General features: G+C 67.5%; 105 protein-coding genes and 1 pseudogene (2 of these 106 only partly in view). 35 read left to right on the top strand and 71 right to left on the bottom strand.

Features of this window, described 5'->3' with window-relative positions; translation table 11 throughout:
• From A3OK_RS0104440 to A3OK_RS0104430, 3 genes are all read right to left on the bottom strand, one after another.
• A protein-coding gene (locus tag A3OK_RS0104440; RefSeq protein ID WP_019903728.1) for a TonB-dependent receptor crosses the window boundary here: on the bottom strand, positions 1-1996 show its 5' portion. Its footprint begins 311 nt before the window's first position; only the first 1996 of its 2307 coding nucleotides appear in the window; it begins with the start codon at positions 1994-1996; the stop codon falls past the left edge of the window.
• A 64-nt stretch (positions 1997-2060) separates the two neighbouring features.
• A complete protein-coding gene (locus A3OK_RS0104435; protein WP_019903727.1) occupies positions 2061-2465 on the bottom strand; it encodes a DUF2946 domain-containing protein in 405 nt (134 codons plus the stop codon).
• 26 nt (positions 2466-2491) lie between these two features.
• Positions 2492-3883, bottom strand: a complete 1392-nt coding sequence (locus A3OK_RS0104430; RefSeq protein WP_026596929.1) for a PepSY domain-containing protein — start codon at positions 3881-3883, stop codon at positions 2492-2494.
• 770 nt (positions 3884-4653) lie between these two features.
• Here A3OK_RS0104430 and A3OK_RS0104420 point away from each other — a divergent pair.
• Complete coding sequence (locus A3OK_RS0104420) at positions 4654-6132, top strand: PAS domain-containing methyl-accepting chemotaxis protein (RefSeq protein ID WP_019903724.1); 1479 nt, start codon at positions 4654-4656, stop codon at positions 6130-6132.
• Between the two features lie 14 nt (positions 6133-6146).
• Here A3OK_RS0104420 and A3OK_RS0104415 read toward each other — a convergent pair whose 3' ends face one another.
• From A3OK_RS0104415 to madL, 3 genes are read right to left on the bottom strand one after another with little or no spacing between them, the layout of a single operon-like run.
• Entirely contained in the window at positions 6147-6815 is a 669-nt protein-coding gene (locus A3OK_RS0104415) for a GntR family transcriptional regulator (RefSeq protein ID WP_026596928.1), read from the bottom strand.
• Positions 6816-6874: 59 nt separating this feature from the next.
• The gene (gene madM, locus A3OK_RS0104410; protein ID WP_019903722.1) at positions 6875-7639 is read right to left on the bottom strand and encodes a malonate transporter subunit MadM; all 765 of its coding nucleotides are present in this window, start codon (positions 7637-7639) and stop codon (positions 6875-6877) included.
• 4 nt (positions 7640-7643) lie between these two features.
• Positions 7644-8114 (bottom strand): malonate transporter subunit MadL, encoded by a 471-nt coding sequence (gene madL, locus A3OK_RS0104405; protein ID WP_019903721.1) that lies wholly within the window; start codon positions 8112-8114, stop codon positions 7644-7646.
• Positions 8115-8354: 240 nt separating this feature from the next.
• Between madL and mdcA the strand changes: the two genes are divergently transcribed.
• From mdcA to A3OK_RS0104360, 9 genes are all read left to right on the top strand, one after another.
• Positions 8355-10001 carry a malonate decarboxylase subunit alpha gene (mdcA, locus tag A3OK_RS0104400; RefSeq protein WP_019903720.1) on the top strand — a complete coding sequence of 549 codons (1647 nt, stop codon included), beginning with the start codon at positions 8355-8357 and terminating at the stop codon, positions 9999-10001.
• Positions 10002-10015: 14 nt separating this feature from the next.
• Positions 10016-10327, top strand: a complete 312-nt coding sequence (gene mdcC, locus A3OK_RS0104395) for a malonate decarboxylase acyl carrier protein (RefSeq protein WP_019903719.1) — start codon at positions 10016-10018, stop codon at positions 10325-10327.
• The gene (locus A3OK_RS0104390) at positions 10327-11259 is read left to right on the top strand and encodes a biotin-independent malonate decarboxylase subunit beta (protein WP_019903718.1); all 933 of its coding nucleotides are present in this window, start codon (positions 10327-10329) and stop codon (positions 11257-11259) included. Before mdcC ends, A3OK_RS0104390 begins: the two co-directional genes overlap by 1 nt.
• A complete protein-coding gene (locus A3OK_RS24520; protein WP_019903717.1) occupies positions 11246-11977 on the top strand; it encodes a biotin-independent malonate decarboxylase subunit gamma in 732 nt (243 codons plus the stop codon). Before A3OK_RS0104390 ends, A3OK_RS24520 begins: the two co-directional genes overlap by 14 nt.
• Complete coding sequence (gene mdcG / locus A3OK_RS0104380; RefSeq protein ID WP_019903716.1) at positions 11970-12641, top strand: malonate decarboxylase holo-[acyl-carrier-protein] synthase; 672 nt, start codon at positions 11970-11972, stop codon at positions 12639-12641. Before A3OK_RS24520 ends, mdcG begins: the two co-directional genes overlap by 8 nt.
• Positions 12638-13525: a triphosphoribosyl-dephospho-CoA synthase MdcB gene (gene mdcB / locus A3OK_RS0104375; protein ID WP_019903715.1), complete on the top strand. Its 888-nt coding sequence runs from the start codon at positions 12638-12640 to the stop codon at positions 13523-13525. Before mdcG ends, mdcB begins: the two co-directional genes overlap by 4 nt.
• The gene (locus tag A3OK_RS0104370) at positions 13522-14475 is read left to right on the top strand and encodes an acyltransferase domain-containing protein (protein WP_019903714.1); all 954 of its coding nucleotides are present in this window, start codon (positions 13522-13524) and stop codon (positions 14473-14475) included. The genes mdcB and A3OK_RS0104370 overlap by 4 nt, the downstream gene beginning before the upstream one ends.
• 84 nt (positions 14476-14559) lie before the next feature.
• On the top strand, positions 14560-14811 hold the full coding sequence (locus A3OK_RS0104365) for a hypothetical protein (RefSeq protein WP_019903713.1): 252 nt from the start codon (positions 14560-14562) through the stop codon (positions 14809-14811).
• Positions 14812-15101: 290 nt separating this feature from the next.
• A complete protein-coding gene (locus tag A3OK_RS0104360; protein ID WP_019903712.1) occupies positions 15102-15548 on the top strand; it encodes a GNAT family N-acetyltransferase in 447 nt (148 codons plus the stop codon).
• Positions 15549-15578: 30 nt separating this feature from the next.
• Here A3OK_RS0104360 and A3OK_RS0104355 read toward each other — a convergent pair whose 3' ends face one another.
• Positions 15579-16016, bottom strand: a complete 438-nt coding sequence (locus tag A3OK_RS0104355; protein WP_019903711.1) for an EamA family transporter — start codon at positions 16014-16016, stop codon at positions 15579-15581.
• A gap of 217 nt (positions 16017-16233) precedes the next feature.
• On the opposite strand from A3OK_RS0104355, the gene A3OK_RS0104350 reads away from it, so the two are divergent.
• Entirely contained in the window at positions 16234-16527 is a 294-nt protein-coding gene (locus tag A3OK_RS0104350) for a hypothetical protein (RefSeq protein WP_019903710.1), read from the top strand.
• A gap of 48 nt (positions 16528-16575) precedes the next feature.
• Here the strand turns inward: A3OK_RS0104350 and A3OK_RS0104345 are convergent, their stop codons facing one another.
• A complete protein-coding gene (locus A3OK_RS0104345; RefSeq protein ID WP_019903709.1) occupies positions 16576-17802 on the bottom strand; it encodes a phosphatase domain-containing protein in 1227 nt (408 codons plus the stop codon).
• Positions 17803-17889: 87 nt separating this feature from the next.
• The gene (locus A3OK_RS0104340) at positions 17890-18879 is read right to left on the bottom strand and encodes an Ldh family oxidoreductase (RefSeq protein ID WP_019903708.1); all 990 of its coding nucleotides are present in this window, start codon (positions 18877-18879) and stop codon (positions 17890-17892) included.
• 258 nt (positions 18880-19137) lie between these two features.
• Between A3OK_RS0104340 and A3OK_RS0104335 the strand changes: the two genes are divergently transcribed.
• Entirely contained in the window at positions 19138-19440 is a 303-nt protein-coding gene (locus A3OK_RS0104335) for a hypothetical protein (protein ID WP_019903707.1), read from the top strand.
• 383 nt (positions 19441-19823) lie between these two features.
• Positions 19824-20906, top strand: a complete 1083-nt coding sequence (locus A3OK_RS0104330) for a DUF2778 domain-containing protein (protein WP_019903706.1) — start codon at positions 19824-19826, stop codon at positions 20904-20906.
• Between the two features lie 18 nt (positions 20907-20924).
• Here A3OK_RS0104330 and A3OK_RS0104325 read toward each other — a convergent pair whose 3' ends face one another.
• From A3OK_RS0104325 to A3OK_RS0104315, 3 genes are all read right to left on the bottom strand, one after another.
• A complete protein-coding gene (locus A3OK_RS0104325; RefSeq protein ID WP_019903705.1) occupies positions 20925-21254 on the bottom strand; it encodes a four-helix bundle copper-binding protein in 330 nt (109 codons plus the stop codon).
• A gap of 275 nt (positions 21255-21529) precedes the next feature.
• On the bottom strand, positions 21530-22810 hold the full coding sequence (locus A3OK_RS0104320) for a D-serine ammonia-lyase (protein WP_019903704.1): 1281 nt from the start codon (positions 22808-22810) through the stop codon (positions 21530-21532).
• Between the two features lie 87 nt (positions 22811-22897).
• Complete coding sequence (locus A3OK_RS0104315) at positions 22898-23374, bottom strand: Lrp/AsnC family transcriptional regulator (RefSeq protein ID WP_026596926.1); 477 nt, start codon at positions 23372-23374, stop codon at positions 22898-22900.
• 160 nt (positions 23375-23534) lie between these two features.
• On the opposite strand from A3OK_RS0104315, the gene A3OK_RS0104310 reads away from it, so the two are divergent.
• Positions 23535-24545, top strand: coding sequence for a 1-aminocyclopropane-1-carboxylate deaminase (locus A3OK_RS0104310; RefSeq protein WP_019903702.1), 1011 nt, complete (start codon positions 23535-23537; stop codon positions 24543-24545).
• 35 nt (positions 24546-24580) lie between these two features.
• Positions 24581-25022, top strand: a pseudogene (locus A3OK_RS23475) (ABC transporter substrate-binding protein); the annotation flags it as partial.
• Positions 25023-25041: 19 nt separating this feature from the next.
• Here A3OK_RS23475 and A3OK_RS24515 read toward each other — a convergent pair.
• Together A3OK_RS24515 and A3OK_RS0104290 are read right to left on the bottom strand one after the other, a co-directional pair.
• Positions 25042-25257 (bottom strand): hypothetical protein, encoded by a 216-nt coding sequence (locus A3OK_RS24515; RefSeq protein ID WP_245259308.1) that lies wholly within the window; start codon positions 25255-25257, stop codon positions 25042-25044.
• A 256-nt stretch (positions 25258-25513) separates the two neighbouring features.
• A complete protein-coding gene (locus A3OK_RS0104290) occupies positions 25514-25693 on the bottom strand; it encodes a hypothetical protein (RefSeq protein ID WP_018043340.1) in 180 nt (59 codons plus the stop codon).
• Positions 25694-25943: 250 nt separating this feature from the next.
• Here A3OK_RS0104290 and A3OK_RS0104285 point away from each other — a divergent pair, with 250 nt between their 5' ends.
• Positions 25944-26249 carry a hypothetical protein gene (locus tag A3OK_RS0104285; protein WP_036302565.1) on the top strand — a complete coding sequence of 102 codons (306 nt, stop codon included), beginning with the start codon at positions 25944-25946 and terminating at the stop codon, positions 26247-26249.
• A gap of 12 nt (positions 26250-26261) precedes the next feature.
• Here the strand turns inward: A3OK_RS0104285 and A3OK_RS23250 are convergent, their stop codons facing one another.
• The 8 genes from A3OK_RS23250 to A3OK_RS0104245 all read right to left on the bottom strand — a co-directional run bounded on the left by A3OK_RS23250 (position 26262) and on the right by A3OK_RS0104245 (position 35266).
• A complete protein-coding gene (locus A3OK_RS23250; protein ID WP_019903697.1) occupies positions 26262-26918 on the bottom strand; it encodes a biliverdin-producing heme oxygenase in 657 nt (218 codons plus the stop codon).
• Positions 26915-29113 carry a histidine kinase dimerization/phosphoacceptor domain -containing protein gene (locus A3OK_RS0104275; RefSeq protein WP_019903696.1) on the bottom strand — a complete coding sequence of 733 codons (2199 nt, stop codon included), beginning with the start codon at positions 29111-29113 and terminating at the stop codon, positions 26915-26917. Before A3OK_RS0104275 ends, A3OK_RS23250 begins: the two co-directional genes overlap by 4 nt.
• A gap of 366 nt (positions 29114-29479) precedes the next feature.
• Positions 29480-30406 carry a histone deacetylase family protein gene (locus A3OK_RS0104270; protein WP_019903695.1) on the bottom strand — a complete coding sequence of 309 codons (927 nt, stop codon included), beginning with the start codon at positions 30404-30406 and terminating at the stop codon, positions 29480-29482.
• Between the two features lie 69 nt (positions 30407-30475).
• Entirely contained in the window at positions 30476-31270 is a 795-nt protein-coding gene (hisN, locus tag A3OK_RS0104265) for a histidinol-phosphatase (protein ID WP_026596924.1), read from the bottom strand.
• Positions 31271-31278: 8 nt separating this feature from the next.
• Entirely contained in the window at positions 31279-32217 is a 939-nt protein-coding gene (locus A3OK_RS0104260; protein WP_019903693.1) for a phosphotransferase, read from the bottom strand.
• 34 nt (positions 32218-32251) lie between these two features.
• The gene (locus A3OK_RS0104255) at positions 32252-33220 is read right to left on the bottom strand and encodes a phosphotransferase (RefSeq protein ID WP_019903692.1); all 969 of its coding nucleotides are present in this window, start codon (positions 33218-33220) and stop codon (positions 32252-32254) included.
• The gene (locus A3OK_RS0104250; RefSeq protein ID WP_019903691.1) at positions 33217-34539 is read right to left on the bottom strand and encodes a Zn-dependent hydrolase; all 1323 of its coding nucleotides are present in this window, start codon (positions 34537-34539) and stop codon (positions 33217-33219) included. Before A3OK_RS0104250 ends, A3OK_RS0104255 begins: the two co-directional genes overlap by 4 nt.
• Complete coding sequence (locus A3OK_RS0104245; protein ID WP_019903690.1) at positions 34514-35266, bottom strand: DeoR/GlpR family DNA-binding transcription regulator; 753 nt, start codon at positions 35264-35266, stop codon at positions 34514-34516. Before A3OK_RS0104245 ends, A3OK_RS0104250 begins: the two co-directional genes overlap by 26 nt.
• Positions 35267-36137: 871 nt before the next feature.
• Between A3OK_RS0104245 and A3OK_RS0104240 the strand changes: the two genes are divergently transcribed.
• Both A3OK_RS0104240 and A3OK_RS0104235 read left to right on the top strand, forming a co-directional pair.
• The gene (locus A3OK_RS0104240) at positions 36138-37508 is read left to right on the top strand and encodes a carbohydrate porin (protein WP_245259410.1); all 1371 of its coding nucleotides are present in this window, start codon (positions 36138-36140) and stop codon (positions 37506-37508) included.
• Between the two features lie 181 nt (positions 37509-37689).
• On the top strand, positions 37690-38463 hold the full coding sequence (locus A3OK_RS0104235) for an MOSC domain-containing protein (protein WP_019903688.1): 774 nt from the start codon (positions 37690-37692) through the stop codon (positions 38461-38463).
• A gap of 31 nt (positions 38464-38494) precedes the next feature.
• Here the strand turns inward: A3OK_RS0104235 and A3OK_RS0104230 are convergent, their stop codons facing one another.
• The 10 genes from A3OK_RS0104230 to A3OK_RS0104185 all read right to left on the bottom strand — a co-directional run bounded on the left by A3OK_RS0104230 (position 38495) and on the right by A3OK_RS0104185 (position 49463).
• The gene (locus A3OK_RS0104230; protein ID WP_019903687.1) at positions 38495-40054 is read right to left on the bottom strand and encodes an amidase; all 1560 of its coding nucleotides are present in this window, start codon (positions 40052-40054) and stop codon (positions 38495-38497) included.
• Positions 40055-40127: 73 nt separating this feature from the next.
• Positions 40128-40901 carry an ABC transporter ATP-binding protein gene (locus A3OK_RS0104225; protein ID WP_245259307.1) on the bottom strand — a complete coding sequence of 258 codons (774 nt, stop codon included), beginning with the start codon at positions 40899-40901 and terminating at the stop codon, positions 40128-40130.
• A gap of 14 nt (positions 40902-40915) precedes the next feature.
• Positions 40916-41677, bottom strand: coding sequence for an ATP-binding cassette domain-containing protein (locus A3OK_RS0104220; RefSeq protein ID WP_051092901.1), 762 nt, complete (start codon positions 41675-41677; stop codon positions 40916-40918).
• Positions 41674-42747 (bottom strand): branched-chain amino acid ABC transporter permease, encoded by a 1074-nt coding sequence (locus A3OK_RS22335; RefSeq protein WP_019903684.1) that lies wholly within the window; start codon positions 42745-42747, stop codon positions 41674-41676. The genes A3OK_RS0104220 and A3OK_RS22335 overlap by 4 nt, the downstream gene beginning before the upstream one ends.
• A complete protein-coding gene (locus A3OK_RS0104210; protein ID WP_019903683.1) occupies positions 42744-43610 on the bottom strand; it encodes a branched-chain amino acid ABC transporter permease in 867 nt (288 codons plus the stop codon). Before A3OK_RS0104210 ends, A3OK_RS22335 begins: the two co-directional genes overlap by 4 nt.
• Before the next feature lie 11 nt (positions 43611-43621).
• Complete coding sequence (locus A3OK_RS0104205; RefSeq protein WP_155911945.1) at positions 43622-44872, bottom strand: ABC transporter substrate-binding protein; 1251 nt, start codon at positions 44870-44872, stop codon at positions 43622-43624.
• A 239-nt stretch (positions 44873-45111) separates the two neighbouring features.
• Positions 45112-46797, bottom strand: a complete 1686-nt coding sequence (locus tag A3OK_RS0104200) for a methyl-accepting chemotaxis protein (RefSeq protein WP_019903681.1) — start codon at positions 46795-46797, stop codon at positions 45112-45114.
• Between the two features lie 257 nt (positions 46798-47054).
• On the bottom strand, positions 47055-47267 hold the full coding sequence (locus tag A3OK_RS0104195; protein ID WP_019903680.1) for a DUF2934 domain-containing protein: 213 nt from the start codon (positions 47265-47267) through the stop codon (positions 47055-47057).
• 246 nt (positions 47268-47513) lie between these two features.
• Complete coding sequence (locus A3OK_RS0104190; protein ID WP_019903679.1) at positions 47514-47804, bottom strand: hypothetical protein; 291 nt, start codon at positions 47802-47804, stop codon at positions 47514-47516.
• 201 nt (positions 47805-48005) lie between these two features.
• Positions 48006-49463 carry an amidase gene (locus A3OK_RS0104185; protein WP_155911944.1) on the bottom strand — a complete coding sequence of 486 codons (1458 nt, stop codon included), beginning with the start codon at positions 49461-49463 and terminating at the stop codon, positions 48006-48008.
• Positions 49464-49579: 116 nt separating this feature from the next.
• Here A3OK_RS0104185 and A3OK_RS0104180 point away from each other — a divergent pair, with 116 nt between their 5' ends.
• The 8 genes from A3OK_RS0104180 (at position 49580) to A3OK_RS0104145 (ending at position 60088) form a co-directional block, all read left to right on the top strand.
• A complete protein-coding gene (locus tag A3OK_RS0104180; RefSeq protein ID WP_036302558.1) occupies positions 49580-51973 on the top strand; it encodes a penicillin acylase family protein in 2394 nt (797 codons plus the stop codon).
• The gene (locus tag A3OK_RS0104175; protein WP_019903676.1) at positions 51970-53433 is read left to right on the top strand and encodes a M81 family metallopeptidase; all 1464 of its coding nucleotides are present in this window, start codon (positions 51970-51972) and stop codon (positions 53431-53433) included. The genes A3OK_RS0104180 and A3OK_RS0104175 overlap by 4 nt, the downstream gene beginning before the upstream one ends.
• Before the next feature lie 3 nt (positions 53434-53436).
• Positions 53437-54567 carry a M20/M25/M40 family metallo-hydrolase gene (locus tag A3OK_RS0104170; protein ID WP_019903675.1) on the top strand — a complete coding sequence of 377 codons (1131 nt, stop codon included), beginning with the start codon at positions 53437-53439 and terminating at the stop codon, positions 54565-54567.
• Between the two features lie 125 nt (positions 54568-54692).
• Positions 54693-56225, top strand: coding sequence for an ABC transporter substrate-binding protein (locus A3OK_RS0104165; protein ID WP_245259409.1), 1533 nt, complete (start codon positions 54693-54695; stop codon positions 56223-56225).
• Between the two features lie 69 nt (positions 56226-56294).
• The gene (locus A3OK_RS0104160; protein ID WP_019903673.1) at positions 56295-57236 is read left to right on the top strand and encodes an ABC transporter permease; all 942 of its coding nucleotides are present in this window, start codon (positions 56295-56297) and stop codon (positions 57234-57236) included.
• 50 nt (positions 57237-57286) lie between these two features.
• The gene (locus tag A3OK_RS0104155) at positions 57287-58120 is read left to right on the top strand and encodes an ABC transporter permease (protein WP_245259408.1); all 834 of its coding nucleotides are present in this window, start codon (positions 57287-57289) and stop codon (positions 58118-58120) included.
• 32 nt (positions 58121-58152) lie between these two features.
• Positions 58153-59766 carry an ABC transporter ATP-binding protein gene (locus A3OK_RS0104150; RefSeq protein WP_026596918.1) on the top strand — a complete coding sequence of 538 codons (1614 nt, stop codon included), beginning with the start codon at positions 58153-58155 and terminating at the stop codon, positions 59764-59766.
• Positions 59767-59854: 88 nt separating this feature from the next.
• Positions 59855-60088, top strand: coding sequence for a hypothetical protein (locus A3OK_RS0104145; protein WP_019903670.1), 234 nt, complete (start codon positions 59855-59857; stop codon positions 60086-60088).
• Here A3OK_RS0104145 and A3OK_RS0104140 read toward each other — a convergent pair.
• The 5 genes from A3OK_RS0104140 to A3OK_RS24695 all read right to left on the bottom strand — a co-directional run bounded on the left by A3OK_RS0104140 (position 60070) and on the right by A3OK_RS24695 (position 67362).
• Positions 60070-61296 (bottom strand): MFS transporter, encoded by a 1227-nt coding sequence (locus A3OK_RS0104140; protein WP_019903669.1) that lies wholly within the window; start codon positions 61294-61296, stop codon positions 60070-60072. The genes A3OK_RS0104145 and A3OK_RS0104140 overlap by 19 nt on opposite strands.
• Complete coding sequence (locus tag A3OK_RS0104135; RefSeq protein WP_019903668.1) at positions 61293-63182, bottom strand: glycoside hydrolase family 15 protein; 1890 nt, start codon at positions 63180-63182, stop codon at positions 61293-61295. The genes A3OK_RS0104140 and A3OK_RS0104135 overlap by 4 nt, the downstream gene beginning before the upstream one ends.
• A 70-nt stretch (positions 63183-63252) precedes the next feature.
• Complete coding sequence (locus tag A3OK_RS0104130; RefSeq protein ID WP_019903667.1) at positions 63253-64410, bottom strand: Gfo/Idh/MocA family oxidoreductase; 1158 nt, start codon at positions 64408-64410, stop codon at positions 63253-63255.
• 243 nt (positions 64411-64653) lie between these two features.
• Positions 64654-67059 (bottom strand): PAS domain S-box protein, encoded by a 2406-nt coding sequence (locus A3OK_RS0104125; RefSeq protein ID WP_019903666.1) that lies wholly within the window; start codon positions 67057-67059, stop codon positions 64654-64656.
• 177 nt (positions 67060-67236) lie between these two features.
• Positions 67237-67362 (bottom strand): hypothetical protein, encoded by a 126-nt coding sequence (locus A3OK_RS24695; RefSeq protein WP_019903665.1) that lies wholly within the window; start codon positions 67360-67362, stop codon positions 67237-67239.
• Between the two features lie 213 nt (positions 67363-67575).
• Between A3OK_RS24695 and A3OK_RS22330 the strand changes: the two genes are divergently transcribed.
• Positions 67576-67764, top strand: coding sequence for a hypothetical protein (locus tag A3OK_RS22330; RefSeq protein WP_019903664.1), 189 nt, complete (start codon positions 67576-67578; stop codon positions 67762-67764).
• A gap of 73 nt (positions 67765-67837) precedes the next feature.
• Here the strand turns inward: A3OK_RS22330 and A3OK_RS0104110 are convergent, their stop codons facing one another.
• A complete protein-coding gene (locus tag A3OK_RS0104110; RefSeq protein WP_019903663.1) occupies positions 67838-69262 on the bottom strand; it encodes a phosphatase PAP2 family protein in 1425 nt (474 codons plus the stop codon).
• 416 nt (positions 69263-69678) lie between these two features.
• On the opposite strand from A3OK_RS0104110, the gene A3OK_RS0104105 reads away from it, so the two are divergent.
• The 3 genes from A3OK_RS0104105 (at position 69679) to A3OK_RS0104095 (ending at position 74814) form a co-directional block, all read left to right on the top strand.
• Positions 69679-72360 carry a glucosidase gene (locus A3OK_RS0104105; protein ID WP_019903662.1) on the top strand — a complete coding sequence of 894 codons (2682 nt, stop codon included), beginning with the start codon at positions 69679-69681 and terminating at the stop codon, positions 72358-72360.
• 124 nt (positions 72361-72484) lie between these two features.
• Positions 72485-73684 (top strand): Na+/H+ antiporter NhaA, encoded by a 1200-nt coding sequence (nhaA, locus tag A3OK_RS0104100; RefSeq protein WP_019903661.1) that lies wholly within the window; start codon positions 72485-72487, stop codon positions 73682-73684.
• A 95-nt stretch (positions 73685-73779) separates the two neighbouring features.
• Entirely contained in the window at positions 73780-74814 is a 1035-nt protein-coding gene (locus A3OK_RS0104095) for a cytochrome c peroxidase (RefSeq protein WP_019903660.1), read from the top strand.
• 133 nt (positions 74815-74947) lie between these two features.
• On the opposite strand, the gene A3OK_RS24265 is transcribed toward A3OK_RS0104095, so the two are convergent.
• On the bottom strand, positions 74948-75109 hold the full coding sequence (locus A3OK_RS24265; RefSeq protein WP_019903659.1) for a hypothetical protein: 162 nt from the start codon (positions 75107-75109) through the stop codon (positions 74948-74950).
• Positions 75110-75497: 388 nt separating this feature from the next.
• Between A3OK_RS24265 and A3OK_RS0104085 the strand changes: the two genes are divergently transcribed.
• On the top strand, positions 75498-76496 hold the full coding sequence (locus A3OK_RS0104085) for a hypothetical protein (protein WP_019903658.1): 999 nt from the start codon (positions 75498-75500) through the stop codon (positions 76494-76496).
• 29 nt (positions 76497-76525) lie between these two features.
• On the opposite strand, the gene A3OK_RS0104080 is transcribed toward A3OK_RS0104085, so the two are convergent.
• Positions 76526-76873 carry a hypothetical protein gene (locus A3OK_RS0104080; RefSeq protein WP_019903657.1) on the bottom strand — a complete coding sequence of 116 codons (348 nt, stop codon included), beginning with the start codon at positions 76871-76873 and terminating at the stop codon, positions 76526-76528.
• A 201-nt stretch (positions 76874-77074) separates the two neighbouring features.
• Between A3OK_RS0104080 and A3OK_RS0104075 the strand changes: the two genes are divergently transcribed.
• The gene (locus tag A3OK_RS0104075; RefSeq protein ID WP_019903656.1) at positions 77075-79903 is read left to right on the top strand and encodes an EAL domain-containing protein; all 2829 of its coding nucleotides are present in this window, start codon (positions 77075-77077) and stop codon (positions 79901-79903) included.
• 109 nt (positions 79904-80012) lie between these two features.
• Here the strand turns inward: A3OK_RS0104075 and pufC are convergent, their stop codons facing one another.
• The 12 genes from pufC to A3OK_RS0104015 form a co-directional block, all read right to left on the bottom strand.
• Positions 80013-81119, bottom strand: coding sequence for a photosynthetic reaction center cytochrome PufC (gene pufC / locus A3OK_RS0104070; RefSeq protein WP_019903655.1), 1107 nt, complete (start codon positions 81117-81119; stop codon positions 80013-80015).
• Positions 81116-82093 (bottom strand): photosynthetic reaction center subunit M, encoded by a 978-nt coding sequence (gene pufM, locus A3OK_RS0104065; RefSeq protein ID WP_019903654.1) that lies wholly within the window; start codon positions 82091-82093, stop codon positions 81116-81118. Before pufM ends, pufC begins: the two co-directional genes overlap by 4 nt.
• Positions 82094-82109: 16 nt before the next feature.
• Complete coding sequence (pufL, locus tag A3OK_RS0104060) at positions 82110-82934, bottom strand: photosynthetic reaction center subunit L (protein ID WP_019903653.1); 825 nt, start codon at positions 82932-82934, stop codon at positions 82110-82112.
• Positions 82935-83118: 184 nt separating this feature from the next.
• The gene (pufA, locus tag A3OK_RS0104055) at positions 83119-83307 is read right to left on the bottom strand and encodes a light-harvesting antenna LH1, alpha subunit (RefSeq protein ID WP_019903652.1); all 189 of its coding nucleotides are present in this window, start codon (positions 83305-83307) and stop codon (positions 83119-83121) included.
• A 14-nt stretch (positions 83308-83321) separates the two neighbouring features.
• Positions 83322-83549, bottom strand: a complete 228-nt coding sequence (gene pufB, locus A3OK_RS0104050) for a light-harvesting antenna LH1, beta subunit (protein WP_019903651.1) — start codon at positions 83547-83549, stop codon at positions 83322-83324.
• Positions 83550-83758: 209 nt separating this feature from the next.
• Positions 83759-83989: a hypothetical protein gene (locus A3OK_RS0104045; protein WP_026596913.1), complete on the bottom strand. Its 231-nt coding sequence runs from the start codon at positions 83987-83989 to the stop codon at positions 83759-83761.
• 128 nt (positions 83990-84117) lie between these two features.
• On the bottom strand, positions 84118-85584 hold the full coding sequence (gene bchZ, locus A3OK_RS0104040) for a chlorophyllide a reductase subunit Z (RefSeq protein ID WP_019903649.1): 1467 nt from the start codon (positions 85582-85584) through the stop codon (positions 84118-84120).
• Positions 85584-87161, bottom strand: coding sequence for a chlorophyllide a reductase subunit Y (gene bchY / locus A3OK_RS0104035; protein ID WP_019903648.1), 1578 nt, complete (start codon positions 87159-87161; stop codon positions 85584-85586). Before bchY ends, bchZ begins: the two co-directional genes overlap by 1 nt.
• A gap of 5 nt (positions 87162-87166) precedes the next feature.
• Complete coding sequence (locus A3OK_RS0104030) at positions 87167-88153, bottom strand: chlorophyllide a reductase iron protein subunit X (RefSeq protein WP_019903647.1); 987 nt, start codon at positions 88151-88153, stop codon at positions 87167-87169.
• Positions 88150-89085: a chlorophyll synthesis pathway protein BchC gene (gene bchC / locus A3OK_RS0104025; RefSeq protein ID WP_019903646.1), complete on the bottom strand. Its 936-nt coding sequence runs from the start codon at positions 89083-89085 to the stop codon at positions 88150-88152. The genes A3OK_RS0104030 and bchC overlap by 4 nt, the downstream gene beginning before the upstream one ends.
• A 101-nt stretch (positions 89086-89186) precedes the next feature.
• Complete coding sequence (locus A3OK_RS0104020) at positions 89187-90359, bottom strand: acetylserotonin O-methyltransferase (protein ID WP_245259306.1); 1173 nt, start codon at positions 90357-90359, stop codon at positions 89187-89189.
• A 51-nt stretch (positions 90360-90410) separates the two neighbouring features.
• Positions 90411-91280, bottom strand: a complete 870-nt coding sequence (locus A3OK_RS0104015) for a polyprenyl synthetase family protein (RefSeq protein WP_019903644.1) — start codon at positions 91278-91280, stop codon at positions 90411-90413.
• Positions 91281-91381: 101 nt separating this feature from the next.
• On the opposite strand from A3OK_RS0104015, the gene crtD reads away from it, so the two are divergent.
• Both crtD and A3OK_RS0104005 read left to right on the top strand, forming a co-directional pair.
• Entirely contained in the window at positions 91382-92932 is a 1551-nt protein-coding gene (crtD, locus tag A3OK_RS0104010; RefSeq protein ID WP_026596912.1) for a 1-hydroxycarotenoid 3,4-desaturase CrtD, read from the top strand.
• Positions 92890-93789 carry a hypothetical protein gene (locus tag A3OK_RS0104005; RefSeq protein WP_019903642.1) on the top strand — a complete coding sequence of 300 codons (900 nt, stop codon included), beginning with the start codon at positions 92890-92892 and terminating at the stop codon, positions 93787-93789. Before crtD ends, A3OK_RS0104005 begins: the two co-directional genes overlap by 43 nt.
• A gap of 10 nt (positions 93790-93799) precedes the next feature.
• Here the strand turns inward: A3OK_RS0104005 and A3OK_RS0104000 are convergent, their stop codons facing one another.
• Positions 93800-94243, bottom strand: a complete 444-nt coding sequence (locus tag A3OK_RS0104000) for a helix-turn-helix domain-containing protein (RefSeq protein WP_019903641.1) — start codon at positions 94241-94243, stop codon at positions 93800-93802.
• 77 nt (positions 94244-94320) lie between these two features.
• Here A3OK_RS0104000 and A3OK_RS0103995 point away from each other — a divergent pair, with 77 nt between their 5' ends.
• On the top strand, positions 94321-95214 hold the full coding sequence (locus tag A3OK_RS0103995; RefSeq protein WP_019903640.1) for an SDR family oxidoreductase: 894 nt from the start codon (positions 94321-94323) through the stop codon (positions 95212-95214).
• A 15-nt stretch (positions 95215-95229) separates the two neighbouring features.
• Here the strand turns inward: A3OK_RS0103995 and A3OK_RS24260 are convergent, their stop codons facing one another.
• The 18 genes from A3OK_RS24260 to A3OK_RS0103910 form a co-directional block, all read right to left on the bottom strand.
• Positions 95230-95382, bottom strand: coding sequence for a hypothetical protein (locus A3OK_RS24260; RefSeq protein ID WP_019903639.1), 153 nt, complete (start codon positions 95380-95382; stop codon positions 95230-95232).
• Positions 95379-96482 (bottom strand): phytoene/squalene synthase family protein, encoded by a 1104-nt coding sequence (locus A3OK_RS0103985; RefSeq protein ID WP_019903638.1) that lies wholly within the window; start codon positions 96480-96482, stop codon positions 95379-95381. The genes A3OK_RS24260 and A3OK_RS0103985 overlap by 4 nt, the downstream gene beginning before the upstream one ends.
• Complete coding sequence (locus A3OK_RS0103980) at positions 96463-97992, bottom strand: phytoene desaturase (protein WP_019903637.1); 1530 nt, start codon at positions 97990-97992, stop codon at positions 96463-96465. Before A3OK_RS0103980 ends, A3OK_RS0103985 begins: the two co-directional genes overlap by 20 nt.
• Before the next feature lie 168 nt (positions 97993-98160).
• On the bottom strand, positions 98161-99516 hold the full coding sequence (locus A3OK_RS23875) for a hypothetical protein (protein WP_155911943.1): 1356 nt from the start codon (positions 99514-99516) through the stop codon (positions 98161-98163).
• 301 nt (positions 99517-99817) lie between these two features.
• Positions 99818-100735 (bottom strand): alpha/beta fold hydrolase BchO, encoded by a 918-nt coding sequence (gene bchO / locus A3OK_RS0103975; RefSeq protein WP_019903636.1) that lies wholly within the window; start codon positions 100733-100735, stop codon positions 99818-99820.
• 11 nt (positions 100736-100746) lie between these two features.
• Positions 100747-102564, bottom strand: a complete 1818-nt coding sequence (locus A3OK_RS0103970; protein WP_019903635.1) for a magnesium chelatase subunit D — start codon at positions 102562-102564, stop codon at positions 100747-100749.
• 67 nt (positions 102565-102631) lie between these two features.
• A complete protein-coding gene (gene bchI / locus A3OK_RS0103965) occupies positions 102632-103690 on the bottom strand; it encodes a magnesium chelatase ATPase subunit I (RefSeq protein ID WP_196805422.1) in 1059 nt (352 codons plus the stop codon).
• A 231-nt stretch (positions 103691-103921) separates the two neighbouring features.
• On the bottom strand, positions 103922-105139 hold the full coding sequence (gene hemA / locus A3OK_RS0103960; protein ID WP_019903633.1) for a 5-aminolevulinate synthase: 1218 nt from the start codon (positions 105137-105139) through the stop codon (positions 103922-103924).
• A gap of 189 nt (positions 105140-105328) precedes the next feature.
• Complete coding sequence (puhE, locus tag A3OK_RS22325; protein ID WP_019903632.1) at positions 105329-106138, bottom strand: putative photosynthetic complex assembly protein PuhE; 810 nt, start codon at positions 106136-106138, stop codon at positions 105329-105331.
• 1 nt (position 106139) lies between these two features.
• A complete protein-coding gene (gene acsF, locus A3OK_RS0103950; RefSeq protein ID WP_051092965.1) occupies positions 106140-107177 on the bottom strand; it encodes a magnesium-protoporphyrin IX monomethyl ester (oxidative) cyclase in 1038 nt (345 codons plus the stop codon).
• 50 nt (positions 107178-107227) lie between these two features.
• A complete protein-coding gene (locus A3OK_RS0103945) occupies positions 107228-107527 on the bottom strand; it encodes a hypothetical protein (RefSeq protein ID WP_019903630.1) in 300 nt (99 codons plus the stop codon).
• Positions 107524-107997 (bottom strand): photosynthetic complex assembly protein PuhC, encoded by a 474-nt coding sequence (puhC, locus tag A3OK_RS0103940; RefSeq protein ID WP_019903629.1) that lies wholly within the window; start codon positions 107995-107997, stop codon positions 107524-107526. The genes A3OK_RS0103945 and puhC overlap by 4 nt, the downstream gene beginning before the upstream one ends.
• Before the next feature lie 18 nt (positions 107998-108015).
• Complete coding sequence (gene puhB, locus A3OK_RS0103935) at positions 108016-108702, bottom strand: photosynthetic complex putative assembly protein PuhB (RefSeq protein ID WP_019903628.1); 687 nt, start codon at positions 108700-108702, stop codon at positions 108016-108018.
• Positions 108699-109472, bottom strand: coding sequence for a photosynthetic reaction center subunit H (puhA, locus tag A3OK_RS0103930; RefSeq protein ID WP_019903627.1), 774 nt, complete (start codon positions 109470-109472; stop codon positions 108699-108701). The genes puhB and puhA overlap by 4 nt, the downstream gene beginning before the upstream one ends.
• Positions 109473-109474: 2 nt before the next feature.
• Positions 109475-110950 carry a BCD family MFS transporter gene (locus A3OK_RS0103925; RefSeq protein ID WP_019903626.1) on the bottom strand — a complete coding sequence of 492 codons (1476 nt, stop codon included), beginning with the start codon at positions 110948-110950 and terminating at the stop codon, positions 109475-109477.
• A complete protein-coding gene (bchM, locus tag A3OK_RS0103920; protein ID WP_019903625.1) occupies positions 110947-111681 on the bottom strand; it encodes a magnesium protoporphyrin IX methyltransferase in 735 nt (244 codons plus the stop codon). Before bchM ends, A3OK_RS0103925 begins: the two co-directional genes overlap by 4 nt.
• A 14-nt stretch (positions 111682-111695) precedes the next feature.
• Positions 111696-112601 carry a ferredoxin:protochlorophyllide reductase (ATP-dependent) iron-sulfur ATP-binding protein gene (bchL, locus tag A3OK_RS0103915; protein WP_019903624.1) on the bottom strand — a complete coding sequence of 302 codons (906 nt, stop codon included), beginning with the start codon at positions 112599-112601 and terminating at the stop codon, positions 111696-111698.
• A protein-coding gene (locus A3OK_RS0103910; protein ID WP_026596909.1) for a magnesium chelatase subunit H crosses the window boundary here: on the bottom strand, positions 112598-113792 show its final stretch. The gene runs 2516 nt beyond the window's last position; the window shows 1195 of its 3711 coding nt (coding positions 2517-3711); its start codon lies off the right edge, out of view; its stop codon occupies positions 112598-112600. Before A3OK_RS0103910 ends, bchL begins: the two co-directional genes overlap by 4 nt.

Raw genomic sequence — 113792 nt, 5'->3', positions numbered from 1 at the left:
CCACGTAGGCGCCGAGGCCGGCGAGCGGCCCTGTCGGCTGGTCGTAGCCGATGCGGGCGAGGAGCTGGTGGGCGGGCACGCCGGGAATGGCGTTGCCGGCACGGTCGAACCGGTCGGTGAAGGTTCCGGCGCTGAGCTGCTCGGTGTATTTCGTGTAGATCTGGTCGTCGAACGTGTAGGCGGCCACCGCCCGCCATCCGTGCGAGAAGGCCCAGTCGGCCGCGAACTCGATGCCGCGATGCTCCGAGGCCGGGGCGTTGAACGTGTAGCTCAGGAGCCCGGCGCCGGGGGATTGCGAAACGAGTTCGTTGCGGAAGAACTCGTAGAATCCGGTGAGGCTGAGGCGCAGGGTCTCGGTCGGCGTCCAGTCGGCGCCGAGGTCGAAGCCGAGATTCTCCTGGGTCTGGAGCTGGGTGTTGTTGCCCGGCAGGCCGGCGGTGGTGATGAACAGGTTGCTCGCCGCCGGCGTGGTGTAGCCGGTGGCGGCACGACCCCGGAACGCCCAGGCGGCGTTCGGCCGGTAGACCAGGGCGAGTTCCGGGGCGACGTTGAGGAAGCTGCGGTCGGTGGTGGCCACCGTCGTCGTCCGCCCCGACGCCGAATAGGCGTAGGCGACGTTGCGCCCGGTGATGGTGGTGTTCTCGGCGCTGATGCCGAGGACACCGGTCCACCGGTCGGAGAGCGCGACCTCCGTCCGGGCTCGGCCGCCGAGATTCGATTGGACCGCCTCCTGGTCGCCGATCAGTGCACCGAGGGTCGGCCCGCCATAGGGGGCGCGGTTGTAGGTGGTGATGTGGTTGTCGATGGTGTTGTAGGCGAGCGCCACGTAGCCGACCGCCGGCAGACCGAAAAGATCGCCGCGCCGGGTCAGATCGGTGAGGAAGTTCCAGGACGGATAAGAGCCGCGCGACGAGGTCGTGTAGAAAGGCTGGTTGAAATTGCGCTCGTCGAAGCCGAGCTGCGTCCGCCACGTAGTCTGCGCGTCGATGTCGTGCTCCCAGCGCGCCGCCACGATGGTGCGGCGGTCCTTGCGGCCGAATCCGCCCTCATCCGCCGTCACCGGCACGGTGGCGCCGTATGCGCCGTTGATGCGCAGGTTCGTCAGGGTGCAGCCGGGTGCCGCGGTGGCCGCTGCTGCGCAGCCGCGCTGGTAGGGATTGATGCCGAACTGGTCGAGGGAAGAGCGTGCGGGAAGGTCCGCGTTCACCTGATTGTTGATCACCTTCAGGGTGAAGCGGTTGTCGGGGGTCGGGGTGTAACTCGCCAGCAGGTTGATGGTCTGGGTGTCGTAGGAGGAATCTTCCTGGTAGCCGTTGCCGCGCGCGTCGCTGACATACAGGCTGATCTCCACCGGACCGCTGACGCCGCCCACGGTGAAGGAGTTGCTGAGATAGCCGAAGCTGCCGGCATCGGTGCCGATCTCGTAGCCGTCGATCTCGCGGCCGGTCCGGGTCCGGAACGCTAGGGCGCCGCCGGTGGCGTAATTGCCGAACAGGGCCGATTGCGGCCCGCGAAACACGTCGATGCGGGAATAGGCGCGCGGATCGACGAGATCGAACCGGGAGGCGCCGTCCGGCTGCGTCAGGATGAACCCGTCCTCCAGCACGACCATGTTCTTGGTGACGCCGGTGGAGCGGGCGTTGTTACCGCGGATCGAGATGACGACGTCGCGCGCGCCGTTGCCCTGGCGCACGGTGACGCCCGGACTGTTGAGGAGGACCGAGCCGATCGTGGTGGCGGGGCGGTCGCCGACCGTGCCGTCGCGGCCGATCTGCGTCACGACCTGACCGACCGGCTGCTCGATGACGCTGGGAGCGGAGCCCTGGGGCGAGGCGACGCCGAAGCCGCTGCGCCCGGGTTCCCCGACGACGGAGAGCTCCGGCAGTGTCACGCCGTCATCGGCCGCCTGCGCGCGGGCGTCGGCGCTCGCGAGCGGCAGGGCGGCGAGGACGAGGATGGCGCGGCGGGTAATATTGGAGGGGGTGTGGAGGGACATCGCAGGGGTTCGTTCCGGATCGCGGCAGGGGTCGATGCGCTGTCGGCGACGGCGCGGTGCTGGATCAGGACGAGAGCGGCGGAGCTCGCGGTTGGCCGGTTCGGCGATGCGGGCGTTTGGCGGCCAGTGGCGGTGGGATCGGCCAGGCGAGGGCGTTCCATCCCTGACGCCGTGCCAGTGACGGCGCTTGCGGGAGGATCGGACTCGACAACCCGACGGCGCAGAGCGGGCAGGCCTTGCAGACCGACGAGGCGGGCGCCTGCTCGTCGAGCGCGGGAGCGTCCTCCGAATGCCCGCAGATCACCGAGAGGCCGAGCGGGCCGGTCGACCATCCCTGTGATGCCCCGGCATCCGCAGGCATCCGCAGGGCGGCCAACGGCGCGATGGCCTGAGCCCAAAGGGCGAGCAGGATCAGTCCGCTGCCGAGGCAGAGGCGGCTGGCGCGAAAGAGGCGGATGAGGTCGGGCACCGGGGCTGCTCTGAGGCTCGGTGGCGTCAGGCCGCCGCCGGCCGTCGCGCGCCTCGTCGGAGCGCTTGGATAGCGAGATCGATCCCGATCATGGCGAGGATGGCGAGACCGGTGAGGGGGAACAGCGCACCGAGCCCGAGGACGATCGCCGTGACCGTAACGGCGATCCTGCGGTCTCGCGGCCAGGGCGGGATGCCGAGGCCACCAGCCGGCCGCCGCTTCCACCACATGACGCCGGCGGTGACGCTGAGTAGGATGGTAGCGAGGCAGAAGGCGAGCATGGCCAACTGGTTGACGCGGCCCCCATACTCGCCCTTGTGCAGGCCGATTCCGTACTGGATCGCCTGTCCGACCCCGCCGAGATCGGCGAATTTCACGTCGACCAGGGGCGCGCCCGTATACTGGTCGAGGGAGACCAGCCGCTGGCGGTTCACGTCGCGGGGGTAGATCGCGGCTGCGTAGACGCCGCTGGGACCGTCGGGCAGAGCGACCTCGTAGCCGCGCGGCATGCCGAGATCAGCGAAGATGTTGGTTGCCCGGTCGAGGCCGATCGCCGGCACCTCCGCCGGCCGCGAGGTCGGCATGGGGGCGTCCTCCATGGTCCAACCGGGATTGGTCAGACGGTCCTTCATCGGCACGAGGGAGACGGTCCTGGCGGCCCATAGGGCGCGGGGCTGGCCGAGACCCGCCTCGTTGGACAGGGCGCGGACCTGCTGGCCCCACCAGACCGACCAGGGCAGCCCGGTCAGAGCGAGGAAGAACAGGCCGCCGCCCGCCACGAGGCCCGTCACCGCGTGGAGATCCCGCCACCAGACGCGTCTGGCCGGCTTCGCCCGGATGGTGACGACGCCGCCCCCCTGCCCGTTCCCCTGCCCGCGCGGCCACCACAGATAGGTGCCCGTGACGACGAGGATGATGGCGAACCCCGCGACCACCTCCACGATCCCGTTCGCAATCGTGCCGAAATAGCTGAGGCTGTGCAGGCGTCTCACTACCATCATCGGGTCGCTGTCGGTGGCCACCGTGTCGAGCACGTCGCCGCTATAGGGGTTCAGGTAGACGACGGTCCGGGAGGTGCCCTCCCTCAGGGTCACGAGGGCGGACGCGGTCGCCGAGCCCGGGTCGGTGAAGGAGATCGGCACGCCGCCCGGAACGGCCTCAGAGGCATTGTAGACGAGACGGCTCGGGCTCAAGGGAGCGCGAGCCTGCGCCGCAACCTCGGTCCGGTAGGCGAAGAGCGTGGCGTTGATCTCGTCCTTGAACAGGTAGATCGCCCCGGTCGCCGAGAGCAGGATGAGGAACGGCAGGCAGAGCAGGCCGGCGTAGAAATGCCAGCGCCAGACGGCGCGATAGACGCCGTCGCGCGACGCTCGCACGGCGCTGTCCGCACGGACTGCGCCCTGAAATGGAGAATTCATCGGGAAAGGTCCGGGTCCGGGGCCGAGCGATCAGGGATGGAATGATCGGTCAGGCGGCAGGCGGACCTCGTGGGCCGACGGATCGGTCGGGCGGCGCTCGCGTCCCGTTCGTCTCGTCGCTCGGCCGGAGTGGCCGGGATGCAGGCGAGACGGGCCAATCGAGAATCGCGAATGCCGTCGCCTGGAAGGCCAAGGCTTGAGCGGCTTGGGCCGGGGTGCAGCACCCATGCTGGCAGGAAGTGGCCGGATCGGCTGGCGAGCGCGATGCGTCGTGCGCGCAGATGGCACTCTCGGGTGCAGCCGGCGGAAGAGGCGCCAGTGTACCGAGAAAAGCCTGGAGGCACAGGCCGTAGAGCACGATCACGGCGACGATCGCGCGCCCCCGGATCGTTCCTGTCAAGCCTTCACGCATGGAGGGGGCTTACGGGAAACCCCCGTCGGGCGTCAACGCGACGGCGCAGATTGAGGAGGGACGGCGACCGACTCGGATGATCACGGCATGAGTCGGCCGCCATGACTTTCGGACACAACGATGAATGTCGGTCGAGATTGCCGAGATCCACCTCTCGAGTTCGGCGATGCGATAGAATGACAACTACCATGGAATGTTAAGCACTATCGGTCGCAGACAGTACATTCAACTATTGATGGATGAACTCAATTTATTCCCCTGGCGCGACGCATTATTAACCGAAAGATAAACATCTCGGGCGTCAATGTGCGTGGCCGCATGTCGTGACCTGCCCCTAACTTTAGCGTCTGCGAGAGCGATGAACATTTTCAGCAACCGCGATCTGCAATCCCGGATCGATGCACTGGATCGCTCTCAGGCGGTCATCGAGTTCAAGACCGACGGGACCATCCTGACGGCGAACAAGAACTTCCTCGACGCGGTCGGCTACGAGCTCGCCGAGATCCAGGGCAAACACCACAGCCTGTTCGTCGACCCGGCCTTCAAGGAGAGCCCGGCCTATCGCGCCTTCTGGGTCGCGCTGTCCGGCGGCACCTTCCAGTCCGGCGAGTTCAAGCGCATCGGCAAGGACGGCCGCGAGATCTGGCTGCAGGCCACCTACAATCCCATCCTCGGCCGCGACGGCCGGCCCACCCGGATCGTCAAGTTCGCCTCCGACGTCACCGAGCAGGTCAACCGGAGCACCGACCAGGAAGGTCAGGTCAAGGCCCTCGACCGCTCGCAGGCGGTGATCGAGTTCACCCTCGACGGCACCATCCTCACCGCCAACAAGAACTTCCTCGACGTGACGGGATACCGCCTCGACGAGATCCAGGGCCGCCACCATAGCCTGTTCGTCGATCCGGACTTCCGGGCGAGCGCGGAGTACAGGAGCTTCTGGGACAACCTCGGCCGGGGCGAGTACCAGTCCGGCGAGTACAAGCGCATCGCCAAGGGCGACCGCGAGGTCTTCATCCAGGGCAGCTACAACCCGATCTTCGATCGCGACGGCCGTCCGCTCAAGGTGGTCAAGTTCGCCATCGACGTCACCCGCCAGGTGCTCGAGCGCCAGAGCCGCGCCGCCCTCCAGGTCTCCATCGCCAGCGATCTCAACGCCATCGCCGGCGCCGCCTCGGGCGCCTCGCGCCAGGCCGGTCAGGCCGCCCAGGCCTCGACCCAGGTCTCCTCCGACATCCAGACCGTCGCCTCCGGCGCCGAGGAACTGGCCGCCTCGGTCTCCGAGATCAGCATGCAGGTCACCCACGCCTCCGAGATCTCCGGCCAGGCGGTCAAGCAGGCCCAGGAGACCAGCGCCATCATCGCCGGCCTCTCGGGGGCTGCCACCCGCATCGGCGAGGTCGTCGCCCTGATCCAGGGCATCGCCGCCCAGACCAACCTGCTGGCGCTCAACGCCACGATCGAGGCGGCGCGCGCCGGCGAGGCGGGCCGGGGCTTTGCCGTGGTCGCCACCGAGGTCAAGGCGCTCGCCGCCCAGACCTCCAAGGCCACCGAGCAGATCAGCACCCAGATCCTGTCGACCCAGCAGGCGACCCGCGAGGCGGTGGGCGCGATCTCCTCGATCCAGAGCACGATCATGACCCTCAACGAGGTCGCCAGCGCGATCTCGGCGGCGGTGGAGGAGCAGAGCGCCGTCACCCGCGAGATGTCCTCCAGCATGCAGACCGCCTCCAACGGCGTCACCCTCATCACCGAAAGTCTCGACGAGATCGCCCGATCCACCGAAGAGGTCGACACCGCCACGCAAAAGGTCAGGATCGCGTCGAGCGCCGCCGCCTGAGCGGAGGCACCGCCTCACTCGCCGGCATGCTCGGCGATGTAATGGCCGATGGCGCTCGCGGCGTTCAGCATGTGGGCGCGCATGCGCCGCGCGGCGCCGTCGCCGTCGCCCTCGGCGATGGCGGCCAGGATCTCCCCGTGCTCGGCGCGCGAGGTCCGGATACGCTCGCCGTGGCGTAGCTGGGTCCGGCGGAAACCCGAGAGCCGCGTGCGCAGGGCGAGCGCCTGTTCCAGCAGGAAGCCGTTATGGGTAGCGCCGTAGAGCGCCTCGTGGAAGCTGCGGTTCAGCGTGTCATAGGCGTCGACGTCGCCCGCCTCCACCATCTCTTCCGAGCGGGCATGCAGGCCCATGAGGTGACTGCGCTCCAGGGGCGTCATCCGGTAGGTGGCGAGCCGGACGCACATCGCCTCGAATTCGGCGGTGGCCTCGAACATGTCCATGATCCGTTCCGGCGTCATCCGGGTGACGACGACGCCCCGGCGCGGCCGCAACTCCACGAGACCGTTGAAGGCGAGCTGGCGCAGCGCCTCCCTCACCGGCGTGCGCGAGGCTCCGAAGCGGTCGGCGAGATCCTGCTCGTCCAGGGCCGTACCCGCGCTCAAGGTACCGGCCGCGATCTCGTCGGTCAGGGCGTTGCGGATCAGGTCGGAGAGAAGCCCGCGCTCCTCAGCGATGGCGTCCATGGTCGTCGTGCCCTCCCCCGTCCCGATCGCCGGCCCGGAGCCGGCGGTGATCGCTCCCGTCATCCCACGATGGCCCGGACGGTCAAGTAGAAGATCGACGGGCCGACGAGGCAGCCGATGCCGGTATGGAAGGTGGCGGTGAGCGCGCCGTAGGGCACGAGCTTCGGGTCCGTGGCGGCCAGGCCCCCGGCAACCCCGCTGACGGTGCCCATCAATCCGCCGAAGGCCATGGCGGAGCGCGGGTTGTCGAGGCCGATGAGCCGCGCCACCAGGGGCGTGCCCACCATGACCATCACCGCCTTGGTGACGCCGGTGGCGATGGACAGGGCCATGACGGCGGAATCCGCGCCCAGTGCGGCGCCCGTCACCGGGCCGACGATGTAGGTGACGGCACCCGCCCCGATCGTCGTGATGCTGACCGCGTCGGTATAGCCGAAGGCGACCGCCGTGAGCGCGCCGACGATGAAGGGAATGATCGTGCCGAGGGCGAGGGCGACCACACCGAGAATGCCGGCGCGCCGCGCCTCCACCACGTCGACCTCGAAGGCGGTGGCGACGATGGCGAAGTCGCGCAGCATGGCGCCGCCCATCAGGCCGATTCCGGCGAAGACCGGCAGGTCGGCGACCCCTTTCTTGCCACCGGTATAGGTGCCGGCGACGTAGGCCAGCACCAGTCCCAGAACGATGGCGATGGCCGAGCCGTGGACGCGCCCGGCGGTGAGGTGGCGCGCGGCGAGGTTCGAGACCAGCATCAGGCCTCCCACTACGGCGAAGGCGGCAACGAGGCTCTGCTCGACGAAGACGTGCTCGATCATGTGCAGCATCGGATCAGGCCTTCGTGCCGGAGAGCGGGATCGTCGCGGAGGCGACGTCGGGTGATCCGCCGGCGATCACGTCGCCGCCCCGATCGATGGCGGGCCGGGCCGGCTCGCCCGCACCGCCTTCGCGGCGGCCGAAGCGTCCGAGGAAGGCGACGCAGCCGAAGCACAGCAGCAGCGAGACCGTGGCGGCGATGAGCACGATCGGGCCGCCCTTCACGGCGGCCACCACGTTCTGCTGGGCGGCCATGGCGACGACGATGGGGATATACATGGTCGACCAGAACTCGACTCCGAGCTTGATCCCGGAGCCGAGCTTGCCCTTCGCCACCAGCCAGCTTCGGGCGGCGATGAGCAGGATCATCGCGAGGCCGACGCCGCCGACATTGGCCTTCACACCGAGGGCAATGCCCAGGAGATCGCCGAGGAACACCCCGATCAGAGTGCAGAGCGCGAGGAGCGCGACTCCGAAGATGGTCATGCCGCCCCTCCCCGTGTTTCCATGAGCGAGGCATTGCGCCGTGCTGGGTATGTCGAGGCCATGGTTCTATCTCCGTCCCGTATTTTTTGATTCGGTTATTATTTGCTTCAGTATACATATGCTTGACATTTAAGCAATTCAGGATACCGTAAGGTGAAATTCGACGGCTCGTGGATGTCGAGTCGGGCGATTTCACGGCCTTCCGCATACGCGAGGCCCGGATGACGAAAGGCGGATCGGATGACCGATTGGCGAAAGCAGCGGACGGCCAGGGACGAGCGGATCGAGCGCGGTCGTGCCTTTGCGACGGGCAAGATCGTGGCGGCCGCGCAGGTGGTCGATTTGCTGGAGGCGGTTTTGCGCCCCGGCGACCGGGTCTGCCTCGAAGGCGACAACCAGAAGCAGGCCGATTGCCTCGCCAGGGGACTCAGCGCCTGCGACCCGGCGCGGGTCCATGACCTCCACATGGTCCAGTCGGGCATCGTACTGCCCGAGCATCTCGACATCTTCGAGCAGGGCATCGCCAAGCGCCTGGACTATTCGTATTCCGGGCCGCAGGGCGCGCGCATCGCCCGGATGCTCTATGGCGGGCAGATCGCGCTCGGGGCGGTGCACACCTATCTCGAGCTCTTCGCGCGCTACTTCATCGACCTGACGCCCAACGTCGCCCTCATCGCCGGCGTCTCGGCGGACCGCGACGGCAACCTCTATACCGGCCCCAATACCGAAGACACGCCGACGGTGGTGGAGGCGACCGCCTTCAAGAACGGCGTCGTGATCGCGCAGGTGAACGAGATCGTCGACCGGGTGCCCCGCGTCGACATCCCCGGCGACCGGGTGGATTTCGTGGTCGAGGCCGACAGGCCGTTCTACGTCGAGCCGCTCTTCACCCGCGACCCGGCGGCCGTCACCGAGACGCAGATCCTGATGGCCATGATGGCGATCAAGGGCATCTATGCCGAATACGGCATCCGCCGGCTCAACCACGGCATCGGCTTCGGGACCGCCGCCATCGAGCTGCTGCTGCCGACTTTCGCCGAGCGGCTCGGCCTCAAGGGCAAGATCGCCACGCATTGGGCGCTCAACCCGCATCCGAGCCTGATCCCGGCCATCGAATCGGGCTGGGTCGAGCAGATCCACTGCTTCGGCTCGGAAGTCGGGATGGATCGCTACATCCGTGAGCGGCCCGACGTGTTCTTCACCGGCTCCGACGGCTCGCTCCGGTCCAACCGGGCCTTCTGCCAGACGGCGGGGCTCTATGCCTGCGACCTGTTCATCGGCTCGACGCTGCAGATCGATCTCCAGGGCCATTCCTCCACCGTCACCACCAACCGGGTGGCCGGCTTCGGCGGCGCTCCGAACATGGGGTCCGATCCGCATGGAAGGCGCCACCCCTCCGACCCGTGGATGAAGGCCGGTGAGGAGGCCGGCGGCACCGGTGATCCCGCCCTGCGACGCGGCCGCAAGCTCGTGGTCCAGCTGGTCGAGACCTTCGGCGACAAGCTGGTGCCGGCCTTTGTGGAGCGGCTCGATGCCCTCGAACTGGCGAGGAAGCTCGATCTCGAACTCGCCCCCGTGATGGTCTACGCCGACGACGTGACCCACATCGTCACGGAAGAGGGCATCGCCAACCTGCTGCTGTGCCGGACGCTGGACGAGCGCGAGCAGGCGATCCGCGGGGTCGCCGGCTACACCGATGTCGGGCGCGGCCGAGACCATGCCATGGTCGAGTCCCTGCGGGCGCGAAAGATCATCCGCCGGCCGGAAGATCTCGGCATCGATCCTCTCGACGCCGACCGCTCGCTGCTGGCGGCGCGGTCGATCAAGGATCTCGTCCATTGGTCGGGCGGTCTCTATGAGCCGCCAGCCAAGTTCCGGAACTGGTGAGGGAGCGCCGTCCCATGGAAAAGCTGACTTTCCGCCACGCGACTACGAAGCCCCTGTCCGGGACGCGGCGCCAGGCGATCACCGGCGTGGTCGCTTCGGGCAATCTCGAAGTGCTGATGGAGCGCAGCCTCGCGGCCGATCAATGCACCGTCGAGATCGATACCGCGATCAACGGCTATAGCGACGTCTGGGAGGCCGTGGTCTCCGATTTCGTGGCGCGTCGCCAGCCCGGCGGTCTGCGCATCACCATCAACGATGGCGGGGCCCGGCCCGATACCGTCACCCTGCGCCTGCTCCAGGGCGCCCGCATGATGGAGACCGTGTGATGACGATGAATCCCGTCTCCCTCTCCGCCGATCCCCTCGATCAGAGCTGGTACGAGGCCAGCGCCCGCGGCCGCATCGACGCCCTCGTCGATCCCGGCACATTCGAGGAATTCATCGGCCCCGAACAGCGGGTGATGAGCCCGCACCTTCCCGCGTTCGAGCTGCCGCGTGCCTTCGACGATGGCATCGTCGTCGGACGCGGTCTCCTCGATGGCGCGACGATCCTCATCGCCGCCCAGGAGGGCCGCTTCATGGGCGGGGCCTTCGGCGAGATCCACGGCGCCAAGCTCGTCGGGCTGCTGAGGGCCGCGCTGGCGGTGAAACCTGTCGCCGTGCTGATCCTGTTCGATACCGGTGGGGTCCGGCTGCAGGAGGCCAATGCCGGCGAGACCGCCATCGCGGAGATCATGCGCGCCATCGTCGCGTTGCGCATGGCCGGCGTTCCGGTGATCGGGCTGATCGGCGGGCGCGCCGGCTGCTACGGTGGCGGCGGCCTCATCGCCGGCACCTGCTCGCGCCTCGTGGTCTCTGAAGTCGGCCGCATCAGCGTGTCCGGCCCCGAGGTCATCGAGACCAACAAGGGCGCGGAGGAATTCGATTCCCGCGACCGGGCGCTGGTCTGGCGCACCATGGGCGGCAAGCACCGGCGTCTCATCGGCGGTGCCGACGCCTTCGCGGACGATACGATCCGCGCGTTTCGCGACGCGGCACTCGGGCAGATCGGCAAAGCCCCCGCCTTCGACCTCGCCACTCTTGAGGCCGAACAGGCGCGCCTCGAAGCCCGCCTCGACCGGTTCGGCGATGCCCGGGACGCCACCGAGATCTGGGGCCGCCTCGGCGTGAACGACCCCGCCACCGTGCCGGGCCTCAACAGACACGCATTCGACGCCCTTCTCGCCCGCCTGCCGGAGGCGCCCCATGACGCTCGCTGAGATCCTGCATTCGCTGTTCCCGGACGGGCATGGCGTCGAGATCGCCGATGGCCTCGTCGGCGGCGACGGGCCTTTCGGGTCTGGTCGTCTCGCCGTGGTCGGGATCGACGGCAACACGCCGCTCGGGATCGAGGGAGCCTGCATCCTCTCCGGGCGGGTGCTCGATGTGGTGCGCCGGGGTGGTGAGACGCCGATCCTCGTCGCCATCGATTCCGACAGCCAGCGCATGAGCCGGCGAGACGAGTTGCTCGGCCTGAACGAGTATCTCGCTCATCTCGCCAAGGCGCTCCTGCTCGCCGATGCGAGCGGCCACCCCACGATCGGTCTCGTCTACGGCCATACGGCGGCCGGCGCCTTCATCGCCACCGCCCTTGCCACGCGGGTCCTCGCCGCCCTGCCCGGCGCCCATCCGAGCGTGATGGACCTGCCCTCGGTGGCGCGCGTCACCAAGCTGCCCCTCGAGCGGCTGGAGGAGATGGCGAAATCCACCTCCGTCTTCGCGCCCGGCCTCGACAACATGGTCGAGGCGGGAGCGGTCCATGCGGTGCTCGATCCATCCACACCGCTCGGTCCCCAGATCCAGGCCCTCATCGCCGCCAGTCCCGAGGTCGACCTCCGCGACGAACTCGGACACGCGCGCGGCGGGCGGCTCATGGCGCGCGACATCGCCGGGCGGGTGGTGCGGGCTGCGATCGGCGACGTGGCGCCCCGTGACTGAGGGCGAGGCGGCCGGTCTCGCCCGCCACGACCTTGTCCGCGTCGACCCTGAGGCCTGGGCGGACTGCCTTGCCGAGCGCCGGGATCTCGACGGCGTGCCGCACCTCGCCGACTGGGCTCGGCTCGGCCGGCCCGTCATCGTCCGCCGCCGCAATCCCGGTGAGCCAACGGACCATATCCCCGTCGGCCTCCCGCTGCCGCCGGCCGCCGGCAAGCGCCGGATCGGCCTCGCCCTGTCGGCCGCCGCCGCAAGCCGGCATCCGCCCATCAGCCTGGAGACGTCGCGCGAGGCTGCACCGCAGGCATGGCGGCCGGTCCTCGATGAACTGGTCGGTCTTGGGAGTGAGTACGGCCTCGTGCCGAACGTCTTCGGAAGTCTGCTGTGGCAGGCGCTGACCGATCTTCCCTATCTCGGACCCGGTTCCGACCTCGATCTGCTCTGGCCCGTTCCGGGCCGGGTCGATCGTCGCTTTCTGCGGACCCTCGCGAGGATCGACGCGGGCGCTGTCATGCGCCTCGACGGCGAGATCGTCCTGCCGGACGGGGCCGGCATCAACTGGCGCGAACTCCTCGACTCGCCGGAAGGCGGGACGGTCCTCTGCAAGGCGCGGGAGAACCTCGCCCTGCTCCCCGCCGGTCCGTTCCTGTCGCAGGCAACGTCATGAGCGCCCTCGCCCAACGTCATGGATGGGACGACCGGGCCCCGCTCATCGTCAGCGAGATCGCTCGCCTCGCCGTCGAGGCTCTGCGGCTCGAAGTCGATACCTATCCGAAGCCCGGCCTCGTCAGCCATGTGGATAGCGGCAGTCATGCGGACATGAATGCCGGCACCTTTCGCGCCAGTGCCCGTGCTCTCGCCCCCTTCTTCGACGAACTCGCTTGCGCCGGAGCCGCCGGGGCCGGGATGTCCGCCCTGCGCCGGATCGGCATCGAGGCCGAAACCGCCATGCGGCAGGCGACGGGTGGGGTGAACACTCATCGCGGCGCCATCTTCGGCCTCGGCCTTCTCACCTCCGCGGCAGGCGCTCTCTCCTCCGCCGCTCGCGCTTTTGCCGCCGGCACCTGTCGCCTGAGGCCGGGAGCGCTCGGCCGTCACGTGCGCGACCATCACGGTGCCGCGATCCTGGCCGGTCCGATCATGCTCCATGCCCCGGGCGCGGTGGCGCGAAGGCGTTATGGCGTCGGCGGTGCGCCGGCCGAGGCGGCCGCCGGCTTTCCGACCCTCTACGCGGTCGGGCTGCCCGCCCTGCATCGGGCACGGCAGCGTCGTCCGGGCGACGAGGAGGCCGCGCGGGTCGAGGCGTGCTTCACCCTGATCGCAGAGCTCGAGGATACCAACCTGCTCCATCGCGGCGGCGAGGCAGGCTATGCTTTCGCCCGCGCCTCGGCCGCCGCCTTCCTCGCGGATGGCGGCGTCGCGCGGACCGATTGGCGCGCGCGTGCGGAGGCGATCCACCATGACTTCGTCGCCCGCCGCCTCAGCCCCGGCGGAAGCGCCGACCTCCTCGCCATGACGCTGTTCGTCGATGCCCTGGAGGCAAGTCCATGACCCTCGCGATCCTGCTCTCGGGTCAGGGCGGCCAACATCCCGGCATGTTCGATCTCACGGCCGATCATCGCCCGGCGCAGGACATATTCGAGGCCGCGAAGCCGTTGCTCGGCGTCGACCCGCGCGACCTCGTCCGAACCGGCGGCCCGGCCCTGCACGAGAACCGAACCGGTCAGATCCTGTGCTGCGTCGCCGGCCTCGCCGCCTGGACATTGCTGCGGGACATGAATCCCGGCCGCATCGTCCTCGCCGGCTACAGCATCGGCGATCTCGCGGCCTGGGGCTGTGCCGGCCGGTTCTCGCCCTCCGCGATCTTCCATCTCGCCGCCGCGCGGGCGGAGGCGATGGATGCGGCCGCCGGGCCGGGCCATGGGCTTGCCGGAATCCGCGGCCTGTCGCGCGAGCGCGTCACGGCGATGATCGAGGACCATGGCTGCCATCTCGCCATCGTCAACGCGGCCGATAGCGTGGTCGCCGGCGGCACGGTGGCCGACCTCGAATTGCTGTGCGGCACGGCTCTCGCCGCCGGCGCGGCACGGGCCGTGGTGCTGCCGGTCCACACGCCATCGCATACGCCGCTGCTGGCGGCGGCGAGCCCGCGATTCCGTCAGGAACTGGCGCGGTCCGAAATCCTGACGCCCTCGCGCGGTGGCTCCTCGCCGCCTCCGCGCCTCCTCAGCGGTCTCGACGGTGCCCCGGTCTTCGATGCCGCGAAGGGGCTCGACAAACTCGCCTCGGCGCTCTCGCGGACCATCGATTGGGCGGCCTGTCTCGACGGTATCCGCGAGGCCGGTGCGCGGGCCGTCATCGAGCTCGGTCCCGGCCATGCTCTCGCGACCATGGCGCGCGAGGCGCTACCGGACGCTGCCGTTCATGCCGTCGCCGATTTCCGCTCCATCGCCGGAATCGAACACTGGCTCAGAGACAACGTCGAAACGGGCCGGTCCTGATCGGCGAAACTGTCCGTGCGGCCGGCTTCCCTCGTGAACCGGATCCCCAGCGGATGCGTTGGATGGCCAAGCGGAGGCTTGACCATGTCGAGACGGTTCCTTGGTGTCACGATCCTGCTCGCCGCCCTATTCTCGGCCGGCCCCGGCCTGGCCCAGAACATGGCGCTCACCCCGGTCGTGAAACCGTCGAGTCCCGGTCCGGCCGAGCCCGTCAAGCATCCCGATCCGCCGCCGCGCCCCCAGCTCCACGCGTTCGGGGGCGAGCTTCCCAATCAGCGGACCGGGCCGATGAGACCGCGCGTCGTGCGCGACATCTGCATCGGCTGCGACCGCTGACCCCTTTTGCTCGATCAGGCGAGTCGAGCGAACGTGATGAAGCCGGACATATTCCAGAAACGTAAGCGGACCAGTCAGGATCGCTGCGCTCCGATTGCCCCCAAGCGAGGCGTGGCGGGAGGACGGGGCCGCGTGCCGACGGCTCGCTGTCCCGTCCTCTTCCCTCACCCGCGCCGCTGGATCGTCAAAGGTCGCGGTGCCGCTTTGCCGCATCGGTCGTTCGAGGCAGGTCGTCTCCACTTTCCGGGCCGATAGGTTAAGGGGAGCGGGGACATCCTGCGGAGACGGGTTTGGCAAGCCGCTATGGGCTCGAAATCCGGGCCGCGACCGGGGCCGACGCCGGTGGCGTCGCTGCCCTGCTCCATGCGTCCGGCATTTCCCTTGCCGCCGGCGATCTCGCCGACCGGCTCGACGCCCTGCGTTCGGGGACCGGTACGGCCCTGATCGCCGTCGAGTGGGGACCGCCGAGCGGCCTCGTGATCCTCCACTGGTATCGTTCGCTGGCGGCTCAGCCCGTCGCACAGATCACCACCCTGCTCGTCGGCCCCGACGAGCGTCGCCGTGGGATCGGCCGGCTTTTGCTGAAGGCGGCGTCACAGGCCGCCAGGTCGGCGGGATGCGCGACCCTCGAACTCGGCGCCGCGCCCGATCACGATTCCATGCGGGCGTTCTGCGCCAGCACCGGGTTCGAGCCGTCCGGATCCCTCCTCGTTAGGCCGCTGCGCAAGCGACACTGATCCTTCGCTGGAGTGCCGCGATCGGGCGGGTCAGCCCCGGTAGGCGACGAGGATCGCGCCCGCGCAGATCAGAGCCACGCCCAGCCAGTTCGCGGCCGAGAGACGTTCGCCGAGGAAGGCTGCCGCGAACACCGCGACCAGAACGACGCTCAACTTGTCGATCGGCGCGACGCGGGCGGCGTCGCCGAGCTTCAGCGCCCGGAAATAACAGATCCAGGATCCCCCCGTGGCAAGGCCCGAGAGGACCAGAAAGACGTAGGACCGACCGGAGATCGCGTTGAGGGGTTGCCATTGCCCGGTGGCCACGAGGATGGCGCCGAGGGCGCAGAGGATCACGCAGGTTCTGATGAAGGTAGCGACATCGGAATTGACGTTCTCGATGCCGACTTTCGCGAAGATCGCGGTCAACGCCGCGAAGGCGGCCGAGAGTAAGGCCCAAAGCTGCCAGGATGCGGCCGGAGATGTCATGGTTCGCCCTCGCGATCGATTGCGCGGACCCTATGCAGCAAGGCCACGGGATCGGGAAGGATGTTCCGTCTAGGGGATCGATCCGGCCGTCGCCGGAGCAATGTGCCGCTGAGCGGATCGATGCCAAGGCTTAGGCTGCATCCGTCGGCATGGGAACCGCCACCGTCACTCCGCCATTCTTCCTCGGACCGTTCCCCACTTGGATGAGGAGTCCAAGATGACAAGTGCTCTACTTCGTGTCGCGCTCGCGTCGGGACTGATCCTCGGCCTTGCCGGTGCCGCCCAGGCACGCGGCGGCGGTGGTGGAGGTGGCGACGGGCTCTCGCCCTATTCGGCGCTCAGCGGCAACGACCGCTCGGCCGGCGTGAACAACGGCAATTACCGCGATCCTCGGCTCGACCCGTACCTGCGTACCTATGGCCGGCGCTACGTCGCGCCCCGCCCCTACGACGGCGCCGGCGAATATGGCTATCGGCCCTCGCGTCGGGGCTATTACGGCTACGAATACTGAGCGATCGAGTCCGCCCCGATCGTTGAGGCGATCCGTGAGGCGTCGGCTTCAGACCCGTGCCGTCGGATTCTTCGGGGCTTTGTCCGACGCGGCAAGAACCGTGGCGTTCTGGTCGCTCGGCTCGATGATGATCGGCTCGATGGCCTCCACCATGCCGTGCGTCCGGCATTCCGCGAGGATGGCCTTGGCCCCCTCCTCGCCGATCAGGCCGAGCGAGAGGGCATGATCGGCCATGACGGTGGTGTCGGCTGCGAGCACAAGGCTGCTTCCCGCCTGGAGGATCGCTTGCGACAGGCGCTCGATCTCGACGGCGCGGCACTGATCGCGCGAGACGTTGCGGATGTAGACCGCCAGCACCCGGCCGGGATTTTCGGACACGATCTTGGCGTAGACTTCCGGATCGTGCTGGCCGCTGTCGCCGATGAGCACGAAGGGCAGGTCGCCGTAGAGCGCGAGCATGTGCCGGATCAGGTCGCGCTTATGGTCCTCGGCCCTGCGCGGCAGCGGATGGCGCCAGGACAGGCCCCATTCGCGCAGGAACAGCACCGGACCCGCCGGAATTCCGTGCTGACGGAAGAACTCGCTGAGCATGTCGTAGATGCCCCAGGGTGCCCGTGAGACATAGAGCATCGGGTTCGACTGATCTCCGGGCGCGCCCGCATGAAGCGCACGGCACAGGGCCGCCGCTCCGGGGAAGGCGACGCGGTCCTCGGCATCCGCCACGAACAGCCGCCACAGCATCTTGAGCTTGTTGGCGACGCCGGTATGCATGATCGTGTCGTCGATATCGCTGATGACGACGAAGCGGCACCGGTCCGGCGGGATGAACACCCTCCCCTCCGCGTGGACCGGCGGATCGGCCGCGAGTTCGAGATCGACCGTGTGCCAGAGGACTTCACGGGCTGGCAGGCTCGGCGGCGCGAGGGTCACCCGGAAATAACCGTCGCTATCGGTGACCGCGACGGTCTCCGCACCCCCGAATCGCGCGACGATGGATGCGCCGGCGACCTTGCGCCGGCGGATGCGCCTGGCGATGTCGCGCAGATCCGCGGCGATGTCGTCGGTCTCGGCATTCGGGTCGGGACGCGCCTGCCGGAAGACGCGGCCGATCAGGAAGATCTCCCGCGCCGAGCCGTAGCCGCGATAGGCCTCCACCACCGTCCCGCGCGTGCCCTGCGCCTTGCGCACCGGCCGCGCGGCGAGCGCCAGCAGGCGCCCGGCCGCCTTGCGCCAGCGCGTCGTCGCTCGCCTTGGTGGCGGATGGGATGAGGTCATGGGGTGGCTCGGAGCGATACGATCGTGATCGCGGTCAAGCCGTTGTCCGGGCCGAAGGTTGCGCGGTGCGTCGCGGATCGAGCACCGTCACAGGCGCTCGATCTCGGCCAGCAGCGCATCGGAGATCGTGATCCCCTCCTCCGCCGCACGGGCGCGGGCGGCGAGGCGGCGCGTTCCGGGCAGCCGTGCGCCATCCTGTTCTTCGATCGACCTCGCCAGCACCGCGAAACGCGCGAGCGCATCGCCGGCGAAGGCGGTGGCGTCGATGGCGAGGATCAACTGGCCCGTCGCGGGCGGTTCGCCTTCCGCATCGAGGAAGGACGAGGCCTCGCCGGCAAAGCGCGCGCCGGTGAGGCCTGCCGCGAGCAGCTCGACCATGAGCGCGAGGGCGGTGCCCTTGGCATCGCCGAGCGGCACCATGGTGCCGGCGAGGGCGGCGGTGGGGTCGGTGGTGGGATCGCCGTTCGCGTCGAGGGCCCAGCCTTCGGGGATCGGCTCCCCGCGCTGCTTGGCGGCGATGATGTTGCCGCGCGCCACCTTCGACAGGGACAGGTCGACGATGATCGGCTCGGCACCCGGTAGCGGGCAGGCGAAAGCGATCGGGTTGGTGCCGAAGACCGGGCGCGTTCCGCCCCAGGGCGCCATGGAGGCCGGAGCGTTGGCGAACAGGATCGCGACGAGGCCAAGCTCGGCCAGCGCTTCCACCGGCCGACCCGCCGCTCCGCAATGATGCGACCGGCGTATGGCGGCGGCGGCGATCCCCTGCTCGCGTGCGATCTCGGGCAGGAGGGCGATGGCCGTGTCGAGGGCCGGATAGGCGAAGCCGTGGGCGGCATCGACGGCGAGGAGGCCGGGCTTCGGCCGCGCGCACGAGACGATGGCGTCGCCGACGACCTTTCCCACTCTCACCTGTTCGCCATAGGCGAGAAGTCGCATGAGCCCGTGGGTCCGCAGCCCGTCGGCCTCGGCGCCGACGAGGGCACGGGCGACGCTCTCCGCGTTGGCGGGCGCGGTTCCACAACGGATCAGGGTGTCGGTGGCGAGGTGATGGGCGGCGTCGAGGCGAAGGATCGGCATGGCTCGGCCTTGTGACAGCTTTTGGCAGCGTGTCGAGGAAGATCTCCCGACCGGCAGATTGCCACGCTGGTTCAGTCGCGGCCGGATGCAATCCGATGGAACGATGAAAAGTTAAAAACGAAAATCAAAGCTTGGCCATAGAAAAATGTCATCGTTCTTCGTATTCGCCGCCGTGGATAGGCCGATATATCTTTCGATGAACCTTACGGGCCTGGCCGAGTTGTTAAGTCAAACCCGCATGAACCGAGGAAATATATTATGGCAATCAAGACACTCGCCGTCGCTGCTGCTCTTACCGTCTCCCTGGCCGGTTCGGCTTTCGCGCAGACGGCCGCAGGCGGCGGCAGCGCCGAGGGCAACATGAACAGCCCGGGCAGCGTGAAGAGCAACACGGAGAAGGGGATGGAGCGCATGGACGGTTCGGCGTCGGGTACCGGGGCGAATACCACGGGATCGACCATGTCGCGGGACGTTCCTTCCAATGCGACGCCGGGTGCACCGGGCGGACCGAGCAGCGGCAATGCAGCCACCGGCAGCGGCGCGGCACCCAGCGGAAAGTAAGGGATTTCGAGGCTCCGGCCTCGACCGATAGGTTCGTTTCGATGACGACATCGCCCCGCGAGCCGCAAGGCTGGCGGGGCGTTTTCCTGTCCGGTCATGCGAACGATGCGAGGAGCATCGCAGTGACGGGATCGGGATTTCGCGACCGGCATGCAAGACGAAGCGGTGTGCAAGACGAAGCGGTGTGCAAGAGATCCGATCGAAAATCGTCGCCGCGATTTATCGACGATTAACCAACTTCGCGCTGAATGGGATCTATCAAAGTTGATGGTTCCCTAAACGGCAAATTCGATCGATGCGGCTTTCGCAAGGCTCCTCCGGGAGCTGGGTGAAACCTCACGGCGGCTGCGCGGGCGGGGCACGCGTATCCGAGTACAGCCCGCATGATCGACGATGCGTCCTCCTATCGCCGCCCCCGGCGCCGTCATCGGCCACACAGCCGCGTCCTGCTGAAGACCGCCATCGTCGTTCTCTTCGTGGCGACCTTTCCTCGGCTGACCGGACTGGAAGCACCGGTTCCCGCCGCGTCCGCCCAGCTCGCCGCCAGACAGGCAATGCCGGATGTGCCGACCTCTGGCGCGACCGGCACTTATGCCTGGATGCTCGACCCTTCCCCTGCGATGGGTGCCCGGACGCCGGAATGGCGCGCTTCCGCTCTGGAGCCCATGCAGATCGCGGCATTCGAGCCGCCGGCCGCACCGCCTGCCCGCATCGTCGCCGGGCTCGCACCCGGCGATGCGGTTCCGGCACCACGGCCGATCCAGCAGACCGCCCGCCTCATCCAGCCGATGCCTGCGCCGGTGCCGCGCCCCATCGAATTGCGGCCCCTCTCCCGCGATCCCCGCCTCGCCATGCGCCGGCCGTCGTCACGGAGCGTCGTCGCAGCCCGGCAGGACGTGGAGGCCGAGCGCTCGTTCTTCGAGACCGTGTTCGGCCAGCGAAATCCGGATCGAACCCCCGCCCTCGCCTACGCCTCCGCCGATACGGACGCCATTGACCTGTCTCAACGCCGGGTCCTGGACCGCGTACCCGCCACCGCGGGCGGCGGGACCGCGATCTACGACATCAGCACCAGCACGGTGACGCTGCCGAGCGGTGAGCAGTTGGAGGCGCATTCCGGCCTCGGTCAGCACATGGACAATCCGCGCTTCGTCCATGTCCGGATGCGCGGCGCGACGCCGCCCGGCACCTACGACCTGACGGAGCGCGAGGCCCTGTTCCACGGCGTGCGCGCGCTGCGGCTTAGCCCCGTCGGCGGCAGCGCGGCCATTCATGGCCGCGACGGCATCCTCGCCCATACCTACATGCTTGGCCCGAGCGGCGCCTCGAACGGATGCGTGGTGTTCCGGGACTACAACCGCTTCCTCCAGGCCTACCTGCGCGGCGACGTTCGTCGTCTCGTGGTGGTGGCAGGCCACAAGGGGGACGCACCGGCCTCGCTGACCGCGAAGCTGTTCGGTCGCTGAGCCTTCCTCGTCGCTCCGTCAGGCCGCCATGGCCCGGCACGATTCGGCGCAGCGGCGACATTCGGCGGCGCAGGTCTCCATGTCGCCCACTGCCTCGCAACTCTCCGCGCAGGCCTCGCAGATGTCGGCACAGGCCCGGCAGGTCTGCCGATGGTCCGGGACGCCGAGGAGCATCAGATGCGCCGAGGTCCGGCATATCTCGGCGCAGGCCAGCATGAGGCGGAAATGCTCCGGCTCGACATGTTTGCCGCCGGCCGGGAGGCAATGCTCCGAAGCCATGCCGAGGCAGGTTCGGTAGCAGTGCAGGCATTCGTCGATACAGGCCTGCCTATCGCGTGACGTCGTCATCGGCTTCCTTCGTTCGGACCCGTGCGTGGCGCCGCTCGAGCTCGTGAGCGCGAGCCATCGCACCGATGAGCAGGGTTGCGCCAGCCATCGCCGCTTCCGTCAGCGACGGGTCGGTCGGCGGTGTCGACCAACTTCGCTGACGGGCCGGGCCGCCGCAAGATCTTGCGTGACGAGTGGACCGCTGCGTGAGGGTGGACTTCCGCCCGAACCGATGGAAGCAGGTTGCGCGATCAACGCGGATATGGCCCGGAGCGCGGCCATATCCCTCGATCTCCCTATCCACGTGCCAGGGCGGCCTGGAACTCCGCCTCGGGCAACAGCGCACCGCCGGTGGTCCAGACCACATGCGTCGCCTGGTCCGTGCCGGTGGCGTCGAGATAGGGCCGTACCGCTGCAAAGCCCGCCGCCGCGGAGGGTTCGAGCCGCAGGCCCGGATCGGACCAGAGGCGTTTCACCCAGGCGAACAGGTCCGCGTCGGTCACGGTGACCACCGCCTCGATCAGGGGCCCCACGGTTGCCGCCACCAGCATCGAGGCGCCCGCTACCGCGAGCCCGTCGGCGGCGGTGCGGTTGTCGAGGCCGATCTCGTAGACGTCGACCTGTCGCGACAGGCCGGCGGCGAGCTGTACCAGCATGCAGGGGGAGGCCACCGGCTCGACGAAGATGCAGCGCACGGCATCGCCGAACAGCAGCTTCAGGCCGAGGGTGACGCCTCCGGGCGCGCCGCCGACGCCGCACGGCAGGTAGACGCAGAGCGGATGCGCGGCATCGGCCTTTATTCCGGCCTCATCGAGTTGACGCCGCAGGTCGAAGGCCGCCGCCGCATAGCCGAGGAACAGGTCGACCGAGCTCTCGTCGTCGACGAAATGAGCGTCGGCCCGGTCCTCGAAGGCCGAGCGCGCCGCAGCGACGGCGCTGCCGTAATCACCCTGATGCTCGACCACGCGGGCACCGATATCCCGCAGCCGCTGCTTCTTCCACGCCTTGGCGTCGTGGGACATGTGAACCTCGACGGAGAAGCCAAGCGCCCGCGCCATGACACCGACGCTGAAGCCGAGATTGCCGGTGCTGCCGACCGCCACCGTATGGGCCGCGAACGCGTCACGAACCTCTGCCTCTGCCAGCCGGGCATAGGAATCCTCCGGCCGCAGCAGGCCCTTTTCGAGGCCGAGGCGCTCGGCATGGACCAGCACCTCGTAGACCCCGCCCCGCGCCTTGATGCAGCCCGTGACCGGCAGGTCGTGATCGGCTTTCACCCAGACCGCGCCACCCTTCGGACCGGCGATGGACCGGGTCACATGGTCGGCGAGGGGCATCAGGACGGAGTCGATGCGCCCGGTTTCGAGATCGTCGAAGAGATATCGCAACAGCGGATCGAAACGGCGCCAGCGCGCCTCGGCCGCCTCCACATCGGCCAGCGAGAAGGCCAGCGTCGGCACGAACTCGGCAGCCGGCCGGAGGTCGGGATTGAGCCAGACGCCGGGCCGCCCCTCCCGCACGCTTGCAGGAATTGCGTCGAGGGAGCGTGCCAACGAGGTTTCGGCAGCCATGCTCATGCGCTCCGTTCTCCTGTGATCGCGATCCCCCGGGCGGCGGTGCGGCGCGCGATGGACCCGCGATAGGACCTTGCGCAAGGTGTGTCGTCAGAGATCCATCGGCGCATTGTCGACCACCTCCTTCATCACGAAGAACGTCCGCGTCTGGCGCACGCCGGGCAGCGCGATCAGGATGTTGCTGTGGAGCCGGTTGAAATCCGCCATGTCGCGCACGCGGATCTTGAGGAAATAGTCGAAATCGCCGGCCACGAGATGGCAGTCGAGCATCGTCGGCATCGCCTGGGCGGCGGCCTCGAAGGCGGCGAAGCTTTCCGGCGTCGAGCGGTCGAGCACCACCCCGACGATGACGAGCGAGCCGCGCCCGACCTTCTCCGGCGCGATCTGCGCATGGACGCCACGGATGTAGCCCTCGTCGAACATGCGCTGCGTCCGGCGGTGGCAGGTGGCCGCGCTGGTATTCACCCGCTTGGCGATCTCGGCATTGTTCATCCGTCCATCGGCCTGGAGCAGGCGCAGGATCTTCAGGTCGATCCGGTCCAAGGGATTCGGAGAGGCAGGCCGCATGGAAGATTCTCTCGTAGTCTCTCGAATGCGCGGAGGATCTGAGGCGAAAGACGCGAAGGAAGCAATTTTGAAGACCTAAAAATCACTGATCTTCGAGAGCACCTTTCGCATCTCGTTTGATAGCGTTTCGGCACTCTTCCCGTCGAGGACGCGTCACACCATGCTGTCGAAATTCGAGCGCTACCCTCTCACCTTCGGCCCGAGCCCGATCGAGAAGCTGTCGCGCCTGACCGATTATCTCGGCGGCGATGTCGAGATCTACGCTAAGCGCGAGGATTGTAATTCCGGCCTCGCCTATGGCGGCAACAAGCTGCGCAAGCTCGAATATATCGTGCCCGACGCCATCGCGAGCGGGGCCGATACGCTGGTCTCCATCGGCGGCGTACAGTCGAACCACACCCGCATGGTCGCGGCGGTGGCCGCCAAGATCGGCATGAAGTGCCGGCTGATCCAGGAAGCCTGGGTTCCGCACGAGGACGCGGTCTACGACCGGGTCGGCAACATCCTGCTCTCGCGCATCATGGGCGCCGAGACGCAGCTCGTGGACGAGGGCTTCGATATCGGTATCCGCGAGAGCTGGACGGCGGCCCTGGAGGACGTGAAGGCCAAGGGCGGCAAGCCCTACGCGATTCCGGCCGGCGCCTCGGTGCACAAGTTCGGCGGCCTCGGCTATGTCGGCTTCGCCGAGGAAGTGCGGAGGCAGGAAGCCGAGATGGGCATCCATTTCGACTACATCGTGGTCTGCACCGTCACCGGTTCGACCCATGCGGGCATGGTGGTGGGTTTCGCCGCCGACGGGCGCGCCCGCAACGTCATCGGTATCGACGCCTCCTTCACACCGGCCCAGACCAAAGCGCAGGTGCTCGACATCGCCCAGAAGACGGCGGCCCTCATCGGCGCCCCGGCCATCGTTGCCGACGACGTCGTGCTCAACGAGGATTACGCCTACCCGGTCTACGGCGTGCCCTCGAAGGAGACCATCGAGGCGATCCGGCTCTCGGCGCGGCTGGAAGCGATGATCACCGATCCGGTCTACGAGGGAAAGTCGATGCAGGGCATGATCGACCTCACCCGGAAGGGCTTCTTCCCCAAGGGCTCGAAGGTGCTCTACGCCCATCTCGGCGGCGCGCCGGCCCTCAACGGCTACAGCTACACGTTCCGCAACGGCTGATCCCTCAGACGCCGCCGGGCGGCACCGGCGGCAGGGAAGCCCGCACGGTGACGAAGCAGAACGTCGACTGGATGAAGTCGGCGGAGGTGGTCGATGCCCGCACCCTCCGCATCCACCTCAAGACCGCGTTCCCGGCCGCCCTCGAATACCTCGCCGGCCCGACCCCGACCTTCCCGGCCGCCTATTTCCGCAAGGTCGGCCTCGATAAATTCTCGAAGGCTCCCATCGGCACCGGACCGTACCGCATCACCGCCATCGAGAACGGTCGCGGCGTGCTTCGCCAAATACGAGCCCGGCAGCCCGATCGGCGCGCCGCAGATCGGCAAGCTCGAATTCCGCGTCATCCCCGACGGCGACATGCATCGTGGCGGGATCGTGGAACAGCGGCGGACCGCGGACCTGTTCCGCCAGCCCGAACATGCCTACACCCGCGACCTGCTCTCGGCCGTGCCCGGATTGCAGCTGGGCACGGCCTGAATCCGTCGCGCAAGAAACCCTATTTCCGCCAGGCGTCGATCCATGAACTGACCGGCTCGACCACGTAGGAGAGGAGGGAGGAAGCCCAGCCCCTCGCCTTCGCTCCGATCGATTGCTTGCCCTGTCGCCGGGCCTCCGCCTCGGCGGCCTGGGCCACCAGCATCGCGGAGACGTATTCGTTCTCCAGGGGCTTGCACTCGGCCAAAGCCGCCTTCTGAGCGGCATGGATCGCCATGCCGGCGGGCTGTCCGGAAAAGGCCTGCCGCACGCATTTGTGCCAGCGCCGTTCGAGGAAATCGAGATCGCCTTTGGGAGCCGGTGTCTCCTGTGACGCGCCGCTTTCCGAAGCTGCGGGATTTGCCGAAGCCACGGGATTTGCCGATGCCACTGTGCTCGCGGATGCCGCGATGCTCGCCATCAAGGCACCGGCCATTAGGGCATGAAAATTCATCCGGCGCCCTGGTCGACTATGCTCGTTCAGCCCGGTCTGGCTAGCGGGCAAGGGCCCGGGTCTCGTCGAGGACGGCTTCCACCGCAGCGATCGCATTCTCCAGCTCCGCGATGCGGCGCAGGGTGCTGTCGGCCGGCATCGTTTCATGCTCCGCTGCCTCCAGGATCAGGGCGCGCTGGCGAGCTTTGAGACGGTCCAGGAGAGATTCGAGCTTAGGCATGCGCCGCACTTAACCGGGCCTCATCCGATCGACAACAATTGTTTGCGTCGAAACACCCGGATGTTGCGCTGAGCGTACCGCAAAAAACGAAGATTGTACCGGGCCCCGTCCAGGATCGAATGACGGCTCCGCCCTTCCGACTGCCCTCGCGCCGCAGGCTGCGAGGGCGAGGTCGGCCCTCGTCCGGTGCTGAACCTTTCCCCCTGTCGAGGGTTCACAAAGCCTGAGGATAAACCCCGGATCCGTGATCATGTCGAAGTCGATGTCAGCCGAGTTCAAGAGCCGCCGCGATGCCGAGACCGCCGTCGAGCATCTCGTTCAGGAACACGGGATCGACAGGAGCGCCGTGACCATCGCCCCTGCCGGCGAAGACAACACCGCCGGGACCGAAGCGGCCCGCGCCGATATCGAGGATGGCCGTCTCAAGGAGGGCACCGAGGGCGAGCCTGCCTTGGAGGGAGCGATTCGCGTCACCGTCGCCCTCGATGACGGGCTGACCGAGAAGGTGATGACGTCCTTCGAGACCTATGGCGGCCGGGCGATCGACGCCGGGTGATTCGATCCACCGTCAGCGAGCCGCCGTCGCGTCCGAGCCGGACCGGAGCGGGACTCCGCCGGTGAGCCAGATCGCGAGGGCGGCGAACGTCCATCGCGCGCCGTCGATGATCCGGTTCGGCTCGTCGTCCTCGCCCGATCGATCGAGGAAGACCCGGAACGACGCCCACATCGCCGCGATGTCCCGCTTCCCGTAGCTTTCGTAATAGGCGCATCCGTCGGAGGCGATCGCGTCACCGAGGCTTCTGCGGATGTGATGGGCGATGACCTGCCCGCCGAGCGTCGATCCCTCCGTCACGTAAAGTGCGCCGAGGATCGAGGCACGATCGTCGAAGCCCTCGCCCGGAGAAAAACGCGGCAGAGCCTCGATCACCTCCGTCGTCATTCCGAAATGACCGAGGTCCCGTTCCAGCAGATGGAGCTTGCGGCGCGGCTGCGCGAAATCGGCCCCGAAGGCCACGGCGACGGCAGGCTCGAACACCCGGTGAAATCCCCACCAGCGGGTGAGCAGGTCACGGTATCCCTCCGGCGTCGCCATGCGCCTGCGCCAATCGAGCCGGCCTTCGAGATCCTCGTGAAGATCTCGCGTCTCCTCGCGGAGCCGGTCCGTCAGGGTCGGTCGCACCTGCGGGCTCGCGAGATCGCTCGCGCCGAGGGCCGCGCGATTCATGGCGCGGGGGCCGGCTCGGGCGCGCCGATCGAGGCCGTCAGGATCACCCTCAAGCCTGGCCGGTTGTTCGTGTTCTCGATGGTTCCGCCGAGGCGGTCGACCATCGCGTTGAGCATCCGCGTACCGAAGCCGCTGCGCGTGCCGGTTTTTCCCTGGCCCTGGTCGGCGACGATCAGGCGGAAGCGGTGGCGATGCTGTTCGAGACTGATGGCGATCGGCCCGACCGCACCGGCATAGGCGTATTTGTTGGCGTTGATGACGAGCTCGGTCAGGATCAGGCCGATATTCACCGCCGAGTCGGTGGGGATGATGATGGGGGCGAAATCGGTGCTGAACTGCTCCGCCCATTCGATACCCATCGACGACTTCATCTCGGAAACGAGATCGTCGAGATAGCGCGCCAGGTCGATCATCTCGACATTGTCGTCGCTGTAGAGCCGCCGGTGTACCAAAGCCACGGCGGCGAGACGGCGCTGCGCTTCGCTCAGCGCGTCGCTGAGGCCCGCATTGCCTTCCGCCCTCGCCTGCAGGGCGAGGAAGGCCGAGACCAGCTGCAGGCTGTTCTGCACGCGATGGTTCACTTCCTTGATCAGGTAATCCTTCTGGACCAGCAGGCTCTCCTTGTCCGCCACGGTGGCGGCGAGCTCGCGGTTGAGCTCGCGGATGCGCCGGGTCTGGCGCGCCTCGTAGAGCTCGCGCACGATGCGCTGGGCCGCCTCGATTTCGGGCAGGGTCCAGGGCTTGGCGTGGCCGTGGACCTCCTCGGTCCAGGCCTCGAAGGAGGCGCGCGGGCTCAGGACGCCGCCGATGGTGTTCGCGGCCTTGTGCGGATTGCCGGCCCAGTTGACGACTTCGATCCGCTCGGCCCTGAACCACATCAGGATGATCGGCTCTTCTCCCGAGAGGACCACGGCGAGGAGGCCGCTCGCGAGCGAGCGATAGGCGGCGGCTCGTGGAAAGCGCTTGCTGAGAGAATGGGTATGAAGGGCCTGCGCCCCGCCCACGGTCCGGACCCAAGCCGCGATCTCGCGCAGGTCGATCTCGTCGGCGCAGCGCCCGGTCTGGTGAAGATCCCTGCCCTGCAGGAGCGCGAAGCCGTCGGCGCCGAGCATGCGGCGCAGATCTTCGCTCGCCTCGATCAGGATGTCGGCGAGGGGAGCTTCGCCGAGGACCTTCGCGGAGACGACGTCCTCGGCGCTGCGCAGCTGCAGGCGCTCTCGGTAATCCTCGGCCTCCTCCCGCGCCCTGACCTGGCGCGCGAGGCTTCCCGCCAGGGCCTGACAGGCCATGCGCTGTCCAAAGGCGAGGCTGCGGGGCGTACTGTTGTGGCAGGCCACGAGCCCCCACAGGATGCCGTCCTTGACGATGGAAATCGAGGCCGAGGCCGCGACGTCCATGTTGCGCAGATACTGGAGATGGATCGGCGAGACGCTGCGCAGGTCGATGTCGCTCAGGTCGAGCCGGGACATTTCCTTCGGACGTAGCGGCTGCGGCGTATAGGTGACGTCGGGGATCACCCGGACGCGGTTGCGGATGTAGAGCGCGCGTGCCTGTTTCGGGATGTCGGAGGCGGGGAAGTGGTGGTGCAGGAAGCTGCCCAGTTCCGGAACCCGGCTCTCCGCGATGACCACGCCCGCATCGTCGTCGAGGAAGCGATAGATCATCACCCGGTCGAAGCCGGTCAACTCGCGAAACGAGATCGCTGCCCTCTCGCAGAGAGCCTTGAGGTCGGCGGCCCGCTCGAGGGCGCCGCCGGCACGGTCGAGCCAGCCCAGGAGGCTGGCGGCATCGCTCCATATCGACGCCTGCGGCTCGAGCTGGATCAGCCATTGCCCGTCCTGGAAGCGGGCGATGGCGTCCATCGTCGTGTCCCTGCCCGTGACCGGCCCGATCACGGCGGTCTCGTCATGCGGCGCATCGCGCAGACGGGCCGCGCACGCCTCACCGAGGAGGTCCGGCAAGGTTCGCCCGGACCATTCTGCGGCAAGCAGGCCCTCGATGTCGCCGGCGCCCCCGACCACGCTCTGGTCCTCGGCGTTCGCGATCAGCAGAACGCCGTGCGGCTGGATCGCCCCCGGAATATGGATCGGCTCGCGGTCGCAGACGGTGAGATCGGGACCGAGATCGGAGAGGTCGGTATCCTGGCTGGCAAGTATGGCAGGATCGGCCGTCCGGGCGTCTCTCAGTTGCGTCATGCGTCCATTCTGTACCGTAATGTCGACCTTCGGCGACGGCGATGCCGTCGGTCGATTCGCGCCGATCAGCCGCCGTAGCAGAAGACCGACTCCCGTATCATCCCAATCGTATCACGAGAAAGCGATCGTTCTGCCGGTCCGCCGAGCACTTGGCCGGCTGGCGCAGGCCTTAGTGAAGCATCGTGACACGAGCGCTGCGCCCGCGTTGGGAAATGTGAGCTCCTTTATCTAGGATCCGTCCCGAGCTTTGCCATATCCGGATCCGACATAGTTCTCGGATGTGAATGTGTACTTTCATACAATACGCGATGTTTCGAGGTGGTGGACGCCGGCCGCGTCAAGGGCGACGACCTCCCGGAGACATCTTCACGCCCCCGCCAGCATGGACACGTGAGCGGCGACCGAGTCGCCGAGGCCCTTGAGGTCGTAGCCGCCCTCCAGCAGCGATACGATCCTGCCGCCGCAGGTGCGGTCGGCGATTTCCATCACCTTGCCCGTGGCCCAGGCGAAATCCTCCGCCTCCAGCATCAGGTTGGCCAGCGGATCGCGCCAATGCGCATCGAACCCTGCCGAGATGACGATCAGGTCGGGCTTGAACTCCTCGAGACGCGTCAGGATGCGGCTTCGCATCGCCTCTTTGAAGGCGTCGCCGTCGGCGAAGGGCTTGAGCGGCGCGTTGACGATCGTGCCGTGCTCGCCGTGTTCGGAGACCGCGCCGCTACCGGGATAGAGCGGCATCTGATGGGTCGAGCAGAACAGGACCGATGGGTCGTCCCAGACGATGTCCTGCGTGCCGTTACCGTGATGCACGTCCCAATCGACGATGGCGACGCGTTCCGCCCCATGAACCGTCCGGGCGTGCAAGGCGGCGATCGCGGCGTTGTTGAAGACGCAGAAGCCCATCGCCTTGGTGCGCTCCGCATGGTGACCCGGCGGGCGCATGGCCGAGAAGACGTTGCGGGCCGCGCCCGTCATCACGAGGTCGACGCCCTGCACCGCGGCTCCGACGCCGCGCAGGACGCAGTCCATCGTCCCCGGCGAGAGTACGGTGTCGGAATCGAGATGGGTCAGGCCCTCTGTGGGAACCGAGCCGAGGATCGCGCGGACCCAGTCCTCGGGATGGGCGAGGAACACCGATTCGAGTGCCGCCGCCTCGGGCGATCGACGGTCGAGACGTGAGAAATCCGGTGTGCCGAGGGCTTCCTGAACCGCCTTCATGCGCTCGGGCCGCTCGGGATGGCCATGGGGCGTGCGGTGCTCGAGCGCGGCCGCGTGATGGAACAGAACAGTCATCGGACATCCCCTCTCGTTCAATTTGGTATCAGGTATACCAGCTTGGACGCGGGATGACAGGCGCGGATGTCAGGCGCGCAGATAGCGAAGGGCGTCGGCGTGAAGGCTGGCATTGGCCGCGGCGACGACCCGGCCGTCGAAGGCGGGGGTCAGGGCCTGTCCGTCCCAGTCTGTCATCACTCCGCCAGCCCCCTCAACCACGGGCACGAGGGCCATCACGTCGTAGACTTGGAGCCCCGCTTCCACCACGAGGTCGCAATGGCCGCAGGCGAGAAGGCCGTAGGCATAGCAATCGCCGCCGAAGCGGCGCAGTCCGGCCGCCTGGCTGAGCGAGGCGAAGGCATCCGCATCCGGACCTTCGAAGATGTCCGGGGAGGTGGCGAACAGGCGGGCCTCCGCGAGCGACCTGTCGCTCGTCCGCGCGGGCCGATCGCCGAACCACGCGGCCTCGCATGTGCCGCACCAGCGCTCACCGAGCGCCGGCATATCGATGACGCCGAGGATCGGACGCCCGTCCGAGACCAGGGCGATGAGCGTGCCGAAGAGCGGCATGCCGGTGATGAAGCTCTTGGTGCCGTCGATGGGGTCGATCACCCAGGTGAGTGGCCGCTCGAAATCGCCGCCCTCCTCCTCACCGAGGATGCCGTGATCGGGATAGACGCTGCGAATTTCGGCACGCAGGAGGGATTCGATGGCGCGGTCGGCGGCGGTGACCGGACTGGCATCGGCCTTGGCTTCCACCGGCAGTTCGGTGCGGAAGTAATGCCGGGCGAGGGGGGCGGCGAAATCGGCGAGGCGGTGGGCGAAGGCGAGGAAATCCGCTTTCGTGCCCCCCTCCCCGGCTGGAAACGGCGATGCGTCCATGCCCACCATCACAGGCGCCTCAGCCAGAGCGGCCAGTCGGAATGGTGGAAGAGGGTGCGGGCGCGCATGTGCTTCCAGGTCCCGTATTTGTAATAATCGAAATCGAGGGTCGAGACGGCTTCCTGGATCATCGCCCAGGTCGCCCATTTGAGATCGCCCAGGGCCTTCAGGACCGCGATGCGCGCCTCGATCTCGGGGGACCAGCGGCCGAAATAGGCCTCGATCATCTCGCGCTCGATCGCGTCCGGGAACGCCATCTCATCGAACCAGAGGGCGAGTTCGTAGGCGCGCTCGTTATTGGAGGCGTATTCGAAATCGACGAGCAGCACCCTGTCCGCGTCGTCGATCATGAAGTTGCCGGCCAAAGTGTCGTTCATGCAGGGCACGAGATCGAGGCCGGAGGCCGTCATGGCCAGCTTCGCCTCGGCCAAGCAGCGCATCAGGTAGGCCTGGTCGGCGGGAAGCCGGCCGCCCACCTCCGCCACCTGATCGACATGCTCCTCGATCATCTCGAAGATCGTCTTCGTCAGCCCGAGCGGCGCGGAATCGTTGAAGGCCTTGAGGGCATGCACGGCATTGTGGCGCACGGCGGGGCGCAGGAAGTCGAGGTTCGAGGAGGCGCGGTAGCCCTCGACGAAAGCGAAGATCTCGACGCCGGCATCGGGCAGGTAGTCGACGACCTCGACGCCGTAGCCGCAGGCATGGGCGCGCCGGCTGGCATCGTTGGCGCAATCGCGGGTGATGAACATCTCCGTGCCGCGACCGGGCATCTTCACGAAGTAATCCTGCGTCCCGCCGATGGCGACGCGCCAGTTGGTGTTGCTGATCCCGCCCGCCACCGGCCGGTAACGGAGCGGCCGGCCCTGCCACGAGGCGACCCGCGCGAGGATGCCCTCCAGGGCGCGCTCGCCCTCGCTGATGCCGTCGCCCAAGCCCTTCCAGCCCATCACCGTCCAGTGCCTTCGCTCTCGGATGCCCGTGTCACAGCCGGCGAAGCCAGCTTTCGAAATCAGGCGCACCGACGGTCGTGCGCGCGTGCAGGAGCCGCCAGGTCCCGTATTTGTAGAACTCGATCCCGCCGCGAACCGAGGTGATCGCGCGGGTGACGCCCCAGAGGCCGCCCATCACGTCGTCGACGGCGCCGTAGAGGCGGCAGCGGTTGTAGAGGCGTTCGTCGAACCGGCCGGCATGATGCTCGACTGCTTCGCGCCGCTCTGGCTCGAAGGCGCAGACCTCGTTGACGAGGGCGCCGACATCGAACCAGGGGTCGTTGTCGCCGGAGAGGTCGAAATCGACGAGCCGGACGTCCTTCATTCCGGGCGCATCGCCCTCCCCGATCATGATGTTCGAGGCGATGCCGTCATTGTGGCAGAAGCGGATGTCGATTCCCGAAGCGTGGATCGCCTCGCGGATGAGGGCGGCCGTCGCCACGAGGCGATCGGTCCCGTCGGGAAGCGGAGCGCCGACGGCGCGGGCCTCTTTAGCCAGGCGCGCGATCCGCTCGAAGGGGCAGACGCGAAGGCCGAGGAGGCTGTCGCCGTGGAGCCGCTTCTTGGCGTCCAGTGCCCGTGCCAGGAGGGTCTTGTCCTGAAGGTCGCCGACGCGGGCGTAGCGCCAGGGCTCGGGCAGGTAGGCGAGGCCGAGCGCCCCGTCGGCATCGTGGACCACCTCCGGCGCGACGCCGAGGCGGGCGGCCTTGCGCGCCGCCTCCCCCGCCAGGGGCGTCACATCCTTCGCCATGTCGGAGTGGCGGATCTTGAGGAAGACCGGCGCGCCTTCGCGGAACGTGATCAGGACGCAATCCGAAGCGACGGCCCGATGGGTCGGGGACGCCACCGCCGCCGCATGCAGCGCATAGCGCGGATGCCGGGCGATCCAGTCCGGCCGCGCGGCGATGATGGCTTCGACGCGGCGGTCGAAAGGGGTGGTGGCCTCGCCGAAGGGAATCATCTCACCGCTCCGGACGCCTCGTCCGGCCGCTTGAAGAGCAAGGCGCGTTCCGGAGATCCACCGGCGCGGCAGAGGCGCCATGCGGCCCGCAATCCCACCGCCAGCCCGGCTTCGAGGTCCGCGGGCCTGGTCAGCTCGGCCTCGTTATGCGCGACGCCGTCGACGCTGGGAACGAAGACGATGCCGGTCGGGCATTGACCGAGCAGGCTGATCGCATCGTGGCCGGCCACCGTATCCATCCGCAACGACCGCAGGGACGCCTCCTCCGCGCAGGTGGCGACGAGATCGCATACGGCTTCCGGCAAAATGCGGATCGGCCGCAGTGTCCGGCCGGTGATCGTCGACGAGATGCCGGCACGGCTCGCGGCCTCGGCGATCGCCGCCTCCGCCATCAGGCTCGCCTCGGTGAGCAGTCGGTCATCGGCCGTGCGCAACTCCACGCTGAGTTCCACCCGCGCCGGGACCACGTTGGGGGAGTTCGGCTCCACCAGAAGCCGTCCCACCGAGGAATGGAAGCGGCCCGGCCAGCGCTCGGCGATCTCCCTGACCTCGGCGATGAGGTAGGCAGCGGCCAGCAGCGCGTCGCGACGGCGCGGCATCGGGGTCGGGCCGGTATGGGCCTGCTCGCCGGTGAAGACCACGTCGATCTTCGCCGCCCCCCAGTTGCGGGTGACGAGGCCGATGGCCGCCTTCGCTTTCTCCAGAACGAGACCCTGCTCGACATGGAGCTCCAGGTAGCAGGCGGGAAGCGGCGGCGGCCGGTCCGTGCCGAGAAAGCCGATCGCGTCCAGCGCCTCGCACAGAGTGATGCCGGCATCGTCGCGGCTCGAGAGCGCCTCCTCGATACGGCGCGAACCCGCATAGGTGCTGCTGCCGAGCAGACTCGGCCGGAAGCGCGCGCCCTCCTCGCCGGTCCAGTTCACCGCGCAGAAATCCGCTGCGAAGGTCTCGCCCGCGTGTCTCGCCCGCATCAGGGACGCGCCGATGCAGCCGGCCGCTACCACACCGTAGGTGCCGTCGAAGCGGCCCGCCTTGGGCTGGCTGTCGAGATGGGAGCCCATCATCACCAGCGGGGCGCCGGGGATACCCGAGAGGCGGAACAGGGCGAATTGGTTGCCGACTGCGTCGACGAGGATCTCGGCCCCAGCCTCACGGGCGGCGTCGGCGAAGCGGTGACGGGCCTCGCCGTCGGCGGCGGAGGCACAGAGCCGGGTGATACCGCCACCTCCCGTCGCGCCGCAGGTGGAGATGTCCGCAAACTGCGCGTGGAACGCGCGCGCCGCCGCTGCCGTATCAGGAACTGATGAGGTCGATGTCATGCTGGGTGAAATGATCCAGGAACGGCTGCGGCGGCGGCCGGTCTGTGACGAGGGTGAGCCGTTCCGAGAGTCCGAAGGTGCAGAGGTTCGCCTGCCGACCGAACTTGCGGGAATCGGCGAGCAGCACGCTCTGGCGCGCCTGGCCTCTGAGGACCTTCCGCAACGCGGATTCGTGCTCCTCGTAATCCATCCAGCCATGGGTGATGTCGCAGGCCGCGATGCCCATGAAGGCGAGATCGAAGTAGAACCGCTGCGCGTAGGCGACCGTCTCGTAGCCGACGAGGGCGTTGTCCCTCGCCCGCAGCATCCCCGGCGTCAGGTTGACCCGCGCCGGGCCGTTGCCGAGATGGAGCGCGACGTCGATGGAATTCGTCGTGACCGTCAGGTTGCGCCCGCTCAGGCGCCGCGCGAAGGCCAGCGTCGTCGTGCCCGTGTCGATGAAGATCGACATCCCGTCGCGGATCAGCCCCTCGGCATTCGCGGCCACTTTGGCCTTCTCCCGAGGATTGGTCTTGCCCCGCTCGTGCAGAGGCCGGTCCTGGTCCAGGCGAGGCGGCACCGCGCCTCCGTGGATCCGGCGAAGGACGCCGCGCTCCTCCAGCACCTTGAGGTCGCGCCTGATGGTTTCCTCGGACACCCTGAGATAGGCGGCGACGTCGGAGACCCCGACCCGTCCCGTCCCGTTCAGACGGGACAGGATTTCCTGATAGCGATGGTCGGTCAGCATCGGCGTCGGCGTCTCCCCAATCCGCCGGAGCGTAGCGATTTTGGAGAGGTGAAACCGCAGGAAAACACGTGTTTCGCACGCTGTTTCCCATGGAGATTGCAGTCGGCACTGCCGCGCCGCGCCGCCTAGCCTTCGATCCGGGCCTCGTCCCGTCCCTCAGGGGTTGTGACGGCACCCGGATTCCGCCACCCTGACCTTCAGCGCCCCGTCTCCAAATCTCGTCGCGAACGACCGGGTTCGAAGGGCTGTGATCGGGCATATCCAACGGGTCGGCATGTCCTTTCCGATGTCTCATGTCGTCCGAACCGAGATGCCGATGGTCAGCCGATGACAATGTCGCTCACGGAAAGCGAAGGCAGCGGCCGAGAGGCTCAAAGAGGTCCACGGTAAGGCCGTCTGTCAATCCGAATATGCCCGATTTGTGGGAATTTTGGAAAGTTGCCTGAATTATCTGCCTTTTGCTGTCTGTGGGATCAGGCTTGCCTGTTTCTGCGACGGATCTGCGTCTCAAGCACCGACGAGGGTTGTTCGGCGATGCGAGGAAACCCCTCTAGTGGTTGAATCACAACGAGATAATGCGACGTCGACAACCCAGCGGTGTCGTTTCAATTGAGAAACTTGGAAATGGAACTTTTTTCCGGTTCCCCTTTGCGTGTGGCATTGGCCTTGCTGAACCGGTCCAATCTCACATTTCCATGCATAGGCACGCCTCGACGGGCGCGCGGTCGACGAGGTGCATGGGACAGCAGCATGGGGACGTTCGACGATGCCGACAGACGCGACAGAGAAACCCGTCCGCGCCGCCTTCGCGCGACCGGCTCGCCGCACCGGGCTTCCGGTCCTCGTCGGCAGCGCATTGCTTGCCGCAGGGATGCTCTCCGCCGAGGCGCAGACGGCGTCCCCCGTCGGCGAGTTCAACGATCAGACGCAGCCGCGCACCACCCGTGAGGTCGCGGGCAAGCCCGCCGATCCCGTCCGCACCGGTCCGCTCGCTCCCTGGGCCACGGAGATGGCGGCGCGCGGGCTCACCTTCGACGTCAACATCTACGACTTCTACCAGGCCAATCCGAGTGCGGGCCTGCGCACCGGCGAACAATCGAACGCCGCCTATTTCGTCCTCAGCATGACCGCCGACATGCAGAAGCTCGCCGGCATCACCGGCGGCTCGATCAACTTCACGCAGACCTTCCTCGGCCTCGTGCGCAACCTCAACATGGCCGGCGACATCGGTGACACCACGGTGGGCTACCAGCCGCCCTACACGCCCAACAGCACCCGGCTGTCGCTGCTGACCTACCAGCAGAAGCTTCTCGACGACCGGCTCGTGGTCGAGATCGGCCGCACGCATCCGGACCGCTATTACGGTCTCCCGCCGTGCAACTCGATCAATTCCTGCTTCCAGGACATGTTCTACTTCAATGCCGGCTTCACCTCGCCGCTCTTCGGCGTCTGGGGTGCCAACCTCGCCTACAAGCTCTCGCCGACCACCTACCTCCAGGCCGGCGCCTTCAGCGTGAACCCCAACACCAATGTCCTGTCGGGCTATGATTTCGGCTACGAGCGTCTGGCCGGTGCCGTCGTGATGACCGAGATCGGCCGCAAGACCGACTATACGATGGAGGCCTATCCCGGCCGCGTCTCACTCACCGGCTTCTACAACACGGCCGATCACGACGATAACTTCAAGACCATCGCCGGCACGTCGAAGGGCCTCAACCCGGGGACGCCGTCGCTGCAGAAATCCGGCACCTCGGGCGTCGTCCTCACCGGCACGCAGACCCTGTGGCGGGCCGATGGCGGGCGCGATGCGGGCAACCTGCATCCGACCGCGATCTCGGCCTATACCGGCACCGGCTACGCCTTCGATCCGACGATCCCGATCCGCTTCAACTCGTTTGCCGGGCTGCTCCTGCAGGCCCCCGACCAGAGCCGGCCCAACGACACCTACGGCATCAAGGCCAACTGGCAGCGGCTGAACGAGAATTACGCCGCCTTCCTGTCGGACGCCAACTTCATCGCCGGCGGTACCGGCGAGGCCTATTCGCGCGACAAGTTCGTGTTCGAGGTCAACGCCCATTTCGACCTCGGCGCGGGTGTGGTTCTCGAGCCGGTGGTCCAATACGTCGTCAATCCGAATTCCTACTACAACCCTTACACGGCCCGCCGCGCCAAGGACGGGTTCTACGGCGGCTTCACCCTCGTCGTCCCCCTCGGCACCCTGCTGGGCCTCGCTCCGGGCTAGGAATTCCGAGGCGTTGCGGCCTCGAGAACCCACACTTTGAAAGCCGGTTCCGCTCGCGCGGAGCCGGCTTTTTCGGCTTCGCGATCTCCTCGGGACCGGGCCGAACCACCTGCGCAAAACAGCGTATGGCGCATCGGGCCCTCCCCCGGCATCGAGAACTCACACCCTCCAGGAATCCGCCATGCCCGCTGTCGATGCTCTCTACCGCTATCCGATCAAGGGTCTGTCGGCCGAGGCCCTGACGCGCATGAGCGTCACCCCCGAAGGCGGGCTCGCCCACGATCGGGAATACGCCCTGGCGCTGGGGACGACCCCGTTCGACCCGGAAAAGCCGGAGCCCCTCGACAAGGGCTTCTTCCTGATGCTGCGCAACAACACGGCGCTTGCCGCTCTCGCGACGCGGCTCGACCCCGCGACCGGTCACCTGACGATCCGACGCGACGGGGAGAACCTGTTCGAAGCCGACCTGTCGACCGAGGCGGGGCGCGCCGGGACGGAGGAGTTCTTCGTCGATTACCTGGGCGAGGAGACGCGCGGGCGGCCCCGTCTCGTCCGGGGCGAGAACCACAAGTTCACCGATGCCAGCGTGCTGTCGCCGGTGATGATGCGCGCGATCTCGGTGGTGAATCTCGCCTCGGTGCGGGCGCTGTCCGAGGCGACGGGGCGGGATCTCGACCCGTTGCGCTTCCGCGCCAACATCCATCTCGACGGGCTGGAGCCGTGGCAGGAACTCGATTGGGTCGGGCGCGAGGTCGTGATCGGCCCGGTGCGCTTTCGCGGCCTCGCCCGCACGCCGCGCTGCGGCGCCGTCAACGTCAATCCGACGACCGCCGAGCGGGATGCGAACCTGCCCAAGGCGATCAAGCAGCATTTCGGGCATGTGGACCTCGGGATCTATCTCGAGGTCGTCGAGGGCGGGACGATCGCCCCTGCGGATCGCCTCGCCCTCGGGTGAAGCCGGCGGACGACCGCCGCGCCGTCCGCTCTCAGCCCCCTGCCACGAGGCTCGGCGCCTTGCGGTAGCCGGTTGCCGCCTCGTAGGCATAGGCGAAGCCGAGGAGGTCGGCCTCGCTCCACATCCGGCCCACGAAGATCAGGTTGAACGGCGAGCCGCTGTCATAGGCCCCGGCCGGCAGCGTCACGCCGGGCAGACCGGCGATGTTGATCTCGCAGACCGTGGTCTCGTTGATCGCCCTCCCGCCATGAAGGGGCGGCAGCGCATCGCGCATCTGCGGGAAGACGAGGCCGTCGAGCCCATTCTCGTCCATAACCCGGTTGAAGATTTCCAGGTAAGCCTCTCTAAGGGCAAGAAATTCCGAGAGATTCGGCGGCCGCGTCGGATCGGCCAGGATCGCCTCGAAGGCCGGATATTGGTGCAGGTAGTGCAGCACGCCCTTGGGGCCGAACGCATCCTCGTCCGCCGTCGCCTCGGCGAAGGCGGCGACGCTTCTCAAGGCGGCGTTCGAGCCGAGGCGCTGCAGGTAGAGGTGCAGGTCGTAGGGCACCGATTCCATGCCCCGGGCGTCGAAAGAGTTCAGGCCCTCGGTGGGCTCGGCGAGGGCCGCGAAGCCCGTGCCGGCGAAGGGATCGGCGATCAGGGTCGCGCCGCAGGCGGTGATCTCGCCTTGCGCCCGCTCGTAGAGGTCGGCCGCTTCCGCCGAGAGCGGCAGATCGCGCCAGCCCGGCCCGTAGAGGCCGAGGCGCTTGCCCCGAAGGCCATTCGTGTCGAGTTTCGCGGCGTAGCCGCCCTTGGGGCGCTTGCCGATGCCGGCCACCGTCTTCGGGTCTTCGGACGTGTAGCCGGCGAGAACGTCGAGGGTCAGCGCCGCGTCGCGCACGCAGCGGGCGATGGGACCGACCACGTCGCGGGTGCTGCCGGCCAGCGGCACCACGCCGGCATTGGGGACGAGGGCGAAGGTCGGCTTGATGCCGACGAGCCCCTGCGCCGAGGCCGGGTTCTGGATCGAGCCGCCGGTCTCCTCGGCGAGACCCAGCACGGCGAGGCTGGCGCCCACTGCGGTCGCGGTGCCCGCGCTGCTGCCGCCGGGTAGGCAGTCGGGAGCAGCAGAGTTCAGGGTCGGCCCGGCCCAGCTGTCGTTGGCATGGCTGCCGGTGGCGCTCAGCACCGGAACGTTGGTCTTGCCGAGCATGACGCAGCCGGCTGCCCGCATCCGCGCCACCACGGGTGAATCGGTCTCGGGGATCAGGTCGACGCCGCCGGCTCGCGCGCTGAGGAAGCGCCATCCCGCCGTGGTCGGCAGCCCGGCCATGTCCATCGGATCCTTGATCACCACCGGCACGCCCGCCAGCGGTCCCAGGGCTTCGCCGGCCGCCCGGCGCGCGTCGATGGCGCGGGCGTCGTCGAGGGCCTCCGGGTTCATGACGATGATGGCGTTGTAATGCGGGTTGTAGGTGGCGATCCGGTCGAGGAAGGCGAGCGTCAGCGCTTCAGCGGTCACGCCGCCGGCAAACGCGTCGGCCACGTCGGCCAGTGTCATCTCGACGATGTCGAGGCCGACGGATAGTGCGGTCGGGGTAGCATCCATCGCGGGATGTCTCCTTGGTTTCAGGTGGCGAGGCGCAGGCGGAGGGGGGCGGGCGGAAGGGGCCTGGTCGGCGTCAGGCCATGCCGACGAACTCCTCGATCATCGCCCGGTCGCGGGCGATCTCGGCCGGGATCTCGCGGGTGATGACGCCCTTCTGCAGGATCAGGACCCGCTCCGAGAGGCCGGAGATGAAGGTGAGGTTCTGTTCGACGAGGAGGATCGTCAGCCCGCGCGCCCGGCCGATCGCCTGCAGCGTCTCGATGATCTCCTCGATGATCGAGGGCTGGATCCCCTCCGTCGGCTCGTCGAGGAGGAGGATGCGGGGATTGCCGCAGAGGCAGCGGGCCAGAGCCAGCAATTGCTGCTCGCCGCCGGACAATGCCCCGCCCGGCCGGTCGAGATAGGCCTTGAGCCGGGGGAAGACGGCGAGAATCTCCGCGATGGTCTCGTCCTCGTTCCTGTCGGAGAGGAGGCAGCCCATCCGCAGGTTCTCGCGCACGCTCAAGGTGCCGAAGATCTCCCGCCCCTGGGGCACGAAGCCCATGCCGAGCCGCGCCCGCGCCGTGGGCGAGCGCCTGGCGATGTCGTCGTCCCCGAGCCGGATGCGGCCGGCGGTGGCCGGCAGGTAGCCCATCAGCGTGCGCAGCAGCGTGGTCTTGCCCATCCCGTTATGGCCGAGGATGCCGACGAACTCGCCCTTTCCGACGGTGAGCGAGACGCCGCCGAGGATCGGGATGCGGCCGTAGCCGGAATGCAGGCCCTCGACGGAGAGGAGCGCGGGCTTCGCCGCCTCGGCCGCGGAGTTCGGGCAGATGGAGAGCGGGATCGGCGCGATCGGATTCGTCATATCCATCGCCCGGCTCACGCGGCCTGCTTGCCGAGATAGACGTCGCGGACGCGCTGGTCGGCGAGCACGCGCTCCACGCTGTCCTCCATCAGGATACGGCCCTGGTTGAACACGGTGACGGTCCTGGCGATCATCCGGATGAAGGGCATGTCGTGCTCCACCACGATGAGGGCATGGGTGCGGTTGATCTCGCGGATGAGCTCGGCGGTGCGGTGGACCTCGTCATGGGTCATGCCGGCCGCCGGCTCGTCGAGGAGGATCAGTTCGGGCTCCTGGGCGAGCACGGTGGCGATCTCGACCCATTGGCGCTGTCCGTGGGCGAGCTGCCCGACATTGCGCTCGGCGATGCTCGTCAACTGGAGCCGCGTCAGCGTCTCGTCGACGATGGCACGGGTACGGGCGATGGACTTGCGCCGACCTGCCGCAACGAACACGTTCTCGCGCACCGACAGGCCGTTGAAGACGTTAGGCACCTGGGTCTTGATCCCCACGCCGAGCCGCGCGATCCGGTGAGGCTCGGCCCCGGTGATGTCGATGTCGCGGAAGCGGATGCGGCCCTCGGTGGGCGTCAGCTGGCCGGTGAGCATCTTGAAGAAGGTGCTCTTGCCGGCGCCGTTCGGGCCGATGAGGCAACGCAGCTCGACCTCGCCGAGGACGAAATCGACATTGCCCACCGCCGTCACGCCGCCGAAGCGCATGGTGACGCCGCGCGCCTCCACGAGGGGGCGCAAAGGTGGGCGGATCGGCGGTGCCGGAGGCGTCGCGCTCACGGTCATGGACGGACCTCCCCGGCCAGCGCGCCGGGCGCGGGTTCTGCCGCCTTGCGATTCCCGCCCTGCCGGGCCTTCGCGACGAGGTCCGGGAGGCGCAGGGCCAGGTTCCTCACCACCGGCAGCAGCCCCTGCGGGATCAGCAGAACGAAGGCAACGAGGACGATGCCGAGGCCGAGATTGGAATCGACGACGTTCTGCGAGCCGGCCTCGATGATGAGCCACTGGATCAGCACCGCGCCGAGCATAGGGCCAACGAGGGTACCGAGGCCGCCCACCAGCACGAAGATGATTACCTGCGCCGACATCGACAGGCCGAACACCGTCGGACTGATGAACCCACCCCAATTGGCGTAGAGGCAGCCGGCGAGCCCCGCGATGGCAGCCGAGATCATGAAGGCCAGGAGCTTGTACAGGCGCGGGTCGTAGCCGATGAGCTGCGCCCGGACCTCGTTCTCGCGGATCGCCACGACCACTCTGCCGAAGCGGCTCGCCAGGACCCAGCGCAACGCGGCGTAGACCAGGATCAGCGCGCCCATGGCGGCATACCAGATGCCGTCATTGTCCAGCGGATTGCCGGGGTCGCCGAGCCTGTTGAGGGCGGGGATCGCCGGGATGCCGTTGAAGCCGCCGAGCTCCGCCTCGCCGATCCGGTACTGGCTGCCCGAGGTGGTGTTCACCAGCTGGAACAGGATCACCGAGACGGTGAGGGTGATGACGCCGATATAGGCGTCCGAGATCCGGCCGTAGAACATGAAGTAGCCGAGCAGGCCCGCGAACAGGGTCGGCACCAGGATGGCGATGAGGATGGGCAGCGTGCTGTCGCCCATGTTGATGACGGAGACGGCGTAGGCGTATCCGCCGAGGCCGAGGAAGGCGGCCTGCCCGAACGACATCACGCCGCCATAGCCCCAGATGAAGCCCTGGCTGAGGGCGAACATGGCGAGCGCCGCAAAGCTCGTGGCCTGGACGAGGCCGAATGTGTCGAGGGCGTGCGGCGCCCCGAACAGGATGGCGAGCATGAGGCCGAGGGTCACGAGGAACCCCGCTGCGGAACGACGGTCGACGGGGCTCATAAGCTGCGCCTCAGGTAGCGGCCGGTGATGCCCTGCGGCAGCACGCGGATCAGCAGGATCGCGGCGACGAGGAGGGCGACGTCACCGATGACGGGCGTGGTCCTGAACGAGACCAGTTCGTTGATGAATCCGAACAGCGACGAGGCGAGGCCGGTGCCCGTGACGATGGCCGGGCCGCCGCCGAGCACGGTGATGAAGGCGCGGGAGATGTAGGCCGCCCCCATGGACGGCGAGACGCCGGAGATCGGCGCGAGTACCCCGCCGGCGAGGCCCGCGAGCGCTGCGCCGAGGCCGAAGGTCGCCATGTAGATGCGGTTGGGCGAGACCCCCATGGCGGCAGCCATGCGCGGGTTCTGCATGGTGGCACGCAGGATCAGGCCGAACTTCGTCATGCGCAGCAGGAGGAACATGCCGATCAGCACGGCGAGGGCCGTGGCGATGATGACGAGACTGTAGAGGCTCGCGCCGTAGCGGCCGATCTCGAAGCTGCCCACGGGTGTCGAGACGCCGCGCACGACGTTGCCGTAAAGCGTGGTGATCAGGCCGATCAGCCCGAGGCTGATGCCCCAGGTCGCCAGCATCGTGTCCATCATCCGCCCGTAGAGGAAGCGGATGACGGTGCGCTCCAGGATCAGCCCCACCGCCCCCACCACGAGAGGCGGCAGGACGAGCATGGCGATCCAGATGTTCACCCCGGCGCCGTTCGCCATCACGGCGGTGTAGGCGCCGAGCATCATGAACTCGCCATGGGCGAGGTTGATGATCCGCATCATCCCGTAGATCACCCCGAGTCCGAGGGTAATCAGGACCAGGGTGGCGATGCCGGTGAGGACGTTGAAGGTCAGGAGCCCCGCGAGATCCATGAAGAGGCGCCTCAGCCCTTCAGGTCGGGCGTGAACTGCTTGTTCATCCGCGGGTTCTTCACGAGGTCGCAGGCACCGCCGGTATCGGCCGGGAACGAATTCGGGAAGGTCGCCAGCTGCTCCCATTTCCGATCTTTCGGACGGGCGAGATAGGTGTTGCGGATGGTGTGGTGGGTGCCCGGATCCATTGTCACCTTGCCGGTGGGGGAATCGATGGTGATGCCGCTCTCCAGGGCGGCGATGACGGCGTCGCGCTCGATCGACCCGGCCTTCTTCACACCTTCCGCCCAGAACATGATGCCTTCGTAGGTGGCGGTGTCGAGCTCGCTCAGATCGGTGACGTCGGCGCCGAACTTACCCTGCATGCCTGAGACGAAGGCCTTGCTCGCGGGCGTGTCGAGGTCGTTGTACCAGCCGTAGCAGGTGAGGATGCCGTTGGTGGTGGAGGTGTCCATGGTGGTCAGCTCGTCGCCGAGGCCGAACACGCTGGCGCCCATCGGGATCTTGCCCTTCATGCCGGCGGCGTCCCATTGCCGGTAGAAGGCCGAATGGTTCGCGCCGACGAGGGCGGAAAGGACGATCTCCGGCTGGGCCTGCTGGATGCGGCTGATGGCGGAGGAGAAGTTCGTCACGTCGAGGGGGAAGAAGTCGGTGCCGGCCACCGAGCCGCCGCCGTCCTTCATGAACTTCGTCATCCAGCTCGCGGTGATGTGCCCGTAATTGTAGTCGGCCGCGACGATGTAGGCCTTCTTGCCCCAGTTCTTGAGGGCGTAGTCGACGATGTGGTTGACGGTCTGGGCCGGGGTCGAGCCGGTGCAGAAGACGTTGCGGTCACAGACGCCGCCTTCGTACTGAGTGTTGTAGAAGTAGAGCGTCTTGGAGCGGCCGAAGATCGGCCGGATCGCTTCGCGCGAGGCCGAGGTGATGCCGCCCTGGATGACGTCGACCTTATCCTTCAGGGCGAGCGTCTGAGCGTACTGGGTATAGAGCTGCATGTTCGACTGGGTGTCGTAGGCGATCAGCTTGATCGGCCGTCCCAGCAGGCCACCGGCCTTGTTGAGCAGTTCCACCGCGTATTCGGTGGTCTCGATCATCCGTTTGCCCTCGAGCCCGAGCGCACCGGTCCCGTCGAGGAGGCTTCCGAGCTTGATCGGCTCCGCAGCCAGCCCATTCCGCGCGAAGAACGGCATCGCCACCGCGCCGCCGGCCCCCGCCAATCCAAGCTTGAGCGCATGGCGGCGGTTCATCGTGCCCTTGATCATCAACATCACTCCGCTTCGTGCCGTGGGCCCGGACCATTGCCGCCGGCCGTGCGGTGAGCGATGTAACAAGATCGATGCCAACAAATCTCACATTACGGGCAAAGCCAAACGGGCAGCCCGGTTGCCTGCTCCGTGTGCAGTTCACGGGGATTTCCGCTCGGCCTGAAGGCACAAAAACCACACGTCACGCATGCATGCTGCACGCGAGAACGTCCGTGGCCTGCCGTTTCCGATGCCGCTCAGGCGGCCCGGACCGTGGCGAGGAATCGGGTCACTTCCGCGCTGAGATGTCCGGATTGCTGCGACAGCGCGGAAGCAGAGGTAAGAACCTGGCTCGCGGCGGCTCCGGTCTCCTCGGCCGCGTTCGCCACGCTGGAGACGTTGGCGGTGACCTCTCCCGTCCCGATCGCGGCTTGTGAGACGTTGCGCACGATCTCCTGCGTCGCCGCGCCCTGTTCCTCGACGGCGGCGGCGATGGAGGTGGCGACACTGCTGATCTCGCCGATCCGCGCGGCGATAGTTCCGATCGCCGAGACCGCCTGTCCCGTCGAGGCCTGGATGCGGCCGATCTGGTCGCTGATCTCGTGGGTCGCGCGCGTGGTCTGGCTGGCCAGCTGCTTCACCTCGGCAGCGACCACGGCGAAGCCACGGCCGGCCTCGCCGGCCCGGGCCGCCTCGATGGTGGCATTCAGCGCCAGCAGGTTGGTCTGCCCGGCGATCTCCGAGATGATCGAGACGACGTCGCCGATCTTGCCCGCCGCAATGCTGAGTTCCTGGACCAGAGAGGCGGTCCGCGCGGCCTCGTTCACGGCGAGGGTGGCGAGGTTGGCCGATCCGTCGACCTGACGCCCGATCTCCTGGACCGAGGAGCCCAGTTGTTCGGCGGCGGCCGCGACGGTGTTGACGTTGGACGCGGCTTCCTCGGCGGCTGCGGCCACCGTCAGGGATTGCGAAGCGGTCTGCGTGGCCGTCACCGTCATCGAGCGCGCCGTGCCCTGGAGCTGGTTCGCCGCCGACGCCACGCTGCCGATGATGCCACCCACCGCCTGCTCGAAATCGTCGGCCATCTTATCCATGGCCGCCTGCCGCTGCGCCTCGGCGCCGGCCCGCGAGAGCACGGTCTCCTCTTCCAGGACCCGCATCGCGATGAGGCGCGTCTTGAACACCTGCACCGCATCCGCGATCGTGCCGATCTCTGTCCCCTCTCCCTGGCGCGGGATGAAGACTGACAGGTCGCCCGAGGCCAGCGCCTGCATCGGTTCGACCACCGAGGCGATGCCTCCGGTGACGCCGCGAATGATCCAGAAGGCGAGCAGGGCCGACAGCACCAGACCGCCGATGCCGGCGGTGACGACGATGGTCTCGGTCCGTTCGAACGCCTGCCGGCTCGCGAGGCGGGACGTCTCCGCCGCTTCGTTGTTGATGGCGACGAGTTGGTCCGCCAGCGAGGTGCTCATCCGCTGGAGATCGGTGGATGCCCCCTGCAACCGCTCGAGCCCATCCTCGTTCATCCCGCTGCGCGAGAGATCGAGGATGGCCTTGTTCTCCGTCAAGTAATCGCGCCAGGTCGCGTTGAGCTTGTCGTAGAGGGCCTGCTCGCCAGGAGAACTGGTGAGGGACGCGTATTCGGCGAGGATGCGCGTGACCTTGCCCTGGCGCTCCGTGATCTCGGCATCGTAGCGCTTCTTCGAATCGGGATCGACCGCACCGAGATGGCGGTAGAGGCTGATCGCGTAGCGTGCGATCCATCCCGAGATCTCACCGGCCTTGGCGACGCTCGGCAGAGAATCGGATTGCACCGCGACCAGATGCCCGTTGATCGTCCGTGTGGCGGTCAACGCGACGGCACCCATGCTGACGAGGAACATCGTCGTGATGGCGAAGGCACCGATCAGGCGTGCGCGCAGGGAGAGACGACTCAGCATGACAAGCGTTCCGAGGGATGGATGATCTAGTTGAGGGATCGCCCCGAAAAGTACTTGGAATGCTTAAAGAATGTCTGAAACGGAGCGGCAGCGAAGTGCTGCCTTTATCGTCATGTATCCATGAAAAGCCTGTTTATCGGGCACCTCAACTATCTGTGAGCGCGAGGCTATCTAGAAAAGTAATGCCTTCATGCGGCCCGGCCATGAAGGATATGTCTTGACGATGCGTTGCCCGGGCATGCTCCGAAGGCGGCTTGCTAGGATTGCGCAGGCCGGGTGTTGCCCCTCGGCGCCTCGGCGTCCGCCCTCCCCGCGCGATTCCGCTCCGCCCTCAGTTCTTTTTCGGCCATCAGCCAGAACTCGATCTCGAACCCCATCGGCTGGTGATTGCGCTCCCAGAGTTCATAAGCCCGCCGCCGGATCTGCTCGAATGTGAGACTGGCGGTGGCTTCCGTGGAATCTTGTCTCATCGGAATCTCGCCTCGTCGGGATCGCGTTTCAGCTTCATCGCGAGCTTCGCGCGTCACGGCGATGCGGCCATGGCACGTTTCCGGGCCGGTCACATTCACACATGGCAACGGCAGGCCGGCAAAGTGCGGTTATGGTGCAATGCGGCGATGGAGATGACGAGGGTCGACGAACCGGCGAGTGACGGCATCGGTGTCGCAGACGGCGTTCCTTCGGTTCGGGGCCCGGCCCGCGCGCTGGCGAAAGGCTCAATCGTCGTCGTCGTCCTCCTCCAGTGATCCGGACGAGAGCGGGCTGCCCCTCTCGACACCGTTCTCGAAGACGCCCGGGGGGCCGTCGAAGCCGACGACACCGTCCGGATTGTCCGGCGTCACGTTGGGATCCACCGGCGGTGGCATGTCCCGGTCGAGCCGGCGCTCGATGCGCTCTTCGCGGCGCAGATCCTGGGTGATCGGAACGTCGCGAGGGCTCTGCGCCAGCGCCTCGGCGGCCGGGGACGCCGCGAAGAGTCCGAGCAGGATAGCGGATTCGACCTTCATCTGATGCCTCCAGGCGCCGCGTCGGTCCGGCGAATGTCCGGGAAGAGTGTATCGAGCCACGAACAATAAACGACCCGTCAATTTCCATGATGAGAAGCGATTCACGGGGGCCGTGCCGCGGCGAGAACTCAACGGTCCGCGATCAAGCGCCGGCGGATACCGGCCGGTGACGGGCCGGGTTCCTTCGCGATTGCCTGCGCGTCAGTCTGGAAGCCTGTCACTCGGCCGGCTCACCTCTTCGAAGGCCTGGGCGAGGCGAAGCAGTGCCCGGTCCCGTCCGGGCCGTCCGATGAGCTGCAGGCCGGAGGATCGACCGTCCGGTCCCCATGGCCCCAGCGGCAGGCAGATCGTGGGGCAGCCGGACAGGGTCGCGGGCACCACCACCTCCATCCAGCGATGATAGGTGTCCATCTTGGTGCCGGCGATCGTCGTCGGCCAATGGAGTTCCTGGGCGAAGGGGAAGACCTGAGCGCTCGGCAGGGCCAGCGCATCGCACTCGGCGAACAGCGCGAGGAAACGCTGGTAGAGCCGCGTCCGCGTCACGGAGGCCCGATAGAGATCGTCCGCCGAAAGACGTAGGCCGCCCTCGATCTCCCAAATCAATTCCGGCTTCATCAGGGCGCGCTTTTCCGGGTCGTCGTAGAGCGGCCGATAGCGGCTGCCGACGAGGACGTGGCGCCAGACCAGCCAGCATTGCCAGATCTCGTCCCGGCTGATTCCGAGATCGACCTCCTCGATCCGGCACCCCGCCGCTTCGAGCGAGGCGAGCCCCGACCGGGATAGGGGCAGGATACCCTCCTCCATCGGCAATGCGCGGGCGTAGTCGCCGAGCCAGCCGATGCGGGCGCCTTTCAGGTCGTCCTCCGGCAATTCCGCGGACAGGCTCGGCTCCGTCAGCGACAGCGGGGCGCGCTCGTCGTGCCCGCTCATCACCGACAGCAGAAGAGCGAGATCGCCGACGTTGCGCGCCATCGGCCCGTCCGTGGCGAGTTGCTGGAGATAGGCGTCCGGCCCCGGCAGCGACGGGACCCGTCCGGCCGAGGGGCGAAATCCGAAGATGCCGTTCCAGCCGGCGGGGTTGCGGAGAGAGCCGGCAAAGTCGCTGCCATCGGCCATGGGCACCATGTGCAGGGCCGTCGCGACGGCGGCACCGCCCGAGCTTCCTCCGGCGCTCAGGGCTGAATCGTAGGCGTTGCGCGTGGTGCCCCAGACCGGATTGTAGCTGTGCGATCCGAGGCCGAATTCGGAGACGTTGGTCTTGCCGATGAGGATCGCGCCCGCCCGGCGCAGGCGCTCCACGAACAGAGCGTCCCCCTCCGGCACATGCTCGGCGAAGATCGGTGACCCGAATGTCGTGCGGAGCCCCCGCGTCGGCGCGAGGTCCTTCACCGCGTGGGGGAGGCCGTGCATCGGTCCGCGCCAGTGCCCGCGCCGGAGATCCGCGTCGGCGGCGTCGGCCTCGGCGAGAAGCTCGGTCCGATCCCGCAAGGAGACGATGGCGTTCACCCGTCCGTTGACCTCGGCGATGCGGTCGAGATGGGCCTCCATGACCTCGCGGCAGGAGACGTGGCGGGCTCGGATCGCCTCCACCATCCGGGTCGCGGCGAGGGCGACGATGCCGCCCGTATCCAGGCTCGTCGATGTCGGAGCGGCGTCCATCTCATCCTCCGGTTTCGGCAGGGTCTGGCCTGTGGCTTGCCAGATCGGCGCAGAAAGGGTCGAATTGAATTCATGATCCATGCCGGAGGCCGATGCATCTGTCCGGAGCCGCAGCGATGAGGCAACCGCCGCCCCGATCCGATCCCATCCCCATCGACGGGCTTTCCGCGCCCGTCGAAATTCGTCTCGACCGCTGGGGCGTCGCCCATATCCGGGCGGCCTCGCAGGACGATGCCTTCATGGCCCAGGGCTTCAATGCGGGACGCGACCGCCTGTGGCAGCTCGACCTGTGGCGCAAGCGTGGTCTCGGCCTGCTCGCGGCCGATTTCGGGCCCGGCTACCTCGCGCAGGATCGGGCGGCGCGGCTCTTCCTGTATCGCGGTGACATGGAGGCCGAATGGGCGGCCTATGGCCACCCGCGTACCCGGGCCATCGTCGAGGCGTTCGTGCACGGGCTCAATGCCTTCGTGTCCCTGACCCGTGACCGGGCAGACCTTCTCCCGCCGGAATTTGCCGCCATGGGGACGCGCGCGGCCTTCTGGACCGCCGAGGACGTGGTGCGGATCCGCAGTCACGCCCTGGTGCGCAACGTCGCCTCCGAGGTCGCGCGCGCGCGGGTGCTCGCGCGCTGCGGCCTCGCGGCGGATGCCCTGCGCAAGGCGCTGAGCCCGATCCACGATCCGATCATCCCCGAAGGATTGGCGCCCGAGCGCTTCCCTGACGATCTCCTGACGACCTTCCGCCTCGCCACCGCGCCGGTGAGCTTCGATCCGGCCCGGCTCGCCGCCACGCGGGAGGAGGCCTCCGACTGGTGCGAGGTCGACGCCTTCGGCACTGTGAGCCGGGTCGGCGCAAAGTCCGCCACAGAGGCGGTGGACGCGATCGACGGCTCGAACAACTGGGCAGTCTCCGGCGCCAGGACCGCCACCGGACGCCCGATCCTGGCGAGCGACCCGCACCGCGCCTACCAGCTGCCGTCGCTGCGCTACGTGGTCCATCTCACCGCCCCCGGGCTCGACGTGATCGGTGCGGGCGAGCCGGCGCTGCCGGGCATCTCCATCGGCCATAACGGCACCGCCGCCTTCAGCCTCACCATCGCGCCGATCGATCAGGAGGACCTGTTCGTCTACGAGACCCATCCCGACGATCCGGGCCTCTACCGCTACGGCACGGGCTGGGCGACAATGGAGCGGACCGTCGAGCGCATCCCGGTATGCGGCGGACCCGACGAGGCGGTCACCCTCTCCTTCACCCGCCATGGTCCGGTCATCTGTGAGGACGTTACCGGGCGCCAGGCCTTCGCCGTGCGCACGGTCTGGTCCGAACCGGGCACCGCCGCCTATCTCGGCAGCCTCGCCTATCTCGGCGCCACCACGGTGACGGAGTTCGGCGACGCCCTGCGCCATTGGTCGGCACCTTCCACCAACCAGCTCTATGCCGATGCGGGCGGTACCATCGCCTGGTTCATGGCCGGCAAGGCGCCGGTGCGGTCGAACTGGGACGGGCTGCTGCCGGTGCCCGGCGACGGCCGCTACGAATGGGCCGGTTTCCACGACCCGATCGTTCTGCCGCATTCGGTGAACCCGGAATGCGGCTTCGTCTTCAGCGCCAACGAGATGAACCTGCCGCAGGGTTACCCGGCCGAGACGCGCAGGCTCGGCTTCGAATGGCACGAGCCCTGGCGGGCGCGGCGCATCCGTTCCGTCCTCGAAGCCGATGCCGTGCACGCGCTCGACGGCGCCCGCCGCCTCCAGGGCGACGTCTTTTCGGAGCCGGCCCTGCGCCTCGGTCGGCTCGTCGCCGCCCTGCCCCCGCCCGACGATGCGGCGGCCGAGGCCGCCATCGGTCTGCTCCTCGGCTTCGACGGGCATCTGCATGCGGAGAGTGCCGCCGCCTGCCTCATCGAGATGCTGTGGAGTCGCCACCTCCGACGTCGCCTCCTCGCCGCCCTGGCGCCCGATCCCGTCACCGCTTCCCTGTTCCAACCGGGCGATACCGAGACCCTGCTCGACGCCCTGGAACACGGCCACCCTCATCTCGACGAGGCCACGCGGACGGCGCTCGTCACCCGCGCCCTCGCCTCGGCCTGGCTCGATTGCGAGGCGCGCTTCGGTGCCGATCCGGCTTTCTGGCAATGGGGCGGGTTCCACCACGGCCTGTTCGCGCATCCGCTGGCCGGCATCGGCGGTCCCGATTGCGCGTCCGTCGGCCCGCTGCCCGTCGGCGGTTCGGCCGCATCCGTCATGCATGCGGATTACCGCCCCGATGACGGTCGCCTGACTACGGGCGCCTCGTTCCGCATGGTGATCGATGTCGGCGACTGGGATGCGAGCGTGTGCGTCAACGCGCCGGGCCAGTCGGGCCGCGCCGACAGCCGCCACTACGACGATCACGCGGCGCCCTGGGCCGCGAGCGAGACCGTGCCCCTGCTCTATTCCCGCGAGGCGGTGGACGCGGCCACCGAGACCGTCATCATGCTCCATCCCCGTCAGGAGACGCCGCCCACGTGAAGCTCTTCATCGCCGGCCTCGCCACCGAGACGAACACCTTCACACCCCTGCCGACGGGCAGGGCCGCCTTCCTCGCCGATTACGCCCGCCGCGACGGGAGCCTGGGGCCGCCGAGCCTGAGCAATATCGGCCTCAAGGCCTGGCGCGAGATGGCCGAGACCGACGGGTACGAGGTGGTCGAAAGCCTTTCCACCTTCGCCCAGCCCGGCGGCATCACCCTGCGCGCGGTCTACGAGGAGTTGCGCGACACGCTGCTGTCCGATCTTCGCGCGGCGCTGCCGGTCGATGCGGTGCTGCTGTTCATGCACGGCGCCATGGTGGCGCAGGGCTACGACGATTGCGAGGGCGACGTTCTGGAGCGGGTCCGTGCCGTGGTCGGGCCGGAGGTGGCGATCGGCGTCGAGCTCGACCTCCATTGCCATCTCACCGAGGCGATCCGCGACGCGGCCGATATCGTCGTGATCTACAAGGAATACCCGCATACCGACATCGTGGCGCGGGCGCGCGATCTCTATCCGCTGGTGATCGATACGGCCAAGGGCGCGATCCGCCCGGTCATGGCGATCCACGATTGCCGCATGGTCAACATGTGGCGCACCACGGCCGAGCCGGTCGCCGGTTTCGTGCGTCGGATGGAGGCGCTGGAAGGCAGGAACGGCATTCTCTCCGTTTCCTTCGGACACGGCTTCCCATGGGGCGACGTCGCCGAGGTCGGCGCCCGGATGCTGGTCGTGGCCGACGGCGACGCGGAGAAGGCCGCCGCCCTCGCCCGGGACCTCGCGGCCGAAATCTGGTCGATGCGCGACGAGGCGACGACGAAGGCCGACACGATCGACGCCGCCCTCGACGCGGCGATGGCCTCCACCGACCCGCGCCCGATGGTGCTCGCCGATATCGCCGACAATGCAGGGGCCGGGGCGCCCTCCGACAACACCGCGATCCTGGCGCGCATGGTCGAGCGGGGCATTCGCGGCGCCGTCACCGGCCTGTACTGGGATCCCGGCGCGGTCGGCATCTGCCACGAGGCCGGCATCGGGGCCGCGTTCGATCTGCGCATCGCCGGCAAGTGCGGGATCACCTCGGGTGTCCCCCTCGACCTGCGCATCACCGTGCGCGGGCTCTCCGAGGCGCATAGCCAGGGCGGCCTCAGCGGCGGACGGGCTCACCTCGGCCCCTGCGCATGTGTCGAGGCGGACGGCATCCACATCGTGCTGACCTCGCTGCGCCAGCAGCCCTTCGCGCCGGACGCCTATACCGGCCTCGGCCTGACGCTCGACGACAAGCGCATCGTCGTGGTGAAGTCGATGCAGCACTTCCACGCCGCCTTCGCCCCGATCGCCAGCGAGATCCGATACGTGTCCGCCCCCGGCGCCGTCCCGCCGGATTACGGCGCGATCCCCTACACCAAGCGCGACCCCGCCTACTGGCCCCGTATCGCCGACCCGTTCGCACAGGATTGATCGATGAATCCGATGGATCTTCCTTCCGACCTCGCCGGGATGCTCGCCGGCCTGCGCCCCTGGATCGAGTGCGAGAGCCCGACCCACGACGGGGCTGCGGTGAACCGGATGATGCATGTCGCCGCCCGCGACCTCGCCATGGCGGGCGCCACGGTGGAGACGATCCCGGGCCGGATGGGCTTCGGCGATTGTGTCCGTGCCCGGTTCCCGCATCCGCGGCGCGACGAGCCGGGCATCCTCGTGCTGGGACATCTCGATACGGTCCATCCCGTCGGCACGCTTGCGGCGCTGCCCTGGCGGGTGGAGGAGGAGCGCTGCTACGGGCCGGGCATCCTCGACATGAAGGGTGGGAACTTCATCGCGCTCGAAGCGGTCAAGGCGCTTCACAAGGCCGGCGTCGCGACGCCGCTTCCCGTCACCTTCCTCCTCACCAGCGACGAGGAGGTCGGCAGCCCTTCGACCCGCGACCTGATCGAGGCGGAGGCCGTGCGCCACCGCTACGTGCTGGTGCCGGAGCCCGGTCAGCCGGGGGACGGCGTCCTCACCGGGCGCTACGCCATCGCCCGCTTCAACCTCACGGCCACCGGCCGGCCGAGCCATGCCGGCGCGCGGCTCGGCGAAGGGCGCTCGGCCATCCGCACCATGGCGCAGCGGATCATTGACATCGAGGCGATGTCGGATGCCGACTGCACCTTCAGCGTCGGCATCGTCCAGGGCGGCCAATGGGTGAACTGCGTGGCCACCACCTGCCGGGGCGAGGTGCTGAGCATGGCCAAGCGCCAGGGCGACCTCGATCGTGGCGTCGCGCGGATGCTGGCACTCGACGGCGAGTCGGATGGCGTCGCGTTCAGCGTGACGCGCGGCGTCACCCGCCCGGTCTGGGAGCCCGATGCCGGGACCATGGCGCTCTACGAGACCGCCCGCGGTATCGCGGAGGGCCTCGGCTCGACCTTGCCACATGAGAGCTTCGGTGGCGGTTCGGACGGCAATTTCACCGGTAATCTCGGCATCCCGACCCTCGACGGTCTAGGGCCCTGCGGTGCCGGCTACCACACCCTCGACGAGCACGTGCTCACCGCTTCGCTAGTGCATCGCGCGAGGCTGCTGGCCGGTCTGATGGCGAGGCTCGACTGAATACAACGGCCTGCATCCTGCATACACTTCGTCACGAGAGCCGCGGCGCGGCGTTGGGGAAAGAGTTCATGGACAAGGCGATCAGGACCGGTTTCCGGGCAGCTCTCGCTCTCGCTGCCGTCACGATGGGCATCATGCCGGGGGAGGCGATGGCGCAGGCCAAGCCCGTCACCATCCGCGCCGTGATGCATTCGGGCCTGCGGATCACCGATCCGATCATCACCACCGCCTACATCGCCCGCAACCACGGCTACATGATCTACGACACGCTGTTCGCCACCGATGCGAGCTTCAAGGTCCAGCCGCAGATGGTGAAGGACTATAGCGTCAGCGACGACAAGCTCACCTACAGCTTCACCCTGCGCGACGGGCTGAAGTTCCACGACGGTGCGCCCGTGACCTCGGCCGATTGCATCGCGTCGCTGCAGCGCTGGGGCAAGCGCGACAGCATGGGCCAGAAGCTGATGCAATACACCGCCTCCCTCGACGCGGTGAACGACCAGACCTTCACCCTCACGCTGAAACAGCCCTACGGCCTCGTCCTCACCTCGCTCGGCAAGCCATCCTCGAACGTGCCGTTCATCATGCCGAAGCGCATCGCCGAGACGCCGGCGGACAAGAACGTGCCGGAGGAGATCGGCTCCGGCCCGTTCCGTTTCGTCAAGGCCGAGTTCCAGCCCGGGCTCAAGGTCGTCTACGAGAAGAATCCCGATTACGTGCCGCGCAGCGAGGCGCCGAGCTGGACCTCCGGCGCCAAGGTGGTGAAGGTCGACCGGGTCGAGTGGCTCAACATCCCCGACTACCAGACCGCCGTGAACGCGCTCATCAACGGCGAGATCGACTATATCGAGCAGCCGCCTCACGATTTCCTGCCGATCCTGAAGGCGGCGTCGGGCATCCAGATCATCAATTACAACACGCTCGGCGTTTCCGGCATGCTCCGGATGAACTGGGTCAATCCGCCCTTCGACAACGAGAAGATCCGCCAGGCCGCGCTGCTGGCCGTCAACCAGCAGGATTATCTCGACGCCCAGATCGGCGACCCGGATTACATGGTGCCCTGTTTGGCCATGTTCGTCTGCAGCACGCCAAACGCCACCGATGCCGGCGCGCCGAAGACCGACCTCGCCCGTGCCAAGCAGCTCCTCAAGGAGGGGGGCTACGACGGGAAGCCCATCGTCGTGATGCAGCCGACGGATCTCGCCATCGCCGCGCCGCTCGGGCCGGTGACCGCCCAGGCCCTGCGCAAGATCGGCATGAACGTCGACCTGCAATCGATGGATTGGCAGACCCTGGTGGGGCGCCGCGCCAAGCAGGACCCGGTGGATCAGGGTGGCTGGAACATCTTCCACACCACCTGGGTGAATGCGGACATGCTCAATCCCGTGAGCAATGTCGGCATCAACGCACGCGGAAGGAAGGGCGGCTTCTTCGGCTGGGCCGAAGACGCCGAGATTGAAAAGATGCGTGACGCCTACGCCCTGGAGACCGATCCCGCCAAGCAGGTCGCCATCGCCAAGGCGGTGCAGGAGCGGGCCTACGCCGTCGGCATGTATTACCCGACCGGCCAGTTCATCAGCCCGCTGGCGGCCAGTCCCAAGCTCACGGGCATCCTTGAAGCTCCGGCGCCGGTGTTCTGGAACATCGAGAAGAAGTGACGGCTGCCTGAAGCACCCACTCCCCCGCGGAGGGGGATCGCGCCTCATTCTGAGAACCCGGAGATCTGAATGGGTCGCTTTCTCGCCGGTCGTCTCGCGGCCACTCTCCCCGTGATGGGCGTGGTGGCCGTCATCGTGTTCCTGCTGCTGCGGCTGGCGCCGGGCGATCCCGCCGCCATCCTGGCGGGAGACGCCGCGAGTCCCGACCAGATCGCGGCGATCCGGGTACGCCTCGGCCTCGACCAGCCGATCCTGACCCAGTTCGTGTCCTGGGTCGGCCGGCTCCTCCAGGGCGATCTCGGCTCCTCGATCATCTCGAACCAGCCGGTCGCCAAGCTCATCCTCGAACGGATCGAGCCGACCCTGGCCTTGGCCACCACCACCATCGTCTTCGCGGTGATCGTGGCGGTGCCCCTCGGGGTGCTGGCCGCCTGGTGGCACGGCACCTGGGTCGACCGGGCCGTCATGGCGGTCTCGGTGCTCGGATTCTCGGTGCCGGTCTTCGTTCTCGGCTACCTGCTCATCTTCGGCTTCGCCATGCAGCTTCGGCTCCTGCCGGTGCAGGGCTATGTCAGCATCACCGAAGGACTCTGGCCCTTCCTGTCGCGGCTGATCCTGCCGACGCTGACCCTGTCGGTGATCTACGTCGCCCTCATCGCGCGCACCACCCGATCCAGCGTGCTGGAAGTCCTGGGCGAGGATTACATCCGCACCGCCCGTGCCAAGGGCATCGGCGAGACCCAGGTGCTGTGGCGCCATGCGCTGCGCAACGCGGCCGTGCCGGTGATCTCGGTGATCGGCCTCGGCATCGCCCTGCTCATCAGCGGTGTCGTGGTGACCGAGAGCGTGTTCAACCTCCCCGGCCTCGGTCGCCTCACCGTCGATTCGGTGCTCGCCCGCGACTACCCGGTGATCCAGGGCGTGATCCTGCTGTTCTCCGCCCTCTACGTGGTGGTCAATCTCGCCATCGACCTGTCCTACCTGCTGTTCGATCCGAGGATCCGCTATTGAGCCGTCAGGAACGGACGATCCCTTCCCCCCGCGCCTCGAGGCTCGCGACCCTGCCGCCGGCCCTGCGCCATCCGGGCGTGCTGGTCGGCCTCGCCGTGCTCCTCGTGGTCGGCCTCGCGGCGCTCGCCGCCCCTTATCTCTGGACCGGCGACCCGATCCTGCTGCGCCCGCGCCTGCGTCTCAAGCCGCCCTCGGCGGTGGCTTGGCTCGGCACCGACGCGTTCGGGCGCGATGTCTGGACCCGCGTCGTCTACGGCGCCCGTGTCTCGCTCGCCATCGGCTTCTCGGTGGCGGCGGCCTCCGTGCTGATCGGGCTCTTCATCGGCCTCGTCGCCGGCTACCTCCGCCGGCTCGACGCGGTGGTGATGCGGATCATGGACGGGATCATGGCGATCCCCTCGATCCTCCTCGCCATCGCCATGGTGACCCTGTCGGGGGCCGGGATCGGCACGGTGATCGTCGCCATCGCCATTCCCGAGATCCCGCGCGTGGCGCGCCTCGTGCGCAGCGTCGTCCTGTCGGTACGCTCGGAGCCCTATGTCGAGGCGGCGATCGGCGCCGGCACCCGCCTGCCGATGCTGCTGATACGCCACGTCCTGCCCAACACCATCGCGCCGCTCATCGTCCAGGGCACCTATGTCTGCGCCTCAGCGATCCTGACGGAGGCGATCCTCAGCTTCCTCGGAGCCGGCATCCCCACGGAGATTCCGAGCTGGGGCAACATCATGGCCGAGGGCCGGCAATCCTTCCAGATCGCGCCCTGGGTGATCCTGTTCCCCGGTCTCTGCGTCGCCGCCACGGTGCTCGCCGTGAACATCATCGGCGACGGATTGCGCGATGCCCTCGACCCGCGCACCGCGCGACGCTTCGGAGCTCTGCGATGAAGGCGGCATCGACGATGACGGAAGATTTGGCGATGACCGAGCCCGTCCTTTCGATCACCGGCCTCACCGTGCCGCTGCCGCGCGGCGCGGACCGTACCAACGCCATCGAGGGCCTGTCGCTCAGCGTCGGCGCGAACGAGATCGTCTGCATCGTCGGGGAGTCCGGCTCGGGCAAGTCGATCACCGCGAGCGCCGTGATGGGCCTGCTGCCGCCGAACCTGTCGCCGTCAGCGGGGCAGATCCTGCTGCAGGGCGAGGATGTGCTGAAGGTCGCTCCCGCACGCCTGCGCGCCCTGCGCGGCAGCCGCATGGCGATGGTGTTCCAGGAACCGATGACCGCGCTGAATCCCGTGCTCAAGGTCGGCGATCAGATCGCCGAGATGCTCGAGGCGCATTCCGGCCGGGGTGGCCGCGAGGCGCGCCGCCAGCGCGTCCTCGACCTTCTCGCCGATGTCCACCTTCCCGATCCGCCGAGCCTGGTGAAGGCCTATCCGCATCAGCTCTCCGGCGGCCAGCGGCAGCGGGTGATGATCGCCATGGCGCTCGCCAACGATCCGGCCCTGATCATCGCCGACGAGCCGACCACGGCGCTCGACGTCACCACCCAGGCGCAGATCCTCAAGCTGCTGAAGGAGCTTCAGGCCCGGCGCAACGCCGGTATCCTGTTCATCACCCATGATTTCGGCGTGGTCTCGCAGATCGCCGACCGGGTCGTGGTCATGCAGAAGGGGCGCCTCGTCGAGGAGGGCACCACGGAGGAGGTGCTGACCCGGCCGCGCGATCCCTATACCCGCATGCTCATCGCCGCCGTTCCCCGCGCCGAGCCGCCCCCTTCCCGAATGCGGCCACCGACAGCGGCGCCGATCCTCGCGGTGCGCGACCTCACCAAGACCTATGGCGGACGCGGATTGTTCGGCGGCGGTCGCGCGGTGACGGCTCTGGACGGCGTCAGCCTCGCGCTGCAGCCGGGGGAGACGCTCGGCATCGTCGGGGAATCGGGCTCGGGCAAGTCGACCCTGGCGCGTTGCGTCGCCCGCTTCGTCGATCCGTCCGCCGGCCATATCCGCATCGGCGGCGACGACATCGCCCTGCTGCCGGCGCGGGAACTGCGCCCCTACCGACGCCGCGTCCAGATGGTCTTCCAGGATCCCTACCGCTCGCTCAACCCGCGCCGGAATGTGGGTCAGTCGATCGTCGAGGGGCCGATGAATTACGGTCTCTCGAAGGAGGCGGCCGTGGCGCGCGCGATCCGCCTCATCGATCTCGTCGGCCTCGATGCGGGAGCCCTCGCCCGCTATCCCCACGAATTCTCCGGCGGCCAGCGCCAGCGCATCGCCATCGCGAGGGCGCTCGCCATGGAGCCGGACGTGCTCATCGCCGACGAGGCCGTGTCGGCCCTCGATGTCTCGGTACAGCGCCAGGTGCTGGAACTGCTGGAGGACATCCGCGCGCGGCTGAACCTCTCGATCCTGTTCATCACCCACGACCTGCGCGTCGCGGCCCGGCTGTGCGACCGGCTGGTCGTGATGCTCGGCGGCAGGATCGTCGAGGAGGGGCAGACGGCGGCACTCTTCGCGAATCCGCGCCACGCCTATACCCAGGCCCTGTTCGCGGCGGCCCCGAAGCTCAGGCTCGCCGAGGCCTGATCGTTATCCTCGTTCGCAGAAGACTACCGAGACATCTGGACGAAACATCGCGGTGGGACGTTTCCCTAGAAGAGAGCGGGAGACCTGAATGGACACGACCCTCATTGCGATGAACGACGAAGCCAACCGGCTCGGATCCGAGCGGCTTCTGACGCAGATGCGCGAGGAAGGGCTGATCTATCGTCTCTGGGTAACGGGGACGCCGAAGGGTAGCCGCTTGCACATGCAGGTGAATGGGCTGAACGAGGAGCTCGAAGACCGTCTCGTCCGTGTCCTCAGGGGACGGGGCATGCAGCTCGATATTCAACCGCTGGCCCCGTAGCGCTCGATCAGCGAGGACGCCGCCCATAGCACCAATCCGCCGAGCGCCAGCCCGACGCCGACCCACCCGGTCGAGGGCAGGCCAAAACCGGCGGTGAGGGCGAGGCCGGCGAGCCAGGGGCCGAGCGCGTTGGCGAAGTTGAAGGCCGAGTGGTTCAGCGCGGCGGCGAGGGTCTGCGCATCCTCGGCCACATCCATCAGCCGTGTCTGCAAAATGGTGGCGAGGCCACCGCCGCAGCCGATCAGGAACACCACCGGCGCCAGCGTCCAGACGCTGCCGACCGAGAACGGGTAGAGCGCCAGAGCCGCTGCCGTCCAGACAAGCGTCAGGCCCGCTGCCGGCATCAGGGCGCGGTCCGCGGCCCAGGCGCAGACGAGGTTGCCGCATGTCAGGCCGAGGCCGAACATGGCGAGCACCACCGGGATCGCCGCCGGAGAGGCATGGGTGACGTCGATCAGCGTCGAGGCGAGGTAGGTATAGACCGAGAACAGGCCGCCGAACCCGATCGCCCCGATGGCGAGCGTCAACCAGACCTGCCCGCGCCGGAGCGCGCCGAGCTCGCGCAGGGCGCTCGCACCGACCGCCGGTGGCCCGAGGGGCGCCAGGAGGCGCACCGACACGGCCGTCATAAGAGCGAGAACGGCGACGAGTCCGAAGCTCCAGCGCCACCCGACGAGCTGCCCAATCACGTTGGCGAGCGGTACGCCCGCCACCGTCGCGATGGTGAGGCCCAGGATCACGCGCGAGACCGCCTGGGTTCGCCGCTCGCGCGGGACGAGAGAGGCGGCGACGAGGGCGGCCACGCCGAAATAGGCGCCATGCGGCAGGCCGGCGAGGAAGCGGAAGAGGAGCATCCCGTGATAGCTCGGCGCGAGCGCCGAGAGGCCGTTGCCGAGCGCGAACAGCACCATCAGCCCGACGAGGAGCGTCCTGCGAGCGACTTTCGCCGCGAGAACGGCGATGACCGGTGCGCCGACGACGACGCCGAGCGCATAGGCGCTGATGACGTGGCCCGCCGTCGGCGCATCGATGCCGAGATCGGGAGCGAAGGCCGGCAGCAGGCTCATCGTCGCGAATTCGGTGGTGCCGATGGCAAAGCCGCCCATGGCCAGCGCGGTCAGGACGAGGCCGGGGTGTCGGCCGGGCGCGACGTCCGGTACCGCGATGGTGTCCGGCGTGGTCTCGCCGAATGTGGTGGTTCCGGTCATCGGGCCGCTTTCAGGGATCGTTCGCGGTCGCCGCGCAGGGAACAGGCGGCGTGAAGCAAAGCGAGATGGCTCAGGCCCTGCGGTGTGTTGCCGAGATGGTCGCCGGTGGCCGGGTCCACCATCTCGCTCATGATGCCGACGCCCTTTGCGACAGCGCGCATCGTGCCGGTGAAGACCGTCTCGGCCTCGTCCTGCCGGCCGAGTTCGGCCAAGGCCTCCACGAGCCAGAACGAACAGGCCACGAAGGCACCCTCCTCCTTCTCGGCTCCGGAATAGCGGAAGAGAAGCGGGCCGCGACCGAGTTCGTCGCGGATCGCGTCGATGGTCGAGGACAGGCGCTCGCGCCCGTCGAACCCGAAGCGCACCGCCAGGATCAGCGACGCGTCGAGGCGCTCGGTGCCGGGATAGAACGTGTAGGCTTGGCGCGTCTCCGACCAGCAATGTTCCTCGATCCATGCCTGGATCCGATCGCGTTCGCGCGACCAGCGCGGGACGCAGGTCGCCGCGATATGGCCGGCCTCCGCCAGCTCGATGGCGCGGGCGAGGGCCTGCCAGGCGCTGATCTTCGACATCGTGTAATGTTGCGGAACCTCCAGTTCCCAGATGCCGGCATCCTTCTGGCGCCAGCGGTCGGCACATTCGTCGGCGAGGTCCGCCAAGACCTTGGCGCTCTTCTGGTCGAGGATATTGCCACCGGCGACGAACAGGGTCGCGGTCTCGAAGATGTCGCCGTAGATCCCGTGCTGGTGCTGCCGGGCCGCCGCGTTGCCGACCCGGACCGGGCGCGACCCGCCATAGCCGGCGAGATCGAGAGTACTCTCCTCCGGCACTCTCCCGCCGCGCAGGGTGTAGAACACCTGCGCACCGTGCGCGTGCAGGTGTTTCATCAGCCACGAGAAGGCCGCCTTCGCCTCCGGCATCGCGCCGACGCGCAGGAACGCGTTGACGGTGTAGCCGGCGTCGCGGATCCAGGCGTAACGGTAATCGTAGTTCTTCGGCCCGCCGATGCGCTCCGGCAGCGAGGTCGTGGCTGCGGCGGCGATCGCGCCGCTCGGCGAATAGAGGAGCAATTTGAGGGCGAGGCCGCTGCGCCGCACCTCTGTCCGGTGCGGCCCTTCATAATGCAGCCCCTCCGCCCAGTGCCGCCACGCCGCGTCGCTGACATCGATGCGCGCGTCGATCTCCGCGATGGTCGGAATGCCCAAAGGCTCGTCCTCGCCAGCGAGAAGCGCCACCAGGGCGCTCTCACCCTGCCCCAGTGTCACCGTTGCGGCGATGGTGCGGTCCTCCTCCTCGAGGATTCGGATGTTGTCGCTGAAGCGCACCACGCCGAGGACTGGGCCGACATGGAAGACGCAGCCATTGGGGTTGGGCTGCAGCCAGGGTGAGTGGGAATCGCCCTGCGTGCCGAAGACGGCGCGAATCCGGAATGTGACCGTCCCTGCGACTCCCTCCAGCCGCCGCGCCAGTTCACACCAGGGCAGTCGTCCGGCGTGACTGCTGTTGAGGGATTCCGTCACTCTCGCCGTGCCGGATTCGGTGGTGAAGATCGTCTCGAGGACGTTGCTGTCGGTGCGGTAGCACCGCTCCATCGTATACGTGCCCTCGGGGCAGACCTGAAAATAGCCGCCGTTCTCGGGCTCCAGCAGCCGGTCGAACAGGGGCGGCGAATCCATCTCGGGCACGCACCACCACGCCACCGCACCATCCGGCCCGACGAGCACGACCGAGCGACCGTCGCCCAACGCGCCGTAATCCTGAATCGGATGTTCGGTGGCCTTCGTCTCGACGGCCGTGGATGCGCCTCGTGATAGCGCTGCAGCCCCATCGCCGACGTTTGAGGCGTCGGCGGTGAGAGCGATCCCCGTCCCGGCTCGTTCAGTCATCGCTTGGTCTTGGATGCATCGCTTGGTCTTGGGTGGAGGAATGGAATCGGGCACGGTCGTCGGGGCTCAGCTAGTTCAGCGGAACCTTGTCCTTGCCCTTGCCGGGATTCGAGGTGTTGATCAGGTCCGGCGATTTTTGTGCCGAGAGCGTCTGCTCCTGCGCCTTCGTATCGATGCGCTTCGTGCGAAGGAATGGTTCGAGAACCTGCGAGGTCCCGGTCTGCAAGGCGCGGACGATGCCTTCGATCACGCGCATGTCGGCATAGCCTTCCTCACCGTCTGGCTCGGGATCGCGGTCGTCGAGGATGCAGTCGGAGAAGTATTTGAGCTCGCCGCCGAAATGGTCGGTGTTCTTGAAACTGTTGTGACTCTTCTCTTCACCGATGGTCACGATGTGCTGCAAAGGCTTGCCGTACATGTAGCCGGGATTGACCTCGACGCTGCCCTTGGTGCCGACCACTGCATAGCTGTCCAGCGTATTGCCGTAATAGGACAGCACGAACTGCGCGATGCGATCCTGCGGGAACCTGAGCGTCACCGCGACGGTGTCGTCGAAGTCGCCGAGACCGGCTTGCGGGTGGCGGATTCCGACGGCGGAGACCACCTCCGTCGGCTCATCGCCGAAGACGTAGCGGGCGGCGTTGATCGGATAGGGCCCCATATCGAAGATCGGGCCGGCCTCGATACCGTTCGTCGCCCGGTGGTTCTCGGGCGAGACCATCTGGGTGAACGTCGAGGTGAAGGTGAGAAGGTCACCGAGCTTGCCGGATCGGATCAGATCGATGGTGGCCAGGGTGCAGGGTTCGAAATGCAGGCGATAGGCCACCATCAGCTTGGCACCGGAAGTCTTCTGCGCCGCGATGATCTCCCTGGACTTCTCGACTGAAATCTCCAGCGGTTTCTCGACGAGGACGTGGATGCCGGCCTTCAGCGCGGGCACCGCGAACTCGGCATGGCGCCAATTCGGCGTGGCGAGATAGATCGCGTCGATGGTGCCCGATGCCAGCAACTCGCCGAACTCTTCGTAGCCGTAGGAATCGGTGACGCCGTATTGCTCGCCGACACCGCGCGCCTTCTCCGGATCGCCCGTGACGAAGGCGACGATCTCCGAATTGCCGGTGTGCTTCACACCCGGCAGCATCGCTTCCTGGGTGATGTCGCCCAGAGCCACGAAGGCGTAGCGAATTTTCTTGGACGACGTCAGGCCGAGGGCGGAAGCGATGCTCATGCGGGTGTCCGTGTCTTTCGCGCGTGTCGAGCGGCTTTGCTCGACGGGATGAGGGGGCGTCGGCAAGGTGCGCCGGAGGGGTGGATGCCGAAGGGGTCGGGCATCGCAGCGCTGGCCTGCTTGGCGGGCAAAGTTGTACGGCCGCCCGCCGACCTGTCTGCCGAGGCAACGTTGCACTGCAGCGAAGGTTTCTGCGTCGGCCGGTCGCGCCCGCTCGACATGCGCGCCGACGCGACCCGAGGCTCAGCGCGAGACGGCGAGCCTTAGAATGCGCGAGAGGTCGGCGACCGAGTATGGTTTGCGCAGGAGTTCGAAGCCGTGGCTGCCCTCTTCGGCGAGGACGTGGCTGTAACCGGAGGTCAGCACGACGGGCATGGCGGGCCATTTCCGCTTGATCGCCTGGGCGAGATCGATGCCGTTCATCCCCGGCATCACCACGTCGGAAAACACCACTTCGAAGCCGCTGGGGTCGCGTGCCAATGCGTCGAGCGCCTGCTGCGCATCCATTGCCCAGAGAGTGACGTAACCGAGTTCCTGCAGGGCCTGGGTCGCGAAGGCGCCGACCTCCGCATTGTCCTCCACGACGAGGACGCGGGTCCCGTGGCTCTCGGCCAGCGCCGGAGGCTCCTGCACCGGCTCGGCGACGACGGCCTCTCCCGGCGCACGCGGGAGGTAGAGAGTGAACGTCGTCCCTTGCCCGAGACGACTCTCGACCGCGACCTCGCCGCCCGATTGCTTGGCGAAGCCGAAGACCTGGGACAGGCCGAGGCCGGTGCCCTGGCCGACACCCTTGGTGGTGAAGAACGGCTCGAAGATCCGGTCGAGCATCTCGGGCGCGATGCCCGATCCCGTATCGGAGACCGAGACGGCGACGTAATCGCCCCGGATGCGGGGATGAGCCCGGATTGCGGGGATGATCGAGGCGCGACGGACGCGGATCGTCAGCCTGCCCTCCCCGTCCATGGCGTCGCGCGCATTGACGACCATGTTGACGAGCGCCGTGTCGAACTGGCTCGGATCGGCGTCGATGAGGCAGCCGAGCGGTTGCCCATCGGCGTCGCGGCCGGTGTCGATCTGTGTCTCGACCTGAATCCGGGCACCGGTCAGTGTGCCGACCATGTCGGCCACCGAGGCGACGCCCCTGGCGACGTCGAAGACTTCGGGAGACAGGGATTGCCGCCGGGCGAAGGCCAGGAGCTGGCCGGTGAGCTTGGCCGCGCGCGTCACCGTATCCGATATGGCGTCGACGTAGCGACGGCGACGCTCCTCGGGCAGGTCGGGACGGCGCAGGAGATCGGTGGAGGAACGGATCACCGTCAGCAGGTTGTTGAAGTCGTGCGCGACGCCGCCGGTGAGCTGGCCCACGGCTTCGAGCTTCTGCGACTGGCGGAGTTGTTCTTCGAGGGCCTTGCGCTCGGTGACATCGCGGCCGGCCGCGTAGAAATGATCGCCCTGCGGGATCGCGTTCCAGGAGATCCAGCGCTCGCCACCATCGGCGGTCGGCTGGCGGATGTCGAGGTTGTCGAGGACCGCACCGGACCGTAGCAGGTCCACGGCCTGCGCTGCCGCCTCCTTGTCGTCCGGGTGTATGAAGTCGTCGAAGCGAGCGCCGACCAGGGTCTCGGCAGGCCAGCCGAGCATCTCGGTCCAGGCCGGATTGACCGCGCGGTAGATCCCGTCGAAGCCGCAGATCACGAGGAGATCGCGGCTCGCCCGCCAGACGAGATCACGCTCCGTGGTCCGCTCGCGCGCCGTGGTCCTCAGCACCGTCTCGGCTTCGCGTCGCTCGGTGATGTCGTTGAAGAGAATGGCGACGCGCTGCTGCGCCGGCTCGCCGATGCGCAGGGCATGGACGTCGAACCAGCGGCCAAGGGTCACCGCGCCGCTCTCGAACCGGACCGGATTGCCGGTCAGAGCGACTTCGCCGTAGGTCTCCAACCAGCGTGGCTCGATCCCGGGAATGACGTCGCTGACCCAGCGGCCCTCGACGTTCCCAAGTCCGGCCTGATGCTCGAAAGCCGGATTCACCTCGACGAAGCGGTAGTCGATGGCGCGCCCGGTCGCATCGAAGCGCATCTCGACGATGCAGAATCCGGCATCGATCGCGTCGAACAGGGTCCGGTACCGCGCCTCGCTCTCGGCGAGCTTGCCTTCCTCGGTGCGAAAGCGGGTGACGTCGAGCTGGCTGCCGAAGAAGTAGCGCAGGTGCCCCGCCGGATCGAAGACCGGGCTGACATAGAGTTCGTTGCGGAACGGAGACCCGTCGCGGTGATAATTGATGATCTCGACGACGACGTCGCGGCGCGCGGCGATGGAGTCGCGAAGGCGCGCCACCTCGGCGGGGTCGGTCGCCGGCCCCTGCAGGAAGCGGCAATTCCGCCCGACGAGCTCCGCTGCGGAATAGCCGCTCATCTCCTGAAAGGCGCGGTTGGCGAAGACGATGGGATTGTCGGGCAGGTTCGGATCGGTGACGATCTGCGGCATGCGGGTCTTCTCCGCCGCCGTGAACAGCACGTCCGGCCCCGCCGCCGAGGTCTTCTGGCCGGCGGCCGGCGAATGGATGCCGGTGGCGATCTCCGCCCTCAGCCACGTGACCTCGGCTTCGAGATCATCCTCGCGCCGCCGCAGCCGATCGATGTCGTCCTCCATGCCGCCCGTTCCCATCCGCCCCCGCGTTCACTCGGGCTATGAGCATCCCAACGGGCGAGATGGTGGTCGGCTCCCTGTCACCAAGTCAGGGGCGGCAGGTGTGAGCCCGATGATCGCGTCGCGTCGATCGCGCCGGCCGACGTCCAATAAGGTCCGGGAATGCGGAACGACGGGCGATCAGCCGAGAACGTCCTCGTCCCATTCCACGCGCGGATAGGAGATCGTCGGCTCGCGGAGAGCCCACAGCGCCAGGCAACCTACGACGCAGACCGAGCCGCTGATGTAAAAGATGAGGTCGAGCACGAACGATGCCCCGCTTCACGCAGATGCGACTTATCCTCCGGTGTCACGGCTAACAAAGCCTGAACGACACTCCGAAAAGGCGCGAGATCAACCCTTCATTCATCATGCCCGCGCGCCTCCGTGAACTGCTTCGGTTCGATGTGCGCCCGCGCAACTCGCCGGGTCCGTCCCGGACGTAGAGCCCCTGCTACCCCCACAGAGGAAGCAAGGGCGATGACCTCCGAGACAGTGCTGGCCGAGACGGGTCTGGCCAAAACACATCTTGCCAAGACGGTCCTGGCGCTGACGGTCCTGATATTCTTGACCACCGGCCGGGCGCCGGGAATGCGTGAATTGCGGAACCCCGACTCCGAATCCGGCCACGCCCGCATCGTCCACATGGTCAAGCGCATGTCAGCCTGAGAGCCGGAGGTTGCCACCTGCCCTGTCAACAACCTCGACCACCGATCTCAACGCGCTGGCCGAGGCGGCATCGTCACGGGGCAGCGGCTCGCCGGCTCGCCGCGAGCGAGGCGGCTTTGCCCCCCGCTGTATAGAGATCGAGGCGAGAATAGAGACCGAAGGCCGAGCCGTCGTCGAGGAAGCCCCCGGCCGGACCGAGGGTGGATGTCAGGATGTCGTTGGCCTCAGCCAGGGTCAGCGCCGGAAAGGCGGCGGTGAGGAGATATCCGGCCTCGGGCGCGGCCTTTCCGACGTCCACCGCCATGTTCGATCTGGCTGGATGCACCACCGGGAGGCCGTAGGTCTGGGTGGATGCATACATGGCCGCATTGGCCGCGGAATCCTTGAACCGGCTCCGGTCGGCGGCGGCGCAGGCGGTCACGGTGTCGCCGCAGCGCTCGCTAAGGAAGGCCTGGAGATCCGCGCGTGCCGCCTTCAGGGCTTCCGGATAGTCGGTGATGGTCACCGCATCGTTGGTCGTGCGGCTCATTTCGTTGACGATGGCCGGGTTCGCGCGGGTCTGTCCGACATAGGCCGGGTCGTTGGCCAGCAGGTGGGCGACGGCGTGGAGCGCGACGCTCCGGCCGCCGAGCACGTCCATGGCGTAATGGGCCCCGACGACGATCCGGTTGTTGCCGTACTCCGCCCCGCGCGCGATCATCTGCTGGTAGCGCTCCGGGACCAGGAGGGCGAGGAGCAGCGATTCCGTGTAGCCGTAGGTGGTGTGGCCGCTCGGATAGGACGGGCTGTCCGTCAGGTTCTGTTTCGGTCCCCGCAGCCAGTCCATGCTGTGGGAGGCGGCACCGAAGTAATCCTCGCCCCGATACGCGAGCAACTTTGGCTCGGTCTGGAACGGGCGGGAATTGCCGAAGGCGTCCGCCCCCGGCGTTCCGGCCGGTCGGCCATAGGCCTTGCCGAAGACATCCGGCGTGCCGCCGATCGTCGTGAAGATCGCGCGGGCGGCCTCGGAGGCGGGCGCCTCGCCATTCGTCGTTGCATTGGCGAAGAAGTACTTCCCCGAATTGGAATCCGACTTGGTGATGTTGTTGGTGTAGCCGATCAGCCGGGCGATGCTGCCTGAGACATTGGTGAAGGTTTTGAAGTCCTCGTAGCGGGCCTTAGCCTGATAGGCGTCTCCGAGCGACGTGCCCAGACCGTCGGCGAGTTCCGCCGCATTGCCGTCGGTGATGAAGCAGTCGCGCAGGGCGAGCTGCTGCTGGTCGGCGAAGGACAGCAGCAAGGGCTGGTCGTGACGGCCCAATTGAATGTCGCCGGTCACCTTCAGGTTGGCGGCGAGCGCGGCCTTGCCCTCGGGCGTCGCCGCGAGGGCGCTCACCGGCGCCAGCCCGCGCAGGGCTTCGAGGTTCGTCGCCGTTTGTGCCAGCGCGGGGGCGGGGGCGAGGGCGTAGAGCGCGATGAACCCGAGCTTGAGAGTGTATTTCATGATGGCGTGGTCCATGGCATCGCGATCAGGCTGTCGTCGTGGAGGCGAAGGCTAGCAGAGTGGTCCTCCGGCCGCCGCCCATTTTACACAGGATCAAGCGCACCAATCCGTGACGCCAGCGTGAACCGTCACCGTATGGGTGGATTGGGCGCCGACCTTTCCGGTGCGTTCTCCTCGGCCCGTTGAGCGCTTGCCTCGAGGCCAAGTTGGAGCTTGCCTGACGGCCAAGTTGGAGCTTGCCTCAAGGCCAAGTCCGAGCTTGGCGCCGATGGTGCATCTCGGCCCCGACTGAGCCAAAGCCCATCGGGACCGATGACTGCCCATCCGCTGCTTCACGAACCCCACCGCACGATCCCTCGCCTTGCCGTGCCCCGTCCGATCGCGGAACGAAGCCGGGCCTTCCGGCCCGGTCCCGGCCGAAGGAAATCGGCGTGAGCGAGCTGGATGGCTGGGCGGAGCGCCGTCGCATCGCCGAGCAGGCGCGTGGCGAGCGCGCGTGGTCCCTGTGGGGGCCGTATCTCAGCGAGCGCCAATGGGGGACGGTGCGCGAGGATTACAGCCGCGACGGCAATGCCTGGCGCTCGCTGCCCCATGAGGAGGCGCGCTCGCGCGCCTATCGCTGGGGTGAGGACGGGCTCGCCGGCATCTGCGACGAGCGTGGGCAGATGTGCCTGTCGCTCGCCCTCTGGAACGGCCGCGACTACATCCTCAAGGAACGGCTGTTCGGGCTGACGAACGAGGAAGGCAACCACGGCGAGGACGTCAAGGAGGTCTATCACTACCTCGATGCGACCCCGAGCCATGCCTACCTGAAATTCCTCTACCGCTATCCGCAGGCCGCCTTTCCCTACGACGATCTCGTCCGCGAGGGTCTGCGTCGTGGCCGCGACCAGCCGGAATACGAGATCGAGGAGACGGGGGTCTTCGGCGAGAACCGGTTCTTCGATGTGACCGTCGAATACGCCAAGGAGGACATCGACGACATCCACGCCGTCATCACGGCGACGAACCGTGGCCCGGACGCCGCCGAACTCCGCCTCGTGCCGCAGCTCTGGTTCCGCAACATCTGGTCCTGGCGCGAGGGAAAGCCGGAATCGCGGCCGCGGATGGCGATCCAGCCCGATGGAAGCATCGCCTGCGAACACCCGCGCCTCGGCCGCTACCGGCTCTCCTTCGACGGCGAGCCGGAGGTGCTGTTCTGCGAGAACGACACCAACCTGCGCCTGCATGGCTGGCAGCCCGATGCCGCCGGCCCGTTCAAGGACGGGCTTCACGCCGCCATCGTCGGAGGCGACGAATCCGCCGTGCGGCGGGATGCGGGGACCAAGCTCGGCCTGCATTACGCGCTTCGTCTCGAGCCCGGCGAGTCGAAGCGCGTCAGTCTGAGGCTGTCCGCGGGCTCGCGGCCCCGCCCTGTCGACCACGAAGGTGCCATCCTGCTGCGCCGCATCGCCGAGGCGGATGCCTTCTACGACGCGCTTCAGGACGGGATCGCCGACGCGGATTCGCGCGCGATCTTCCGGCAGGCCTCCGCCGGGCTGATCTGGTCGAAGCAGCTCTATTGCTTCGACGTGCGGCTCTGGCTGAAGGGCGATCCGCTCCAGCCGGCCCCTCCCCGCGAGCGCGACGGCGGGCGCAACATCCATTGGCGTCATTTCGCCGGGGCCGACGTGCTCTCCATGCCCGACGCGTGGGAATATCCCTGGTTCGCGGCCTGGGACCTCGCCTTCCACTGCCTGCCGCTGGCGCTGCTCGACCCGGACTTCGCCAAGAAGCAACTCCTGCTGCTGACGCGCGAATGGTACATGCACCCCAATGGCCAGCTCCCGGCCTATGAATGGGAGTTCGGCGACGCCAACCCGCCGGTCCATGCCTGGGCCACCTACCGGGTGTTCGAGATCGACCGCGACCGGCGCGGCGGGCGCGGCGACCTCGCCTTCCTGGAGGGCGTCTTCCACAAGCTCCTCATCAACTTCACCTGGTGGGTGAACCGCAAGGACGCGGACGGCCGCAACGTCTTCCAGGGCGGCTTCCTCGGCCTCGACAATGTCGGCGTGTTCGACCGGTCGCGGCCGCCGCCCGGCTTCGGCCGCATCCACCAGGCCGACGGCACCGCCTGGATGGCGATGTACTCGCTCAACATGATGCGCATCGCCCTGGAGCTCGCGCTCCATAACGACGTCTACGAGAGCACCGCCTCGAAATTCTTCGAGCACTTCCTCCTCATCGCCGAGGCGATGACCGACATGGGCGGCGAGGGCTTCGGCCTGTGGGACGAGGAGGACGAGTTCTATTACGACGAGGTCGACATTCCCGGCGGCGGCATGCTGCCGTTGCGCGTCCGCTCCGTGGTGGGGCTGGTGCCGCTCTTCGCGGTCGAGGTCATCGAACCGTCCGTGCTGCAGCGGCTGCCGGATTTCGCCCGGCGCCTGAACTGGCTGCTCGAGAACCGCCCCCATCTCGCCTGCCTCGTCTCGCGCTGGGACGAGGGCGGCGTCGGAGACCGGAAGCTGCTGTCGCTGCTGCGCGGACACCGGATGAAGGCGCTGCTGCGGCGCATGCTCGACGAGGCCGAGTTCCTCTCCGACCACGGCGTGCGCTCCCTGTCGAAGGCACATCTGGAGCGGCCCTATTCCCTCAACGGGTTCGGCGACGCGTTCACGGTGCGCTACGACCCGGCCGATTCCACCTCGAACATGTTCGGCGGCAATTCGAACTGGCGCGGGCCGGTCTGGATGCCGATAAACTACCTCGTCGTCGAGGCGCTGCGGAGGTTCCACTCCTATTACGGCGACGACTTCGTGGTGGAGTATCCAACGGGATCGGGTGTCTTCCTCACCCTGAACGCCATCGCCGACGCCCTCACCGATCGTCTGATCTCTCTCTTCGCCAAGGGCGAGGACGGGCGGCGACCGGCCTTCGGCGATCGTGCGCCGATCGCGTCGGCACCCGGCGCGGAGGAGGCTTTGCTGTTCCACGAGTTCTTCGACGGCGATACCGGCCGCGGCCTCGGCGCCTCCCACCAGACCGGCTGGACGGCGCTGATCCTCAACCTGATGCACCAGCGCGCGCAACGACCGGGCTCGGACGGGTCGGGACCGGGAGTTCGATAGCCGGCCGATTTTCGCGACGCGCCGAGCACACCGGGACACGATCCTTTCCGGCTGTGGAAGGAAGGGCCGCTTTCAGGCGCACCACCCGGTTGCGGCCGTGTTCGATCGCTGGCAGGCGTAGGGCATGCTCGAAAACTCGCCCCTACGCCGTCCTGTCTCCGCCCTGCGCGCTGCCCTCAAGAGCGAAGCGAGCGGCGGCCTCGTCCTGATGACGAGCGCCGTCCTGGCGCTCGTCATCGCGAATTCGGGCTGGGCGGAGATCTACTTTTCCACGCTCAAGACCTACGTGGCGGGCCTCAGCGTGCTCCACTGGGTCAATGATGGGCTGATGGCCGTGTTCTTCCTGCTGGTCGGCCTGGAGATCAAGCGCGAGGTGCTCGACGGGCGGCTGAGGACATGGCCCGACCGCGTCCTGCCGGGAGTCGCGGCGCTCGGCGGGATGGTCGCCCCGGCCCTGGTCTACGTCCTGATCAACCGGTCCTCGCCGGAGACCCTGCGCGGCTGGGCGATCCCGACGGCCACCGACATCGCGTTCGCGCTCGGCGTACTGGCCCTGCTCGGATCGCGCGTGCCGGTCTCGCTCAAGATCTTCCTCACGGCGCTGGCCATCATCGACGATCTCGGGGCGGTGCTCATCATCGCCGCGTTCTACACGGCCGACCTGTCGCTTCCGATGCTCGGCGGCGCGGCGGCCGTGTTCGTGATCCTGGTCGGAATGAACAGGGCCGGGGTGAGCCAGCTGACGCCCTACCTGGTCCTCGGCGCGGTGCTGTGGTTCCTGGTGCTGAAGTCCGGCATCCACGCGACCATCGCCGGCGTGCTGCTGGCCCTGACGATCCCGCTCCGCCTCAGCGTCGGCAAGCCCGACGACCCGACCTCGCCGCTGCATATCCTGGAGCATGCGATCCATCCTTGGTCGTCCTATCTGGTGCTGCCGGTGTTCGGGTTCGCCAATGCCGGCGTCTCGTTCGCGGGCATGACCTCCAAGATGCTGCTCGATCCGGTGACGCTGGGTGTCGCCCTGGGCCTGTTCGTCGGCAAGCAGATCGGCGTCTTCGGCGCCGTGGTCGCAGCCGTGAAGCTCGGTCTCGCCCAACGGCCCGCCCATGCCGGCTGGTGGCAGCTCTACGGTCTGTCGCTGCTCTGCGGCGTCGGCTTCACGATGAGCCTGTTCATCGGCCTGCTCGCTTTTGCCGACAGCCCCGATCTCGAAACCGAGACCAAGATCGGTGTTCTCCTCGGGTCGGTGACCTGCATGATCGCCGGCGCCCTCGTCCTCCTTCTCGCGCCGCGTCCGGTCCGCGAGGCCCGCTCGACCCCGTGACATCACCTCATCCCGCGCAGGCGGCCATCGGTGCAAGCAGAGATGGCAACACAATCTTAATCGAAACGTCCTAGCCCGAGTCGTCGGAGAGCAGGATGACCCGAAAGGCAGGCTCGACTTTCGTCCAGGTGGCGGTGATGGTTTCGGTCGCGGCAGCGGTCGGCGCGAGTGTGTTCGCCGTCCGCAGCATGAGCGCCGACGCCGCTGCTTGGCGTAGCGCTTTCGGTCGGCCGTCCGAGATGCCCGTTCCCGAGGGCGGCCCGGATACGGCGGCTCAGGTCGCGCTTGGCCGGCAATTGTTCTTCGATCCGGATCTGTCGCGATCCCGCACCATCGCCTGTGCTTCCTGCCACGACCCGGCACAGCATTGGGGTGACGGACGCATGCGTGGCATCGGCGAGCCCGGTATCGAGTTGAAGCTGCGCACGCCGACTCTGCTCAACGTCGCCTGGTTGCAGCCCCTCGGTTGGGACGGCAAGTTCCCGAATCTCGAATCGGTGGCCTTCACGCCGATCGAGGGCGCCAATCTGATGAACTTCTCCGAAGTGGAACTGATTGCCCGTCTGCGGGCCGATCCGGACTACGTCTCCGCCTTCGCCAGGGCCTTCGCGGATCGGGCGATCACGCGCGCCGGCATCGAGCGGGCGCTCGCCGCGTTCCAGCGCACCATCGTCTCGGGAGAGGCACCGTTCGACCGTTGGCTCAACGGTGATGCGTCGGCGATCGGAGCCTCCGCACAAGCGGGTTTCGCACTCTTCAATGGCAAGGCGCGTTGCACCGAGTGCCATGGCGGGTGGGCCTTCACCGACGGCTCGTTCCACGACATCGGCGTCGGCCGGGACGACGATGTCGGGCGGGGCCGATTGTTTCCGACATCGAAGGGCCTGCGCTACGCCTTCAAGACTCCCACCCTTCGCGACGTCGCGCAGCGCGGCCCCTACATGCATGACGGTTCGGTGGCGACCCTGCGCGCCGTGATCGATCTCTACGACCGGGGCGGCATCGAACGCCCGAGCCGTTCTCCCAAGATCAGGCCGCTCCGCCTGTCCGAGACTGAGAAGGCCGATCTCCTGGCTTTCCTGGAGACACTGACTTCGGCGGGGCCGAAGCAGGAGGCTGCCTCGCGTTGAGGGGGCAGGCTCGATCGCTTCCGAGCCGACGTTGAGCGTTACCGTCCGTTCAGCCTGATACCCCGAGCGCTCTCGGCCGAGATGAACCCCGATTGAGAGCCGTCGGCCTGATGGTGTCGGGTCGGATACGCCGCTAGCGAAACAGGGCCAAGCCGGCGCCGGCGAGGGAGAGGCCTACGATCAGCAGCGATCCGCCCCAGGTCTCGTAGGTCGCGGCACGCGTCGGCACCCGCACCGAGGCGTAAGACAATGTGCCGCCAGCGATCAGGCTCGACAAGCTGAGTGTCGCGATCATGCAAGAGCCCCTTTTCTCCGCGTGAAGCTTGGGCATAGACCCCGGATCGTTAGCGAACGCTAGTGTTCGCTGAAAGATCCTGCGGCCAGCCTCTACGAAAGGTTAGGGCGCTTGCTCAAGAACGACGCGTTCCTGCCACGTCATCCGCCTTGCCTGCCCTTTACGCCGCCGCTGCACCGTCTGTCGGCGCTGGGGCGAAGGCTCATCGTATCGGGATCGTCGAAGCCTCCGGGGCGTTAACCACTGCTTAATATTCGTTAACAAGTACCTTCCAAGGCCGGGAAAAACTAAGTAAAACAACTCTCGCTGCCGCCGGTCATCGGCGCTGCAGTTTTCGCCAAGGCCTCATCTCATGAGTCTTCGTTGTGGGTTGCCCGGTCCGGTTGCAGTGTCGGCGGCTTTGGTGCTGAGCGTGACGAGCGCCACCGCGGCGAGTGCCCACGTCAAGTGGTTCTGTGCCTTCGACGTCGCGGGCTCACCCGTCGGCTTGGCCGAAGTCCTGTGCGACAGCTTCGAGCAACTCGTCCTCGTTTCGCTTCTGGCGCTGTTCGTCGGTGCGCTGCTCGAGCGCACGATCGTCGGCGAGGCGATGGTGCGGTCTCTCGACCGGGTGACGGCATGGGCCAGGCAGAACACCGAGCTGATGTTCCGCGCGGTCTGCGGCGCCTTCTTCGTCTCGCTCTGGACGATGGGCGGCATCATCCTCACGCCCGAGCTGACCACCACCAGCACCGCCCTGCCCTGGTTCCAGCTCGCGATTGCCGTAGGCTTCCTGTGGCGCCAGACGATGCCGCTCTCGGCGCTCGGTATCGTGATCCTGTTCGGGATCGCCGTGGCGAATTACGGCGTCTTCCACCTCGCGGATTACCCGGTCTTCCTCGGCGTCGCCGCCTATCTCGCCCTCACCGGCCTGCGGCGGACCTTGTTCGGTATCCGCCCCCTCGACATCGTCCGTTACACCGCCGCGGTGACGTTGATGTGGGCCTCGGTGGAGAAATGGGCCTACCCGCAATGGTCGTTTCCGCTCTTCATCGAGCATCCGGCGATGACGCTCGGCTTCGACGGCGCGTATTTCATGAAGGCTGCCGGCGCCGTGGAATTCGCCCTCGCCTTCGCGCTGATCTGCACGCCCCTGGTCCGTCGCATGGCAGCCATCATGCTGGCGGCGACCTTCATCTCGGCGATCTTCGAGTTCGGTAAGGTCGACGCGATCGGCCATTCCCCGATCATCGTGGCGATGATCGCCATCGCCGCCGACGATGTGAAGGTTCCGCTGCGAGTGCGGCAGCTGGCGGCTCTCCCGGTGGGCTACGGTGCAGCGCTCGCCACCTTCATCGGGCTCTATTACGGCGCCCATTCCTTCCTGTCCGCGGCCGGCGCCCTCTGATCGGCGCCGTTCCGCGCGCAAGATCCTCGTCAGTTGTTCTCGACGCGGACCACGAGCTTCATCTTCGGATGAATGCCGCACAGGACGGCGAAGGTCCCTCCGATCGGAAAGACGATCTCGGCCTTGCCGCCGGGCTCCTGGTCGCCGGAATCGTATTGAAACGTCGGCGTGTCGACATAGGCGTGGTGCAGGAGGTCGCCGTCGTCGTTGACGATCTGGACGGTCTCCCCCTTCTTGACGACCAGCGCACCCGGCTGAAACGCCCTTCCCTTCTGCGAGACGCGATAGACCTGACCCGCCGTGGCATGGAGCGCGACGGCGGCCCCACCGACCGCGAAGAGCGCGAAGGTCAGGCTGAGTGAAGTGAGGCGTCGCATGCGACCTGCCGGTGAGATCCCGATGCTGCCCACCCTCGTGCGCTCCGGTGAATGAACCGTTAAGTCGGGCGATTCGCCGCGAGACGTGAAGCCGGCCTTAACTATTGTGGCTCAATAACTTGTGCCTCGGTGGCCGAGACACAGTGGATGAGAGCTTTCCATCGTTGGAAGACCACCGGGGCAGACGAGAGGAATTGGCCAATGCCGATCGCAGCGGCCGCATCGTTCGTCGGAACCATTCGCGGCCGTATTCTGATCGCTTTCCTCATCATGAGCGCCATTACCGGTGCGCTCGGATTGTCGGCGGCGTCCGGAATTCGCCGGGCCGATGAACTCGTGAGCCGGACCTTCGACCGGTCTCTCATGTCGATCAACTACGCTCGTGCCGCCGCGACCGATTTCGCCAGCATGCGCTCGGTCGATACCCGGCGGCGTATGAGCGTCGATCCCGTCGTGAAGGCGCAGCTCGAAGACAGACTCGAGACCCTTCGCCGCCTGTTCAGCGAGGATCTCGCCGTGGCCGTGGAGCGGGCTCAGTCGAGCCGCGCCACCACCGCCGCTGAGGCCGTGGAACGGGCCGTGAAAAATTGGGATGCCGCGCGGTCGGCCGTCGTCGGCCGCGAGACCAAGGAAGCCGATTGGGCGGATGTCGGACGGTATGCCGTGGAGGCGGAAGAGCATCTCGACCTCTTCATCAATCACACTGCCGGTGACGGTTTCATCTACCGGCAGCAGGCCAGGGCCGTGGTCGCCCGCGAAACCCAGATCAACCTTTTCGGCACGCTGCTTGCGCTGCTGATGTCGGCCTCGGTCGCCTTCCTCCTGGCACGCCGTATCATGCGGCCGGTGGCGGATGCGTCCATGGTCGCGTCGCGGATCGCCGCCGGTGACCTCAGCGTGACGATCCCGCCCGGAAGCGCGGACGAACTCGGCGCCCTCCTCACCTCCATGGGCGTCATGCGCGACAACATCCGCCGGGCGATGGAGCAGGAGGTCGCGCAGCGTCTCTCGGCCGAGGCCCATCTCGCCGACGCTCTCGACACCTCCCTCGAAGGCATCGTCGTGGTCGACGAGTCCGGGCGCATCGCGCTCATCAACGGGCAGGCCGAGGATTTCCTGGGGTTCGGTCACGCCGCCTCGCCACGGAACATCCAGGAAACATCGATCGCCCGCGTCGCCTTCGAAGGAAACGCGCTCGCCCGCACCCTCCTCTCCGCCGACGACGATTGGACGACGCCACGCGAAATGCAGCTCGCCGACGGGCGCTGGCTCCGGATCAGCCGGAGCCGGACCCGCACCGGCGGCTTCATCGCGGTCTGCAGCGACATCACCTTGCTCAAGGTCCAGGAGGCGCATCTCCAATCGACCAACCTTCGCCTCGACACGGCGCTCGACAACATGTCCCAGGGATTGTGCCTCTTCGATGCCGAGGGGCGTCTCACCGTCGTCAACAGGCGCTATTGTGAGTTGTTCGACCTCGATCCGGACGACCTGCCCCTCGGCAGCCCGTATCACGAGGTGGCGTCTCTGCATCTGTCATCGGCGAACGAGGGCATGGTCTTCGAGGTCGAGGGCCATGAGATCTCGGCCGCCGGTTCGGGATTCCGTCAACTGAGCAGCGGGCGTGTCGTGGCGATCACGCACAAGCCCGTGTCCGGCGGCGGCATGGTCGCCACCTATGAGGACGTGACCGAACGCCGTCAGGCCGACGCCCGCATCGCCTTCATGGCCCGCCACGACGTCCTGACCGGATTGCCCAACCGCGCCATGTTCGGCGAGCGGATCGCGGAGGCCCTGGCCCATCTCGGGCGCGGCAGCATGTTCGCCGTCCTCTGCCTCGATCTCGACCGTTTCAAGGAGGTCAACGATACCCTCGGTCATCCGGTCGGCGACGAGCTCCTCAAGGCGGTGGGCAATCGCCTGCGTGCCTGCCTGCGTGAGGTCGACACCGTGGCGCGGCTCGGCGGCGATGAATTCGCCATCATCCTCGCGGGCGTCACGCAGCCGGACGAGGCCACGATCCTGGCACGCCGCATCGTCGAGGTGGTGAGCAACCCCTACCAACTCGAGGGCCAGCGGGTAGCGGTCGGCGTCAGCATCGGCATCTGCCTCGCGCCGGGGGATGGCACGAGTTGCGAGAAGCTCCTCAAGAACGCCGACGTCGCGCTTTATCGCGCGAAGGCGGACGGCCGCGGCACGTGGCGGTTCTTCGAGGCGGAGATGGACATTCGGCTCCAGGCCCGCCGCGCCCTCGAACTCGACCTGCGCGAGGCCGTGACACAGGGCGCCTTCGAGCTGTTCTACCAGCCGATCTACGATTTCCGCGGGCGTCGGGTCGGCGGCTTCGAGGCGCTGATGCGGTGGCGCCATCCCGATCGCGGGCTCGTCTCCCCGGTGGAATTCATTACCGTCGCCGAGGAGATCGGCCTGATCGTGCCGCTCGGCGCCTGGGCTTTGCTGACCGCCTGCACCGAAGCCATGCGCTGGCCCGACGGGATCAGGGTCGCGGTCAACGTCTCGGTGGCCCAGTTCCGTGACGGCACCATCGTCCAGTCGGTCAAGGAGGCGCTGAGCCTGAGCCGGCTTCCGCCGACGCGCCTCGAACTCGAGATCACGGAATCGGTCCTGCTCAAGGACAATGCCGCGACGCTTGCTACCCTGCATGCGTTGCGTCGCCTCGGCGTCAGGATCGCCATGGACGATTTCGGCACGGGCTATTCCTCGTTGAGCTACCTGCGCAGCTTCCCCTTCGACAAGATCAAGATCGATCAGTCCTTCGTCCGCGACATCACCGCCGCCGACGAATCCGCGTTCATCGTCCGTGCCGTCATCGGCCTCGGCCTCAGCCTGCGCATGCGCACCACCGGCGAGGGTATCGAGACCGACGTGCAGTTCGAGCGTCTGCGCGAGGAGGGCTGCGACGAGGGCCAGGGCTACTTCATCGGCCGGCCCGAGCCCGCCGAGAGCATTCCGGCGGTGCTGGAACGCTGGTCCTCCCACCGAGCCCTGGTCAAGCAGGCCGTCGCCTGACGAAGCCCTCACGTATCCGCAGAAACGACGATGGGCTGGCTCTTTCGAGGCCAGCCCATCGTCGTTTCCACAGCATCGGGCCGGATGTCGTATCCGGCCCGTGTGTCTCTTATTGCGGCGTGGGTGCCGGAGCCGGGGCCGGGGCCGGAGCGGGCGTCACGGGTTCCGCCGCGCTCGCCGTCTCCGTGGACTTCGCCAGTTCCGGATAGGGCTCGATGACCTGCGCGCCGTTGAGCGGCTTGCTCTGGCCGTTGTGGCAGGTGGTGCAGTTCACCTTCGGCGCGTCGCCGAGCACGCCGAGCCGGGCGGTGGGGAAGGTCGAGGTCAGCGGCTCGAGATAGTTGCCGTTGATGTCCCGCACCATGCGGATGCCGTGCCAGGCGGTGGTGCGCTGGGGCGTGCTCTGCGACCAGTTCGAGATCGCCCTGGTGTTGTGGCAGAAGGTGCAGTTGACCCCCAGACCTTCCGACATGTGGATCATCAGGCCGTAGGTCTTCTCGGCATCCTGGATCGGCTTGCCCTTGGTGGTGGGCAGCGCCGTCGTGGCGTTCACCCGGATGGCGTTGTTGTCGATGTTCTTGTCGGCGAGGTACTCGGTCAGCGTGTCGTAGGGCAGCGAGCTCAGGCCCACCGAGGCCTTGGCCAGGTTCTGCCCGTTGTTCCGGGCGATGAAGCCTCCGGGCCGATTCGGGCCGGGATCGGTAAACCAGATATTGGCCGGCACCGGCTGGCCGCGGTGGCAGGTGAAGCAGGTGACGCCCGTCGTCCCGACGTGGTTGTCCTTCCAGCTGCTGTTGATGTGTTGCGTCATCTGCAGCATCCGCCGAGCGACCTTCTTCTGGTAGAGGCTGTCGTCGGCCATGTTCTCGGTGTTGTGACAGTAGGTGCAGCCCTGTTCCGGGCTGACCCACTCCGTCATCGAGGTCATCAGGCGGTTGAACTCGTTGACGCTGACGTTCTTGAGCACCTGGACGTTCTCGTAGGTCGCCCCCGCCAGTTCCTCGCCGGGCTCGGCCGGGTCGGCCGGTGTCGGAGCGAGATTGGCGTCTTTCGCGGCCGCGACCCCGGCGCGGGTATGGATCTGGTCCATCGCCGTGCCGCGGAAGCCGTTCTGGGTATTCTGGAGCGGCGGGCGGACCCAGCCCGCCGTGCCGAACATCGCGATGGTGAGGAAGAAGGCGATCGAGCCGCCGAGGATCGTGACGAACGTCTTCATGGGACCGCCCCCGGCATGCTCAAGGGATCGACGACCGGCGCGTAGACTTGCGGGTAGGAGGGGGCGACGCCGTGCTTGACCGCCCAGAGGTACCAATTGTCGACGACCGTGCCGGTGAGCAGGATGCCGATGCCGCCCGTCAGGGTGGTTAGCACCGCGAACCACCAGGCCCAGCGGTGGATCGATTCCATCGTGGCGTTGAAGCCCATGGTCCAGCGCCAGAACAGGGCGGCACGCTCCGTGGCGGTGCCGCGATCGACGATCTGGTCGATTTCACGCTCGCCGCCGAAGCGGCTCACCGCCAGGATGGTGGCGCCATGCATCGCGAAGAGCAGCGTCGATCCGTAGAGGAAGACGATCGAGAGCATGTGGAACGGGTTGTAGAAGAGATTGCCGTAGCGGAGCGAGAAGGCGGCGGTCCAGTCGAGGTGAGGGAAGATGCCGAAGGGCACCGCCTCGCTCCACGATCCCATCAGCACGGGACGGATGAAGCCGAGGACCAGGAAGAGCCAGATGGCGCTGGCAAAAGCCCAGGGCACGTGGGTTCCGAGGCCGAGCGCTCTGGCGCGGCGGTAGAGCCGCACCCACCACAGCAGGATAGAGGCGGTGAGGAAGAAGCCGGCGATCAGCCACCATCCACCTTCCTGGAGGGGCGGCAGGATCTTGAGGCCGTATTGCGGTCGTGGCGGCTCCAGGGCGAGCCAGGGCAGCTGGCGCACGAACTGGACCGGGTCCCAGTTCACCGAGGCCCACATGTTGAGGCCGACGATCTCGAAGGCGATCAGGAAGCACACGGCCGAGAGGGCGCCGAGATAGCCGATATAGATCGGACCGACCTGGGCATTGCCGAACAGACCGAACAGGTAGCTGTGGAACGGCTTGCCCCAGCGCCGGTCGACATCGACGGGAACGCCGAGTTCCGGAATGGTGGAGCGGACTTGGACCTGGGTGAAGATGTTCTGGTAGTAGGCCATGATCCTCGTGCCCCCTCTAGCGCCAGACCGGGAGATTGAGCCACCAGCCCCACCATTCCGGCCAGCCACGGGTCCAGAACGGGCCGCTGATGATGATGCAGACGGCGCTCCAGAAGCCCGCCGAGAGGGCGAGGAACAGGCCGAGCCGGTGGATGCCGAGCGTTCCGATCGAGTAGCCGATCGTGTCGCGGAAGAAGGTGTCCTCGTGCTCCGGCGTCTTCACCACCTCGCCCTTCCCCGGATTGGTGGCCGAGAGGATTAGCGAGCCATGGAGCGACAGTGCGAAGGTCGTCGTGAAGAAGAACGACACCGCGAGCATGTGCGCCGGATTGTAGTGGAAGTGCAGGTACTGGTAGCCGGTGTTCGAGACCCAATCGAGATGGCTGAGAATGCCGTAGGGGAAGCCGTGGCCCCAGGCTCCCATCAGGAACGGCCGGATCACCACCAGCGAGACATAGGCGAAGATCGCCACCGAGAAGGCGAAGGGCACATGGTAGCCGATGCCGAGCTTGCGGCAGATCTCGACCTCGCGCAGGGCCCAGGAGACGAAGGACCCCACCGCGCAGAAGGTGATGATCTGCCAGAGGCCCCCTTCCTTGAGCGGAGCGAGCGCCAGCCCGTACTTGATGTCAGGCGGCGCGATGTTGATCTGCCAGATGTTCCAGGTCGGACCGAGCGCTGCACCGTAGATGATCAGCGCGGTGCCGAGCACCGAAAAGAACAGCGTCGTGACGCCGAAGAACCCGACGTAGAACGGCCCGACCCAGAAGTCGAATAGGTCGCCGCCTAATAGCGTGCCGCCGCGGACGCGGTATTTTCGTTCGAAACTCAGCATCGCCATCGCGAATACCTCCCGGCTTCACAGTCACGGTCTCTGCGCGACTTTTGCGGTCACGAGTTTGCAGGATGCTTGATTCTTCGGGGGCGAACGGAATGCCGGCCTCGACCGGCATTCCGTTCGCGAAGGGTCGATGACCCCTCGCCCGGAGGGAGAGGAAGTCCGGCCCGCGCCCGATCTCCGCCGGTCAGGCGGGCATGGTCGGCGGCGTGATCGACAGCGCGTGCGCTGCTTTCTGCATCTTGGGACCTTCGAGCCAGTTGAACCGGTCGGTGCTGAGCAAGATGAAGTGAATCAGCAGCGCCAGAACGAACAGGAAGGTAAACAGCGCCACCAGCGTGCGGCGCGGATCGAAGAGAAGCCAGACCTTGTGCATGGTTGCGTTCCTCCTCAGGAAATCATCGAGACGAGGCCGTGCGCGGCGCTCGTGACGGTATCGAGGGCGGCGTAGCCCTTCGGGCCGGGCAGCCACGGGCGCCACATCCAGACGAGGATATGTGCGACCACGGCAATCGCCGTGAAGATGATGAAGCTGGTCAGGAAGATCGCGTGAAATTCCTTCGCTTCCGGCTCGGTCAGCCCGGACAGGCTGCTCGCTTTGTCGATCCCACTGGACATCGGTTGAACCTCCGCTTTGGTCGGGCCGCGCGCCGTCGTCGCGCGGCGGGTGAGGTCGCGATGGCCCGCAATGGCGCTCGCGACGGTCGTTCCCCCCTTTTCGGACGGGAGGTCGTTCGGGCCGCGGATGATGCTGCGGTCCGAGACGCGTCAGCCCGGGGACGATTGCGGCCCGGGAAAACTCGGCCGGAAAAAGCCGGCCGGGAAATTCAGCCCATGAAGACGAAAGGGATCGCCGACACGGCCATGGCCTTGGCCTCGCCGAACACCGAGCGTCGGGTGAGAAGACCGTGGCCGACCGGCGACCGCGCCGGGACGAGGCGCTGGAGCGCCGCCGCAGCGAGGAAGAACGGATAGGTCGCCACGAGGAGGAGACGGAACTGAAGCTCATGCCGCTGCAGGCGCGACATCGGACGCGACGGGACTCGGCGGGAGGACATGGTCGAAGACTGCATGGCGGAGATCTCCTGTCCGCAATCCGCGGCGTTCGGCCCCGTGAGGAAGCCGGTTCTCGGCGGAAACGGCGCCGCGCCGCTCCAGCCGGAAAGAGGGGTCGAGGTCGGGGCGATCACGCCGCCGCCCCCAGGGAAAGGCCCGCATGGGCGCGCTCGACCTCGGCCGAACCGACACGCTCCTGCCCGGCATTCCGCGCTCCGCGTTCGGCCGCGTCGCGGAGGCGCTTGGCCACCGAGATTCGCACCAGCACCGGATGGGTCTCGACGAGGTCGTCGAGGAGGGTGCGGGCGGCCTCGTCCCAGGGCAGCTCGCGATGGATTCTGGCCGGCGTCGCCTCGACCTGGTCCATGTCGCGAGCGAGCGGCAGGATGTGGAAGAGCATGTCGAACAGGGCGTTGCAGACTTCCTGGACCAGGTAGGTCGCGCCCGAGAAGCCCATGAACGGAGTGCCGGTGTGCCGCCGGATGATGGCGCCCGGGAACGAGGCGGGCACGAACACCGCCCGCGATCCGCATTCGGCCGCGTACATGCGCTCGTTGAACGAGCCGAACAGGACCAGCGGCGGATTGGCCTTGATGGCGGCCCGGATGGCGGCATTGTCGGTCTTGGCGCCGGGCTGGCGCGAGATCGCGAAGCTGCAGGGCAGGCCCATCTCGTCTTCGAGGAACCGCCTCACGCCGCGGGCATAGGTGTCCGAGGCGACGATGCCGAAGCTCGCGGTGCCGAAGAAATCCTGCGTCACCGAGCGCCACAGGTCCCAGACCGGTTTGATCGTGGTGTGCCGCTCGCGCTCGATGAACGGCTCGGGATCGAGGCCGAGGATCTCACCGAGCTTGCGCAGGAACTTCGTGGTGGCGTGCAGGCCGATCGGCGCCTGCAGATAGGGACGCTCGAGGGATTCGCAGAGCAGGCGGCCGAACTCGCGGTAGAGGCAGACATTGGCGTCAGCGTTGACGAGCTTGGGCACGTCGGCGAGATGCGAGCCGAGCGGAAAGGCGAGGTTCACCTCGGCGCCGATCCCCTCCACGAGACGGCGGATCTCGGCGAGGTCGGAGGGCATGTTGAAGGTGCCGTAGGCAGGGCCGATGATGTTGACGCGGGGCTTCTCGCCGTCCTTGCGTGCCGGACGGGCCGGGATGCCCTTCTTGGCGAATTTCCGGGCGCCGTATTCCTGCCAGAGCCACGACATGGCGCGGTCGGCGGTCTGCCACTGGTCCTCGTCGATGGTGCGCGGCAGGAAACGCTGGAGGTTAGTCCCCTCCGGAGTCACGCCGCCGCCGATCATCTCGGCGATCGACCCGGTGACGACGACGCTCGGCATCCCCGGATCGAGGGTGGAATGCGCCCGCTTCATCGCGGCTTCGGTGCCGTGGCGGCCGAGTTCCTCTTCCGCCAGCCCCGTGACGACGATGGGCAGTTCGTGCGGCGGCAGAGCGTCGGTGTAGTGCAGCACCGAGGTGACGGGCAGATTCTCGCAGCCGACGGGACCGTCGATGACGACCTGCAGCCCTTTGATGGCGGTGAAGACGTAGACGGCGCCCCAGTAGCCGCCGGCCCGGTCGTGATCGAGGACGAGCATCAGGCCATCTCCCCGATCGGATTGTGAGAGGGCTTCTCGCGCTTCGGGGACGCGACGTTCTGGCGGGCCTTCGGCACCTCTTCCCAGATGCCGGCGGCATGGCCTTCGCCGACGCCGTCGAAGAAGGCGCGCATGGCGTCGAAGCGATGCTGATTGCCGAGCGCCGCGTTGATCACCTTGGCGAGCGATCCGGCTCCGGCGACACCCATGAGCGGCCGGGCGGAGATCAGGTTGGTGAAGTAGAGGGCGGGGACCGCCATCTCCTTGGCCGCCTGGACGACCGGCGTCGTGCCGATGGCGAGATCCGGGCGGAACTCGCGCATGGCGGACAGGTCGTCCTCCAGGGAGGCGCGGTAGCGCACCGTGACGCCGCGTGCCTCGAGCCAGTCGCGATCGGCCTCGGAATAGGGGGTGCGCGGGCAGGCGGTGCCGACGTAGCGCAGATCCGCGCCGCTCTCGACCAGGAGCCGGCCCACCAGCAGTTCGGAACCCTCGTAGCCGGAGAGTGTGATCCTGCCCTTGATCGGCGTCGCCGAGAGGGCGCCCTTGATCATCGGAAGGAGCCGGTTCTTGGCGGCCTCGACCGTGGCGCGGGGAACCGCACAGTTCTCACCGATCCGGTCGAGCCAGTCGGCGGTGCCGTCGTGTCCGACGGGGGCGGAGCCGACGATGGGACGGCCCGCGAGTTCGAATTCGCGGATGGAGGCGGTGTAGAACGGGTGGATGGCAGCCACGGCCGCGCAATCCAATGCTGCGTAGAGCTCGCGCCATTCGCGGGTGGGCACGACGGGGCCGGCGCTGAGCCCGAGCGGCTCCAGCAGCGCGCCGATCACCACCGGGTCGGCGGGGAACATCTCGCCGAGGAGCGTCACGCTCGGTCGCTCTGAGCGGCCGGTGCGGGGCGCCTGGACCGGACCCTGTTCGGCCTCGGTGCGGGCGAATTTCAGCATGGCGCCGGCGAGCACGTCCTTGGCTTCGGCATGGGTCGGCACGCCGAAGCCGGGCACGTCGATGCCGATGATCCGGACCCCGTCGATCTCCTTCGGGAGGAGCCGCAGCGGCACGCCGGACGCGGTCGGAACGCAGAGGTTGATGACGACGACGGCGTCGTAATCGGCGGGCTTGGCCGTCTCGAACACGGCCTCGCGGATATCCTCGAACAGCTTGCCGGTAACCAGGGTCTCGGAGTTGAACGGTACGTAGCCGACGCTCCGTCTGGCGCCATAGAAATGCGAGGTGAAGGTGAGCCCGTAGACGCAGCAGGCGGAGCCGGAGAGGATCGTCGCGGTGCGGCGCATGCGCAGGCCGACGCGCAAGCTCCCGAAGGCCGGGCACATGCTCTGGGGCTGGTCGTGCGGACCCTGCGGATAGTCTTTTCGGAGCTGCTCCAGCGTCTCGGACATCCCTGCGGCTTCGGCGGCCGCCCGCATCGCGTCCTTGCCGGAATGGCAGCCGATTCCGTCGCCCTTGGTGGCGGCGAGGTTCACCGCCTCCGCAGGAAGGGGGGCGGGTGCCAGTGTCGAGGCCGGGCGCTCCTTACGGGCGCGAAGGTCGGCGATGTCGAGGGTGACGGCCATGCGCGTCAGACCTCGTCGTAGACGACTTCGAGGGACGGCTTCACGACCTGAGTCGTGCCGCACATATCCTCGAACGTGGCTGGGACCAGGGTGACGCCGCGACCGACCGCCTCGCCCTTGAACAGGCCGAGCAGACCGTCCTGGCTCAGGGGCGTCGGATGGTTGGCGGCCGCGTCGTGGACGTTCTGAGCCAGATCCGCGAAGAGCGAGCCCCACTGGCTCTCGGGGCGGCCGATGATCTCGTAATTCGCGCTCTTCTTGCGGATGTCGTCGTCGGCCGGGATCGAGGCCAGGACCGGGATGCCGACCGCTTCGGCGAAGGCCTGGGCCTCGCCGGTACCGTCGTCCTTGTTGATGACGAGGCCGCCGACGCCGACATTGCCGCCGAGCTTGCGGAAGTATTCGACCGCCGAGCAGACGTTGTTGGCGACGTAGAGCGATTGCAGGTCGTTCGAGCCGACGACGATGACTTTCTGGCACATGTCGCGGGCGATCGGCAGGCCGAAGCCGCCGCAGACCACGTCGCCGAGGAAATCGAGCAGGACGTAGTCGAAGCCCCATTCGTGGAAACCGAGCTTCTCCAGCAACTCGAAGCCGTGGATGATCCCACGTCCGCCGCAGCCGCGCCCGACCTCGGGGCCACCGAGCTCCATGGCGTAGACGCCGTCGCGCTTGAAGCAGACGTCGCCGATGGCGACCTGCTCGCCGGCGAGCTTCTTCTTCGTCGAGGTCTCGATGATGGTCGGGCAGGCGCGGCCGCCGAAGAGGAGCGAGGTGGTGTCGCTCTTGGGATCGCAACCGATGAGCAGGACCTTCTTGCCCTGCTGGGCCATCATGTAGCTGAGGTTGGCTAGCGTGAACGACTTGCCGATTCCGCCCTTGCCGTAGATCGCGATGATCTGCGTTTCCTTGGTGGCCGAGACCGGGGCGGGATCCGGCTCGATGGCGGCTTCGGCGCGCAGGAGTGCGGCTCCGTTCAGCTGCATGTTCATGAAGCGGCTCTCCAATCGAGGATCATCTTCAGGCATTCGGGTTCGCCGAACGCCGTGCGATAGGCCGAGGGCGCGTGCGCCGCCGGTTCGCGATGAGTGATCAGGCCGTCGAGGGAGAGACGGCCACCCTCGATGAGGGTGAGAACCGCGGCCAGATCGTCCGGCCGCCACTGAGCGGCGACACGGATGCGGGCTTCACGCAGGAAAGCCGGCGGGAAGGCGAATGAGAGGGGTGCCTCGTAGAAGCCGGCGAGAACGATCTCCCCGCCAGGCTTGAGCCGCCCGATCAGGGTGTCGAGGATCGCGGCGTCGCCACTGACATCGGTGATGGCGCCATAATCGCGGCGCTCGTCGGCTTCCGGATGCAGCACCTCGTAGCCGTGCGAGCCCTCGGCGCGGACGGCGTTCGTTTCCCACACCACCGGCTCGCCGCCGGCGATCCGCGTCAGTCGGGCGAGAAGCCGCCCGAGAACACCGTGGCCGACGATGAGCGAGCGGCCGGCGGCGTGCTGCGACAGCGCGTGATAGGCGGTCGCGGCGAGGGCGATCAGGATGCCGTGCTCGCCCAGATCCGCATCGATGGGGACGAGGCGGGAGCCTTCGCTGACGAGGCGGGAGGCCGCGCCTCCGAACAGCCCGCGGACCGTGCCGAAGCAGCGGGCGCCGGGGACGAAGACGCGCTGGCCGACGGCGAGGCCTGAGGCCGGGCCGGCCTCGACCACCTCGCCGACCGACTCGTAGCCGGGGACCAGGGGATAACCCATGCCGGGGAAGGTCGGCATCCGGCCCGACCAGAGCAGGCGCTCGGTGCCGGTGCTGATTCCGCTCCAGATGGTGTCCACCACGGCATCGGCCTCACCCGGAGCGTCGATGGCGAGCTCGGTGAGCGACAGATGTTCGGGCTTCTCGAGGAGGACGGCGAGAGCGTGCATCGGTGTCGACCCTCCCGTTTCCGTTGATCCCGATCTGACCGCGATCGTCTCGCCGCGGTCTAGATGTGTCATCCTAGATAGACACTTTTATTCGTCAAGCCTTACTTACGCTCATCCGTGTCAATTCGCTGGCACACCAGCAATCTCGTGAGGAGCGGGCGCCGCGTGGTGATCTCGCGGGTGTTCTGGAAGCCGGCCTCGGCGAGAAGCGCCGTCAGTTCGGCGGAGGTTCGGCAGCGACCGCTGCCCATCGCCAGCAGGTAGAAGCCGAAATACGCGTCCGCGATCGGCTCGGCGCCCGGCGTCCCCGCCATCGGCTCGGCGATCAGAAGGCTCCCGCCATCGGGCAGCGCGTCGTAGACGGCGCGCAGCAGGTGGCGAACGGTGTCGTCGTCGTGGTCGTGGACGACCCGAACGAGGGAGATGCCGTCGGCTCCCTTCGGTAAGGGGCCGGTGCGGAAATTGCCGCCCAGGGCTTCGGCACGGTCGGACAGGTTCTCGACCGCGAAACGCTCGGCGGCGCGTGCCGCCACGGCCTGCAGGTCGAACAGCCTGACGGCGAGACTGGGCGTGGCCTGCATGACCGCGCGAAGGAAGGCGCCCTCACCCCCTCCGACATCCATGAGAAGGCGGTGCCGGTGCATCGGATAGGCGTCGAGGATGTCTTCGGCGATGAGGGATTGGGACGAGGCCATGAGGGCCGAGTAATCCGCGACCGAATCGGCCCGGATCGCGCTGTCGTCGGCCCGACCCGCATAGGGCCAGTAGGTGGCGAGCCGGCTCGCACCGCCCTCCCCGCGCAGCAGAGCCACCGGGTCCCGCAGATCCTCGTAGAGGAGCGCGTGATGCTCGATCATCGCCGCGACGGAAGGATTGCCGATGAGCGCCGCGCCGAGATCGGCCAGGGCGAAGCGCTCGTCCGGCAGGCGCCGCAGCAGTCCGAGCGAGGTGGCGGCCTTGAGCAGGCGCAGTGCTCTCTCCGGCCTCAGGCATGTCCGCTCGGCCAATGTTTGGACGCTGAGCGGGCCGGGTTCGAGGATCGCGAAGAGGTCGAGTTTGATGCAGGCGAACAGGGTCTGCGAGTAGACGAACCCGGCGCAGAGATCGAACAGGGACCGCGTGTTCCGGCTCGCGATCCCACGGGTCAGAGGGAAGCCGGCGGCCCAGCGCTGGAAGCCCGGGCTGGCGATGGTACGGTTGCGGAAGGCCAGCCAGCGCTCGCGCCACGACGATGCGTGGAGTCTTTCCCCCCTCGTGGGGAAAGCAGGGCTCACGAGGGGCGTCGCTTCACATGTGGGATCGACGCGGAGCATCGTATGTTCCGCTCACGCCATCTCCCGCGCCAGACTCGCCGGCAGGAACAGACGTGTCTGCGCCTCAATCTCGGCGCGCAGCTCGTCCGCGCCGGGACAGGCCGGAATGACTTCCACGGCCTCGCGCACCAGGCGCTTGAGTCGGGCGAGCGCGCCGCCCATGCCGAGCAAGGCGGCGGCGTTCGGACGGCCCAATGTGGCGTCGCGGCCCACCGGCTTGCCGACCTCTTCTTGGCGGCAGGCCACGTCGCGCAGGTCGTCGGCCACCTGATAGGCCTCGCCGAGGCATTCCCCGAGGAGGCGCCACGGCAGGGCCTGCGCCCCCGCCGCCGCAGCTCCGGTGACGGTGGCCGCGGCGAACAGGGCGCCGGTCTTGGCCTGCTGATATTCGGTGAGCCCGACATTGAGCTCCGATTCCCAAGCCTGACCGGCGACGATCCCGGCGGGTGAGCCGGCCGCGCGGGCGACGAGGCCGACGAGGGAGGCGAGCCGATGCGGCGACCGCGCCGCGCCTCTGGCCAGGGTCTCGAAGGCGCTGACGATCAGGGCGTCCCCGGTCAGCACCGCCAGCGGTTCGCCGAAGGCCACGTGGACCGAGGGTTTCTGCCGCCGCATCGGCGCATCGTCGAAACAGGGCAGGTCGTCATGGACCAGGGAGGCGCAGTGAAGGAGTTCGATCGCCGCCGCAGCAGCGTCGGAGGCCGCCGGATCATCGTCGCCACAGGCACGGGCGACCGACAGGCACAGGCGCGGGCGGATGCGATGGCCACCGGGAAAGACGGCGTAGCGGATGGCTTCCGCCAGGAGCGGCGGTGCGCCGGGCGCCTCCGCATGGGCGACGGCAGCGTCGAGCGCCTGCTCGATCCGGCGATTGGCATCCATGGCGCCACTCCCTGTGTCTTTTTGTATTGCCATTCCAAAGTGTCAGATAATATTGACACTCGTCAAGACGGAAACGGGTGACGGCTTTGAACGGTGGCAGAGTGGCGACGAAGCGGGTTGCGGTGATTGGAGCGGGAATCGGCGGGTTGGTGGCAGCCCTGCGCCTCGCCCATGCCGGCCTCGACGTCACGGTGCTGGAGCGCGCCGCCGGGCCCGGCGGCAAGATGCGCAGCGTTCCCGTCGAAGGGTCGAGGGTCGAGGCCGGCCCCACGGTCTTCACCATGCGCTGGGTCTTCGAGGAGATCTTTTCCCAGTGCGGCGCCGACCTGTCCGACCGCTTGCGCCTTCACCCGGCGTCGATCCTCGCCCGTCATGCCTGGGGAGACGGCGAGCGCCTCGACCTGTTTGCCGATCACGATGCTTCGGCAGAGGCGATCCGCGCCTTCGCCGGGGCGAGGGAGGAGGATGGCTACCGCCGATTCTGCGCGCGCGCGGCGGAGGTCTACGGAACGCTGGAGCGTCCCTTCATCCGGGGCGAACGCCCGAGCCCGATCGATCTCGGCCGCCGCGTCGGCCTGTCGGGTCTCGGGGGATTGTTGCGCATCCAGCCCTTCACCACCCTGTGGAGCGCACTCGGCGACTATTTCCGAGATCCCCGACTGCGCCAGCTGTTCGGGCGCTACGCCACCTATTGCGGCTCCTCGCCGTTCGAGGCTCCGGCGACGCTGATGCTCGTCGCGCACGTGGAATCGGAAGGCGTCTGGCATGTGGAAGGCGGTTTCAGCCGTCTCGCCGCGGTCATCGCCGACCTCGCGGAAGAGCGCGGAGCCCGCTTCCGCTACAATTCCCACGTGGCCGGGATCGCGGTGGAGAACGGACGCGGCATCGTCGGCCTCGATCTGGCCGATGGCGAGCGGATCCCGGCGGATCTGGTGGTGGCCAATGCCGACGCTGCGGCCCTCGGCAAGGGCCTGTTCGGCGCGCGGGCGTCACGCGCCGTCGGGGCGGTGCCGCCCGGGGAGCGCTCGCTCTCGGCGGTGACGCTCTGCGCCAAAGCCCGCATTTCGGGCTTCCCGCTGGTTCGGCACAACGTGTTCTTCTCGCGCGATTACGCCGCCGAATTCGCCGAGCTCCGCGCCGGGCGGCTGCCCGCCGACCCGACGGTCTACGTCTGCGCCCAGGACCGCGCCGACGACGATTCCGCCCTCGGCGCGCCGGAGCGCCTGCTCTGCCTCGTCAATGCCCCGGCCCTCGGCCTGGAGCGCCCGCTCGACCCCATGGAGATCGCCAGATGCGAGACCAATCTGCGCCGGAAGCTGACGCAATCCGGGCTGACGATCGAGGATTCTCTCGGGACGGTGACGACCGATCCGGCGGGGTTCGAGCGGCTGTTTCCGGCCACGGGGGGCGCCCTCTACGGCCGGGCCTCGCACGGCTGGATGGCCTCGTTCAAACGTCCGGGCGCCAGGACGGCCCTGCCGGGTCTCTATCTGGCGGGGGGCAGCGTCCATCCGGGGCCGGGCGTGCCGATGGCGGCACAATCGGGGCGGATCGCGGCGGACAGCCTGCTCGACGACCTGGGCACGACGGGCCGCGCTTCGATACGCCAGTGGCAAAAGACGGCTACGTCTGGTGGTATGTCGACGCCCTGAGTGAGGACGGCCGGCAAGGGCTGACCATCATCGCCTTCATCGGCAGCGTGTTCTCGCCCTATTACGCCCTGGATCGGAGCCGCGATCCGTTCAACCATTGCTGCGTGAACGTCGTCCTCTACGGGGAGCGCGCCAACCGATTCTGCATGACCGAGCGCGGCCGCGATGCGTTGAGCCGGGATGCGTCGCACATCCGGATCGGCCCGAGCGGGCTCGATTGGGATGGGACGACCCTGACCATCACCCTGGACGAGGTGACGGCGCCGATCCCCTCGCGGGTTCGCGGAACGATCCGCCTGCGCCCCAACGGCTTCACGCGGCAGACCTTCACCCTCGACGGCCATGGCGAGCACCGCTGGTGGCCGATGGCACCCTCCTCACCCGTGGAGGTCGATCTCGATTCCCCGTCCCTGTCCTGGCGCGGGACGGCTTATTTCGACACCAACCACGGCGACACCGCCCTGGAGGCGTCGTTCAGCGACTGGACCTGGTGCCGGGCCGACCTGAAGGACGGGTCCGCGATCCTCTACGACGTGCGCCGCCGCGACGGCAGCGGCCAGAACCTGTCCCTGCGATTCGCCGCCGACGGCACGCGCCGCGACATCCGCCCTCCGCTCGCCGCCGCGTTGCCCTCGACGCGGTTCTGGCGCATGCCCCGCTCCACCCGCAGCGACGATGCGCAGTCGAAGGTGGTCCGCACGTTCGAGGATACGCCGTTCTACGCCCGCTCGCTCCTCGCCTCGACATTGGATGGCGAGCGCGTGCGCCCGGTCCATGAGAGCCTGTCGCTGGATCGGTTCAGGAACCCGCTGGTGACGTTCATGCTGCCGTTCCGGATGCCGCGCCGGGCTGGGTGAGGCGCCCGCGTCATTCTTCCCGAATCGGGTCTGCATCGAAGCGCGACCTTGCCGCCTTTATGGCCGCGTGGCTCCGTTCGGCCCAGCGAATCAGGAGGATCAGCGGCTCCAGGAGCGTGCTTCCCAGAACCGTCAGGCGGTACTCCACGCTTGGCGGCTTGGTTGGGAAAACCTTGCGGCCGATGTATCCATCCCGTTCGAGGTCGCGCAGCGTCTGGGTCAGCATGCGTTTCGAGATGTCGGGGATCATGCGGAGGATCGCACTGAACCGATGCGGGCCGCTGGCCAGCGCCGTCAGGATCAGGATCGACCATTTGTCGCCGGTCCGGTCCAGAACGTTGCGGATAGGGCATTGGGCGGCGTCGAATTGCTCGGCCTGCCAGCCCGCGAAGGTCCGCGCCAGCTCGACCTGAGCCGACGGAAGGGCGGTTCCCTCGTCGTAACCTTGTCCCAAAATCGTGCCTCCTTCACAGGGTTTCAGGTCTCACTTAGTTACCTTGTCACGAAAGTGAACCGACAAGGAAGCCTGCGATGTCGAACCCCGCCCACCCGACTTACTTCGTGACCGGAGCATCCGGTCAGCTCGGTCGCCTCGTCGTCGAGGCCTTGCTGGAACGGGTTCCTGCCGGCGCCCTCGTCGCCGGTCTGCGTTCGGTCGAGAGCGATGCCGCCCGGAGCCTTCGGGATCGGGGCGTCGACGTGCGGCTGGCCGATTACGCGCGGCCCGAGACGCTGGCGACCGCCTTGCGGGGCATCGACCGGCTGCTGCTGATCTCATCCAGCGAGATCGGCCAACGCGTCGCCCAGCACCGGAACGTGATCGAGGCCGCCAGGACCGCCGGTGTCGGCCGGCTCGTCTATACCAGTCTACTGCATGCCGACGTGTCGTCGATCAGTCTCGCCGAGGAACATCTCGCAACCGAGGCCGCCATAGCGGCGTCAGGTCTGCCGGCGACGATCCTCAGAAACGGCTGGTATACGGAGAACTACACCGCCTCGATTGCCGGAGCGCTGGCGGGAGGCGCCCTCCTCGGCAGCGCCGGTGACGGCCGGATCTCGTCGGCCACGCGGGCCGATTATGCGGATGCGGCGGCGATCGTGCTGACAAGCGAAACCCATGCTGGCGGGATCCATGCCGGGCAAACCTACGAACTGGCAGGCGACGGCGCCTACACCTTGGCCGAACTGGCTGCCGAAGTGTCACGACAGGCCGGCCGGGAGATCCCCTACAGGAACCTGCCGCAGGCTGAATATGCTGCATTGCTCAAGGGGATCGGCCTGCCGGGGGGCCTGGCCGACGGACTCGCCGAGTGGGACGTCGATGCCTCGCGCGGGGCCCTGTTCGATGAAGGCCGGCAACTCTCGACGCTGCTCGGCCGTCCGACGACGCCGCTCGCTTCGGCCGTCGCCGCCGCGATGGGGTGAGACCGACGCGTGACGTCACGGAGCGGCATCGTTCGGCCCGCGCCGGGCGGCCTCCTCCCGGTCCTTGCGAATGCCGCGCTTGACGACGACGAGTTGCCAGACCGCCAAGCCCAGCGCGAGGGCGAAGACGAGGCCGATGTCGAAGGCGGCGAAGAGGTGGTCGCTCACGAGGGTGCGGGCTCGCGGCCCAGTGCTTCGCGTTCGCGCAGGGTCTCGACCAGATCGAGGACCTGCGCGACCTGCGCCGGGACGTTCCACCACGGCGGGATCTGGGGGGCTATCGACGGCCGGGCGGCCACCGCCTCGATCAGGAACAGGTTCTCCGGCAGGGGCGGTTCACGGAGTGCGGACTTGCCGTCCGTCGAGACGAGGGCACGACCGAGGAGCGCGAGTTTCCTCCTCCCGCGGACGCGAGCGCGTCGCGAGATCGAATCGTACCCGGCCCGCTCCACCTCGCGGCCGATCTCGGCATAGATCAGCCCTGCCGCGCGGATCGCCGGGCGGCAGGCGGGGGGCAACCCGGCGATGCCGGATTTCGAGCGTGTATAGAGCAGGTCGGCCGCGGCCAGCAGGCGCGCGACCACGCGCCCGAGTGCCGGCGTGAAGACGGGTTCGCGCAGGAAATCCTCCGGGTCGATGCCGGCCTCCCTCAGCCAGGATTGCGGCAGGTAGAGTCGGCCGGCCCTGGCATCCTCGCCCACGTCGCGGGCGATGTTGGTGAGCTGCATGGCGATGCCGAGGTCGCAGGCACGGGCCAGCACATCGGGATCGCGGATTCCCATGATCAGGGTCATCATCGCGCCCACCGAAGCGGCCACCCGCGCCGCATAGGCGGTGAGATCGGACAGGGTCTCGTAGCGGCGTCCGCCCGCATCCCAGGCGAGCCCCTCGATCAGCGCGGCGGGCAGCCCCTGGGGGATAGCGTGATCCGAGACGATGTCGGCGAGCGCCCGGTCCGCCGGGGCGTCGCAGGGGCGTCCGTCATGGGCGCGCGCGAGCCGCATCTGGAGCCTGGCGACGGCCGGCCTGCGTCCGCTCTCGGCGACGTCGTCCACCGCGTCGTCCGAGAGGCGGCAGAAGGCGTAGAGACCGTAGGCGGGCCTGCGCACCGAGGGCGGCAGAAGGGCGGAGGCGGCAAAGAAGCTGCGCGACCCGGTGCGGATCGCCGCGCGGCAGGCGGCGTGGTCGGCCGCATCCGCATGGGGGATCGCCCAGAGCGGAGGGCGGGCGAGGTCGGGCCGGGAGTTCTCAAGCGAAGACGCGCGCATCCGGCACCACGGTATCGAGAATTCGGGCGGAGGAGAGGACACCGGGCAGGCCGGCGCCGGGATGAGTGCCGGCCCCGACGAGATAGAGCCGGGCCACGTCCTCCGAGGCGTTGTGCGGCCTGAACCAGGCGGATTGCGTCAGCACCGGCTCGAGGCCGAAGCCCGACCCGCGAAAGCTCAGGAAATCGGCGGCGAAATCCTCAGGCGTCGTCACCTTCGAGGTGACGATGGAATCCGAGAGGCCCGACATGACGGTGGCATCGAGATGGCGCTCGATGGCGCGCCGATAGGGTTCCGCCTCCGCTTTCCAATCCTGGCCGCCGGCGAGGTTCGGCACCGGCGAGAGCACGTAGAACGCGTCGCAGCCCGGCGGCGCCAGGAGCGGGTCCGTGGCGGTGGGACGGTGCAGGTAGAGGCTGAAATCCTTCGACAGGACCTTCGTCCGGAAGATGTCGTCGATCAGCTCGCGATAGCGCGGCCCCATCAGGATGGTGTGGTGGGCGACATCCGGGAATTTCCGGCTCGTGCCGAAATACCAGACGAACAGGCCCATGGAGGAATGCGACCGGTCGAGCCGGCGATTGGTCCAGCGCCGTCTCACGCCGTCCGGCAGGAGATGGCGGTGGGTGAAGGCCGAATCGGCGTTGGAGACGACGATGTCGGCATCGATGCGCTCGCCGGACGCCAGGGCCACACCCGTGGCGGCGCCGTCCTCGACGATGATGCGGGAGACGTCGGCCCCGTAGCGGAGCGAGCCGCCCTGCCCCCGGATCAGCCCGGCGAGGCCGTCGACGAGGCGGCCGGTGCCGCCGAGGGCGAAATGCACGCCCCAGCGCCGTTCGAGATGGGCGATGAGGCAGTAGATCGCGCTCGCCCGGAACGGGCTGCCGCCGATGAGGAGCGGATGGAAGCTGAAGATCGTCCTGAGGCGCTCGTCGCGGATGTAGCTCGCTACGACGTCGTAGACGCTGCGGTGACCGCCGAGGCGGACGAGGTCGGGCATGATCCGCAGCATGTCGGCGACGGAGGTGAACGGCACGTGGCCAAGCTGCTCGAACCCGACCTCGCAGATCGCCCGGGACCGCTCCATGAAGCGCTCGTAACCGGCGACATCGCCAGGCGAGAACCGCGCGACCTCCTCGCGCATGGCGGAAAGGTCGCCGCTGTAATCGAAGGTCGCGCCGTCCTCGAAGCGGATGCGGTAGAACGGCAGCATCGGCGCCAGGGTGACGTCGTCCTCCATGCGCCGCCCGCACAGGGTCCAGAGTTCCTCGAACAGGAACGGTGCGGTGACGATGGTCGGCCCGGCATCGAAGGTGAAGCCGTCCTGGCGATGCACCCGCGCCCGCCCGCCGGGCTGCTCGAGCCGCTCCAGCACCGTGACCCGGTAGCCCCGTGCCCCGAGCCGGATCGCGGCGGCGAGCCCCCCGAAGCCACTGCCGATCACCACCGCATGAGGGCGACTGGCCGGCCGGGACGAGGAGGTCGGCACATCGCTGAGTGTCAACATAGGGTGACACTATCAGGGGAAAAATTGGGGATGCAAGTGGTGATTTGTGGGGGCGGGGTGTGATCACCCGCGACGGATCACGGCCGGTGATCCGCCAGGGCACTTTCAAGTGGCAGGCTGCTAAGTATCTGACTCAGCCTGACAGACTGTCACCTTAACAGGAGCCAATCATTTATTTGAATAAATTTTCATTTGCTTTTCCACTATTTCGATCGCGTTTTTCAACCAAGAAAGCTCATTAATCTTAGCGCTTAAATCCGTTAGCTCCGTTGCGCCATTGATAGCTAAAGCAACTAGTGATCCTGTTATCGTTTTTGATACTACTTTTTTTATGTCATTGGCGGAATCCTTAATGATATCCTCAAAAAACAGTATTGTATGATGGAATATTTTGCTGAATAAGTTTTCTGCTGTTCGAATTACGGCAAACGCAGCTCTTTTACTTGCTTGCGATGGATTATTCAGCAACGAGCCAAGCTGCTTGAATGCACGTAATACGGCCGGTTCGGCAATTTCTGCGTCTTCTTCGAGATGCTCGATAATAGATGTCACACTAGATTTCACCGCAACGATATCATCTTCCGTTGTTTCGACCGCAAGAGCGTTTTCAGAAAATCTTGCCCAATCTGGAAATTGAGCAATAAACATATTTACATTCAGGCTATGCGCTTGCAAGTTAGCGTTGAGCGCGTCTGGAAGCTCGTTTTTATAAACGGCTGACATAACTCCAAAAGAAATGTTGTTCATGCCGATTTGTACAGCATTTTCATTAGCTAGAATGCTGTTTTGAAGTATTTCGAGGTTCTCGATTAGCCTTTTGTCGCAATTTGACTGTTTTAGTTTTTCAATGATATCATTTCCGTCTTTCGCGATTTTCTGTTTTGCGGCGTCAATATTAGAAGTATCTCGCTTATTCGCGACACTCGGCTTCCTATCGATGGCTATCTTATTGTTTTCAATTTTAAACTGAATAGGTGCAATCTTTTGTTGCGGCACAATTCGCTTCAAATTGGAAATACTCGCCTTGCTTAGTTCGCGCGAACTAAGTTGTGAATCCTTAACTTTATCTTCTTGAAACAAAGATTCAATATATTTTACAGAACTTATTCTGGTCAATATATCATGCAATATTTCTGTGGCTTGATAAACATTTAGATTGCCTCGTATCAGTGTGGGGAATTCATCGAACAAGCCACCAGTCAGGGGAGCTCTCGGTGTCATCAAGGGCCGAAATCTAAATGAACTTGCGATTGCGCGATATTTCTCGTTTGCTATTAAGCTGGCCAACCCTCTGCCGGTAAATTCTATCCGTGATATAAGGCTTTCTATGTCAGTCGACGCTATAGAGGTGCGGCTCAAAGACGAAATAGGAAATCTCAACTCTTCGATTTGGCCTGCAATTTCAGCCACCTCACCAATTGTGAGAAATGCTGCAGCTTCGCTTCGTGTTATACGGTCAAGGCTGTTGCGAATAGAAGAAAGAACGCCCGAAACTTGCATTAATATTTTGTATGGATCATTCATTTTTATAGCTGCTTTTCTCTTTAGCCCCTTCCTGTCATATCGAATCAGGCAAAAATGGGCCGATTATTGCTACATCAGATACTGAAGGTTGTATCCTCGTTTTTGACGCGGGTGCCGTTTCTCTCGTGTTTGTTCATCGGTTTTCAACCAGGGCCAAGTTAGGTATCTGACGCTAGCCCGACCTTTTACCCATCGAACGTGATTATACTATATTATCATATGTAATAAACAAGAACTAGCAAAAATAGCCTGATCCAATCTGGGACTAGGACTGGATTGTATGCCGAAATACTAATTATCGTTACGGCGATACGCCAACCCGAACCCCCTCTCCCACCGCCAAATCCATCGCCGCAAAAATCACCTCCGCCACTTTCTCCGGCGCCTCCTCGTGCGCGAGGTGGCCGAGGCCACGCAGGAGTTCCACGCGGGCGTTGGCCAGGCGCTTCCTCAGGGCGAAGGCGGTGTCGGGGGAGATCGCCTTGTCTTCGCTGCCGACCACGAGGAGCGTCGGCGTGGTGAGGCGGCGGATGTCGCGGTCCAGGGTGGCGAGGTCCCAGTTCGCCATCATGCCGAGCGCCCCGGCCACATGGCCGGGGGTGCGGAACAGGCGGCGGTAGAGCTCGAGCCCCTCCGCGTCGAGGCGCGAGCCGGTGCCGCGGATCAGGCGTTCCACCGCCGGGCGGTCGGCTGTCCAGGCGAAGACCTTGGGCGTGATCGGGTTGAGGAAGAGCAGTCGCGCCATGCTCGGGAACAGCACCGAGGCGAGGCCGGGGAACGGGGTCAGCGCGCCGTTGAGCGCCACCAGCAGGTCGGGCGCGACGCCGCCGTCGAGACAGAGCCGGACCAGGATCGCCGCCCCTGCCGAATGCCCGACGACCAGGGTGGGACGGATCTCCAGGGTCTCGAGCAGGTCGCCGACGGCGGAGGCCATTCCCGGCAGGGACAGCCGAGCGGCGGGCAGCGGATCGGTGAAGCCGTGGCCCGGCAGATCGGGAGCGACGATGCGGAACCGCGTGGCGAGCAGCGGCATCAACCCGCGCCAGGAATGGGTGGCGGCACCGGTGCCGTGCAGGAGCAGCAGGACCGGCGCATCCGCCTCGCCCATTTCCTGGAGATGCCAGGACAGGCCGGAGGCTTTCACGAACCGGCTCGCCTCCCGGTGCGGCCAGTCGGCGCCCTCGCGCTCCCAGTGCGGTCGGTCGGCGGCGGCGCTCATGCGGTAGGACCCTATTCCGCCGCCGATCGGATCGCGGCGCTCATCACCCCGGCATCGGCATGGGGCAGGGGCAGATAGCGCGCCCCCATGGCGGCGGCGAGGCGGCGGGCCGAATCCTGCGGCCGTGGAGCGGTGTCGATGAGGATGGCGCGGATGGCCACCTCGCGGAAGAGGCGGGCGGCCATCAGCGAATCCTCGCCCGCCCGCGCTCGTCCCGCGATGCCTGAACGAGCGACGTTGGCCCTGCCATCGGTGAGCATCACCACCACCGGCGTTCCTCCGCCCCGGCGCACCGAGAGGGCCACCTGTCCGGCGGCATCGATGCCGGCTGCGAGCGGCGTCCCACCCCCTCCGGGCAGCGAGGCGAGACCGCGCTTGGCCCGCACCAGCGAGCGTGTCGGCGCAAGGATCAGGTCGGCGCCCGCGCCGCGAAAGGCGACCAGGGCGACCTTGTCCCGCCTCGTATAGGCCTCGGCGAGCAGCAACTCGACGGCGCCCTTGGCCTCGGCCAGCCTTTCCAGCGCGGATGATCCCGAAGCGTCGACGGCGAAGATGGTGGTGGTCTCGGTCCGCTGCCGGAACCGGGTGATGCGGATGTCGTCGGGGTGGATGACGAGAGTGGCGGCGGCGTCTCGCGGGAGCGCGCCCGCTTCTCCCGCCGGTGAGGGTTTGCCCGGCCGGCGGATGCTCTGCCAGGGGGCGGCGGCGCGCAGGGTCGCGATGAGATCGAGCCGGCCCCGGCGCGGATCGCCCGGCCGCGCGCCCATGGGCCGGCCGGACCGGGCGGACGCGGCCTTTGCGCCGGCCTTGCCGGCTCTCGGCGAGCGCAGGCGAGGGCCGTCGGCCATCAGCATCGCCAGGAGCCCGGCGGGAATCGCGGCGCGCGCGGCCTCGACGACGCGCTCGTCGAGGGCGGGTGTCGTCCCCTCGTCCGGGTTCGAATCCGGTGCCGGTTCCGATTGCTCCCCAGTGGGGGGCGGATCCTGCGGATCGCTAGGCGCGTCGGCCGCCTGCTCCTTCTCGGGGGGCGTCTCCGGAACCGGAAGGCGCGTGGCGCGGTGGCCGAGGACGAGACGTGCGGCCTCCTGCGCATCCGCGTCATCGATCTCCCCGCGTCCATCGAGCGAGGCGATGAGGCGGGCGACGCGCAGGGCCAGCAGCGGTCCGCGAAGGGACGCCACGCCGAGGGCGGAGGCCATCGCACAGAGCGTCGCGAGGGGATCGGCGGCGGTCGAGGCCGCTGACGGTGACGATCCATCGCCGAGGTCCGGATCACCCTCGGCCGAGTCTCCGAGCGTCCGGGAAAGGGCGGTGCCGGTGTCGGCCAGCGCCATGTCGGTCAGATCGAGACGGAACGCGAGCCGATCGGCCAGCGTCGCCGGCGCGGCCTCCTCCTCGCCGATCCCCTCATCGAGGAGGATGAGCCCGAACCGCGCGGGCCGGATCTCGGCGAGCCCGTCGCGTTCCACCCGGAGCAGGCCGGTATCGAGAGCGGCGGCGAGATGCGCGGCCACGCCCTGCCCCATCCGTTCCGCCATCGCAGCGACGACGAGGCCGCCATGGGCCTCCGCCAGCAACCCGGCCTGGGCGACCGGCCGGCCGGTGGAAAGGGTCGCCGCGAGGTCGAGGCCACCGATGAGCCTGTCCTCGGCGATTCCCGACGGCATTCGCCGTAAGGGCGTGCCCGGGTCGAGGGAAGCGCGCAGGGCATCGAGCCAACGGTCGCGCACGGGGCCGGCCCCGGCACGCAGCACGACGCCGCCGCATCCGTAGGGATCGGCGGCGACGAGGTGCGCGATGCGCAGGGCCTCGGCCCAGGCCGGGGTCATGACGTGGGCCCTCGCGCGCGGTCCCCTCGCTTCGCCCGGCGAGGACCGGAGGAGGCGCGCCGCTCCCTCACGTCCCCAGCACTTCCTCCACGGCCCGCGCGACGCGGGCGGTGGAGCCGGATTCGTCCAGCGGGTTGCGGCGCAGGCGATGTCGCAGGGCGGAGGGCGCGACCTGCCGGAGGTGGTCGATCCCGACCGTCTCGGCTCCGTCATAGGCGGCCAGCGCCCGCGCGGTGCGCATGAGCGTGAGTTCGCCGCGCAAGCCGTCGGTGCCGAGCGCGAGGCACAGGCGGGCGGCGGCCTCCAGGGTCGCGTCGGGGACATCGAGCGTGGCGAGGCGCGCGCGGGCGGCGGTGAGGCGCTTCTGCAGCGCCCTGTCGGCCTTGGCGTAGGTGGCGCAGAACCCGGCGGGATCGCGCTCGTAGGCGTCGCGCCGACGCACCACGTCGATGCGGGTCGGCAGATCCGTGGGGGTCGTCACCTCGACAGCGAGCCCGAATCGGTCGAGGAGCTGGGGCCGCAACTCGCCCTCCTCCGGGTTGCCGCTGCCCACCAGCACGAACTTCGCCGGATGGCGCACGCTCAATCCCTCGCGCTCCACGGTGTTCACGCCGGAGGCCGCCACATCGAGGAGGAGATCGACCAGATGATCGTCGAGGAGGTTGACCTCGTCGATATAGAGAAATCCGCGATTGGCGCGGGCCAGCAGCCCCGGCTCGAATGCCTTCTCGCCACGGGTCAGCGCGCGCTCGAGGTCGAGGGCGCCGACCACCCGGTCCTCGGTGGCGCCGAGCGGCAGATCCACCACCGGCACCGGTGCGAGGTGACTCTTCCGCGAATCGGCATGGACCGCGCAATGCGGGCATTCAGCCGGGCTTCGAGCCGGGTCGCAGGAATAGGGGCATCCGATCACGGCCTTCATCGGCGGCAGAAGCGCGGCGAGTCCCCGGATCGCGGTGGACTTGCCGGTGCCCCGGTCGCCGAAGACGAGGACGCCGCCCACGGACGGGTCCACCGCCGCGATCATCAGCGCCCGGCGCATCTCGTCCTGGCCGACGATGGCGGAGAACGGGAAGGTGATCTGCGGGCTCTCTAATGCCGCGTTTCGCCTCGCCGCGACTGTCACCTCCGGCCCGATTTCATCCCGACGTGCCCTATCGGCGGCCTCGAAGGAGGGCGCCAGCTTGCGAGTCTTCCGGATAGCGTCTTCGAGACCCGCGCTGCGCTCAGGGGCGGGGCGAGGATGGGAGTTGAGAGGGGGCATTCGGGCCGTTCCGTTGACGATCATGGTCATTTCCCGGTGTCCCGACGCGATGGGTGGTTCCCCTCTCTGCCGCGGAACGCGGCGAGGGGGCTGCTACTCGGCAGCCGCCTTTTCCACGCCCATCCGGGTCCAGATCGCGGCCAGCGCGTCCACCAGATGGTCGATATCCGCGTCCGAATGCAGCGGTGACGGGGTGATCCGCAGGCGCTCGGTGCCCCTCGGAACCGTCGGATAGTTGATCGGCTGGACGTAGATGCCGAACTCGTCGAGCAGGGTGTCGCTGATCGCCTTGCACAGGACGGGATCGCCCACCATCACCGGCACGATGTGGCTGTCGTTGGGGAGGTAGGGGATGCCGGCCGCGTCGAGACGCGCGCGGACGCATGCCACACGCTCCTGATGGCGCGCGCGCTCGCTGCCGCTGGCCTTGAGATGGCGGATGCTCGCCGCGGCACCGGCCGCCACCGCCGGGGGCAGCGACGTGGTGAAGATGAAGCCCGAGGCGAAGCTGCGCACGAAGTCGCAGAGCTTGGCCGAGCCGGTGATGTAGCCGCCATGCACGGCGAAGGCCTTGCCGAGGGTGCCCTCGATGACGTCGAGGCGATGGGCGAGGCCCTCGCGCTCGGAGATGCCGCCGCCGCGCGGGCCGTAGAGGCCGACCGCGTGAACCTCGTCGAGATAGGTGAGCGCGCCGTGCGCCTCGGCCACGTCGCAGATCTCGGCGATCGGTGCGATGTCGCCGTCCATGGAATAGACCGACTCGAAAGCCACCAGTTTCGGCCGCGACGGGTCGATCATGCGGAGCTTGCGGTCGAGATCCTCCGGGTCGTTGTGGCGGAAGATGTGGCGCTCGGCGCGTGACGCCTTGATGCCCTCGATCATCGAGGCGTGGTTCTCTGAATCCGAGAGCACGACGCAGCCCGGCAGCTTGCCGGCCAGCGTGCCGAGTGCCGCCCAGTTCGAGACGTAGCCCGAGGTGAACAGGAGGGCCGCCTCCTTGCGATGGAGGTCTGCGAGCTCGCGCTCCAGGAGCACGTGGTAATGGTTGGTGCCGGAAATGTTGCGGGTGCCGCCGGCACCGGCGCCGCAGCGGTCGAGCGCCTCGTGCATGGCGTCGAGCACCACCGGGTTCTGGCCCATTCCGAGATAATCGTTGGAGCACCACACGGTCACCGGGCGTTCGCCGCCGGGGCTGTGATGGGTGGCGTGGGGGAAACTGCCGTTCTGGCGCTCCAGATCGGTAAAGACACGGTAGCGGCCCTCGCGGTGCAGGCCGGCCAACTCGTTCCCGAAGAATGTCTCGTAGTTCATGGCGTCCCTTTCCCCAACGAGCGACCACTTGTCTTTAGCGAACGACATTTTTGACCATCCAGCGATGGTGTGTGTCAAGCTGGCTTGACGCTTTAGGATGACAATAATTCATGAGCGCCGCTTGGACGGCACGTTTCTTCCAGGCGTGCGGAAATATCCTGCAGGCGACGACAGGTCGGACAGCGATGATCAGGCGGTGTCGCGGGGATGGGCCGGCGTCGGCTCGGGCGAGGACGTCGTCTTCGCCGACGGCAGGCTCCAGTTCCACAGGGCGGCAGAGGGCAGCGGCAGCATCAGGAACCAGTGTTCCAGGGTGGCGAGCGCCACCATGGTGGTCAGGATGGTGAGGCCGACGATCTCGTGCGGCAGGGCCAGCTCGTCGAGGGCAGCGAGCCCGATCGCCACGGCGAGGGCCGTCCCGGCGCTCACGGAGACCGGGAACAGCATGTTCATCGGTTTCTTGGTTAGGAAGCACGAGAGATAGCTCAGATGCTCCGGCAGGAACTCGGCGTTGAGGTTGCGCACGCCGAGGAACATGTTGAGCCGGGCCGAGAGATTCATTCCCCACAGGACGAGGTAGGTCCACAGGGCGAAGCGGTTGGGCTCGCCCCAGGTGAGGCCGAGGATGGCGAGTCCGCCAGCGACGATCGCCGCCTCATGCCACAGGCTGGTGGCCGCCGCCGCCCGGAAACGGGCAAAGCCGCGCGTGCCCGGCGGACATCCGACGGTGCGCGGGCCCGAGACGAAGCCCATATAATAGCTCATCTCCTGCCAGCCCCAGACCAGCAAGGCCCCGGTGAAGCCGATATAGGCCCCTGCCTCGCTCGTGTCGGCGGCGCTGTGGGCGATGGCCCAGATGGCGCCGGCGAGAACCACCGTCGCCCCCGCCATGCTCCAGACATGGGTGTGCCGCGGCTTGAGGTCGAGGAGCAGGATCAGGCCGGTGGAAAACCACCAGACCACGATCGCGTAGAGCGCAGGGACGGCATAGGCGCCCACGCTACCAGACCGGCTCGAGGCGGATTTCGGCCGGCATCGGGTTGTCGATGGTCGGCAGGGCATATAGCCGGACGAAGTTGACCGCCGAGGCGACGATCCAGATGCCCTGTTTCAGCCGGCCCGCGATCCCGCCCTGCGCCTTGGCGTCGGCGAGCTTGTTCGAGCAGACGAGGAGCCGGTCGAGGGCCGCCTTGAACTTCGGGTTGTCGAGATCGAGGGTGAGCGGGAAAGTCTGTTTCGAGATGTCGGAGGTGATCCGGAACACCTTGAAATCGTAGTCGGTCGGATCGACCCCGAGAGCCTTGTGGAAATGCGGCCGGCAATGGTCGCGCACATACATCGTGGCGAAGACCGCGAGCAGGAAGAACTTGATCCAGTAGCGGTTGACCCCGGTGGTCAGCTTCGGGTTGGCGCGCATGAGCAGCGCGAATGCCTCGCCGTGGCGGAACTCGTCGTTGCACCACTTCTCGAACCACTTGAAGATCGGGTGGAAGCGCCGGTCCGGATTGCGCTCGAGTTCACGGAAGATGGTGATGTAGCGGGCGTAGCCGATCTTCTCGGAAAGGTAGGTGGCGTAGAAGATGAATTTCGGCCGGAAGAAGGTGTATTTCTTCGACTTGGTGAGGAAGCCAAGATCCACGCCGATGCCGAAATCCTTGAGCACGTCGTTGATGAAACCGGCGTGCCGCGCCTCGTCGCGGCTCATGAAGCCGAACAGCTCGCGGATATCGGGGTTCTTGGCCCGCTTCCGCATCTCCGCATAGAGCACGCAGCCGGAGAACTCGGCGGTGATCGAGGAAACGAGGAAATCCATGAATTCCTTGCGCAGGTCCGGGTCGAGGCCGGACATGTCGAGGTCGAATTCCTCATTGCGGGTGAAGTGCCGCTTGTTCGGGTCGGCGCGCAGTTCCGCGATCAGCGTGTTCCATTGCTGGCGTACGGGCTCGACATCGGTGCGGTCGAGCTCCTCGAAATCGGTGGTGTAGAAGCGCGGGCTGAGGAAAGTCGTTTCCTGGGCGGCCTTCGTCCCCTCGTTCATGGGCAGCTTGGGCGTGACGCCCTTCGGGGCCTGGTGCTGGATCGAGACGTTCACAGGCGCCTCCTCTCTGAGAAGCTGACTTCGTAGAGTTCGGTGAGCTCGAAGTTACCGGCGAATTTGGTCCAGAGCCGCTCCAGGATGCCGACGCGGGTGACCGTGGCGGTGCGGCGGACGACGAGGCGCTCGCCGTAGGGAACGGATGTCGGCGCGTCGTGGACCTGGACCTCGTCTCCGGGTTCGATGTCGAACGTGGCGTCGAGGGTGACGTGGGCGTGGAGCGTCTCGGGGGTCTGCTCGATCTCGACGGTGCAAGGCACCTCGACGATGTGTCGTCCGAACCAGGCGGTCATCGCGCCGCTCCGCTGTCGGCGAGCCTGGTATCGGGCAGGAGCTTGGTGAAGGCCGCGAAGTTTGACGGGCCGAAGGCGCCGAGATTGACCACGCGCCCGGTCGACGGATCGGAGAGTTCGAGTCCGCCATCGGCGAATCGCGTCAGGCGGAAGGGCTGGTCGCGGGTGAGGCCGGCGCGGAGCCGAGCCTGGCCGAAACCGCGAAGGGTGGCGCGGACGAAATTGTCCTCGCCGGGCTCGACGGTGGCGATGATGCCCTGGCTACCCGCATCCCTGATGACGATGGCACCGTCGGATCGGTCTTCCGGGCTCAGGTCGACGGACCGGACGGCCCGCGTCGGCGGCATGTGCGAAAGGCCGATCCCCTCGCTGCGGCCGATGCCCACCACGATGGTCACGAACCCCATGAGCCCGAGCGCCCCGTAGATCAGTGGTCGCGGAATCCGAGCGGCATCAGCCTTCGCCGTCATCGCGTCTCCTCCCTGCATTCAACTCGCGTTGGCGAGGCGCGGCGGGCGAACGGGCCGTTGCCGCGCGACCACCATAGGAGCCGCACTTTCCTCGGTTGTGTCAAGTGTAGTTGACAGTGCTCGGGCAAGGATTCCGGCGGCGAGCTTCGCATCCGGGATCGATCGCATCATCGGCTCGGGCTTCGTCAGCGCCCATGGCCGGGCGTGAGGCCAGAGATGGAGGTAAGCGACGCGGTTGCCGCCGCGCAGCTGGAGAGGAAGGTCGCCGCTCCCGTCCGCGAAGACTTTGCAGCCCGCGCCTTCGATTAGGCTGAAGGGCAGGTTGAGTGTCATCGGCAGGGCGATGCCGAGGCGCATCACCACCCGCCGATTGGTAATGGTGTAGGTGGTGGAGCGCGCCGAGAGCCAGCCGAGGAGCCCGAGCAGGGCGACTGCGCCGATGCCGACGAGAAGGGTCGGCCCGGCCAGAAGTGCGGCCTGGACGAAGGCGCCCTCGCTCAGCGGCGGAACCGCCGCCCACAAGGCCAGCCCGACGAACCAGATGCCGACCAGGCGAACATGAAGCGCGCGGACGGCGATGCCGAAGCCGCAGGGGCTGCCCTGCCAGAGGATATGCTCGCCTGCCGGGAGCGGCGCCGGCAGGCCGGGCGGCGCGTCGAAGGCGTTGGCGGGGACGCCGAGGGAGGATGTCGCGGTGCGGCTCATAGGAAAGGCTCCTGGCGGGCGGGCGTCGCGTAGAGGGTGCCGGCGCCGAAGAAGGCCATGATCCGCTCCTCTTCGTAGAGGGTCACCGAATCCGGGTCCTTCTGGCCGGGAATGTCGGCGAACTGGTGGGCCAGAAGCGCCTCGGTCTTCACCGTGCGCGAGAAGCGGCCGGTCCGGCAGAACGTGTTGGGCATCAGCACCCTGCGCCCGCCCGTCCCGAGCTCGACCTCGATATAGCGGACCATCGATTCGCCCCGGTCGATCCAGAGGTCGCTGACGATGCCGGCCACCTGACGGTCGGCGCCGAACACGGTCATGCCGATCGGGTTCGGGCCATCCTCGTGAACCACGAAATGCTCCGCGACCCGCAAGGGGACGATGCGTTTCTCGTCGTCCCAGGTCCGGTCGTGGTTGTCGTCGCGGTCGGCGTAGGAGCCGGGGCCGATCTGGTCGTGCAGGCCGTCGCCGTCCGGCTCCATCGGGGCGCCGGGCCAGATCTCGCGCTTGTGGCCTTTGTAGTTCCAGGCCGGCCGCATGTCGGTCTGCGGCGCGGTCTTCACTAAGCCGTTGGACAGCAGGAACTGCTTCGGGCTCGGGATCAGGATCGGGTCGGGCCGCTTGAGGCCGCCGGCCGCCTCGCTCTCCAGCGGGTAGCCTTCGCGCCGGTCTTCCTGGCGGAGGTAGAAGACGAGGCCGGCAAAGAAGATCCAGAAGGCGTAGAGTACGACTTGGGCCACATCGACATAGCCCGTGATTTCACCTCTTGGCATGATCAGGCTCCTTGACGGGAAACGGGGGCTTGCAGAACGGGATGTTGCAGGAGGGCACGCGCCTCCCTGCCGAGGACGGCTTTGCTTCCGTTCGCGCGATCCCGGACCAGGGGTCCGATGGCGAGCAGGGTCGCGAACAGCAGCGCGATCTCGATGTGGTAGACGATGAGGTAGCCGACGGAGGGGTCGCTCATGGCCTCCCCCAGCGCCCCGGAGGCCGCGAGGCCGGAGCCGATATCGCGCAGGATGCCGCTTGACGCGATGGCGATTCCGGCAGCGCTGGCCTGTACCGCGCCCCAGGCCCCCAGCGCGAGGCCGGTATCCTCGGGCCCCGCCTTCGCCATGGAGGCGGTGAGGGTCCCGTGGGCGAACAAGCCACCGCCGAGGCCGATGAGGGTGACGCCGGTGGCGAAGAGCTGGGCCGAGGCGAGCGGGGCGGCGAAGATCACCGCCGAGAAGGCGACGATGCCGACGACGCTGCCCGCCGCCGCGACCCGGAACGGATCGCCGCCCCGGTTGAGCCAGCGCGCGGCGAGGAGCAGCCCGATTCCGCCGCCAGCGGCCAGCATCGCGGTAAGCGCCGTGGTGGCGGCGACCGGCAGGTGCAGGATCTGGCCGCCATAGGGTTCGAGCAGGATGTCCTGCATCGAGAAGGCCGCCGTGCCGAGGCCGGTGGCGACGAGGCGCCGGCGCGCGAGCCCGCTGCCGGCATAGGCAGACCAGGATTGCGAGAAGCTCGGACGCGGCAGGTCCTTGGCCGTCCGGCCCGGCTGCCGCGCTTCCTGCTTCCACAGGGCGATGCCGTTGAAGACGACGGTGACGAGGGCGGCGCCCTGGATCACCTGGATGAGGCGGACCGGGGAGAAGTTCGCTAGCAGCAATCCGAAGGCGACGGCGCTCACCACCATGCCGACGAGCAGCATCGCGCAGAGCAGGGCCACCACCCGCGGTCTCGCATGGGCGGGGGCGAGATCGGTGGCCAGCGCCAGGCCGACGGTCTGGGTGGTGTGGAGACCGGCCCCGACCATGACGAAGGCCAGGGCGGCGGCGACATGACCGGGCCAGGCCGGGCCGGTGGTATCCCCCGAGAGGATCAGCAGCGAGAACGGCATGATCGCCAGCCCGCCGAATTGCAGCAGCGTGCCGAACCAGATGTAGGGGACGCGCCGCCAGCCGAGGACCGAGCGGTGCGTGTCCGAACGGAACCCGACCAGAGCCCGCAACGGGGCGAAGACCAGGGGCAGTGACAGCATCACGGCCACGATCCAGGCCGGGACTTCGAGCTCGACGATCATCACCCGGTTCAGCGTGCCGATCAGGAGCACGGCGGCCATGCCCACCGTCACCTGGAACAGCGACAGCCGCAGCAGCCGGCCCAGCGGCAGTTCCGGCGTCGCCGCATCGGCGAAGGGCAGGAACGGCAGGAGGCCGGGGCCGAGGCGCGTCAGGACGCGGGCGGTGATGTCGGCGGCTTTCATGGGGCGCGCACTTTCTCCCCCGCCTGGGAGCGAGGCGTCGTGCGCGTCAGTTCGATGGCGTTCGAGAGGTAGAACCCGCTGTTCACCCGCTGCGTCCGCTTCATGGCGAAGCCTGCCAGCGCGGGCTCCGCGCCGATCCGCCGGCGCAGGCCGCTCTCCGTGATCGGGACGATGGCGGGTGCGCGGTCGCCGCGCGGAAACAGTCGCCCGGCCGCATGCATCACGGTGAGGAGCGCCGTGCGCGGGGCTACGGTGAAGACGACGGATCCGTCCGTGCGCAGTCCCAATTCCGCCAGCGCCCGGACGATGTCGCCGGCGCTGTAATGGATCAGCGAATCCATGGCGACCACGTGATCGAACCGGCCGAGCCAGGGGTCGAGCATGTCGCCGACGCGGAAGTCGATGCGATGACCGCCGAGCAACTCGGCGCTGCGCTCGCGGGCGAGGCCAACCAGGGTCGGCGAGACGTCGATGGCCACCACCTCGGCCCCACGGCGGGCGGCCTCGACGCTGAGCGCCCCGGTGCCGCAGCCGGCGTCCAGGATGCGCGTTCCGGTGAGGTCGTCGGGCAGCCAGGACAGGAGGTTCGCCCGCATGGCGTCGCGCCCGGCCCGCACCGTGGCGCGGATCTTCGAGACCGGGGCGTCCGTGGTGAGCCGGGCCCAGGCATCCACCGCCGTGCGATCGAAATAGGTGGTGAGTTGCGAGCGGCGCTCGGCGTAGCTGGTCATGGCGCGCCCTCCCCTCAGTCGAACCCGAGGAACTCGAACAGGTCGCGGTCCTTCATCGGCATCGCCGAGAGCGGCTTGCCGCCGGCCCAGAGATGCGCGGCAAGGCGCATGTACTCGTCGGTCACCGCGATCAGTTCCGGGGTCGGCTCCATCTCGAACAGGGTCGACTTCTTGAGGCGCGAGCGCCGGACCACGTCGAGGTCGGGGAAGTGGGCGATGCGCTCCAGGCCGACCGCGGCATTGAAGCGGTCGATCTCGTCGGTCTTGGCCGAGCGGTTGGCGATGACGCCGCCGAGGCGCACGGGATAATTCTTCGACTTAGAGTGGATGGCCGCCACGATCCGGTTCATGGCGAATATCGAATCGAAGTCGTTGGCGGTGACGATGAGGGCCTGGTCGGCATGCTGGAGCGGCGAGGCGAAGCCGCCGCAGACCACGTCGCCGAGGACGTCGAAGATGACGACGTCGGTATCTTCGAGGAGGTGATGCTCCTTGAGGAGCTTCACCGTCTGGCCGACGACGTAACCGCCGCAACCGGTCCCGGCCGGCGGGCCGCCGGCCTCCACGCACATCACGCCGTTATAGCCCTCGGCCACGAAATCCTCGACGCGCAGCTCCTCCGAGTGGAACTGTACCGCCTCCAGGGCATCGATCACGGTGGGGGCGAGGCGCTTCGTCAGGGTGAAGGTCGAATCGTGCTTGGGGTCGCAGCCGATCTGCAGCACGCGCTTGCCGAGCTTCGAGAAGGCCACCGACAGGTTCGACGAGGTCGTCGACTTGCCGATGCCGCCCTTGCCGTAGACGGCGAAGACCTTCGCCGTCCCGATCTTCACGGCCGGGTCGAGCTCGACCTGAAGGCTGCCTTCCTCGCGGTTTCCCTTGGGTCTTGCGACGACGGGATTTCGGATGGCGATGTTCATGCGGCGACCCCTGCGGTGATGCCTTCGAGACGGTCTTCGAGTTCTTCCTCGGCGCGGTCGAGCGCGGCACGCGTCGCCTCGTCGGGAGTCCAGAAGCCGCGCTGATGCGCCTCGATCAGGCGGTGGGCGACCTTGGCCGACGCGGTCGGGTTCAGGGCCGCCAGACGCTCGCGCATCTCCGGATCGAGGAGGTAGGTCTCGGTGATGCGCTGGTAGATCCAGGGCGCGACGGCGTTGGAGGTGGCCGACCAGCCCATGGTGTTGGTGAGATGCGCCTCGATCTGGCGCACGCCCTCGTAGCCGTGGCCGAGCATGCCCTCGGTCCATTTCGGGTTGAGCATGCGGGTCCGGGTTTCGAGCGAGACCTGCTCCTCGAGGGAGCGAACTTTGCCCTCCCCGCGGGTCTGGTCGCTGATGAAGATCGGCACGGTCTCGCCCTTGGCGCGGGCGACCGCCCTGCCCATCCCGCCGAGGCCGTCGAAATAATGGTCGACCGACGTCACGCCGACCTCGACCGAATCGAGGTTCTGGTAGGCGAGATCGACCTTGGCGAGCACGCTGCCCATCAGCGCGCGCTGGGCCGTCGGCCGGCCGTTGCGGCCGTAAGCGAAGGACTTGCGGCGGGAGAAGGTCTCGCTGATCTCGTCCTCGTCCTCCCAGCGGCCGGATTCCACGAGGTTGTTGACGTTGGCGCCGTAGGTGCCCTCGGCGTTCGAGAACACGCGGAGCGCCGCCGTCTCCATATCGATACCGTGCTCGGCCATATGCGCGAGGGCGTGCTTACGGACGAAGTTGCGCTCTTCCGGCTCGTCGGCGCTCGCGGCGAGATAGGAGGCCTCGGCGAGAAGCTTGGTCTGGAGCGGCAGCAGATCGCGGAAGATGCCGGACAGGGTCACCACCACGTCGATGCGCGGGCGGCCGAGGTCGTCGAGGGGGATCAGCGTCGCGCCGCAGAGCCGGCCGTAGCCGTCGAAGCGCGGGCTCGCGCCGATGAGCGCCAGCGCCTGGGCGATCGGGCCGCCCTCGCTCTTGAGGTTGTCGGTGCCCCACAGGACGAGGGCGACGCTCTCCGGGAGGGGAGCGCCCTCGTCGCGGTAGCGGGCGAGGATGCGGGCGACCTGCCGGGTGCCATCGGCCACCGCGAAGGCGGAGGGCAGCCGGTAGGGATCGAAGCCGTGGATGTTGCGGCCC

The organism is Methylobacterium sp. 77 (assembly GCF_000372825.1).
Taxonomy (GTDB): domain Bacteria; phylum Pseudomonadota; class Alphaproteobacteria; order Rhizobiales; family Beijerinckiaceae; genus Methylobacterium.
This window is presented reverse-complemented; position numbering and strand designations above follow the sequence as displayed.

Coding starts and splice junctions, on each gene's coding strand:
- A3OK_RS0104205 (WP_155911945.1), bottom strand. CDS start 44,872: ATGATCAAGGGCACGATGAACCGCCGCCATGCGCTCAAGCTTGGATTG.
- A3OK_RS0104150 (WP_026596918.1), top strand. CDS start 58,153: ATGACCGAGCCCGTCCTTTCGATCACCGGCCTCACCGTGCCGCTGCCG.
- A3OK_RS0104315 (WP_026596926.1), bottom strand. CDS start 23,374: ATGCGGCCTGCCTCTCCGAATCCCTTGGACCGGATCGACCTGAAGATC.
- A3OK_RS0104095 (WP_019903660.1), top strand. CDS start 73,780: ATGACCCGAAAGGCAGGCTCGACTTTCGTCCAGGTGGCGGTGATGGTT.
- A3OK_RS0104110 (WP_019903663.1), bottom strand. CDS start 69,262: ATGGACCACGCCATCATGAAATACACTCTCAAGCTCGGGTTCATCGCG.
- A3OK_RS0104220 (WP_051092901.1), bottom strand. CDS start 41,677: ATGACCGTGAGCGCGACGCCTCCGGCACCGCCGATCCGCCCACCTTTG.
- A3OK_RS0104015 (WP_019903644.1), bottom strand. CDS start 91,280: ATGGATGCCAATCGCCGGATCGAGCAGGCGCTCGACGCTGCCGTCGCC.
- A3OK_RS0104430 (WP_026596929.1), bottom strand. CDS start 3,883: ATGAATTCTCCATTTCAGGGCGCAGTCCGTGCGGACAGCGCCGTGCGA.
- A3OK_RS0104160 (WP_019903673.1), top strand. CDS start 56,295: ATGGGTCGCTTTCTCGCCGGTCGTCTCGCGGCCACTCTCCCCGTGATG.
- bchM (WP_019903625.1), bottom strand. CDS start 111,681: ATGACCAGCTACGCCGAGCGCCGCTCGCAACTCACCACCTATTTCGAT.
- A3OK_RS0104310 (WP_019903702.1), top strand. CDS start 23,535: ATGCTGTCGAAATTCGAGCGCTACCCTCTCACCTTCGGCCCGAGCCCG.
- puhA (WP_019903627.1), bottom strand. CDS start 109,472: ATGCCAAGAGGTGAAATCACGGGCTATGTCGATGTGGCCCAAGTCGTA.
- A3OK_RS0103995 (WP_019903640.1), top strand. CDS start 94,321: ATGTCGAACCCCGCCCACCCGACTTACTTCGTGACCGGAGCATCCGGT.
- A3OK_RS23875 (WP_155911943.1), bottom strand. CDS start 99,516: ATGAATGATCCATACAAAATATTAATGCAAGTTTCGGGCGTTCTTTCT.
- pufB (WP_019903651.1), bottom strand. CDS start 83,549: ATGTCCAGTGGGATCGACAAAGCGAGCAGCCTGTCCGGGCTGACCGAG.
- A3OK_RS0104045 (WP_026596913.1), bottom strand. CDS start 83,989: ATGTCCTCCCGCCGAGTCCCGTCGCGTCCGATGTCGCGCCTGCAGCGG.
- pufC (WP_019903655.1), bottom strand. CDS start 81,119: ATGAAGACGTTCGTCACGATCCTCGGCGGCTCGATCGCCTTCTTCCTC.
- A3OK_RS0104185 (WP_155911944.1), bottom strand. CDS start 49,463: ATGGACGCCGCTCCGACATCGACGAGCCTGGATACGGGCGGCATCGTC.
- A3OK_RS24265 (WP_019903659.1), bottom strand. CDS start 75,109: ATGATCGCGACACTCAGCTTGTCGAGCCTGATCGCTGGCGGCACATTG.
- A3OK_RS0104355 (WP_019903711.1), bottom strand. CDS start 16,016: ATGACATCTCCGGCCGCATCCTGGCAGCTTTGGGCCTTACTCTCGGCC.
- A3OK_RS0104030 (WP_019903647.1), bottom strand. CDS start 88,153: ATGAACATGCAGCTGAACGGAGCCGCACTCCTGCGCGCCGAAGCCGCC.
- mdcC (WP_019903719.1), top strand. CDS start 10,016: ATGGAAAAGCTGACTTTCCGCCACGCGACTACGAAGCCCCTGTCCGGG.
- puhC (WP_019903629.1), bottom strand. CDS start 107,997: ATGACGGCGAAGGCTGATGCCGCTCGGATTCCGCGACCACTGATCTAC.
- pufA (WP_019903652.1), bottom strand. CDS start 83,307: ATGCACAAGGTCTGGCTTCTCTTCGATCCGCGCCGCACGCTGGTGGCG.
- A3OK_RS0104320 (WP_019903704.1), bottom strand. CDS start 22,810: ATGAGCATGGCTGCCGAAACCTCGTTGGCACGCTCCCTCGACGCAATT.
- A3OK_RS0104285 (WP_036302565.1), top strand. CDS start 25,944: ATGTCGAAGTCGATGTCAGCCGAGTTCAAGAGCCGCCGCGATGCCGAG.
- A3OK_RS0104350 (WP_019903710.1), top strand. CDS start 16,234: ATGACAAGTGCTCTACTTCGTGTCGCGCTCGCGTCGGGACTGATCCTC.
- A3OK_RS0104325 (WP_019903705.1), bottom strand. CDS start 21,254: ATGACGACGTCACGCGATAGGCAGGCCTGTATCGACGAATGCCTGCAC.
- A3OK_RS0104225 (WP_245259307.1), bottom strand. CDS start 40,901: ATGACGAATCCGATCGCGCCGATCCCGCTCTCCATCTGCCCGAACTCC.
- A3OK_RS0104140 (WP_019903669.1), bottom strand. CDS start 61,296: ATGACCGGAACCACCACATTCGGCGAGACCACGCCGGACACCATCGCG.
- acsF (WP_051092965.1), bottom strand. CDS start 107,177: ATGAACGAGGGGACGAAGGCCGCCCAGGAAACGACTTTCCTCAGCCCG.
- A3OK_RS0103925 (WP_019903626.1), bottom strand. CDS start 110,950: ATGAAAGCCGCCGACATCACCGCCCGCGTCCTGACGCGCCTCGGCCCC.
- nhaA (WP_019903661.1), top strand. CDS start 72,485: ATGCTCGAAAACTCGCCCCTACGCCGTCCTGTCTCCGCCCTGCGCGCT.
- madM (WP_019903722.1), bottom strand. CDS start 7,639: ATGCTGCACATGATCGAGCACGTCTTCGTCGAGCAGAGCCTCGTTGCC.
- A3OK_RS0104190 (WP_019903679.1), bottom strand. CDS start 47,804: ATGAAGGTCGAATCCGCTATCCTGCTCGGACTCTTCGCGGCGTCCCCG.
- A3OK_RS0104260 (WP_019903693.1), bottom strand. CDS start 32,217: ATGGGCTGGAAGGGCTTGGGCGACGGCATCAGCGAGGGCGAGCGCGCC.
- bchY (WP_019903648.1), bottom strand. CDS start 87,161: ATGGCCGTCACCCTCGACATCGCCGACCTTCGCGCCCGTAAGGAGCGC.
- A3OK_RS0104420 (WP_019903724.1), top strand. CDS start 4,654: ATGAACATTTTCAGCAACCGCGATCTGCAATCCCGGATCGATGCACTG.
- A3OK_RS0104415 (WP_026596928.1), bottom strand. CDS start 6,815: ATGGACGCCATCGCTGAGGAGCGCGGGCTTCTCTCCGACCTGATCCGC.
- bchC (WP_019903646.1), bottom strand. CDS start 89,085: ATGCACGCTCTCGCCGTCCTCCTCGAGAAGCCCGAACATCTGTCGCTC.
- A3OK_RS0104250 (WP_019903691.1), bottom strand. CDS start 34,539: ATGACATCGACCTCATCAGTTCCTGATACGGCAGCGGCGGCGCGCGCG.
- A3OK_RS0103980 (WP_019903637.1), bottom strand. CDS start 97,992: ATGTTGACACTCAGCGATGTGCCGACCTCCTCGTCCCGGCCGGCCAGT.
- mdcA (WP_019903720.1), top strand. CDS start 8,355: ATGACCGATTGGCGAAAGCAGCGGACGGCCAGGGACGAGCGGATCGAG.
- A3OK_RS22335 (WP_019903684.1), bottom strand. CDS start 42,747: ATGAGCCCCGTCGACCGTCGTTCCGCAGCGGGGTTCCTCGTGACCCTC.
- A3OK_RS0104130 (WP_019903667.1), bottom strand. CDS start 64,410: ATGAGCATCGCTTCCGCCCTCGGCCTGACGTCGTCCAAGAAAATTCGC.
- A3OK_RS0103985 (WP_019903638.1), bottom strand. CDS start 96,482: ATGCGCGCGTCTTCGCTTGAGAACTCCCGGCCCGACCTCGCCCGCCCT.
- A3OK_RS0104235 (WP_019903688.1), top strand. CDS start 37,690: ATGCCCGCTGTCGATGCTCTCTACCGCTATCCGATCAAGGGTCTGTCG.
- A3OK_RS0104230 (WP_019903687.1), bottom strand. CDS start 40,054: ATGGATGCTACCCCGACCGCACTATCCGTCGGCCTCGACATCGTCGAG.
- A3OK_RS24520 (WP_019903717.1), top strand. CDS start 11,246: ATGACGCTCGCTGAGATCCTGCATTCGCTGTTCCCGGACGGGCATGGC.
- A3OK_RS0104290 (WP_018043340.1), bottom strand. CDS start 25,693: ATGCCTAAGCTCGAATCTCTCCTGGACCGTCTCAAAGCTCGCCAGCGC.
- A3OK_RS22330 (WP_019903664.1), top strand. CDS start 67,576: ATGACCTCCGAGACAGTGCTGGCCGAGACGGGTCTGGCCAAAACACAT.
- A3OK_RS0104340 (WP_019903708.1), bottom strand. CDS start 18,879: ATGCCGATCCTTCGCCTCGACGCCGCCCATCACCTCGCCACCGACACC.
- A3OK_RS0104165 (WP_245259409.1), top strand. CDS start 54,693: ATGGGCATCATGCCGGGGGAGGCGATGGCGCAGGCCAAGCCCGTCACC.
- mdcB (WP_019903715.1), top strand. CDS start 12,638: ATGAGCGCCCTCGCCCAACGTCATGGATGGGACGACCGGGCCCCGCTC.
- A3OK_RS0104170 (WP_019903675.1), top strand. CDS start 53,437: ATGAATCCGATGGATCTTCCTTCCGACCTCGCCGGGATGCTCGCCGGC.
- hisN (WP_026596924.1), bottom strand. CDS start 31,270: ATGGACGCATCGCCGTTTCCAGCCGGGGAGGGGGGCACGAAAGCGGAT.
- A3OK_RS0104075 (WP_019903656.1), top strand. CDS start 77,075: ATGCCGATCGCAGCGGCCGCATCGTTCGTCGGAACCATTCGCGGCCGT.
- A3OK_RS0104240 (WP_245259410.1), top strand. CDS start 36,138: ATGCTCTCCGCCGAGGCGCAGACGGCGTCCCCCGTCGGCGAGTTCAAC.
- A3OK_RS0103945 (WP_019903630.1), bottom strand. CDS start 107,527: ATGACCGCCTGGTTCGGACGACACATCGTCGAGGTGCCTTGCACCGTC.
- A3OK_RS0104330 (WP_019903706.1), top strand. CDS start 19,824: ATGATCGACGATGCGTCCTCCTATCGCCGCCCCCGGCGCCGTCATCGG.
- hemA (WP_019903633.1), bottom strand. CDS start 105,139: ATGAACTACGAGACATTCTTCGGGAACGAGTTGGCCGGCCTGCACCGC.
- A3OK_RS0104245 (WP_019903690.1), bottom strand. CDS start 35,266: ATGCTGACCGACCATCGCTATCAGGAAATCCTGTCCCGTCTGAACGGG.
- A3OK_RS0104180 (WP_036302558.1), top strand. CDS start 49,580: ATGAGGCAACCGCCGCCCCGATCCGATCCCATCCCCATCGACGGGCTT.
- A3OK_RS0104275 (WP_019903696.1), bottom strand. CDS start 29,113: ATGACGCAACTGAGAGACGCCCGGACGGCCGATCCTGCCATACTTGCC.
- A3OK_RS0104135 (WP_019903668.1), bottom strand. CDS start 63,182: ATGACTGAACGAGCCGGGACGGGGATCGCTCTCACCGCCGACGCCTCA.
- A3OK_RS0104255 (WP_019903692.1), bottom strand. CDS start 33,220: ATGATTCCCTTCGGCGAGGCCACCACCCCTTTCGACCGCCGCGTCGAA.
- A3OK_RS0104200 (WP_019903681.1), bottom strand. CDS start 46,797: ATGCTGAGTCGTCTCTCCCTGCGCGCACGCCTGATCGGTGCCTTCGCC.
- bchO (WP_019903636.1), bottom strand. CDS start 100,735: ATGAGCGCCGCCGCCGACCGACCGCACTGGGAGCGCGAGGGCGCCGAC.
- A3OK_RS0104390 (WP_019903718.1), top strand. CDS start 10,327: ATGACGATGAATCCCGTCTCCCTCTCCGCCGATCCCCTCGATCAGAGC.
- A3OK_RS0103970 (WP_019903635.1), bottom strand. CDS start 102,564: ATGACCCCGGCCTGGGCCGAGGCCCTGCGCATCGCGCACCTCGTCGCC.
- A3OK_RS0104080 (WP_019903657.1), bottom strand. CDS start 76,873: ATGCGACGCCTCACTTCACTCAGCCTGACCTTCGCGCTCTTCGCGGTC.
- pufL (WP_019903653.1), bottom strand. CDS start 82,934: ATGGCGATGCTGAGTTTCGAACGAAAATACCGCGTCCGCGGCGGCACG.
- A3OK_RS0104365 (WP_019903713.1), top strand. CDS start 14,560: ATGTCGAGACGGTTCCTTGGTGTCACGATCCTGCTCGCCGCCCTATTC.
- bchZ (WP_019903649.1), bottom strand. CDS start 85,584: ATGCTCGTCCTCGATCACGACCGGGCCGGCGGCTACTGGGGCGCCGTC.
- pufM (WP_019903654.1), bottom strand. CDS start 82,093: ATGGCCTACTACCAGAACATCTTCACCCAGGTCCAAGTCCGCTCCACC.
- A3OK_RS0104210 (WP_019903683.1), bottom strand. CDS start 43,610: ATGGATCTCGCGGGGCTCCTGACCTTCAACGTCCTCACCGGCATCGCC.
- A3OK_RS0104145 (WP_019903670.1), top strand. CDS start 59,855: ATGGACACGACCCTCATTGCGATGAACGACGAAGCCAACCGGCTCGGA.
- puhB (WP_019903628.1), bottom strand. CDS start 108,702: ATGAGCCGCACCGCGACATCCTCCCTCGGCGTCCCCGCCAACGCCTTC.
- A3OK_RS0104270 (WP_019903695.1), bottom strand. CDS start 30,406: ATGACTGTTCTGTTCCATCACGCGGCCGCGCTCGAGCACCGCACGCCC.
- A3OK_RS0104125 (WP_019903666.1), bottom strand. CDS start 67,059: ATGGAGGACGACATCGATCGGCTGCGGCGGCGCGAGGATGATCTCGAA.
- A3OK_RS24515 (WP_245259308.1), bottom strand. CDS start 25,257: ATGGCGATCCATGCCGCTCAGAAGGCGGCTTTGGCCGAGTGCAAGCCC.
- A3OK_RS0104195 (WP_019903680.1), bottom strand. CDS start 47,267: ATGAGACAAGATTCCACGGAAGCCACCGCCAGTCTCACATTCGAGCAG.
- A3OK_RS0104345 (WP_019903709.1), bottom strand. CDS start 17,802: ATGACCTCATCCCATCCGCCACCAAGGCGAGCGACGACGCGCTGGCGC.
- A3OK_RS0104370 (WP_019903714.1), top strand. CDS start 13,522: ATGACCCTCGCGATCCTGCTCTCGGGTCAGGGCGGCCAACATCCCGGC.
- A3OK_RS0104335 (WP_019903707.1), top strand. CDS start 19,138: ATGGCAATCAAGACACTCGCCGTCGCTGCTGCTCTTACCGTCTCCCTG.
- madL (WP_019903721.1), bottom strand. CDS start 8,114: ATGACCATCTTCGGAGTCGCGCTCCTCGCGCTCTGCACTCTGATCGGG.
- A3OK_RS23250 (WP_019903697.1), bottom strand. CDS start 26,918: ATGAATCGCGCGGCCCTCGGCGCGAGCGATCTCGCGAGCCCGCAGGTG.
- bchL (WP_019903624.1), bottom strand. CDS start 112,601: ATGAACATCGCCATCCGAAATCCCGTCGTCGCAAGACCCAAGGGAAAC.